The organism is Geodermatophilus sp. SYSU D00703, from assembly GCF_054050155.1.
The window spans coordinates 1-111,600 of record NZ_JBJGYU010000012.1; the positions used below are offsets into that span (position 1 = coordinate 1).

The following is a 111,600-nucleotide window of genomic DNA, read 5'->3' on the forward strand; positions in this document are numbered from 1 at the left end:
CTCGCAGAGCTCGCTGCGATGCTCCCTCGGCTGTCGTCAGACGGTGTCCACCGGTCCGACTCCGCGCCTCGGTCCGCTCCTCGCTCGCAGAGCTCGCTGCGATGCTCCCTCGGCTGTCGTCAGACGGCGTCCAGGTAGCGCCAGGCGCCGCCGTCCCGCACGAACCGGCTGACCTCGTGCCGGCTGCCGGTCTCGCCGGCGGACCGGTACCAGGCCCGGAACTCGACGGTGCCCTCGTCGGCGAACAGCCCGCCGCCGGTGCTGCCGAGGACGTCCAGCCCCGTCCAGCGGAGCGCCGGGTCGAGCTCCAGCGAGCGCGGCCGGGTCGTCGGGTGCCAGGTCGCCAGCAGGTAGGCGGGGTCCCCGACGGCGAAGGCGCTGTACCGGGAGCGCATCAGCTGCTCGGCGGTGGCCGCGGTCGCGGTGCCCGCGTGCAGCCGGCCGCAGCACTCGTCGTAGGGGAGCCCCGTCCCGCAGGGGCAGCGTCGGGGTGCCATGGGCGCAGTCTCTAGGGTCGCCCCGGCGCAGGAGGAGGTGGGCGGTGTCGTTCGAGCGCCTGACCGCGCCGCTGCGGATCGGCCCGGTGACCCTGGCCAACCGGGTCGTCTTCCCCGCCCACCTGACCGACTTCGCCGTCGACGGGCTGCCCACCGCCCGGCATGAGGCCTACTACGCGGCCCGCGCCGCCGGCGGAGCCGGGCTGGTGGTCACCGAGGAGTCGACCGTCGACCCGGCCGACCGGCCCTACGAGAAGCTGGTCCGCGGGTACGACGACGCCGTGCTGTCCGGGTGGCGGCTGGTCACCGACGCCGTCCACGCGCACGGCGCCCCGGTGTTCGCCCAGCTCAACCACAACGGTGGCCAGTCGGACGCCACGCACACCCGGGCGCCGGTCCTCGCCCCCTCGCCGGTGCCCGACCCGCTGTTCCGGGAGGTGCCACGGGAGGCGTCGGCCGCCGACCTCGCCCGGCTGGTGGCCGGCTACGCCGACGTCGCGGCCCGCTGCGCCGCCGCCGGCTTCGACGGCGTGGAGGTGCAGGCCTCGCAGTCCTCGCTGGTCCGCCAGTTCCTGTCCTCGGCGACCAACCGGCGTACCGACCGCTACGGCGGCCCGCTGGAGAACCGCGCCCGCTTCCTCGTCGAGGTGCTCGCCGCCGCCCGGGAGGCGGTGGGGCCCGGCCGGGCCGTCGGCGTCCGGCTCGCCGGCGAGGAGGGCGTGGCCGGCGGGACGGCGCTCGCCGACGCCGTGGCCACCGCGCGCCTGCTCGCCGCCGCGGGGCTGGTCGACTACGTGAGCACCACCGTCGGCGTCGCGACCGCGACCCTCGAGCAGGTCGTCCCGCCGATGACCACCGCGCCCGGGTACGCGCGGTACGTCTCGGCGGCGATCCGGGCGGGCGTCCGGGCGGTGGCCGACGTCCCGGTGATCGGGGTCGGCCGGTTCCTCACCCCCGCGCAGGCCGATCGCGCCCTCGCCGACGGGGACTGCGACCTGGTGGGCGTCGCCCGCGGTCAGATCGCCGACCCCGAGTGGGCCGCCAAGGCGGGCACCGGGCGGGCCGCGGAGATCCGCCGCTGCCTGGGCTGCAACCAGGAGTGCGTCGGCCGGGTCGGGCTGAACCGGCCGCTGGGCTGTGTCACCAACCCGCGGGCCGGCCGAGAGGCGCCGCTGCCGGTCCCGGTGCGCCGGCGCCGGGTGCTGGTCGTGGGCGGCGGCCCGGCCGGGCTGCGGGCCGCCGCGACCGCCGCGCAGCGCGGGCACGCGGTCACCCTGCTGGAGCAGGCGCCGACGACCGGCGGTGCGGTCCGCGTCGCGGCGTCCGCCCCCGGGCGGGACGGGCTGCGGCCGCTCGTCGACGACCTGGCCGCCGAGTGCGTGCGGGCCGGGGTGGACGTCCGGACCCGGGTGCGGGCCACCGCGGACGACGTCCGCGCCCAGGCTCCCGACGTCGTCGTCCTCGCCACCGGCGCACGACCGACGCGGCCGGCGTGGGCAGGGGACGCCGACCGGGTGGTCGACATCGGGGAGGTGCTGACCGGCGCGGTGTGCCCGGCCGGGGACGTCCTCGTCGTCGACGACCTCGGGGCTGCCGCGGCGCCGTCGGTCGCCGAACTGCTGGCGGGCCGCGGCTGCGGGGTCGAGGTCGTGACCGCCGCGATGGTCGTCGGGCAGGACCTCGGGCTCACCCTCGACCGGCCGCGGTGGCGCCGCCGGGCGGCGGAGCTGGGCATCCGGGAGAGCACCGACCTGCTGGTGCAGGCCGTGGAGGGGCGGGTCGTCCGGCTGCTGCACCACCCGACCGGCGCCGTGCAGGAGCGCACCGCCGACTGGGTGGTGGTCGCGACGCACGCCCGGGCGGACGACGAGCTGTGGCGGGCCCTGCGCGACAGCGGCCTGGAGGTGCACCGGATCGGCGACTGCCTCGCCCCGCGGCGCGCGTCGGCGGCGACCCTGGACGGCGACCGGGTCGGCGCCACGATCTAGCGGAGTGGGAGGGACGCGGGGACCGCGCCGGGGTGCTCCGCTCAGGTCGCGTAGCGGGCGCGCAGCCCGTCGAGCAGGAGGTCCAGGCCGAACTCGAACGCGGCCGAGTGAGGGCGTTCGAGCAGCTCCGAGATGGCGGCGAGCAGGACGGGCTGGGCGGCCAGGAGGTCCGCACGCAGGTCGCCCAGGTCCTCGTCGTCCCCGGCCGGCAGGGGCTGGCTGCGCGTCCGCTCCGCCTCCGCCTGCCACTCGATCGCGCTGCCGATGACGTAGGCGCCGATGGCGAACAGCGTCTGCTGGGCCTCCCCCGGCGTGAACCCGGCGTCCACGAGCACGCCGAGCACCCGCTCGATCCCCGGGAGGCCCTCCGGGCTGGGCCGGTTGCCGGCGAGCACCCGCGGCGCGTCCCGGGTCGTGGTGAGCGCCTCGAACACGCGGCGGGCGTCCTCGCGCAGCCACTCCCACCACGGCTGCCCCTCGGCCGGCCCCGCGTGGGCGCGGCCGCTGCGCCGGACCAACTCCTCGGCCATGAGGTCCATGAGCTGACGCTTGTTGTCGACGTGCCAGTAGAGCGTCGGGCCGGACACGCCCAGCCGGGCGGCGATCCGCCGGAAGGACACCGCCTCCAGCCCGCCGTCGGCGAGCAGCGCCAGCGCCGCGTCGACCACCGCCTCGCGGGTCACGGGCGCCCGCCCGGTTCCCCCCTCGGCACCCACGGCGGCCCGCTCGGTCACCGCGTCGGGTTTCACGCTTGACACCCTAAAGGTGCCAGAGGACGGTGTCCGCCGTGTCTAACGCCGTTAGAGAGCCCGCCATCGAGGTGGTCGGGTTGACGAGGACCTACCGCTCCGGCGACACCGTCGTCGAGGCGGTCAAGGGCATCGACCTGCGCGTCGAGGCCGGGCAGACGTACGGCTTCCTCGGACCCAACGGGGCGGGGAAGTCCACGACGATCGAGATGCTCTGCACCATCCGCAACCCCACCTCCGGCTCCGCGCGGGTGGCCGGGTTCGACGTCGTCCGCGAGCGCGACCAGGTGCGCCGCCGGATCGGGCTGGTCTTCCAGCAGCAGACCCTGGACCTGCAGCTCACCGCCGAGCAGAACCTGCGCTTCCACGCCGAGCTGTACGGGCTGCCCCGCGCCGAGGCCGACCGGCGGATCGGCGAGGTGCTGGAGATGGTCGCGCTGGCCGACCGCCGCTCCGACACCGTGCAGCGCTTCTCCGGCGGCATGAAGCGCCGGCTGGAGATAGCCCGCGGTCTGGTGCACGCCCCGCAGGTGCTCTTCCTCGACGAGCCGACCATCGGGCTGGACCCGCAGACCCGCGCCGCGATCTGGGACCACCTCCGGTGGCTCCGGGAGAACAGCAGCATCACCGTGTTCGTCACGACCCACTACATGGACGAGGCCGAGCACTGCGACCGGATCGCGATCATGGACCACGGCGAGATCGTCGTGGAGGACACGCCGGAGGCGCTGAAGTCCAGCGTCGGCACCGACCGGATCGCGCTGCGCACCGACGACGACGAGCTGGCGATCGCCCGGGTCCGGGAGCGGCTGGGCATCGAGGCCGGCGTCCACGAGGGGCAGGTCACCCTCGCCGTGGCCGAGGGGGCGCAGGTGGTGCCGCGGCTGTTCACCGAGCTCGGCGTCGGCATCCGCTCGGTCACCGTCACCCGGCCCAGCCTCGACGACGTGTTCCTGACCTACACCGGCCGCACCATCCGCGACTCCGAGGGGCACGGCTCCCCGGCCTTCCCCTTCGCCGGGAGGCGATGACCGATGACGACCCGCGACACCGCCGTCCCCGAGCTGTCCCCCGCCCCCATGACGGAGGTCCGCAGCGACCTCGCCCACCAGGCGCGGGCCACCTGGGTGGTCATGCGCCGCGAGCTGCTGCGGCTCAAGCAGGACAAGGCCCGCATCCTCACGATGCTGCTGCAGCCGCTGCTGTTCATCTTCGTGATGGGGACGGGGCTCTCCAGCATCGTCGACACCGGCGGCTCCACCAGCTTCCAGGCGTTCCTCTTCCCTGGCGTCCTGGCGACGTCGGTGCTGTTCACCGCCGCGTTCGCCGGGATCTCCCTGGTGTGGGACCGGGAGTTCGGCTTCCTGCGGGAGATGATGGTCGCGCCGATCTCCCGCGGCGCGATCATCTGGGGCAAGTGCCTGGGCGGCGCCGCCGTCGCCACGGCGCAGAGCCTGGTGCTGCTGGCCCTCGTCGGCACCGTCGGCATCCCCTACTCGCCGTCGCTGCTGCTCGCCCTGGTCGGCTGCCTGTTCCTCGGCGCGCTGCTGCTGACCGCGCTGGGCGTCCTCCTCTCCACCCGGATCAAGACCATCCAGACGGCGATGCCGGTCAGCCAGCTGCTGATCATGCCGATGATGTTCCTGTCCGGGGCGCTGTTCCCGGTCTCCGGGCTGCCGGACTGGCTCGCCGTCCTCACCCGGCTCAACCCGCTGACCTACGTCGTCCAGCCGATGCGGCACCTCACCCTCGACTCGCTGTCGCTGTCGGCCGCCGAGCAGGAGCGGCTGCTCCCGGTGATCACCTGGTTCGGCTGGGAGGTGCCGGTCGGGGTGCAGCTGCTCACCGTCACGGTCATCACCCTCGGCCTGATCGGCCTCGCGGCGCGGGTCTTCAAGACCACCGAGTGATCTCTAGGCTGCCCCGGTGACGTCCCTCGCCGGGGCAGCCTGGCTCGACCTGCCCGAGCGCCCCCTCCTCCTCGTCCCGCTGGGCGCGGTCGAGCAGCACGGCCACCACCTGCCGCTGGCCACCGACACCACGGTGGCGTGCGCGGTCGCCGAGGCCGCCGTCGACGTCCTGGACGGCGTGCTGCTCGCCCCGGCGCTGGCCTACGGCGCCAGCGGCGAGCACGAGGACTTCCCGGGCACCATCTCGATCGGCACCGAGGCGCTGACCGGGCTGCTCGTCGAGTACGGCCGCTCGGCCTGCCGGTGGGTGGGCCGGCTGGTGGTCGTCAACGGCCACGGCGGCAACCTCGACGCGCTGCGGACGGCGGTCGCGCGGCTGCGGTCGGAGGGGCGGGACGTCGCCTGGTTCCCGTGCGGGACGCCCGGCGCCGACGCCCATGCCGGCCGCACCGAGACGTCGCTGGTGTTGCACGTGGAACCAGCGCTGGTGCGCGCCGAGCGGGCCGTGGCAGGGGAGACCACGCCGATCGCGCGGCTGCTGCCGCGGCTGCGCGCCGAGGGCGTGCGCGCGGTCAGCGCCACCGGCGTCCTGGGCGACCCGGCCGGCGCCTCCGCGGAGGAGGGCGCAGAACTGCTCGCCGGGATGGCCGGGCGGCTGGCCGACGCCGTCCGGGCCTGGGACGTCGACCCCACCGGACGGTTGCGGAGCTGACCCGACCTAGGGTGCCGGTCATGGCAGCGCCGCACGGGTGGTTGGTCGTCGTCGACTACCAGGAGGTCTTCCGCGACCCCACCTCACCGTGGACGACGCCCCGCTTCGACGAGATCCGCCCGCGGATCCGGTCGCTGGCCGAGGCGTTCGGGAACCGCGCGGTGTTCACCCGCTTCGTCGTGCCCGAGCAGCCGGTCGGGGCCTGGGCCGACTACTACGCGAAGTACGACTACTTCCGCGCGGGGCACGCGATCCCGCTGCTCCAGCTGTCCGAGGACCCCGGCGACCGCCGCGTGATCGAGGCGCCGACCTTCGGCAAGTGGGTGCCCGAGCTCGCCGAGCTCGTCGGTGAGGGGCCGCTGACCGTCGCGGGCGTCGCCACGGACTGCTGCGTCCTCTCCACCGTGTTGCCCGCGGCCGACGCCGGCGTGCGGGTGCGGGTGGTCGCCGACGCCTGCGCCGGCGCGAGCGACGAGGCGCACGAGGACACCCTCGAGCTGCTCGGCTGCTACGCCCCGCTGGTGGAGGTGACGACGACCGCAGAGGTCCTGGGCGAGGGATGACCGCTGGCCTCGCGGTCGCCGCACCTGCGGCGGAGCGGCTGCCCGACGGGTTCGCCGTCCGGCTGGACCCCCGCACCCGGCGGCGCGACGGGGGGACGGCGCTGCTCGGCGGCTCCCCGCTGCGGCTGCTGCGGCTGCGGCCGCGGGCGCGCGACCTGCTGCGCGGCGACCGGCTCGTCGTCCGGGACGCTGCCACCGCCGCGCTGGCCGCCCGCCTGCTCGACAGCGGCCTCGCCCACCCCGATCTCACCGGGGCGGTGCCCGTGGCCCTCACCGTCGTCGTCCCGGTCAAGGACCGCCCCGCCGAGCTGGACCGGCTGCTGGCCGCGCTGCGCACCGACCCGGACACCGCCGCCGTTCCGGTGCTCGTCGTGGACGACGGCTCCACGGACCCCGCGGCCGTGTCGGCGACCGCCGGCCGGCACGGCGCCCGGGTGCACCGGCACGCCACCTCGCGCGGCCCGGCCGCCGCGCGCAACGCCGGCCTGCGGACGGCGACCACCGACCTCGTCGCCTTCCTCGACTCCGACTGCGTGCCGCTGCCCGGCTGGGCGCGGGGCCTGGTCCGTCACACGGCCGACCCCCGGCTGGCGCTGGTCGCGCCGCGGATCACCGCCCTCCCCGCGCGGAGTGCCGGCTGGGTGGACCGCTACGAGACCGCGGTCAGCGCCCTCGACATGGGGCCGCACCCGGCGCCGGTCACGGCCGGGACGGCGGTGTCGTACGTGCCCAGCGCCGCGCTGCTGGCCCGCAGGCGCGCGCTCGGCGCCGGCTTCGACGAGTCGATGCGGGTGGCCGAGGACGTCGACCTGGTCTGGCGGCTGACCGCGGCCGGCTGGCGGGTGCGGTACGAGCCGGCGGCCACGGTCGCCCACGAGCACCCCGCCGAGACCGCCGCGTGGCTGCGCCGCCGCGCCTTCTACGGCACCGGCGCCGCGCTGCTCGCCGCCCGGCACGGCGCCGCGGTCGCCCCGGTCGTCGTCTCGCCGTGGTCGGCGCTGGCCTGGGGGCTGCTGCTGACCGGACGCCGGGGCGCCGCGCTCGCCGCCGCGGGGGTCCTGGCGGCCGGGACCGGGCGGCTGGCGCGGCGGCTGGCCCGCCCCGGGGAGCGCCCGCCGGTGGGGCTGGCCGCGGTCCTGGTGCTGCGGGGCAGCGCCGCGGCCGGCCGCACCCTGGCCCGCAGCGCCACCCGGCACCACTGGCCCCTGGCGGTGCTCGCCGCGGCGGTCTCCCGGCGGGCCCGCCGCCGGTTGGCCGCCGCTGCCCTCGCCGACGGCGTCCTCGCCTGGTGGCCGCACCGCCGGGAGGTCGGCCTGCTGCGGTTCACGGCCGCCCGCCGGCTGGAGGACCTCGCCTACGGCACCGGGCTGTGGTGGGGCGCGCTGCGCGCCCGCGACCCGAGGGCACTGCTCCCGGCCGCTCCGCCCGACATCGGCCCGCGCGCCGGGCGGGGGCCGCACCCGAACCCGGCTGCCTGGTGGAAACGCGGGCCACGGGCCACGATGGGCGCGAGATGAGCCCGAGCCCGCGGACGACGTCGTGACCACGGTCAACCCGTGGTTCGCGCTGCCCGAGGGACGCCCCGACCCCGCGCTGGCCCGCCGGCTGCGGGCCGCCCACGAGGCGCTGGTCACCCGCGGCGGGGCCCCGGCCCGCGACGAAGTGCGGGCCGTCGTCTGGGACTCCTGGCGGCGCTGCCTGGGCAGCGGCGTCGACCCCGACGGCAGCGCGCCGCCGGTCGACCTGCTCGACGACGACCTGCTGGCCTACCGCGCCGCCCACCCGCTGGCCCCGGTCCTCCCGGTGATCCGCCGGCTGCTGGTCGAGGACGCCGAGGCCGACCAGATGATCGTCGCGGTCACCGACGCCGCGGGCCGGATGCTGTGGGTCGAGGGCGACCGCCGGCTCCGCTCCCGCGCCGAGGGGATGAACTTCGTCGAGGGCGCCCGCTGGTCGGAGGAGGTCGCGGGCACCAACGCCCCCGGCACCGCGCTCGCCGTCGACCACGCCGTCCAGATCTACGGCAGCGAGCACTACCGGCGGCCGGTGCAGAACTGGAGTTGCTCGGCCGCCCCCGTGCACCACCCGGTCACCGGCGTCCTGCTCGGCGCGATCGACGTCACCGGCGGCGACCACGTGGCCAGCCCACAGGTGCTCACGCTGGTCCGGGCGACGGTGGCCGCGGTCGAGGCCGAGCTCCGCTGGCTGCACCGGGACCAGGACGCCGGCCGGCCCGCCGCACCGGCGCCACGGCCGGTCCCGCGGTTGGCGGTGCTCGGCCGCGAGCGGGCGCGGCTGCGGCTGCCCGCCGGACCGGTCGAGCTGTCGCTGCGCCACTCCGAGCTGCTGCTGCTCCTCGCCGAGGCCGCCGCCTCCGGGGGCGGCCGCACCGCCGAGCAGCTGGCCGCCGAGTGCCACGCCGGGGACGCCGCGGCGGTGACCGTCCGCGCCGAGCTGTCCCGGCTGCGCCGGCTGGTCGGCACCGACCTGGTCGGCTCCCGCCCCTACCGGCTGCTGGCCCCGCTGGAGACCGACGTCGGCCAGGTCCGCCGCCTGCTGGACCAGGGCGCGGTCGGTCCCGCCCTGGAGCGCTATCCCGGTGCGGTGCTGCCGCGCTCGGCGGCGCCCGGCGTCGTCGCCGCCCGGCAGCGGCTGGCCGCGCAGCTGCGCCACGCGGTGCTGGCCAGCCGCCGTCCGGAGCTGGTGCTGCGGTACAGCCGGCTGCCCGACGCGCAGGACGACGTCGCCGTCTGGCAGGCCTGCCTGGAGTGGCTGCCGCCCGGGTCGCCGAGCCGGCCCGTGGTCGCCGCCCACCTGCACTGGCTGCGCCGCGCGCCGAGGGGACCGCTGCGCGTCCACTGAACGGGACGGTCCTCCGGGCCGGTGCGGACGGCACGCGCACCGGCCCGAGGGAGGACCTCCCTGCCCGGCCCCGTCCCGAGCGTGCGAGGAGTGGGGCGGACCGGGTCCTCCGTCAGCCGGCGAGCGCGTCGGCGAACAGCGGGACGGCGTTGTCCAGCGCGTAGCCGATCCCCAGGGCCGAGCCGCTGGAGAACGCGCTGACCAGCGTCTGGTCCTCGAGGACGACGGCGTGGCCCTGCTGCACCGACGGCAGGGTCTGCCACAGCGGGTTGCCGGTGATCTCCGCTGCGTCGACGAAGATCGGGAAGACGACGGTCAGCGGGGCGTCCAGCAGCTGGAGCTCCTCGTCGCTGACCGGGACGAAGAAGTTCTCCCCGGCGAGGTCCTGGATCGCGGGCTTGTTGGTGAAGCCCAGGGCCTCCATGAAGTCGACGCGGGCGTCGCCGCGGACGTAGGCGCCGAAGCCCTCCGAGGTGTACGCGCCGACCGCGACCTCGGTGCCCTCGAACCCCGGGTTCGCCTCGCGGGCGTCGGCGAACTGCTGGTCGACCTCGTCGGTCAGCGCCGCGGCCTCCTCGCTGCGGCCCAGGGCCTCCCCGACCAGTTCCAGCTGCGACTGCCAGGTCGTCTGGTACGGGCCGACGCCCTCGGGCTGGCCGACGGTCGTCGCGATGGCGCTGAGCGCGTCGTAGCGCTCCTGCGTGCCGTCGGAGCGGGTGTCGAGGATGAGGTCGGGCTCCAGCGCGGCGATCGCCTCCAGGCTGGGCTCGAGCGTGTCGATGATCTCCGGGGCCTCGTCGTAGCGGCCCTCGGCCCAGGGCCCGACGCCCTCGCCGCCGAAGCCCAGCCAGTCGCTGGCCCCCACCGGCTGCACGCCCAGCGCCAGCGCCGTCTCGGCGTCCGACCAGCCGAGGGCGACCACCCGCGTGGGCTCCTCCTCGACGGTGACGTCGCCGAAGGCGGTCGACACGGTCACCGGGAACGCCCCGGACGACTCGCCCGACGGCGGAGCCGCGGCGTCGGGCTCCTCGTCCGGGGAGCCGGAGCTGCAACTGGTGACGAGGACGGCGGCGGCCAGCAGGGCGGCGCCGCGCAGGGCGGTGCGGGCGGTCATGGGCGAACTCCTTCGGGTGCAGGTGAGCCTCACCTAACTACCCCGGCGTCACGCCGGGATCACGGGGGTGCGCGGGCTCCTGCTGCAACGCCGGTGCAACGTTGCGCGCCCGCGCTGTTCCGGTCCGTGCCAGCAACGCGAGCTCCGCAGGTGCGGGTGGACAGCCCCTTGCGACCCCGCCGTTGCGGATCCGGTGTGGGGCACCGTGCAGATAAGCGTGGCCTAAGTCACTCCCCGGTTGCCAGACTCCGGCCGACGTGGCGATGCCACCGGCCCCTGCAAGGAAACAGACCCCTGCAACGAAGCGGAGGATCCGTGACCCAGATCAACGTGCGGGTCGACGGGGTGACCTACACCGACGACGTCGAACCCCGGACCCTGCTCGTCCACTACCTGCGCGAACAGCTGGGCAAGGTGGGCACCGTCGTCGGCTGCGACACGAGCAACTGCGGCGCCTGCACCGTCCACCTCGACGGCGCGGCCGTGAAGTCCTGCACCGTCTTCGCCGTCCAGGCCGACGGCAGCGAGGTCACCACCATCGAGGGGCTGGCCGAGGGCGGCGAGCTCCACCCGGTGCAGAAGGCGTTCCACGAGATGCACGGCCTGCAGTGCGGGTTCTGCACGCCGGGGATGATCATGGCGGCGGTCGACCTGCTGAAGGAGAACCCGAACCCCAGCGAGACCGAGGTCCGTGAGGGCATCGAGGGCAACCTCTGCCGCTGTACGGGCTACCAGAACATCATCCGGGCCGTGCAGCACGCCGCCGCCGAGATGGGCGGTGCCGTGGCCGAGGTGCCGCCCGCCCGCCCGGCCGCCGTCGACACGGCAGCCACCGACCACGTGGTGGTGCAGGCATGACGGTCACCGAGGACGCCGCGGCCCAGGCCTCGGCCAAGGAGGTCGGCAAGGCCCGCCGGCGCAAGGAGGACGCCCGGCTGATCACCGGCCGGACGACGTGGACCGACAACACGGTGCTGCCCGGGATGCTGTACCTCTCGGTGGTCCGCAGCCCCGTCGCCCACGCCAAGATCAGCAACGTCGACGTCACCGCGGCGCAGCAGGCGCCCGGCGTCGTCGCCGTCTTCACCGGCCGTGACTTCGCCGAGGAGCAGGGCTCCATCCCGTGCGCCTGGCCGGTGACGCCGGACATGGTCAACCCCGGGCACCCCTCGGTCGCGGTCGAGGAGGTCAACCACGTCGGCGAGGCCGTCGCGGTCATCGTGGCCCGGAGCAAGGCCGCCGCCCAGGACGCCGTCGAGCTGGTCGACGTCGACTACGACCCCCTGCCGGTGGTGCTCGACATGGAGGAGGCGGTCAAGGGCGACGCCGACCTCTGCCACGACCACATCGAGTCCAACACCGCCTACCACTTCGTCTTCGATGCCGGGGAGGCCGGCACCGGGGCCGACACCGACCAGGCCTTCGCCGACGCGGACGTCGTGGTCAGCCGCCGGTTCGTCAACCAGCGGCTGATCCCGGCCTTCATGGAGCCGCGCTCGGTCGTCGTCCAGCCGCAGGGCGACAACTACACGATGTGGTCGGCCACCCAGATCCCGCACGTCCTCCGGGTGATGCTGGCGATGGTCACCGGCGTGCCCGAGCACAAGATCCGGGTGATCGCCCCCGACGTCGGCGGCGGCTTCGGCGGCAAGCTGCAGGTCAACCCCGAGGAGGTCATCGCCCTCCTGGTGGCCCGGCGGCTGGGCAAGCCGGTCAAGTGGACCGAGACCCGCAGCGAGTCGCTCATGACCGCCCACCACGGCCGCGACCAGATCCAGTACATCGACGTCGCCGCCGACCGCGAGGGCAACGTCAAGGGCCTCAAGGTGCGGCTGCTCGCCGACATGGGCGCCTACCTGCGGCTGATCACCCCGGGCGTGCCGGCGCTGGGCGCCTTCATGTTCCCGGCGATCTACAAGTTCCCCGCCTACCGCTTCGAGTGCGACGGCGTCTTCACCAACAAGGTCCCCACCGACGCCTACCGCGGCGCCGGACGCCCCGAGGCGACCTTCGCCATCGAGCGGATCATGGACGAGCTCGCCGTCGAGCTGGGCATGGACCCCCTCGAGCTGCGCCGCAAGAACTGGATCCAGGCGCAGGAGTTCCCCTTCACCACGGTGGCCGGCCTCGAGTACGACAGCGGCGACTACGAGGCGGCGACCCAGCAGGCGCTCGAGCTCATCGGCTACGACGAGCTGCGCGAGGAGCAGCGGCGGCGCCGGGAGTCGAACGACCCGGTGCAGCTGGGCATCGGGTTCTCGACGTTCACCGAGATGTGCGGCCTCGCGCCGTCCCGGGTGCTGGGGTCCCTGTCGTACGGCGCGGGCGGCTGGGAGGCGGCGTCCATCCGGATGCTGCCCACCGGCAAGGTCGAGGTCGTCACCGGGTCCACGCCCCACGGGCAGGGCCACGAGACGGCGTGGAGCCAGCTGGTCGCCGACCAGCTGGGCGTGCCGTTCGAGGACGTCGAGGTGCTGCACGGCGACACCGCGGTCGCACCCAAGGGCATGGACACCTACGGCTCCCGCTCCCTGGTCGTCGGCGGGACGGCTGTGGTGAAGGCCGCGGAGAAGGTGATCGCCAAGGCCCGCAAGGTCGCCGCGCACCTGCTCGAGGCCAGCGAGGACGACCTCGAGTTCGCCGACGGGAAGTTCTCCGTCCGCGGCACGCCCGGTACGAGCATGGGCATCCAGGAGATCGCGCTGGCGGTCTTCGCCGCGCACAACTACCCGGAGGACATCGAGCCGTCGATCGACGCCGAGGCCACCTTCGACCCGGTCAACTTCTCCTTCCCCCACGGCACGCACATCTGCGCCATGGAGGTCGACACCGAGACCGGGATGGTCACGATCCGCAAGTACGCCTGCGTGGACGACGTCGGCACGATCGTGAACCCGCTGATCGTCGAGGGGCAGGTCCACGGCGGGCTGGCGCAGGGCATCGCCCAGGCGCTCTACGAGGAGGCCGTCTACGACGCCGACGGCAACCTCACCACCGGCACGTTCGTCGACTACCTGGTCCCGTCGGCGGCCGACCTGCCGCACTTCGACACGGGCAACACGGTGCACGTCGCCCCGGGCAACCCGATCGGGGCCAAGGGCGTCGGCGAGGCAGGCTGCATCGCCAGCACGCCCGCGGTCGTCAATGCCGCCCTCGACGCCGTCCGGCACCTGGGGGTCAGCGACATCCGCATGCCCCTGACGCCGGAACGGGTGTGGCGGGCGATCCACCAGGGCGGGGACGGCGGCGGCCGGGCCACCGCCGGCACCACCGCCTACGGCGGGGCGCAGACCGAGACCACCGCCGGTGTCTCGACCCCCCAGTCGTCCCTCGGAGGTGACCGGTGATCCCCGCTCCGTTCGCATACGCCCGGCCGACGACCGTCGACGAGGCCGTGCAGGCCGTCGCCGCGGGCGGCGAGGACGTGAAGATCCTCGCCGGCGGCCAGTCGCTGATCCCGGTCATGCGGCTGCGCCTGGCCGCCCCGGAGACCGTCGTGGACCTGGCCCGGGTCGGCGAGCTGCGCGGCGTCCGGGACGACGGCGACGCGATCGTCATCGGCGCCATGACGACCCACCACGACGTCATGACCGACCCACTGGTGCAGCAGCACGCGCCGCTCATCGCCGAGGCGACCGAGACGGTGGCCGACCGGCAGGTGCGGGCCCGCGGCACGTTCGGCGGCGCGCTGGCCCACGCCGACCCCGCCGGTGACCTGCCGGCCGTGGCCCTGGCCCTGGACGCGGAGTTCGTGGTCGCCGGCCCGAACGGGCGGCGCACGGTGCCCGCGGCGGACTTCTTCGTCGACTACCTCACCACCGCGCTGGAGGAGGGGGAACTGCTCGTCGAGATCCGCGTCCCCAAGCTCTCCGGCCAGTGGGGCATGCGCTACGAGAAGTTCAACCGGGTGGCGCAGGCCTGGTCGATCGTCGCCGTCGCCGCGGCGGTCCGCCGGGAGGACGGGCGCATCGCGGAGGCCCGCATCGGGCTGACGAACATGGGTCCGACGCCGCTGCGTGCCCGGGCGGCCGAGGCCGCCCTGGCCGGGGTGGAGGCCAGCCCGGACGCCGTCGCCGCCGCTGTCCAGGCCGTCGCCGAGGGCACCAGCCCGAGCAGCGACCTCAACGCGCAGGCCGACTACCGCCGGCACCTGGCGCAGGTGCTGACCCGACGAGCGGTCAGCGCCGCCGCGGGGTTGTAGCGTCCATCCCCAACCCCCGGAACCCGCCAGTCACCTCGGCCGGCCCGCCCCCACGGGGGTGGACCGGCCGAGTTCCGCAGCCCAGGAGGTCGCACCGTGCAGTTGGAGAACTCGTTCACCGTCCCCGTGCCCATCGACGAGGCCTGGCGGGTGCTGCTGGACATCGAGCGGATCGCGCCGTGCATGCCCGGCGCCGCGCTCGACTCGGTCGAGGGCGACGACTTCACCGGCCGGGTGAAGGTCAAGCTCGGCCCGATCAACCTCACCTACCAGGGCAAGGCCTCGTTCGTCGAGAAGGACGAGGCGGCGCACAAGGCGGTCATCGACGGTCGCGGCAAGGACCAGCGCGGCAACGGCACCGCGGCCGCGCTCATCACCGCCCAGCTGAAGGCCGAGGGGGACACCACGCGGGTCGACGTCCTCACCGACCTCAACATCACCGGCCGGCCGGCCCAGTTCGGCCGCGGCGTGATGACCGACGTCGGCAACAAGCTGCTCGGCCAGTTCGCCGACAAGCTGGCCGCGCAGCTCGCGGCCGGCGGTGAGGCCGCGGCCCCGGCGCCCACCGAGGCCGCGACCCCGGCGACGCCGCCGGCCCCGGGCGCGGCGGCCACGGTCGCCGGGGCGGTGGAGGAGGTGGCCGCGTCGGCCGAGGCGTCGACCACCGCGGAACCGGCCAAGAAGGCCGCGGCCGCGGCCCGCGAGACCGCCGCTGCGGCTGCGGACCGGGCCGCCGGGACGACGGCCCCGGTCTCCGACACGGTGCCGGTGACCACCCCGGCCGGCCCGGCCGCGACCCCGGCCTCCACGCCGGCCGAGCCGGCCACCGCGGCGCCGGGTGCAGCTGCCCCGGTCACCGCTCCCACGAGCACCCCGGCCGGTCCGGCGCCGACCCCGGCGAGCACCCCGGCCCGGCCGACCGCGGCGGCCGAGCCCGAGCCGATCGACCTGCTCGAGGTCGCCGGCGGCGCGGCGCTGACCCGCTACGCCAAGCCGGTGGGGGCGGTCGCGCTGCTGCTGCTGCTGATCAGCCTGGTCGTGCGGCGCCTGCGTCACTGACCGGCCCCGTCGGGCCCGTGCCCCGCGGGGCACGGGCCCGTCGGTCACGACACCGGGGCGGCCACCGCCTCGAGCCCGTCCATCGCGGCAGCGGCGACGACGTCGGGGTTCGCCGCGAGCGAGTGGTCGCCGGGGACGCCGTAGAGCGAGGCCCCGGCCTGACCGGTCAGGACGGCGGCGAACTCCTCGGGGCGGCCCATGGCGTCGGTCTCGCCCTGCACCACGACCAGCGGCACCGGGACCGCGGTGAGCTCGGCCGCGCGGCTGCGCTCCGGCCGGCCCGGCGGGTGCAGCGGGAACGCGAGGCAGAGCACCGCGGCCGCCGCCTGCTCCGCGGCGGTGCGGCAGGCCACCCGCGCGCCCGCGCTGCGCCCGCCCAGCACCAGCGGCCCGGCCAGCCGGCCGGCGTCGCGCAGGCCGTCGAGCACCGCCGTCCACCCGACGTCCAGGCGGGTCGGGGCGGGGGCGATCCGCTTGCCGGCGACCCGCCACGGCTGCTCCACGCGCAGCACCCGCCACCCGGCCGCCGCCGCGGTGGCGGTGACCGCCACCAGGTCGGCCGAGCCGATCCCCCCGCCGGCGCCGTGCCCGAGGACCAGCGTGCCGCGGATGCCGCCGTCCGGCTTCGTCGCGGTGACCCGGGCGGGGCCGAGCGGGGTCGCGAACTCCGTCACGCGCGGGGCAGGGCGAGCAGCGCGTCGACGGCGCCGGCCAGGTCGCCGGCCACGAGCGCGGCCGGGTCGTACACGTCGGGGTAGCTGCGCTCGGTGCGCGGGAACCAGGCGGCGGTCAGGCCGGCCCGCAGGGCGCCGTGCACGTCCCAGGCGTGGGCGGCCACCAGCGCCAGGCGCTCCGGCGCGACGTCGCACACGCCCGCCGCCCACAGGTAGACCTCCCGGGCCGGCTTCCAGGCCCGGATCGCCTCGCTGGACAGGCACCGCTCCACCAGCGGGGCGACGCCGCCGCGCTCCAGCCCGGCCTCGGCGACCCCCGGCGCCCCGTGGGTCAGCGTCACCACCCGCACCCCGGCCTCCGCGAGCCGGCGCAGCGCGGGCTCGACGTCGGGGTGCGGCGCCAGCTCGAGGAAGGCGTCGGCGACCCGGGACCGCTCGGCGGCCGACAGCGGGGTGGCCTGGGCGAGGGCGGCGTCGAAGGCCTGCCGGAAGCGGATCCAGGTGCCGGCCGCGGCGGTCGCGAAGCCGGTGAGCAGGGTCCGGGCGAACACCGTGGACAGCAGGTCGGCGGGCTGGTCGAGCTCGACCAGCGCGGCCCGCACCGGGGCCAGGTCGAGCACCGTCTCGTTGACGTCGAAGGCGACGACCTCGGGGCGGACGGGGGCGCTCACGCGGCGGGCCGGCCGTAGTCGGCGTCGCCGGCCTCCGACCGGCCGAGCGCGCGCTCCCGGCGGTGGCGGCGGACGTCCCGGTAGCGCTTGACGACGAGGTAGCCGATGCCCAGGACGACGGCGGCGACGACGGCGTAGTCCAGGTACTTGAGGTTGGCCTGCACGAAGTCACCGGCCGCCACGCCCAGCCCGATCAGCACGCTGTTCCAGATCAGGCTGCCGGCGGCGGAGAAGAGCAGGAACTGGCCCAGCGGCATCCGCACCACGCCGGCGGGCACGGAGATGAAGCTGCGCACGATCGGCACCATCCGGCCGAAGAACACCGCCGGCCGGCCGTGCCGCTCGAACCAGGCGAAGGTCTTGTCGACGTCCTCGGTCTCCACCAGCGGCAGCCGGTCGAGGAAGGCGTGCGAGCGGCGCGGGCCCAGCGCGCGGCCGACGTAGTAGAAGAAGATCGCGCCGAGGACCGACCCCAGCGTGGCGAGCAGCACGACCGGGACGACGTTCAGCCGGCCGTCGTTGATGAGCACGCCGGCCAGGCCGAGCACCGCCTCGCTGGGGATCGGCGGGACGACCGTCTCCAGCAGGATGGCGAAGCCGACGCCCACGGCGCCGAGCTCGTCGACCATGTCGAGCAGGAAGCCGGTGATGCCGCCCTGGTCGGAGGATGCAGCGGCGGCGAGGAACGACATGGCCTCCACGGTAACGGCGCGCTCTGGACGGGAGCTGACAGCGACGGGGGTAGGTTCGCCGTCCATGCGGCAGCGCTTCACCGCCAGGGCCGTCGTCGTGGGGGACCGCGCCGGCACCGTCGTCCTCGACGCCGTGGTCGACGTCGAGGACGGCGAGATCGGCTGGGTGGGCCCGGCCGCCGACGCCCCGCCGGCCGGGGACGCCGAGGTCGTCGCCCTCCCCGGGGTGCTGCTGCCGGGGCTGGTGAACACCCACTCGCACGCGCCGATGGTGCTCTTCCGCGGGCAGGCCGAGGGGCTGCCCCTGGCGCGCTGGCTGCGCGAGGTGATCTGGCCGCGGGAGGCGCGGCTGACCCCCGAGGACGTCGAGGTCGCGATGGAGGCGGCGTCGGCGGAGATGCTGCGCGGCGGGGTCACCACCAGCGTGGAGATGTACTTCGAGCCCGAGCGGATCGCCGCCGCCGTCGGCCGCACCGGCGCGCGGGCGGTCGTCGCCACCCCGCTGATCCCGCTGCCGGGGATGCCGCCGCTGGCCGAGCAGCTGGAGGACGCCGTCGCCCTGGCCGCCCGCGCGCCCGCCGAGGGCACGGTGGAGTTCGGTCTCGGCCCGCACGCGGCGTACACGATCCCGCTCCCGGTGCTGCGGGACACCGCGGCCGCCGCCCGCGAGCACGGCCTCCTGCTGCACCTGCACGTGGCCGAGACCGTCGCCGAGGACGCCGACCTGCTGGCTACCCACGGGTTGTCGGTGCCGGCGCTGCTGGCCGCCCACGACGTCCTCGGCGGCCGCGTGCTCGCCGCGCACTGCGTCCACCTCGACGACGGCGACCTGGAGCTGTGGCGCGAGTACGACGTCGCGGTCGCCCACTGCCCGGCCAGCAACGCAAAGCTGGCCAGCGGCCTCGCGCCGGTGCGGGCGATGCTCGACCGCGGCGTCCGGGTGGGGCTGGGCACCGACGGGGCGGCGTCCAACGACGGGCTGGACCTGCTCGCCGACGTCCGGCTGGCCGCGCAGCTGGCCCGGCTGCGGGAGCACTCCGCGACGGCGCTGACCGCCGCCGAGGCGTTCTGGCTGGCCACCGGCGCCGCCGCCGACGCCATCGGCCGGCCCGACCTCGGGCAGCTCGCGCCCGGCCGCCGCGCGGACCTGGTGCACGTCGACACCGGGGACCTGCTGTTCGAGCCGGTGCTCAGCCCGCCCGACGTGCTCACCCACCTGGTGTGGTCCGGCGCCTCCCGGCTGGTGCGCGACACGTGGGTGGGCGGTCGGCAGGTGGTGCGCGACGGCGTCTGCACGACCGTGGACGCCAAGGAGCTGCGCGCGGACGTCGCCGCCCGCGCCGCCCGCCTCGCCGCCCGGTAGCGGGTGGGCCGGTCGCGGGGGCCCGAAGGGTCTCCCGACCGGGACACGGGCAGCGGCTCAGCTCGGGGCGGGGACGGCACCTGGCCGCGGTGCGATCCGGAGGATCGCGGTGTCACGGTGTCACGGCCGGAGGCTGATCGTCTCGCCGCGCACCACGGGCCGCAGCTCGCCCGGCGCCCGCCGCGCGGCGACCTCGCGGACGAAGTCCCCCAGCGGCGAGCCGAACCGGTCGTAGTCGTCGTAGTGGATCGGCACGGTGACCGGCGGCTTCAGCAGCTCGACCAGGTCGGCGCCCTGGCGGCCGTCCATGGTGACGGTGACGCCGAGCGCCCTGGTGCCGCCGAGGTGGGGGATGAGCACGTCGAGCGGGCCGCAGCGCTGCAGCACCTCGCCGAGCCACGGGCGGTAGACCGTGTCGCCGCTGATGTACCCGCGCCACGACACCTCACCGTCCCGCACCAGCTCGAGCACGCTGCCCATCACCGGCGGGAGCAGCTTGCCGACCGGACCCGGGCCGTGGACCCCGGGGACGGAGGTGATCCGCAGCGTCTCGCCGTCCCGGGGGTACTCGTGCCGCTGCCAGGGCCGTAGGTCGAGGGTCTCCCGGAAGCCGCGGCGCTCGAGGGCCTTGGCCGCCGCCTGGGTGGTGACCACCGGCGTGCCCCGGTCGAGGGTGCGGGTGGCGATGCGGTCCCAGTGGTCGGCGTGGAGGTGCGACAGCAGGATCGCGTCCAGCCGGGGCAGCTGGGTGGGCTGCAGCGCCGGCTCGGTCAGCCGCTTGGTCCACAGCCCCTTGCCGAGGTAGGCCCGCTGCCCGCGGTGGAGGAAGTTCGGGTCGGTGAGCAGGGTGAACCCGCCGATCCGCAGCAGCGTGGTGGCGTTCCCGCCGAAGGTCAGGGTGACGTCATCGGCTCGGGGCGGCGGGGGAGGGGACATGGGCCTCGACTACCCCTGGCCCGCTCGGTCGACGCCGCTGCCCCACCGGCGAGTTCCCGTGATCTCGTACGCGGGGAGCCAGATCACCGTGCGAAATCGCGCGATCTCGACAGGCGGGGAGGCGCCGGAGGTCGGCTGGTAGACAGGGCGGGTGGCTGCCTCCCGTGACGTGGACGCGTCCTTCCTCGCCCTCCCGCTCTCCGCGCTGACCGACGCGGCGCTCACCCGCGCCGTCGACCTCGGCTGCGAGCACGCCGACCTGCGTGTGGAGCGCATCCGCACCCAGTCGATCAGCCTGCGCGACGCCCGGCTGGAGTCGCTGGCCGACGGCGAGGACCTCGGCCTGGCCGTGCGCGTGGTCCACGAGGGCACCTGGGGCTTCGCCGCGGGCGTCGTCCTGACCGCCGCGGAGGCCGTCCGGCTGGCGGAGGAGGCCGTCGACGTGGCGAGGGTGTCCGCCGCGGTGGCCAGCGACCGCGTGGAGCTCGCCCCGGAGTCGGTGTACCCCGACGCCGTCTACGTCTCCGACTACGCCGTCGACCCGTTCGAGGTGCCGGACGCCGAGAAGACCGGACTGCTCACCGAGTTCTCCGAGCGGCTGCTGGCGGCCGACGGCGTCGAGCACGTGCAGACCGGCTGCACGGCGGTGAAAGAGCAGAAGTACTACGCCGACACCGCGGGCACCCGCACCCGGCAGCAGCGGGTCCGCGTCCACGCGGACCTCACCGCGCTCACGGTCGATCGGACCACCGGTGCGTTCGAGAGCATGCGCACGCTCGCGCCGCCGGTCGGGCGGGGCTGGGAGTACCTCACCGGCACCGGCTGGGACTGGCGCGGCGAGCTCGCCGAGATCCCCGAGCTGCTGCGGGAGAAGACCAAGGCGCCGTCGGTGCAGGCCGGCCGCTACGACCTGGTCGTCGACCCGTCGAACCTGTGGCTGACCATCCACGAGTCGATCGGCCACGCCACCGAGCTCGACCGCGCCCTGGGCTACGAGGCCGCCTACGCCGGGACGTCGTTCGCCACCGTCGACCAGCTGGGCTCGCTGCAGTACGGCTCGCCGGTCATGAACGTCACCGGCGACCGCACCGCCCGCCACGGGCTGTCCACGATCGGCTGGGACGACGAGGGCGTCGCCGGCCAGCAGTGGGACATCGTCCGGGACGGCGTGCTGGTCGGCTACCAGGTCGACCGCAACACGGCCCGCCTGGGGAGCATGCCCAGGTCCAACGGCTGCGCCTTCGCCGACTCGCCCCAGCACGTGCCGATCCAGCGGATGGCCAACGTCTCGCTGCAGCCGGCGCCCGACGGTCCCTCGACCGAGGAGGTCATCGCCGGGGTGGAGCGGGGCATCTACGTCGTCGGCGACAAGAGCTGGTCGATCGACATGCAGCGGTACAACTTCCAGTTCACCGGCCAGCGCTTCTACCGGATCGAGAACGGGAAGCTCGCCGGTCAGCTCCGGGACGTGGCCTACCAGGCGACGACGACGGACTTCTGGGGCGCGATGGCCGTCGTCGGCGGCCCGCAGACCCACGTGCTCGGCGGCGCGCTCAACTGCGGCAAGGGCCAGCCCGGCCAGGTCGCGCCGGTCAGCCACGGCTGCCCGGTGGCCCTGTTCGAGAACGTGAACATCCTGAACACCGTGCAGGAGGCCGGGCGATGACCAGCTGGGTGCGTCCGCAGGACGTGGTCGAGAAGGCGCTGGCCGCCTCCACCGCCGACGGGCAGGTGGCCTTCGTGGTGGAGAGCTCGCAGGCCAACCTCCGCTGGGCGGGCAACAGCCTGACCACCAACGGGTCGATGCGGTCGCGCCAGGTCGTCGTCGTCTCGTTCGTCGACGGTGGCACCGGGATGGCGGCCGGCACCGTGGCACGCACCGGCAACCCGGACGTCGAGGAGCTCGTCGCCGCCAGCGAGCAGGCGGCCCGCGACGCCGGCCCGGCCGAGGACGCGGTGCCGCTGGTCACCGAGACGCCGCCCGGCGCCGGGAACTGGGACGCCGACCCCGCCGAGACCTCGATCGGGGTCTTCGCCGACTTCGCCCCCGCGCTCGGCCAGGCCTTCGGCGAGGCCCGAGGCCGGGAGGAGCTGCTGTTCGGCTACGCCGAGCACGCCATGGCCACCACCTACCTGGGCACCTCGACCGGGCTGCGGCTGCGGCACGACCAGCCCAGCGGCCGCGTCGAGCTCAACGGCAAGAGCGCGGACATGAGCCGCTCGGTCTGGGCCGGCGCCGGCACCCGCGACTTCGCCGACGTCTCGGTGGAGGCGCTGGCGGCGGAGGTGGAGCGCAAGCTGGGCTGGTCGCGGCGCCGGGTGGAGCTGCCCGCCGGGCGGTACGAGACGCTGCTCCCGCCGTCCGCGGTCAGCGACCTGATGATCTACGCCTACTGGACGATGGAGTCACGGGACGCCGACGAGGGCCGCAACGTCTACGCCAGGGCCGGCGGCGGCAACCGGATCGGGGAGCGCCTCGCGGCGCTGCCGCTGACGCTGCGCAGCGACCCGTTCGAGCCGGGCCTGGAGACGTGCCCGTTCCAGGTGGTCAGCGGCTCCTCCGGCGCCGCCTCGGTCTTCGACAACGGCATGGCCACACCCGCGGTGGACTGGATCCGGGACGGTGTCCTGACCAACCTGATCCGCCCGCGGGCGTGGGCGCTGAAGACGACGGCCCCGGCCACCGCCGCGGTGGACAACCTGGTCCTGGAGGTCCCCGAGGCGACCGCGAGCCAGGAGGAGATGGTGGCCGGCACCGAGCGCGGGCTGCTGCTCACCACGCTCTGGTACATCCGCGAGGTCGACCCGCAGACGCTGCTGCTGACGGGCCTGACCCGCGACGGCGTCTTCCTCGTCGAGGGCGGGGAGGTGACCGGCGCGGTGAACAACTTCCGGTTCAACGAGTCCCCGGTCGACCTGCTCGCGCGGATCACCCAGGCCGGCCGCACGGAACGCACGCTGCCACGGGAGTGGAACGACTGGTTCACCCGCGCGGCCATGCCGACGGTGCGGGTGCCGGACTTCAACATGAGCAGCGTCTCGCCCGCCAGCTGACACCGCCGGCTGACGCCGCCGGGAGCATCGGAGCGAGCGCCCGCGAGCGAGGAGCGGACCGGGGGCGGAGGCGGCGTAGTGGACACCGCCGGCTGACACCGGAGGGCCCGCGCTCGCCCCTCACGAGCGCGACGCGCCGAGGGGACGCGACCGTCGGTGGCGGTGTGCCAACCGATTCGTCACATCGTTGTCATTTGCCTCCCGTGACGCTCCGCTTGTGCCCCCATACCGTGGGTGCAGCGACGGAGAGCGTCCATCACTACCCCGTCGCGGATCCAACGAAACGTGGCCCGAGCGGAGCGCTCGCCCGGCCGCACGCGGAACCCGCGCACGCGCGGGGCAGGTGAGGGGGAGTCCGATGACCAGGGGTCAGAAGCCGTCGGTGTTCCAGGTCGGCCAGGTCTGGGACGACGGGAGCACGGTCGTCGTCTCCGGCTGGGGCCTGGGCCTGTGCGCCGCCGCGTGCACCTGTCACCGCCACCCCAGCGCCGGGCACCTCGCCATCGACGAGGACCACGCCGAGGGCCTGCTCGGACTGGTGAGCTACCGCGAGGGTGGCTGCGACTGCTGCGAGCCCTGGACCGCGGACGAGCTCGGCGCGATCCTCCGCGACCTCGAGATGGTCTCCGGCCTCGACGCCCAGAAACCCCTGGCTGGCTGAGACCGGTCCGCCGCCGCGGGACCCTGCCGGGTGCCGCGTGGTTGCCCGGGGCCGGACCCCGGGTAGGGCTCGGCCCATGCTGGGACGAGCTGCCCTCCGCGGCGCCCTCGCCGGACTGGCCGGCACCGCGGCCATGACCCTCGGCACGAAGGTCGAGCAGTCGGTCACCCACCGGCCGGACTCCTACGTGCCCGCGCGCACGCTCACCGCGCTCACCACCCGCCACCGGCTCCCCGGGTCCGCCCGCCCGCCGGTGCGCAACCACCTCATGCACTGGGGGACCGGCGCCCTCGTCGGGGCGCTGCGCGGCGTGTGGTCGGCCAGCGGCCTGCGCGGCTGGCGCGCCTCGGCCTGGCACACCTCCGTCCGGCTGGCCACCGACCAGACCCTCGAGAACGCCACCGGCGTCGGCTCGCCGCCGTGGACCTGGTCCCGCCGCGACCGGGTCGTCGACGTCGGCGCCAAGGCCCTCTACGCGTTCGTCACCGGCGCGGTCGCCGACCGGCTCGTCCCCCTGGCGCCGGACCGGACGCCGTCCGGGTCGGCCCCGCCGGGCCGGCGGTAGCCCCGGGGTACGACGCGACCGGGGCTCCCGCGATACAGCAGAGCCCGCTGTGACCGCTGTGACCGCTGAGGCGTCCCGGCGCCCCCGACGCCCGCGCGCCGCCCCCTACGAGCCGCGAACGCCTCCTTACCGTGCGTACCGGCGCGCACGAACACCGCCCACTTCCCGGGGCGGGGCGCGCGGCGAGAGGGGGCCGGATGCGGCGCGACCGGACGACGAGGCGACGCTGGCTCGGCGCCACCCTCGCGCTGCCTGCCGTGGGACTCGTCCTGCTGGTCCCGGCTCCCGCGGGCGCCGCGCCGTCTACCACCGCCGAGGCCGCGCGGCTGGTGGCCGAGGCCGGCCAGCAGCTCAGCGAGATCGACGAGCAGGTGCACCAGGCCGAGGTGACCGTGGCCGAGCAGCAGCAGGCCGCGCAGGACGCCGCTGCCCGTGCCGCGAAGGCCCAGGCCGCCCTGTCCGCCTACGAGCCGCAGCTGCGCGCCATCGCGCAGAGCGCCGGCACCAGCCAGTCCCGGATGGCGGCCTTCCTCACCGGCGACTCGGCCGACGACGTCGTCCAGCAGATGACCACGCTGGACCTCCTCGCGAGCCACACCGAGGGACTCATCTCCGAGGTCGCCGCCGCCCAGGACGCCGCCGAGGAGGCCGAGGCGGACGCGGACGCCGCGGCCGCCCAGGCCACGGCCGCGCTCGAGGAGCTCGAGCGCCAGCAGGCCGAGGTGCAGACCCAGGTCGACGCCTACGAGGCCGACTTCAACCGGCTCACCGCCGCCGAGCAGGCCGCCGTCACCACGGCGCTGGCCGGCCCGTCGCTGGACGCGCCGTCGACCGCGGCGGTGGTGGCCGCGGCGCCGAGCGACCAGGTCGCCGCGGTGCTCGAGGCGGCCCTCGCGCAGGTCGGCGACGCCTACGTCTGGGGCGGGACCGGCCCCGACGGGTTCGACTGCTCCGGCCTGACCAGCTACGCCTACCGGGCCGCCGGGGTCTCCCTGCCGCACTCCAGCCGCGCCCAGTCCGGCATGGGGACGGCCGTCTCGCGCAGCCAGCTGCAGCCCGGTGACCTGGTCTTCTTCGGCTCGCCGGTCTACCACGTGGGCATCTACGTCGGCGGCGGCAAGATGGTCCACGCGCGCACCTTCGGCCAGCCGGTCGCGGTCACCGGCGTCGACATGGGCGGTTACGCCGGCGCCCGCCGCGTCCTCGGCCAGTAGGGCCGGCGGCCTCCTGCAGGGAGAAGGACCCCGTCCTCCCCACCCTCGCAAGCTCGGGGCGGTGCCCTGGACGGGGCCGTGGTGGGGGCAGGAGGGTCCTCCCTCAGTGGGGCCGGCGGCCCTCGGCGAGCATCCGGACCAGGTTCGTGATCCGCCGGGCCCGGGTCTCCGGCGTCGCGGCCGTGGCGACCCGGTGCAGGACGGCGTACCGGTTGGTGCCGTCCAGCGCGGCGAACGCCGCCCGGGCGGGGGGCTCGGCGTCCAGCGCGGCGGCCAGGTCGTCGGGCACCGTGGCGGTGGCCGGGCCCGCGTAGGCCCGCTCCCAGCGCCCGTCGGCCTTCGCCGCCGCCACCGCCGCCAGGCCCGCGGGCCGCATGCGGCCGGCCGCGGTGAGCGCCTCGACGGCCGCGACGTTCTTCTGCGACCAGATGCTGCGCGGCCGCCGCGGCGTGATCCGCTGCAGGTAGGACGTCTCGTCGAGCCGCTGCGCCTTCCCGTCGATCCAGCCGAAGCACAGGCAGCTCTCCACGAGCTCCGCGTAGGTCACCGACGGCACCCCGGCGCCCTTCTTCGCCAGCTGCACGTAGAGCCCCGGGGCGGTGGCGTGCTCGGCCTCCAGCCACTCCTCCAGCGCCGCCTGGTCGGGGAAGGGCAGCACCGGCAGGTCGGTCGGCAGGGGCACGACGGCGATCCTGGCGACCCCCCGCCCCGCCGTCCAGCGCTCGACGCGCTCCTGCGTACCGTGCGCTGGGCACGACCGGAGGGAGACGGGATGAGCGGCGAGGTCCCTGCGACGGTGCAGGGCATCTACGGCGAGGTGCTGCGGCGCAACCGCGGTGAGACGGAGTTCCTGCAGGCGGTGCGCGAGGTCCTGGACTCTCTGGCCGTCGTGCTGGACCGGCACGGCGAGTACACCGAGATGAAGACGGTCCAGCGCATCTGCGAGCCCGAGCGGCAGGTCATCTTCCGCGTGCCGTGGCAGGACGACCGCGGCGAGGTGCACATCAACCGAGGCTTCCGGGTCGAGTTCAACTCCGCGCTGGGCCCCTACAAGGGCGGGCTGCGCTTCCACCCGTCGGTGAACCTGGGCATCGTCAAGTTCCTCGGCTTCGAGCAGGTGTTCAAGAACGCGCTGACCGGTATGCCGATCGGTGGCGGCAAGGGTGGCTCGGACTTCGACCCCAAGGGCCGGTCGGACGCCGAGGTCATGCGGTTCTGCCAGTCGTTCATGACCGAGCTCTACCGGCACCTGGGCGAGTACACCGACGTGCCGGCCGGCGACATCGGCGTCGGCGCCCGCGAGATCGGCTACCTGTTCGGCCAGTACAAGCGGATCACCAACCGCTACGAGTCCGGTGTCATCACCGGCAAGGGGCTCGGGTGGGGCGGCGCGCTGGTGCGGACCGAGGCCACCGGCTACGGCGCAGCGTTCTTCGCCGCGGCGATGATGGAGGCAGCCGGGGAGTCCTTCGACGGCAAGCAGGTCAGCATCAGCGGCTCGGGCAACGTCGCCGTCTACGGCGTCGAGAAGGTGCACCAGCTCGGCGGCACCGTCGTCGCGTGCTCGGACTCCAGCGGCCACGTCGTCGACGAGAAGGGCATCGACCTCGACGTCCTCAAGCAGGTCAAGGAGGTCGAGCGGGGCCGGATCGCCGACTATGCCGACCGGGTCTCGTCGGCGTCCTTCGTGCCTGACGGCAGCATCTGGGACGTCCCCTGCGACGTCGCGATCCCGAGCGCGACGCAGAACGAGCTGGACGGCGACGCAGCCGGGGTCCTGGCCCGCAACGGCTGCCGGTACGTCGTCGAGGGCGCCAACATGCCCGCGACCCCGGAGGCCGTGCGGGTGTTCCGGGACGCCGGTGTCGCCTTCGCCCCCGGCAAGGCCGCCAACGCCGGTGGGGTGGCGACCTCGGCGCTGGAGATGCAGCAGAACGCCTCCCGCGACCGCTGGACCTTCGAGCACACCGAGGCGCGGCTGGAGGAGATCATGCGGGACATCCACGCCCGCTGTTCCGCCACCGCCGAGGAGTACGGGTCCCCCGGCGACCTGGTGCTCGGCGCCAACGTGGCGGGCTTCCTGGAGGTGGCCGAGGCCGTCCACGCCCACGGCCTGGTCTGAGAGGACCCCCTCGCCCCCGCCGTCCGGGCCGCCGGAGTCCGCCGGTCCGGACGGCGCGGGCTCAGACCTCCGCGCGCAGCGCCTCGGCGGCCAGGGCGAGGGAGCGCATCTTGCCCGCGGCCGAGGCGCGCGGCAGGTACTTGAGGCCGCAGTCGCTGGTGAGCACCAGCCGTGAGACGTCGACGTCGTCCAGGGCGCGGCGGACCCGGTCGGCGACGACCTCGGGGGTCTCCACCTCCGGCGTGGACAGGTCCAGGACGCCGAGGGCGATGCCCTTGCCGCGCAGCGGGCGCAGCTGGGCCGGGTCGAGGTGCGACTGGGCGGTCTCCACCGAGACGGTGTCGACCGGGGTGTCGGCCAGCTCCGGCAGGAACGAGTAGCCCTCGGGCCGCTCGGAGACCATGGCGGCGTAGCCGAAGCACAGGTGCAGGTGCACCGGTCCGGGCGCGCCCTCGACGGCCCTCGTGACCGCCTCCGCTCCGTACTGCCGGGCGACCTCGGGCCGCGCCTGCAGCCACGGCTCGTCGATCTGCACGATGTCGGCGCCGGCGGCGAACAGGTCGGCGATCTCGGCTCGGACGACGTCGGCGTAGGCCAGCGCGAGGGCGCGGTCGTCGGCGTAGTGGTCGTTCTGCGCCTGCTGGGCCATCGTGAACGGCCCCGGCACGGTGATCTTGACCGTCCGGTCGGTGTGCGCGCGCAGGAAGCGGACGTCGGCGGTCTGCACGGGCTCGCGGCGGGCGACGTCCCCGACCACCCGCGGCACCGGGATCTGCTTGCCGGAGCGGTTGCTCACGCTGCCCGGGGTGTCGAGGTCGAGTCCCTCCAGCGCGGTGGCGAAGTGGTTCGAGTAGGACTCCCGGCGGATCTCCCCGTCGGTGAGGACGTCCAGCCCGGCCTCCTCCTGCGCGCGGATCGCCAGCAGCGTGGCGTCGTCCTGCGCTTCCGCGAGGAACTCCGGGGCCACCCGCCACAGCTCCTTCGCGCGCACCCGTGGCGGGAACTGGTGGGCCAGCCGGTCGCGGTCGATGAGCCAGTCGGGCTGGGGGAGGCTCCCCACGATCGAGGTGGGCAGCAGCGGCAGGCACGCGGGCATGCCGCCGAGTCTGCCGTGCGCCGCACCGGTGCGCCCGGGCCCCTCCTGTGCTGTGCTGGCGCCGTGGCCGAGAACTACATCGCGCAACTGGAGTTCGGCTCCCCCAAGATCGACGACGACGCGTTCGTCGCCCCGACGGCGGTGGTGGTCGGGGCGGTCAGCATGGGGCCGCGGTCGAGCATCTGGTACGGCTCGGTCGCCCGGGCCGACCACGAGGTCATCGAGATCGGCGAGGGGTCCAACGTGCAGGACGGCAGCATCCTGCACTCCGATCCCGGCTTCCCCCTGGTCATCGGGCGCGGGGTGACCGTCGGCCACCGGGTGGTGCTGCACGGCGCGCGGGTGGAGGACGACGTCCTGGTCGGCATGGGCAGCGTCGTGATGAACGGCGCGCACATCGGCGCGGGGTCGATCGTCGCCGCGGGCGCGGTCGTCACCCAGGGCACAGAGGTGCCGCCGGGCTCGCTCGTCGCGGGCATCCCGGCAAAGGTCATCCGGCAGACCGACGACGACGACCTCGCCCACATCCGCGGCAACGCGGCCAGCTACACCGAGCGGCTGCCCGCCGCGCGCCGGGTGCGGCCGGTGGTCCGCCGTCCGCTGCCGCCCGCTGGGGCTGTGCCTGGCGACGACTTCGCCGACTGAACGAGGCCCCCTGCCCCCACCACTCGCGGGCTCGTGGCGAGGACCTCGCAGGGGGTCGTCCCGTTCCGTCGGAGCCGCGTCAGGCGGTGGGGTGCTCCACGGCTGTGGCCGGGTCGCCGTCGGCGGCCTGGGCCAGGGCCGGCACGACCTGGTCCAGCAGGTAGGGGAGCGAGAGCGGGCTGCCGAAGCCGAGCGCGGCGGACACGTCGCCGGAGTAGCTGCCGAGCAGGACCGTGCGGCCCTGGGTCACCACGTCGAGGGCGGAGAACAGCGCGTCCGCGTCGGCGTCCGCCTGGTCGTATCCGTTCACCGCGAGCACGTCCGCCTCCAGCAGGTCCAGCCGCTCCCGGCTGACGTCGGTGCTGGTGTCGGGGACGGTGAAGCCGAGGTCGGAGAAGAACTGGGTGCGCAGGTCGTCCGTGCCGAGCAGGTAGTGGCCCGAGCCGACGCCCGTGAGGTCCACGGCGAGCGAGCTGCCTGCGAACGCGAAGTTCTCGTCGATCGCCTGCTCGAACCGGCCCTCGACGTCGTCGACGAGCTGCTGTGCCTCGTCCTCGCGGCCGAGCGCCCGGCCGGTGAGGAGGGTCTGCTCCTGCCACGGGGTGGCACCGTCGGCGTACTCGTCGGTCTGCGCGAGCGTCGGCGCGATGCCGGACAGCTGGTCGTACACCGCCTGGTCCATGAAGGAGTACACGCCCACGATGAGGTCGGGCTCGAGGGCCGCGACGGCCTCGAGGTCGATCTCCTCACCCCCGACGGTCGGGATGTCCTCCGCCGGCAGCAGGTCCTCCGCCCAGGGGCGGGTCGTGGCGTCGTAGTCCCCCAGGAGTTCGCGCTCACCGACGGGGGTCACGCCCAGGGCCAGCACGAAGTCCTGGTCGTTGAAGCCGACGGTGACCACCCGCTGCGGCTCCTCCGGGATCTCCGTGGTGCCGAACCTGTTCTCGATCGTGACCGGGAAGGCGCTGCCCGCCTCGGGGGCCGCCCCCTGGCCGGTGTCCGGGGCGGAGCCACAGGCGACCAGGGCCAGGGCGGGGACGAGGGCGAGCGGCAGGAGCCGGCGTGTCAGCATCGGGGCAGGTTAGCCTTGCCTAATCCGGTCCGACAGAGGGGGTCGCCCGCTCGTGCGGGAGGCTGCCCCGGTGCGCGCACTGGTGTTCGACGAGTTCGGCGGCCCGCTGACCGTGCGGGAGGTGGCCCCGCCCGACCCCGCACCCGACGGCGTGGTCGTACGGGTCGGCGCCAGCGGCATCTGCCGCAGTGACTGGCACGCGTGGCAGGGGCACGACCCGGACGTCGCCCTGCCGCACGTGCCGGGGCACGAGCTGGCCGGCATGGTGGCCGCGGTCGGCGTGGGCGTGCGCCGGTGGCGGGTGGGGGACCGGGTGACCGTGCCGTTCGTCAACGCCTGCGGCCGCTGCCCGCAGTGCGCGGCCGGGGACCACCAGGTCTGTCCGCACCAGACCCAGCCCGGCTTCACCCACCGGGGGTCGCTCGCGGAGTACGTCGCCCTGGACGCCGCCGACGTCAACCTGGTCGGCCATCCCCGCGGAGCTGGACGACGCGACCGCGGCGAGCCTGGGGTGCCGGTACGCCACCGCCTTCCGCGCGGTGGTGCAGGTCGCCGCGGTCCGAACCGGGGAGTGGGTGGCGGTGCACGGCTGCGGCGGCGTGGGCCTCTCCGCCGTCCAGGTCGCCGCCGGCGCAGGAGCCCGCGTGGTCGCCGTCGACGTCTCCCCGGCGGCGCTGGAGCTGGCCCGCCGGCTGGGCGCCGAGCACACGGTGGACGGCGCCGGGGACGTCGCGGACGCCGTCGCGGACCTGACCGGCGGCGGGGCGCACGTCTCCCTCGACGCGCTCGGCGCCGCGGTCACCTGCGAGAACTCCGTGCGGTGCCTGCGCCCGCGCGGCCGCCACGTGCAGGTCGGGCTGCTGCCACCGGCGCAGGGACGCCCGGCGGTGCCGATGGACCGGGTGATCGCCCTGGAGCTGCAGGTTCTCGGCAGCCACGGCATGGCCGCGCACGCCTATCCCGAGCTGCTGGGCCTCATCGCGGCAGGCCGGCTGGACCCGCGGGGGCTGGTGACCCGTGAGCTGGGCCTCGACGACGCGGGAGTAGCGCTGGCCGACGTCGGCCGCAGCCCCGGCATCGCCGTCGTCACGCGCTTCTAGAAGGACCCCCTGCCCCCACCACTCGCAGGCTCGCGGCGGACCCTGCAGGGAGCCGCCTGCCCCCACCACTCGCAGGCTCGCGGCGGGACCCCGCAGGGAGCCGCCTGCCCCGGGTCAGAGGACCTTGGACAGGAACGCCCGGCAGCGCGGGTGCTGCGGGTCGGTGAGCACCCGCCGGGGGTCGCCCGCCTCGAGCACCACGCCCTCGTCCATGAAGACCAGCGTGTCGCCCACCTCGCGGGCGAAGCCCATCTCGTGGGTGACGACGACCATCGTCATCCCCGACTCGGCCAGGCCCCGCATGACGTCGAGGACCTCGCCGACCAGCTCCGGGTCCAGCGCCGACGTCGGCTCGTCGAAGAGCATCAGCTTGGGCTCCATCGCCAGGGCCCGGGCGATGGCGACCCGCTGCTGCTGCCCGCCGGAGAGCTGGTTCGGGTAGTTGTGCACCCGCCCGCCGAGCCCCACCCGCTCCAGCAGCTCGACGCCCCGGCGGCGGGCCTCCTCCTTGCGCTGGCCCTTCACCTGGGTCGGCGCCTCGACGACGTTCTCCAGCGCCGTCATGTGGGGGAAGAGGTTGAACCGCTGGAACACCATGCCGATGTCGCGGCGCTGCGCGGCGACCTCCCGGTCGCGCAGCTCGTGCAGCTTGCCGCCCTTCTCGCGGTAGCCCACCAGGTGGCCGTCCACCCACAGCCGGCCGGAGTCGATCTTCTCCAGGTGGTTGATGCAGCGCAGGAACGTCGACTTGCCCGAGCCGGACGGGCCGATGACGCAGACCACCTCGCCCGGGGCCACCTCGAGGTCGATGCCCCGGAGCACCTGGACGGAGCCGAAGGACTTGTGCACGCCCTCGGCCTTGACCATGACCTGCCCGTTCCCGGTCACTTCGAGCTCCCCACGTCGGCGGCCCGACGGGCGGCCCGCTGCGCCCGGGTCTCCCGCGCCCCGAAGCCCCGGCTGAACCGCTTCTCCAGGAAGTACTGGCCGACCATGAGGAGGCTGGTCAGCGCCAGGTACCAGAGGATGGAGGCCACGGCCATCGGGATGATCTGGAACGTCCGGCTGCCGATCGCCCGCAGCTGGAAGTTCAGCTCGCTGGTCACCGGGACGGCGATCAGCAGCGAGGTGTCCTTGAGCATCGCGATCGTCTCGTTGCCGGTCGGCGGGATGATCACGCGCATCGCCTGGGGGAGGACGATCCGGCGCATCGTCTTGCCGCGGCTGAGGCCCAGGGCGCTGGCCGCCTCCGCCTGCCCCGGGTCCACCGACTGGATGCCGGCGCGCACGATCTCGGCCATGTAGGCGCCCTCGGACAGCGCCAGACCCAGCAGGCCGGCGGTGAACCCGGCGAAGATCTGGTTGCCGTTGAGGCCGAACAGCCGCAGGTCGGCGTCGAACCCGAACAGGTCCATCAGCTGCCGGTCGAAGGGGAAGCCGATCTCGTAGGTGGCGTACAGCGCGCCGAGGTTGGCGATGAAGAACAGCAGCACGATCCGGGGGACCGCCCGGAACAGCCAGATGTAGGCCCACGCCGCCCCCGACACGACCGGGTTGGGCGAGAGCCGCATGACCGCCAGGACGATGCCCAGCAGGACCCCCAGCACCATCGCCAGCACGGTCATGATCAACGTCGTCCGTGCCCCGCGGAGGACCGGGGGCGCGAACATGTTGTCGAGCATGAAGTCCCACTGGAACACCGGGTTGGTGGCCAGCATGTGGACGAACATCGCCGCCAGCACGGCGATGACGGCGGTGGCGATCCAGCGACCCGGGTGCCGGACGGGCACCGCCCGGATGTTCTCGGGCGGTGCCGGCCGGGCCGTCGTGTCAGGGGCCTCGGCGGCCATGACGGAGGACTCCGGTCAGCCGACGGTGGGGTTCACCGTCGGGTCGTCGATGGCGCCGTCCTCCACGCCCCACCGCGAGAGCACCTCGGTGTAGGTGCCGTCGTCGATGAGCGCCTGGACGGCGTCGGCCACCGCCTGGGCGAACTCGGCCTGGTCCTGCGCGACGACGTAGCCGTAGGGGGCGGCGTCGTAGATGTCGCCGAGCAGCTCGAGCTGGCCGCCGGTCTGCTGCACCGCGTAGGCCATGATCGGGGAGTCGGCCAGGCCGGCGACCGCGGCGCCGGAGACGATCGCCGCGGTGGCGTCGCTCTGCAGGTCGTACTGGTTGATCGTGATCGGCTCCTCGCCGGCGGCCTCGCAGGCCTCCGAGCGGGCGGTCACGTCGTCGACCTGGACGGTGGCCTTCTGGACGGCGATGGTCAGCCCGCAGGCGTTGTCGGGGTCGACGCCGTCGGGGTTGCCGGCCTTGGTGGCCCACTGGGTGCCGGCCTCGTAGTAGCTGACCATGTTGGCCTGCTGCAGCCGCTCGGGGTTGATCGTGAACGAGGAGACACCCGCCTCGTAGCGCCCCGAGCCCACGCCGGCGATGATCGAGTCGAAGGCGGCGGTCTCGAACTGCGCCTCCAGACCCAGCTTCTGCGCCACGAGGGTGAACAGGTCGACGTCGAAGCCGACGATCGTCTCGCCGTCCTCGGCGATGAACTCGTTCGGCGCGTAGCTGGTGTCGCTGCCGACGGTGATCACACCGTCCTCGGCGATCGCCGCGGGCACGCGGCCGGCGAGGTCCTGGTCGGCCTCGACGCTGGGCAGCGGCTCGCTGGTCGCCGCCGCGCCGCCCCCACCGCCGCCACCGCTCCCGGCGTCCCCGCCGGAGTCGTCCCCGCACCCGGCGAGGACGAGGGTGAGGCCGGCGGCGGCAGCGACTGCCGCCCGTCCGCGCCGGGTCAGGGGTCGGATGGCCACGGGTGTCTCCCTCCTCGGGCACCTGCGGGTTCGAGGTGCGGAGTGTTGATCCTGCCCTGCGCGGCGCGGGTGTGGCGTGCCGCGTCTCCTTGCAGGTGACCGCGCGTGGCGGCCGTCACGGCTCGGTGGCGTCGGACGGCGTCGCGGGACCCGTGGTGAGCGGCGACTGCGTCGGCTCCGGCTCCTCCTCGACGGCCGGCGGCTCCTCCTCGGTCGTCGGCGTGGGCTCCTCCTCGGGCGCCTCCTCCGGCGTCCTCGCCGGCGCCGAGGGGGTCCGCGACGGGGTCGGAGTCGTGGTCTCCGGCGCGGTGGTGGGCTCGCCGGTCTCCGTCGGCTCCGTGGTCTCCGTCGGCGCGCTGGTCTCGGCCGGCTCCGCCGGTTCCGTCGGCTGGCCGGTCTCCGGCGCGGGCACGCTGGTGCCGCCGGCCGGGTCGACCGAGGTGGACGCGGTCGACTCGGGCCGGACGTACAGGTAGAGCGTGCCGATCGCCAGGAACAGGACGGCGAGGACGACGGTCGACGTCCGCGCGCGGCCGAGGTGGTGGGGCACCGCCGACCACCAGCGCCGCCGCAGGTCGATGGGCGGCGCGGTGCTGACCGCGGGCGCCTCGCCGGTGCTCAGCGGGGGCATCTGGTGCGTGGCGTCGGGGCCGCCGTCGCTGTGCCGCGGGGTCACCGGGCACCGTCCCCGCCGGCGCCGGAGAGCTCGGTCGACGTGGCCGCGGTCGGAGCCGGCAGGTTCATGCCCTGGCGGTGGAAGGACAGCACGATGCGGGCGCGCAGGTCGCGGCCCACCTCGAACTGCTTGCCCGGCAGCGTGCGGGCGACCATGCGGACGTTGACCTGTTCGAGGTCGAGCGTCTCGACGCCCATGACGCTGGGCGGGTCGAGCAGCAGCGGGCGCATCCGGGCGTCGCGGAACGCGTCGGCGCCGACCTCGCGGAGGATCTCGTTGACCCGGTTGACGTCCATCGACGTCGGCACCGGGACGTCGATGACGGCCCGGGCCCAGTCGCGGGAGAGGTTGGTGACCTTGACGATCTGCCCGTTCGGGAGGGTGACCACCTCGCCGTTGGGCGAGCGCAGCCGGGTGACCCGGAGCGTGACGTCCTCGATGGTGCCGGTGGCCTCGTCGCCGCCGCCGACCACCTGGATGGAGACGACGTCGCCGAAGCCGTACTGCCGCTCGGTGATGATGAAGAACCCGGCCAGGACGTCACCGACGACCCGCTGCGCACCGAAACCGAGCCCGACGCCGAGCACGGTCGCCGGGGCCACCAGGCCGCCGATGGGGATGCCGGCCCGGTCGAGGACGAAGAAGACGCCGATCGCGTAGATCAGCACGATCAGCGTCCAGGTGATGACCTGGGTCAGTGAGTGCCGGTGCTTGGCGGCCTCTGAGCGGACGAGCGCGTCGCCGCCCGTGGCCCGGGCGTCGATGCGGGAGGTGATCCGCTCCCCGCCCCAGGCGACGAAGCGGGCCAGCAGCACCGAGCCCAGCAGGATGAGGACGATCTCCAGCCCGCGGCCGGCGAGCCAGGTGAGGAGTGTGTCGAGAGGGGCCATCACGTCCCAGCCTCACCGAGTCCGCGCGCTCGCGCCAATGTGGGTCGCCTCACCGGGACTCGACGAACAGCGACTGCGCGGACCGACCGATCCGCCCGGTGGTGTCGTAGAGGTCGGCGAAGCACTGCGCGGCGCCGGCCGGACCGATCGTCGTGGCCGCGTCCAGGCCCAGCCAGTCGCCCGCGGGCGGGCGCACCAGCGCGACGGTGAGGTCGACGTTGGCGAACGTCGCGCGGGTCCAGTCCAGGACGGCGGAGATGCCGCTGGCCGCGTCGGTCATGACCAGCAGGTGCTGCAGCGGCGTCATCGGCTCGCCGTCCACCAGGGTGCACAGCGGGCGGGTCCAGGCCGCCGCGGGGCCGGGGGCGTTGAACGAGCCCGCGGCGAACCGCCACTCGAGGGCGCGGTGGTAGGCGACGTCCGTGGTGAAGAAGTCGGCCGTCTCCGGGCGGCTCCGGTCCGGGCCGGGGATGGCCGGGCCGGGCTGAGGGGTGGGGGCGGGCCGGGGTGTGACGTCCGACTCGTCGGCGCGCATCCGCCACGCGGTCAGCCGCATGAGCGCCCGGTCGGCGCCGCCGGCCGTGAGCACCGCCTCCACCAGCTCGATCCGCCGGCCGGGCCGCAGCACCCGCGCGCTCACCGCGACCGGGCCGACCGGGACGGGGCCGAGGATGTCGAAGGCCAGCCGGACGGTCTGCCCGCCGGCGATCCCGCTCGCCCGCTCCGCCTCGCGGGCCAGCAGCGCCGCGGGCGGGCCGGCGTGCTGCAGACCCGGGTCCCAGGGGCCGATGGTCAGTGCGGTGGCGCGGTAGCCGCCGTCTACCGGTTCGTACAGCGCTGCGGGCAGGTCCATGCGGGCAGTCTCGCCGTCCGGTCACCCGCCGGAACGCCGGGTCTCCCAGACGGCGAAGGCGGCCCAGGCCGCGGCCGCGACGGCGGCCGTGATCCACAGCCAGCGCAGCTCACCGGCGGGGTCGGACAGGGCCAGGAGGACGGCGACGACGAACACCGCGCCGGCCAGGGGCGGCAGCCGCAGCAGGTGCCCGAGCGTGTCCGGGCCGGGGACGGTGAGGAAGACCACGACGGCCGCGACGAGGAGGAAGCCGCACAGGCCGCCCAGGAACAGCGCGGTGACCCCGAACTCGCCGGGCAGCACCAGCGAGGCCAGGACGCCGAGGGCGGCGCCCACCCCCAACCCGACCAGCAGTCTCCGGCGTCGGGACGACCACGGGGGCCGGGCCTCGGTCACGGTGCTGTCCTCCCCGGGTAGGTCCGCGGCACGTCCCGGGTGTGCCCGGGTGACCGTGTGGGCACACAGGGCCCGACCGCCCTGCAGCGGTCTCGCTCAGATCACGGCGAGTTTGCACCCCGCCGTCCGCGTGCGGACGGTGGAGGGGTTGCCGTCGGCCTCCTCGGGGCGCCGTCGGCGGGTCCGTCGTCGATCGAGAGGGAGGAGCGCCGGCACCGGCGCCACGCACCACAGTGACGAGTACACCAGCGACACCGAGTCCGTCCGCCGACACCGAGCCCCACCCGGCCGTGGCCCCGCCGCCACCGCTGCCCGCGGACCGCGGCGCCTCCCTCGACCGCGCGGTCTTCGGTGTCGCCGCCGTCGTCGCGCTGGCGTTCGTCGCCTGGGGCTTCCTGACCCCGGAGGGCCTCGGCGCGGCCAGCGGCACCGCGCTGGAGTGGGTGGAGACCAACCTCGGCTGGCTGTTCGTGCTGCTGGCGTCGGCCTTCGTGGTCTACGTGCTGTGGCTGGCCGCCGGGCGGTACGGCCGCATCCCGCTCGGCCGGGACGACGAGGCGCCGGAGTTCCGCACGGTCTCGTGGGTCGCGATGATGTTCAGCGCCGGCATGGGCATCGGCCTGATGTTCTTCGGCGTCAGCGAGCCGCTGTCCCACTACGTCTCCCCGCCGCCGCGGACGGTGGCGGCCGAGACGCCCGAGGCGGTGCAGACGGCGATGGCGACGACGATGTTCCACTGGTCGCTGCACCCGTGGGCGATCTACGCCGTGGTCGGGCTGGCGATCGCCTACGGCACGTTCCGGCGGGGCCGGCGGCAGCTGATCAGCGCCGCCTTCGCCCCGCTCTTCGGCACCCGGCGCACCGAGGGCTGGGCGGGGAAGACGATCGACGTCCTCGCCATCTTCGCGACGCTGTTCGGATCGGCGGCCTCGCTGGGCCTGGGCGCGCTGCAGATCGGCAGCGGGGCGGAGGTCCTCGGCTGGGCCGGGGACCTCGGCAACGGCCTGCTCGTGGTGGTCATCGCCGTCCTGACCGCGGCGTTCGTCGCGTCGGCGGTCTCCGGCGTCGCCAAGGGCATCCAGTGGCTGGCCAACACGAACATGGTCCTGGCCCTCGTCCTGGCCGTGTTCGTGTTCGTGGCCGGCCCGACCGTGTTCACCCTCAACCTGCTGCCGACCACGATCGGCACCTACTTCAGCGACCTGGGCCGGATCGCCGCGCGCACCGAGGCCACGGGCGGCGATGCCATGGCCACCTGGCTGCGGGGCTGGACGGTCTTCTACTGGGCCTGGTGGATCAGCTGGACGCCGTTCGTCGGGCTGTTCATCGCGCGGATCAGCCGCGGCCGCACCATCCGGCAGTTCGTCACCGGCGTGCTGCTGGTGCCCAGCGTGGTCAGCCTCGTCTGGTTCGCCGTCTTCGGCGGGGCGGGCATCGCCGCGCAGCGCGGCGGCGTGGACGTCGCCGGCCAGGCGACCGCGGAGGGCCAGCTGTTCGGCGTCCTGGAGACCTTCCCGCTCTCCACGGTGATGACCGTGCTGGTCATGGCCCTGGTGGCGATCTTCTTCGTGTCGGGCGCCGACGCCGCGTCGATCGTGATGGGCTCGCTGTCCGAGCGCGGGACGCTCTCCCCGAGCCGTGGGACGGTGGTCTTCTGGGGCGTGGTCATGGGTGCGGTGGCCGCGATCATGCTGCTGGTCGGCGGCGACGAGGCGCTCACCGGCCTGCAGAACCTCACGATCATCGCGGCGCTGCCGTTCGCCCTGGTGATGGTGGGTCTGGCGGTGTCGCTGGCCAAGGACGTGCGCTCGGACCCGATGGTGCTGCGCCGCACGGTCGCGGCCGAGGCGGTGGAGCAGGCCGTCGTCGAGGGGATCACCAAGCACGGCGAGGACTTCGTCCTGGTGGTGGAGCCGGCGCCGGACGCCGACGGCGACGGCGTGCCGGACACCGCCACGGGGACCACCGCGGTCCAGGTAGAGGAGCGCCGGTCGTCCGACGGCGACCGGCGGGTGCGGGACGTCGGCTCCCCGGTGCCCGGCAGCGACCGCCGATGAGTTCCGCCGGCCGGCCCCGTCCTACTCGCGACGGGGCCGGCCGGGCCCCCGGACGACGGGAGTGACCACCGTGCGGATGATCTTCGTGAACCTGCCCGTGAGCGACCTGGCCGCGGCGAAGACCTTCTACGGCGGCCTCGGGTTCTCCTTCAACGAGCAGTTCTCCGACGAGCGGACCGCCTCGGTGGTGATCGACGAGAACATCGTGGTGATGCTGCTGACCCGGGACCGCTTCGCCGACTTCGTCACCGGCGAGGTGGGCGACCCCGCCGCGGCGACCACGCAGCTCACCGCGCTCTCGGCCGGCAGCCGCGAGGAGGTCGACCAGCTGGTGGAGCGCGCCCTGGCGAACGGCGGCAAGCCCTGGAAGCCGTCCCAGGACCACGGGTTCATGTACGGCGCCAGCTTCACCGACCCGGACGGCCACGTCTGGGAGGCCGTCTGGGTGGACCCCGCGCACGTGCAGTGACCGGGGTCCTCGCCGAGGTCTTCCCCGCGGCGGCACCCCGGCCGGAGCTGGCCGGCCGGCTCGGGCTGTTCGCGCCGCTCATCGGCAGCTGGGACCTCCGGGTCGTCGACGTCGCGGCCGACGGCAGCGAGAGCGTCCGGGACGGCGAGTGGCACTTCGGCTGGGCGCTCGACGGACGGGCGGTGGCTGACGTCTGGATCAGCCCGTCCCGGGTCGCCCGCGCGGCCGGCGCGCCCGACGGCGAGTGGGGGCTGAGCCTGCGGTTCTGGGACGAGGCGCTGGGCGCGTACCGGTCGACGTGGCACGGGCCGCAGCGCGGCTGGGTGATCCCGTTCACCGCCCGTCCCACCGCCGACGGGCTGGCCCTGGAGGGCGAGCGGGACGGCACGCGGCTGCGCTGGGTGTTCTCCGCGGTCGGCGCGGACTCCTTCCGCTGGCGCGCCGAGGAGGACGCCGACGGCGCGGGCTACCGGGTCCGGCAGCGCTTCGAGGCCACGCGGGTCCCGAGCCGGTAGGGGGCTCGGGTCGTTTCGGGGACTACATTGGGCTCCCGTGCCCCGTCCCGCCCTCGGATACGCCACCACCGTCGCCGCCGCGGGGTTCTTCGCGGTCAACGGCACGGTCTCCACGCTCGCGCTGCAGGCCGGCCTGCCCTCGACCCGGCTGACCGCGCTGCGCTGCGCCGGGGCGGCCGTGGGGCTGCTCGCCGTCCTCGCCGTCACCGCGCCCCAGCGGCTGCGGCTGACCCGGCGGGAGGTGCCGTTCCTCGCCGTCTTCGGCGTGGTCGGCATCGCGCTGACCCAGTTCCTCTACTACGTGGCGATCGGCCGGCTGCCGGTCGGCGTGGCGCTGGTGTTCGAGCTGACCGCGCCGGTGTTGATCGCGCTCTACGTGTGGCTGGTCCGCGGGGAACGGGTGCACGGCCGGGTGTGGGGCGCGCTGCTGCTGACGCTGGCGGGGCTGGTCCTCGTGGCCGAGGTCTGGCAGGGCGGCGGCTCTCTCGACCCGCTCGGCGTGGCCGCGGCCCTGGCCGCCGCGGTGTGCCTGGCGACGTACTACCTGATGGGGGAGCGGGGCACGACCACCCGTGACCCGGTGGCGCTGACCTGCTGGAGCTTCGTGGCCGCCGCGCTGTTCTGGTCGGTGGCGGCGCCGTGGTCGACGTTCGACACCGCGGTGCTGGCGGAGACGGTGCCGGTGTCCGTCGGCTCGCTGGAGCTCCCGCTGTGGGTGCTCGTCGCCTGGATCGTCGTCCTGGGGGCGATGGTGCCGTTCTGGCTGTCGATCACGGCGCTGGGGCACCTCTCGCCGACGACGGCGGGGCTGGTCGCCACGGTCGAGCCGGTGCTCGCCTCCGGGGTGGCCTGGCTGTGGGTGGAGCAGGTGCTCTCGGGCTGGCAGGTGCTCGGCGGTCTCGTCGTCCTCGTGGGGATCGGGCTGGCGCAGACCGCGCGGGCGCAGCGGAGCGGGAGGGACGCGTCTCCCGCGCCCTCCCCCTCCGCTGCGGTCGCTCAGGTGAGCTTGCGCGCCGCGGAGAGGTAGCCGGCGAGCTCCTGCATGTACCCGGCCTGGGCGGCGTAGTCCATCCCGAGGTACTTCCACGGGTACAGCTGTCCGTTCTGCACCGCGGGCAGCAGCGCGGCGGTCGGCTGGGCCGCGTACTCCTCCGGCGACATGCTCAGGCGCAGCGAGTAGAGGATCACGTCGCTCGGGTGGTCCGGGACCTCCTCCCAGCCGACGTCGTGCCAGAAGAAGCCGTCGCCGCCCGGGTCGACGAACTGCACGCCGAGGTCCTGGTAGAGGTGCAGCGAGGGGTCGTCGGGGGCCTTGGCCATCCACCAGCCGTCGCTCGGGGACGCGTACACCGGCAGCACCGTCACGCCGCTCGCCGCGGCCTCGGTCAGCGCGGCGGACGCCGCCTCGTAGTCCCCCCGCGCGGCGCTGACCAGCTCGTCGTCGGTGCCGATGGACTCGGCCAGCTCGAGGGTGCGCTCGATGACGTCGGCGGCCGAGCCGCGCCAGGCGATCGCGACGATCGGCGCGATCGCGGCGACCTGTTCCTGCTGCTCGAGCGACTCGAAGCCGTACATCGGCTGGGCCTCGTCGATGGTGCCGGCGGAGTCGATCGGGTAGACCGCGGTCACGATGAGGTCGGGGTCGGCGGCGGCCAGCGCCTCGAGGTCGATCTGGCCGTAGCTGGTGCCGACGATCGCCAGCTCGCTGAGGTCCTTGCCCGCGAAGGCGACGTCCTCCTCGGCGGAGGTCTGCCCCCAGGAGCCGACCGGCTCGACGCCGTAGTTCCACAGCGAGGAGATCACGTCGTTCAGCCCGGCGACGCGGGTCGGGGCCTCGTCGAGCTCGATGGTGTTGCCCAGGTCGTCGGTGAACTCCCAGCCGCCCTCCTCCGAGGCGCCGGCGCCGGCTGGCTCGGCGGGGTCGTCGCCGGCGCAGCCGGAGGCCGCGAGCAGTGCGGCCAGGGTGAGGGAGGCGCCGATCAGGCGGCGCGGCGTGCGGTGCAACGGTTCTCCTCGCAGGTCGGGACCGGGGTGTTCCCCCGGAGCGCGGCACAGGTTAGCCTTGCCTTAGTCGGGTGGCGCAACGGGCTGGCCCGCCGGAGATCGGAGCGCTGGCCGTGACGTCGACCGTGCAGCCGGAGGTCGTGACCGCCCCGGGGTGGGCCTTCTTCGAGGCGACCGTCGCCGCGGTGCGGCGGCTCGGGCCGAGCTTCCTGCGCCTGACGCTGGCCGGCCCGGAGCTCACCGGGTTCGGGGTCGCCGGCGACGACCAGCGGTTCAAGCTGGTCCTGGCGCGCGACCCGGTCGGCCTGCGCCGGCTGAGGGACTGCGGCTCGGCCTGGTACCCGGAGTACTGCGCGATGCCGGAGCAGCAGCGGCCGCACATCCGCACCTACACGGTGCGCGCCGCCCGGCCCGAGCTCGGCGAGGTCGACGTCGACGTCGTCCTGCACGGCATCGAGGACGGCCACGCCGGCCTGGCCGCGCGCTGGGCGGCCTCCGCCGCGTCGGGCGACCGCGTCGTCCTGCTGGGCCCCGACCGGCCGGGGCGCGGCCGCATGTGGGGCGTGGAGTGGGCGCCCCCCGCGGCGGCGCGCTCGCTGCTGCTGGCCGGCGACGAGACCGCGGTCCCCGCGGTGTGCGCGATCCTCGAGGGGCTGGCCGCTGGGCCGGCCACGCGGACGGTGACCGCGCTGCTGGAGGTGCCGACCGCGGGCGACGCGCTGAACGTCGCCCTGCCCGCGGGGGTCACCGTGCGCTGGCTGCCGCGGGAGGGCGCGGCCCGCGGCACGCTGCTGGTGCCCGCGGTGCACGCCGCCCTCTGCGAGCTGGGCGTCGCCTCCGGGCGGCCGGCAGACCTGGAGGACGTCGACGTGGACGCCGAGCTGCTGTGGGAGGTGCCCGAGGGGGACGCCGCCGCCGGCTGCTACGCCTGGCTGGCCGGTGAGGCCGGTGTCGTGAAGCAGTTGCGCCGCCGCCTGGTCGGCGACCTCGGCGTCCCGCGGAGCGCGGTGGCGTTCATGGGCTATTGGCGGCAGGGCGTTGCCGGCTAGCCCGGCCCGCCCGACAGCGGTATCGGAAGCGATACCCGCGTGTGAGGCTGCTGGACGCCGGTATCGCTTCCGATACCGGCGGTCGGCTCAGCGGAGGCGGCGGACCGGCACCACCATCGGCGTCCCGGCCACCGGGTCGGGCACGATCCGCGCCTCGAGGTCGAACACGTCGGCCAGCAGCCGCTCGGTGAGCACCTCCGCCGGCGTGCCCGAGGCGACGAGGACGCCGTCCTTCATCGCCACCAGCCGCTGGGCGTACCGCGCCGCCAGGTTCAGGTCGTGCAGCACCACCGCGACCGTGCGCCCGCGCTCGGTGTGCAGCCGGCTGACCAGCTCCAGGACGTCGATCTGGTGGGAGAGGTCCAGGTAGGTGGTCGGCTCGTCGAGCAGCAGCAGGTCGGTGCCCTGCGCGAGTGCCATCGAGATCCACGCGCGCTGGCGCTGACCGCCGGAGAGGGCGTCGACCGGGCGCTCGGCGAGCTCGGACATGTCGGTCCACGCCAGGGCCTCGGCGACGGCGGCCTCGTCACCGCGCGACCACTGCTTGAGCCACGACTGGTGCGGGTGCCGGCCGCGGGCGACCAGGTCGGCCACGGTGAGCCCCTCGGGCGCGATCGGCGTCTGCGGCAGCAGGCCGAGCACCTTGGCGACCTCGCGGGTCGGCGTCTTCGCGATGGCGTGCCCGTCGAGCAGCACCTGCCCCTCGGTCGGCCGCAGCAGCCGGCCCAGCGCCCGCAGCAGGGTGGACTTGCCGCAGCCGTTGGGGCCGACGATCGCGGTGAACGAGCCGTCGGTGAGCTGCAGGTCCAGACCCCGTACGACGACCCGGTCGTCGTAGGCCAGGCTGACCGACTCGGCGGCGAGACGGACCGGTCCGGCCTCGATGGGGGGCGCGTGGGACAGGGTGCTGGTCACAGCGTGGATCGCCGCCTTCCACGGACGAGGAGCCAGAGCAGGTAGGGCGCGCCGACCACGGCGGTGAGGATGCCGACCGGCAGGGCCTCGGGCAGGACGGTGCGGGTCAGCAGGTCCGCACCGAGGACCAGAGCCGCGCCGAGCAGCCCGGAGGCGAGCAGCGGCGGCCGCGAGCCCCCGGCCAGCCGGACGGCGATCTGCGGCACGACCAGGGCGACGTAGGAGATCGGCCCCGCGGCGGAGACGGCGGCCGCGGTGAGCGCCACCGCGACGAGGACCACCCCGGCCTGGGTGGCGGCCAACCGCAGCCCCAGGCCGCGGGCGGTGTCGTCACCGAACTGCAGCACGGCCAGGGCCCGGCTGGTGGCCAGCGCCGCCGGGAGCAGGACGGCGAGGGCGAGTGCGAGCGGCACCGCCTGGCCCCAGGTGCGCGCGTTGAGCGAGCCGGTGATCCAGACGTAGGCGGCCGCCGCGTCGAAGATCTCCGCGCGGGTGAGCAGCCAGTCGGTGAGCGCCGAGGCGACCGCCCACAGGGCGATGCCGACGAGGACCAGGCGGTAGCCGTCGACGCCGCGGCGCCAGGCCAGCCCGAACAGCAGGACGCCGGTGACCAGGGCCCCGACCAGGGCCGCCAGCGGGACGCCGAGCCCGCCGAGCAGCCCCGTCGCACCGGCGCCGCCGCCCAGGACGATCGCCGCCACCGCGCCGACCGACGCCCCCTGGGTGATGCCGAGGATGTCCGGGGAGGCCAGCGGGTTGCGGGCGAAGGTCTGGAACAGCGCGCCGGCCACACCGAACGCGATGCCGACGAGGGCCCCGACGACGACCCGCGGCGCCCGCAGCTGCAGGACGATGAACTCCTGCCGCTGCTCCCCGAGGCCGACCAGGGTGCGCAGCACGTCGGCCACCCCGATCGGGAAGTCGCCGCGGCCCAGGCTGACCGCGCCGAGCAGGACGGCGGCCACGGCGGCCACCGCGGGGACGCTCAGCTGCCGCCAGCGGATGCGGCCGGACAGCGGGCCCAGGCGGACGACGGTCTGCCCGGGGTGCTCGACGGCCTCCCCGCGCCGCTCCACGGTCGCCGTCACGCCGTCGCCTCGCCGGCGCTCGTCGCCCCCGTGCCGGGCCGTGCGCTGCCCGTGCGGCACCCCGCGAGCTCGGTCACGGGCCGGCCAGCCGGCGGCGGCGGATGAGCGCGATGAAGAACGGCGCGCCGAGCAGCGCGAGGACGATGCCGACCTGCACCTCGCCGGGCCGGGCGACGACCCGGCCGACCACGTCGGCGAGGAGCAGGAACGCGGCCCCCAGCAGGCCCGAGCAGGGGATGAGCCAGCGGTGCACCGGACCGGTGAACGCCCGGACCACGTGCGGGACGACCAGCCCGACGAACGCGATCGGCCCGCAGGCGGCGGTGGCCGCGCCGCAGAGCAGCGTCACCGCGGCCAGGCCGACCAGGCGGGCCAGCCAGACCCGCTGGCCCAGCCCGCGGGCGACGTCCTCGCCGAGGCCGAGCAGGTCGAGCGCTTGCGCGTTGACCAGCGCCAGGACCACCCCGACCGCGAGGAACGGCGCGACCTGCCAGGCGATGTCGGCGCCGCGGCCGGCCAGCGCCCCCACCACCCAGAAGCGGAAGCTGTCGAGGCTGTCGGCGTCGGTGACGAGGATCGCCCGGACCAGCGCGTACAGCAGCGCCGAGAGCGCGGCGCCGGCCAGGGCGAGGGTCACCGGGGTGGCGCCGCCGCGGCCGACGGAGCCGAGCGCGAAGACCAGGACCGTGCCGACCAGCGCACCGGCGAAGCCGAACCAGACGTAGCCGGCGGGCGTGGTGATGCCGAGCAGCCAGATGGCCAGGACCACGCCGAGCGAGGCCCCGGCGGTGACGCCCAGCAGGCCGGGGTCGCCGAGCGGGTTGCGCGTGTGGCCCTGGGTGAGGGCGCCGGCGACACCGAGTGCCAGGCCGACCATCAGCCCGAGCACGGTGCGCGGCAGCCGCAGCTCGTGGACGATCACCGCTTCCTCGGTGCCCAGGTCGGGGTGGGTCAGGGCCTCCCAGACGGTGCCCAGGCCGATCGAGCGGGTGCCGACCGCGATGCTCAGCGCGGCGGCCAGCGCGACCAGGGCGAGCAGCACGAGGACGGCGAGCAGCCGGCTGCTGCGGCCGCGCAGCAGGCCGGACCGTCGTCGCGGGGCGAGCGCCTCGGGTGCCGGGGGAGCGGCGTCGGTCGTCGAGGACACGAGCGGCTCCTGAGGCGGACGACAGGGGATAGGCGAGCCTCACCTTACCCACTGGACAGCCGGTCCGGTCACCGGTGCTGCCGGCGGCTCCCTCCGTGCCAGTCCTCCTGGCGGCCGACCTCTCCGGGGCGGACGCCGAACGACGGCAGCTGGGGCTGCTCGCGGAGGCTGCGCTTGAGCTCGGCGAACCCCGGGAACCGGGCGAGGGCGACGACGTGGTCCCACAGCTCGAGGGCCTCCGCGTCGCCCGGCAGGCGGCTGATCACCGGGCCGAAGAAGGCGGGGCCGTCGGGCGGGCCGAACTGGAGGATCGGCGTCCCGACGTCCTTGCCGGTCAGGCGGAGCGCCTCGTCGGTCTCGGCCTGGATCTCGGCGTCCCACGACTCGTCGTCCAGGGCGTCGGCGAGGTCGGCCGGGAGTCCGGCGGAGGCCAGGACGGGCAGCACCAGCTCGCGCCGGCCGCGGGACTCGCGGCCGGGGACCTGCTCGGACTCGAAGATGCGCTCGCCCATCGCGGCGTAGAGCGGGTCGAGGGCCTCGGGGCCGTGCTCGGCGCGGGTCCGGGCGGCGACCCGGAGCAGGCGCAGGCCGGCGGTGTGGCCGGCCTCGTAGTCGGGCGGGAACTGCGCGTCGTAGTCGACGTGCCGGTTGAGCAGCCGCAGCGAGATCAGCCGCCACTCGACGGCGACGTCGCGCTGCGCCGACACCCGGCGGACCCACGTGCTGGTCAGCCAGGCGAACGGGCACACCGGGTCGAACCAGAAGTGCAGGTCGGCCCGGGTGCTCACCGGCTCAGGGCCTGTTCGATCGCGTGCCGGACCTCGGGGGCGTCGGGCTGCGTCCGCGGGCGGAACCGGGCCACCACCTCGCCGTCGGCCGACAGCACCCACTTCTCGAAGTTCCACTGGACCTCGCCGGCCTCCCCGCCCGGGTCGGGGGCTTCGGTCAGGCGCTGGAAGAGCGGGTGCGCGCCGGGACCGTTGACCTCGAGCTTGTCGGTCATCGGGAAGGTCACCCCGTAGGTGGCCGAGCAGAAGCCGGCGATCTCCTCCGCCGTGCCCGGCTCCTGACCCATGAACTGGTTGCAGGGGGCGCCGAGGACGGTGAAGCCGCGGGGCCCGTACTCGCGCTGCAGCGCCTCGAGCTGGGTGTACTGGGGCGTGAGACCGCACCGGCTGGCCACGTTCACCACCAGCGCCGCGCGGCCGCCGGTCAGGGCGCCGACGGTGGTCTCCTCGCCCTCCAGGGTTGCCACGGGCAGGTCCAACAGGTCGCTCATGGTTCTCCTCGTCGTGTGAGGCGGTTGGCGGCTCCCTTGCCGGGCCCCGCCGCGAACGTGCGAGTGGTGGGGGGGCAAGGGGGTCCTCTCTCAGTCCAGGCCGCTGAGGTCGTCAGGGACGTCGACCGCATGCTGCCGCAGCGCCTCCATCGGGACGACGTCGAGCGCGCGGGCGTTGGTGGCCGCGAGGACGACGCCGGCGGCCACCCCCGCCTGGTAGGCCTGCAGCCACCGCGCGGCGACCACGCACCAGCGGTCGCCGGGGCGCAGGCCGGGGAAGCCGTACTCCGGGCGGGGGGTGGTGAGGTCGTTCCCCAGTTCGCGCTGCAGGGCGAGGAACTCCGCCGACACCACGGTGCAGACGGTGTGGCTGCCGACGTCGTCCGGCCCGCTGCTGCAGACACCGGTCCGGTAGAAGCCGGTCATCGGGTCGGTGCTGCACGGCCGCAGCGGACCGCCGAGGACGTTCCGGTCGACGTCGCCGGGCTCGCTCATGCGGTTCCCCTCCCGGGGAGCTGTGCGGAGCGGGTCACCCTGCCCATCTTGCTGGCCTCGCCCGATCGGCGCTGCCTCGTGGCCGCCCCGGAGTGGCAAGGTGCCCGGTGTGAGTGCTGACACGTCTGCCGAGCCCGCGGTCCTGTGGCGCCCCACCCCGGAGTCCGTGCGGACCACCCAGCTCGCGCGGTTCGCCGGCTGGGTGGCCGAGCGGCGCGGTCTCGACTTCGGCGACCCGCCCGACTACGACGCGATCTGGCGCTGGTCGGTCGAGCACCTCGACCAGTTCTGGGGCGACTTCGCCACCTGGAGCGGCGTGCTGCCCGGCGTCCCCGACGACCGGGTCCTCCCCCGGCGGGAGATGCCCGGCGCCGAGTGGTTCCCCGGCACCACGCTCAACTTCGCCGAGCAGGCGCTCCGGCCGGGCGCCGAGGGCACCGTGCCCGCCGACTCGCCCGCCCTGATCGCCGTCGCCGAGGACCGCGAGCCGGTCGAGGTCAGCTGGGCGCAGCTGCGTGCCCGGGTCGGTGCCTTCGCCGCCACCCTCCGCCGGCTCGGTGTCCGGCGCGGCGACCGCGTCGCCGGGTACCTGCCCAACGTCCCCGAGGCGGTCGTCGCCTTCCTCGGCACGGCCGCCGTCGGCGCGGTCTGGTCCTCCTGCGCCCCCGACTTCGGCACCCGCGCGGTCCTCGACCGGTTCGCCCAGATCGAGCCCGCCGTGCTGGTCGCCGTCGACGGCTACCGCTTCAACGGGAAGGAGTACGACCGCCGCGACGTCGTCCGCGAGCTGCGCGCCGCGCTGCCCAGCGTGCGGACGACGATCGCCGTCCCGCGGCTGCACCCCGACGAGCTGCCGGACGACGCCGTCGCGTGGGCCGAGGCCGTCGCCGACGAGCAGGAGCCGCGGTTCGAGCAGGTGCCCTTCGACGCCCCGCTGTGGATCGTCTACTCCTCGGGCACGACCGGCCTGCCCAAGGGCATCGTCCACGGCCACGGTGCGATCACCCTGGAGGAGCGCAAGCAGCTCGCCCTGCACGGGGACGTCCGCCCCGGCGACCGGTTCTACTGGTACGCCTCCACCGCCTGGATCATGTGGAACATCGCCGCCTCGGCGCTGCTCTGCGGCGCCACCGTCGTCGTCCACGACGGGGCTCCGGCGTACCCGTCGATCGACGCCCAGTTCGCTCTCGCGGCGCGGACCCGGCTGACCTACCTCGGCACCAGCGCCGGCTACCTCACCGCGTGCGAGAAGGCCGGCATCCGCCCCGGGGAGACCCACGACCTGTCGGCGCTGCGGTACATCGGTTCCACCGGCTCCCCGCTGCCGGCGTCGGCCTTCTCCTGGGTGTACGACGCGGTGGGATCCGACGTCTTCCTCGGCTCGCTCTCCGGTGGGACCGACGTCGCGACCGGCTTCGTCGGCAGCTCGCCGCTGCTGCCCGTCACCGCCGGCGAGCTGCAGCGTCCGATGCTCGCGGTGGCGGCCGCCTCCTGGGACGAGCAGGGCGAGCCGGTCGTCGGGGAGCTCGGCGAGCTGGTGGTCACCGAGCCGATGCCGTCGATGCCGCTGTACTTCTGGAACGACCCCGACGGCAGCCGCTACCGCGAGGCCTACTTCGAACCCTGGCCCGGCGTCTGGCGGCACGGCGACTGGATGGAGGTCACCGAGCGCGGCACCTGCGTCATCACCGGCCGCTCGGACTCCACGCTCAACCGCGGCGGCGTCCGCATGGGGACCGCCGACATCTACGCCGCCGTCGAGGCGATCCCCGAGGTCGCCGACTGCGTCGTCCTGGGCGTCGAGCAGCGCGACGGCGGCTACTGGATGCCGCTGTTCGTGAAGCTGGCCGAGGGCCGGGAGCTGACCCCCGAGCTCGAGTCCGCGATCAAGGACGCCATCCGCCGCCAGGCCAGCCCCCGGCACGTGCCCGACGAGGTCATCGCCGTCCCCGGCGTGCCGCACACGCGCACCGGCAAGCGCCTGGAGGTCCCGCTCAAACGGTTGTTCCAGGGCGTCGACCCGGCCAGGGCGCTCAACGTCGGAGCGGTCGACGACCCGGCCGCGGTCGAGCACTACGTCGCGCTGGCGCGGGAGCGCGGCGCCCGCTGACGGCCCGGCGCCCGCTGACGGCCCCCTCCCGGGCACCGCCCCGAGCGTGCGAGGGGTGGGGAGGAGGGGGTCCTTCTCCTACCCCCCACCACTCGCAGGCTCGCGGCGGGACCCTGGAGAGGGGCCGTTCCAGTCGGTCACCAGGTCGAGCAGGACGGCGGCGACGGCGTCCGGGTCGGAGACGTAGGCGAGGTGCCCGCAGTCGAGGGTGCGGTGCCGCCACCCCGGCGACTCGGCCGCCCGCTGCGCCCACCGGTCGAACCCGGCGTGCGGGAAACGGGTGCACCGCACGTAGCTGCGCGGCAGGCCCGAGACGGCGTCGCCCAGGTGGAGCGGGCGGGTGAAGTGGCCCACCGGGGTGGCCCGCAGCCGCGGTTCGGCCCACGCGACGTCGTCCGGGTCGGTGACCCCCCACAGCCGGGGCAGGATCTCCGGCCACGGCGGCGGCGCGAACCGGGGCAGCAGCCACCCGTTGCCCTCGGTGGCCACCAGATCCTCCAACGCCGACCGCCGCTCCGGAGCGACCAGGTCGAACACGCACTGGCCGTCCTCGGGCACGAAGGCGTCCAGGTAGACCACCTCGGCCACCCGCTCCGACACCCGGTCGGCGACCCCGGTGACCACCGCGCCCCCGGAGCTGCTGGCGACCAGCACGACCCGGTCGAGGTCCTCGTAGGTGAGGACGCTGACGACGTCCTCGACGTGGGTGAGCAGGTCGATGCCGTGGTCGAGCAGGTGCGCCCGCTCGCCGAGCCCGGTGAGCGTCGGTGTGACCACGTCGTGCCCGGCTCCGCGGAGCCGCGGCGTGAGCTTCCGCCAGCCCCAGCCCCCGAGCCAGGCGGGGTGCACCAGCACGAACGTCGCCATCGCCCAGGCCTCCGTCGCGGCGGGGTGCCGGCCGGCGCCGGGGCCGGCCGGTCGGCGCGTTCGGGTCGACGGTAGGCCTGGACCGGGGGATCGGGACAGTCAGGCAGCGGCCAGTCGCTCCGGCAGGGCGCGCACGACCTCGAAGCCGGGGAAGGGCGGCAGGTCGGCGTCGACGACGAGGGGAACGGCCACAGGCTGCCCCACGGTGCCGCGTGCCGCGGTGCGCGCGCGGTCGTCCGGCGGCATCGCGGCGAGGAGCCGCTCGTGGACCTCGGGGCGGACGCGGATCTCCCGCGGGGGCGCGGCTTCGGCTCGCCAGGCGATCGCAAGGATGTCGCCGAGCGGGTCGGGCGGCCCCCAGTGGAGCGGGCGCGCCGCCGACGGGTGCGGCACCGCGGGCGGCGGCGTCGGGACGGGCGCGGCCGCCGGGGCGGCGGCCGGCAGTGGGATCGGGGTGGGGTCGTGCGGCACGACGGTCGGGGCCGGCGTCTCGCGACGGCGGGCGGCGTCCCGTCGGAGGTCGTCCACGGCCGGCGCCCTGAGGAACGTGGGCCTGCGCATGACGTCTCTCCTGCTGGGGTGGTGCACTCCGTACAACGTCCGGAACGCCCCCACCATGCCGCGGGGGTGTGACGGTTTCCGCGGCTGTTCCACGTGCAACACCCGACGCCGTCGCCGCAGGGCCGAGCGGCGAGAGGGTGCCGCAGGTGCCGGTCGGAGAGCGGCGGGCAGGATGGTCCGCGCCGCCCTCGCGCCAGGGGTGGCGGACGAACGGGGGAGCTGCTCGATGGCCGGCCTGCCGCGCGCGCTCACGCCGCTGCGCTACCGGCGCTACCGCCTGCTGGCCGCCTCGCTCGGGTTCTCCCTGCTGACCAACAGCACCTTGGCGGTCGCCGTGGTGGGGCAGGTCGTCGCCCTCGGTGGCGGGCCGGCGGAGCTGTCGCTGGTCAGCGGGCTGCAGGCCGGCGGGATGCTCGCCAGCACCCTGCTCGGCGGCGCGCTCGCCGACCGGGTGCCCCAGCGGCACATCCTGCTGGCCGTCGCACTGGCCCAGACGCTGGGCACGGCCCTCGTCGCGGCGCTGTCGCTGGCCGGGGTGCTGACCCTGTGGCAGCTGGCCGCCGTCGGCCTGGCCGGTGGCCTGGCGAACGGCCTCTACTACCCGGCCTACTCCGCCCTGGTGCCGGCGCTGCTGCCCGAGGACTCCCTCCTGGCGGCGAACGGCCTGGAGGGCACGATGCGCCCGGTCCCCTTCCAGGCGGCCGGCCCGGCGGTGGCCGCCGGCGTGGTCGCCGCGACCTCGCCCGGGGTGGCCCTCGCGGTCACGCCGCCGCGGCGCTCGCGGCCGCGGTCTGCGTGGCGGTCCTGCCGGCGACGCCGGTCCGCCGGGAACCGGTCGCGGCGCCCGCGCACCCGGTGCGCGGCCTGTTCGTGGACGTGGCCGAGGGCTCCCGGTACATGGTCCGCACGCCCTGGCTGCTCGCCACTCTGGTCTTCGCCTCGCTGATGCTGCTGGTGATGCTCGGCCCGTTCGAGGTGCTCGCCCCGTTCGCCATCAAGGACCGCGCCGGCGGCGGCGGGCCGGCGACGACGACGCCCGGATCCGCGCGACCGGCGGCTTCCTCGTCACCGACGTCTTCGCCTCGGCCGTCCTCGCCGCGGCGAGCGACGCGCTGGCGCGGATTGCCCGGTCCCTGGGGGCCGGCGAGGTGGCCGAGTTCGAGGAGCACGCCGAGCGCCTCCGGGCCGGCGTCGCGGGCAGCGTCGACGCCGAGGTGGGCCTGGCACTGGACACCGATCTGCGGACCGGCGAGCCGCTGCGCGCCCAGACGGTGGCCGGGTTCGCCCCGCTGCTCTGCGGCGGGCTGGGGACGGCGGCCGAGCGCGAGATGGTGGCGCTGCTGCGGTCCGAGCGATGGACGGGGCACCCCGGCCTGCGGCACGCCGTCCTGCGGCACGCCGTCCTGCCGAGCACCAGCCCTGCGTCGCCGGACTTCCGGCCCCGCGCGTACTGGCGCGGCCCCAGCTGGCCGGTGGTCGACTGGTTCGTCGTCTGGATGCTGGAGCGGCGCGGCCGGGCCGACGTCGCCGGGCCGCTGCGTCGGGCGGTGCTGGACGAGCTGGCCGAGGGCTGCTTCGCCGAGTACCACGAGCCCCTGACCGGCGAGCCGCTCGGCAGCGCCGCTCAGTCCTGGACGGCGGCGGCCGCCCTGGACCTGCTGCTCGGCCGGCGAACGACCCGGACCCGGGCGGTCAGAGCCGCAGGACGCGGGCCTCCCACGGGCGCAGGACGGCGGGGTCGCCGCCGGGCAGGTTGCCCAGCACCAGGTCTGCGTCCACCGCATCCGGGAGCAGCTCGGCCAGCCGGTACTCGTGCCCGCTGAGGTTGCAGACGACGAGCAGCCGGTCGCCGTCGAGGCCGCGGGTGAACGCGTACACCGAGTCGTGGTCGGGCAGCAGCATGGTGAAGTCGCCGGTGGCGACCACGGGCAGCTCGTGCCGCAGTGCGATCAGCCGCTTGTGGTGGGCGAACACCGAGTGCGGGTCGGCGCGCTGGGCCTGGGCGTTCCACTCGACGTGGTCGGGGTTGACCGCGATCCACGGCGTCCCCGCGGTGAAGCCCGCGTTCGATGAGGCGTCCCACTGCACCGGCGTCCGGGCGTTGTCCCGTCCCATCCGGCGCATCGCGGCCAGCACGGTGCCGGGGTCCTCGCCGTGTGCGACCGCCTGCGCGTAGTGGTTGAGCGACTCGACGTCCCGGAAGTCGTCGAGCGAGGCGAACGGGGCGTTGGCCATCCCGATCTCCTCGCCCTGGTAGACGTACGGCGTCCCCCGGTGCAGGTGCAGCAGCGTGGCCAGGCACGTGGCCGAGTCGCGGCGGTGCTCCGGCGAGTCGTCGCCGAACCGGGAGACCGCCCGCGGCTGGTCGTGGTTGTCCCAGTAGAGGGAGTTCCAGCCGACCTCGGCCAGCCCCGCCTGCCACCGGCCGAACGAGGCCTTGAGGTCGGCCATCCGCAGCGGGCGCGGAGCGAACTTGGAGCCGTCGAAGTCCAGCCCGACGTGCTCGAACTGGAACACCATGTCCACCTCGGCGCGGGCCGGGTCGGTGAACAGCCGCGCCTGCTCGACCGTCACGCCCGGCATCTCACCGACGAGCAGCAGCCGCTCCCGGTGCCCGTCGTAGACCTCGCGGTGCATCTCCTGCAGGAACTCGTGGATCCGCGGCCCGCACAGGTACGACGCCGAGCCGTCGCCGAAGGGCACCCCCGGCAGCGGCGGGCCGTCGTGCAGGGCGCCGTCGGGGCCGACGTCCTTGCTGATCATGTTGATGACGTCCATGCGGAAGCCGTCGACCCCGCGGTCGAGCCACCACCGCATCATCGTGTACACGGCGTGCCGGACCTCCGGGTTCTCCCAGTTCAGGTCCGGCTGCTTGCGGTCGAACAGGTGCAGGTGGTACTCGCCGCTGGCCTCGTCGAGCTCCCAGGTGGAGCCGGAGAAGAAGGAGTGCCAGTTGGTCGGCTCGGCTCCCGGCTCGCCGGCGGTCATGCCCGCCCGCGGCGGCCGCCACCAGTACCAGTCGCGCTTGGGGGACGTCCGCGACGCTCTGCTCTCCACGAACCACGGGTGCTCGTCGCTGGTGTGGTTGGCCACCAGGTCCATGACCAGCTTCATCCCGCGCTCGTGCAGCGCGGCGACCAGCTCGTCGAGCTGCGCGAGCGAGCCGAACAGCGGGTCGACGCCCTGGTAGTCGCTGATGTCGTAGCCGTTGTCGGCCTGCGGTGAGGGGTAGACCGGCGAGAGCCAGACGACGTCGACGCCGAGGTCGGCGAGGTGGTCCAGCCGCTGGAGGACCCCGCCGAGGTCGCCGATCCCGTCGCCGTCGGAGTCCATGAAGGACCGGGGGTAGACCTGGTAGACGACGGCACGGGTCCACCAGGCGGGCGCGTCGGGCACCGGCCCAGCCCAGCACGACGGGCCGGACCCCGCACGGTCAGTCCTGCGGCGGAGGCTGTGACATCGGCCTGTCTCCGCGCCCGGTCCGCTCCTCACTCGTTCCTCGCTGCGATGCTCCCGGGCTGTCGTCAGGCGGCGGCGGGGTGTGGTGCACCGCCTCGACGTTGTTGCCGTCCGGGTCGCGGAAGAACGCGCCGTAGTAGCCGGGGTGGTACTCGGGCCACACGCGCGGCTCGTGCAGCAGCTCCACCCCCTCGTCGCGGGCGAGGGCGAACACCTCGTCGACCGCCGCCCGGGAGGGCGCGCGGACCGCCAGGTGCACCGGGCGGTCGCTGCCCTCGGCCACCGGGCCGAGCCACAGCCGGAGGTGCCCGTCGGGGCCGCACAGGCCGACGACCGGCCCGCCGGGGGTGTCGTAGCGCATGACCTCGCGCACCCCGGCCGGCGCGAACACCCGGGTGTAGAAGGCGGCGGCCGCGGAGACGTCCGCGACCTGGAGCGCCAGGTGGTCGATCACGTCGCGGGACCGTAGCGGCGGGGGCGGACGCGGGTCATCGCTCCCGTGCGCGCGACCGGCAAAACCGGGTGCGTTCTGTCGTACCCCTCGCCGACCATGAGCGGACCCCCGATCGGACGAGGAGGTCCGCCATGGCCGCCCTGCCGCGCGCACTGGCGCCGCTGCGGCACCGGCACTACCGGCTGCTGGCGGCGTCGATGGCGCTGTCACTGCTCGGCGCCGGGCTGTGGGCGGTCGCGGTGGTCTGGCAGGTCGTGGCGCTCGGCGGCGGCCCGGCCGCCCTCTCGCTGGTCACCGGCCTCTCCGCCGGCGGGATGCTGGCCAGCACCCTGGTCGGCGGGGTCCTCGCCGACCGGGTGCCGCAGTGGTACCTGCTCCTCGCGGTGGCGCTCGTCCAGGCCGGGGCCGTCGCCGTGGTCGCCGTCCTGTCGCTGATGGACCTGCTGACGCTGTGGCAACTGGCCGCCGCCGCCCTCGCGGTCGGGCTGGCGACGGGGCTGTACTACCCCGCCTACTCGGCCCAGCTGCCGGCCCTCGTGCCGGAGGGGGACCTGCTGGCGGCCAACGGGCTGGAGGGCGCGGTCCGGCCGCTGCTGCAGAACGCGGCCGGTCCGGCCGCCGCCGGGTTCCTGGTCGCCGCGCTTTCGCCCGGCGCGGCGCTGGCCGCGACCGCGGCGGTCTCGCTGCTCGCCGTGGCGCACGTCCTCGCCCTGCCGGTCACCCCGGTCCGGCGGGGGGACGACGCGGCCCCACCCGCCGGCGTGCTGACCGACCTGCGCGAGGGCTTCGCCTACATGGCGCGCACGCCCTGGCTGCTGGCCACGCTGCTGTTCGCCGCGGTGATGGTTCTGGTGCTCCTCGGCCCGCTCGAGGTCCTGGTCCCGTTCGCCATCCGCGACGCGGGCGGTGGGCCGGCACAGCACGCCTACGTCCTGGCCGCCTTCGGGATCGGCGGGGCGGTCGGCTCCCTCGTCGTGGCGTCGCTGCGGCTGCCCCGGCGGTACCTCACCGTGATGGTCCTGCTCTGGGGGCTGGGCTGCGTGCCGATGGCCGTCTTCGGCCTCGGCGGGAGCCTGGTGCTGATGATCGTGGCCGGTGCCCTCATCGGGGCGGCCTTCGAGGCCGGGACGGTCATCTGGGGCACCCTCCTGCAGCGCCGGGTGCCGCCGGCCCTGCTCGGCCGGGTCTCCAGCCTGGACTTCTTCGTCTCCCTCAGCCTCATGCCGCTGTCCATGGCGCTGGCCGGCCCGGTCAGCGAGCTGATCGGGTCGTCGGCGACGTTCCTGGTGGCCGGGCTCGCGCCTCCGCTCCTGGCGGTCGTGGCGATCCTCGCCGCGCGGATGCCGGCCGACGAGGTCGCCCACCCGCTCGACGTCGCGGACACCGCGCCGGCCGGGGAGCACGGCGGGGTCCTCGACCCGGTCTGACCGGGCGCCGGGGTGCGACTGCGCCGTCCGCTCGCCGCTGCTTGGATGGGACGACGGCGCCGGGACAGCCCCGGTGCGAGGAGGGAGCACCGTGGCCGAGCTGACCCGTCCGGACGTGGAGCCGCCCACCGGCCCGGCCCCCGACGACCTCGTCATCGAGGACCTCGTCGTCGGGGAGGGCGCCGAGGCCAAGGCCGGCGACCTGGTGAGCGCCCACTACGTCGGCGTCACCCACGAGGGCGGCGAGCAGTTCGACGCCTCGTGGGACCGCGGCGACCCGCTGGAGTTCCGGCTCGGCGTCGGCATGGTCATCCAGGGCTGGGACGAGGGGATCGCCGGCATGCGCGTCGGTGGCCGCCGCCGGCTCACCATCCCGGCGCACAAGGCCTACGGCGACCGTGGCGCCGGGGGCGTCATCAAGCCCGGCGCCACGCTCGTCTTCGTCGTCGACCTCGTCGGCGTGAGGTGACGCGATGACACCGCGGTCCTCCGGACCGCACCGCGGCCACGTGCCGTCTCCCAGCTGAGCCGAGCCCGTCCGGCCGCTCGTCGGGGACCCTGCGGGCCCCGCTCCTCCCGGCCACCGCGACGAACCCCACCGCGACGCGACACGGCGGGCAGCGCATGAGGCCCCCCGGCGCGGGGCACCGGTGGGTGCATGACGCAACCGGCGCCCACGCGCGAGCACGCCCTGGCGAAGGACGCCGCGGAGGGCGACGCCGGCGGTGAGTCGGCCGCCACCGTCGTCGTCGCCGGGCTGGCCAACCTGGGCATCGCGGTCGCCAAGCTCGTCGGCGGGCTGATCAGCCACTCGTCGGCGATGCTGTCGGAGGCCGCCCACTCGCTGGCCGACACCGTCACCGAGGTCCTGCTGTACGTCGCGCTCAAGCGCGGCAACCGGGCGCCGGACGCGCGCCACCCGGTCGGCTACGGCCGGGAGACCTACTTCTGGGCGCTGCTGGCCTGCCTGGCCACGTTCACCCTCGGGGCGGGCTTCTCGCTCTGGCAGGGCGTCACCACGATCGTCGAGGGCGAGGAGCAGGGCGACCCGCTCATCGCCTACGTCGTCCTCGCCGTCTCCTTCGTCCTCGAGGGCGCGTCGTGGCTCAAGGCGGTCCGCCAGGTGCGCAGCTCCGCCCGGCGGTGGGGGACGACGCCCCGCCGCTACCTCGCGGAGACCAGCGACACCACGGTCAAGGCGGTCACCTTCGAGGACAGCGCCGCACTGGTGGGGCTCGTGCTGGCCGCGCTGGGCCTGTTCCTCGAACAGGTCACCGGCAGCGCGACGTGGGACGGCGTCGCCGCGATCGCCATCGGCGTCCTGCTCCTGCTGGTCGCCGGGTCGCTGGCCCGGGCCAACGTCTCGCTGCTCATCGGCCAGTCCGTGCCACCGGCCCTGCAGGAGCAGCTGCGCCAGGAGATCGCCGGTCTGGACCAGGTCGTCGACGTCCCCTTCCTGCTCACCTCGGTCATCGGCCCGGGGCAGCTGATCGTCGCCGCCAAGGTCGACTTCGCCGACGACGCGAGCGTCGCCGACGTCGAGCGGGCCTCCGACGAGGCCGAGCGGCGGCTGGTCGCCCGGCACGAGGGGGTGCGGTACGTCTTCCTCGACCCGACGCCGGGGGACGGGCGGGCGCGGGCGGAGGTCCACCGGCCGGGATGAGGGACGCCGTCCCGGGTGTTGGGGCCGGTCGTGCGCATCGAGGTGTGGTCCGACTTCGTCTGTCCCTGGTGTTACATCGGCAAGCGCCGGCTGGAGACCGCCCTGTCGCGGTTCCCCCACGGCGACCAGGTGGAGGTGGTCTGGCGGTCGTTCCAGCTGGACCCGACGGTCCCCGAGGGGCAGACGCACCCGGCGCTGCCCGCGCTGGCCGCCAAGTACGGCCGCAGCGTCGAGGAGATGCAACAGATGCAGCGGGGGGTCGAGGAGATCGCCGCCGCCGAGGGCCTCGAGTACCACCTCGCCGAGGGCCTGAGCGGGAACACCCTGCTCGCCCACGAGCTGATCCACCTGGCCGCCGAGCACGGCCTGCAGGGCGTGGTGAAGGAGCGGCTGCTGCACGCGCACTTCGAGGAGGGGCGGTCGGTGTTCGACGTCGACTCCCTCGCCGCGCTCGCCGTCGAGGTCGGCCTGGCCGAGGCCGAGGTGCGCGCCGCGCTCGCCGACCACCGGTACCGGCCCGCGGTGCACCAGGACGTCCGGACGGCCCAGGCGCTCGGAGCGACCGGCGTCCCGTTCTTCGTCGTCGACCGGCGGTACGGCGCTGCCGGCGCCCAGCCGGCCGAGCTGCTGCTGCAGGTGATGGAGAAGGCGTGGGCGGACGCGAACCCGCTGGAGACCGTGCCGCCTGCCGACGGCTGCACCGACGACACCTGCGCGGTCTGAGGAAGGACCCCGTCGACCTCACCGTGGAAGGACCCCGTCCTCCCCGCCTTCGCCAGCTCAGGGCGGTGTCCCGGGACGGGGCCGGCGGCGAGCCCCTGGACGGGGCCGGGAACGACGACGGCCGCCTCCGCGGAGCGAGAGGCGGCCGTCGTCCCGGTGTCACTGCGTCGCGGGCCCGCCCTGCTCGGTGCCGGAGATGCTCCGCAGGAACTCGTGGCAGCGCTTGGCGCGGGCGGAGTCCTGCTCCATCACCTCGCGGAAGAAGCCGGCGATGTCCTGCAGCCCGGCGTTCTCCGCGTCGCGGACGTACTGGCCGTAGTCGTGACCGGCCTTGAGCGAGTGGTACTGCACCGAGATCAGGTCGTAGGTGACGTCCTCGAAGCCGGTCTCACCGGTGGCCATGCCAGACCTCCTCGTCTCGCGGGTCAGTGGGGACCCAGCAGTTCCCGCCCGGGGACGGGTGGAAACGGACCGCTCCGTCTCAGTCCTGCTGCGCCTCCGAGAACGCGCCGCCGGGCACGTCCCCGCCGGCGTCTTCGGCGAGCGGCCGGCCGGTGGCCGGGCCATCCCCGGCCGTCTCCTCCTCGCCGCTGACCGCGGGGTCGTCGGCGGCGGAGGCGAGGTCGTCGCCCTGGCCCTGCGCGCCGGGGTCGGCCTGGAGGGTGCGGGGGTCGTTGAGCGGGTCCGGGACGTCGGGGTCGGTGACGGTCATGCCCCGCCGGTGCCCGCCCCGGCCACGGGCCAACCCCTGGCGGGAAGCGTAACAGGTGTGTTACGCATTGACCGTGGAGGCGCTCGCCGCCCTCGCCGACCCGACCCGCCGGGAGCTGGTCGCCCTGCTCGCGCGGGGCGAGCTGGCCGCCGGCGAGCTGGCCGGCCGCTTCCCGGTGAGCCGCCCGGCGATCAGCCGGCACCTGCGGGTGCTGCGCGAGGCCGGGCTGGTCACCTGCCGGGAGGAGGGGCGGCGCCGCCTCTACGCGCTCGACCCGCGCCCGCTGCGCGAGCTCGACGCCTGGCTGGAGCCCTACCGCGACCTGTGGGCCTCCCGGCTGGACGCGCTGGACACCGAGATCGCCCGCGGCCGGCGGGCCCGAGAGAGGCGGGGGCCCTCGACACCCCCGCGGAGCGGAGACCCGACATGACCGAGCAGGACACCGCCCGCCGGGGCGTCGTCACCACCGAGCCCGACGGACGCCGGCGGCTGGTCTTCCGCCGGTCGTGGCCCGACCCGGTCGAGGACGTGTGGGCCGCGCTCACCGAGCCGGAGCGGCTGGCCCGCTGGATCGGCCGCTACGACGGCGACCGCGGCCCTGGCGCCACCGGCACGTTCACGATGACCCACGAGCAGGAGCCGGCCAGGGAGGCCGTCCGGATCCTCGAGTGCGACCCGCCTCGCCGGCTGGTCCTGGAGTGGACGATCGGCGACGAGCCCTGGCGGGTGGAGCTCGACCTGGCCACCGACGGGACGACGACCTCACTGGTCTTCACCCAGGTCTTCCGGCCCGGCTTCCCCGTCGGGGACGTCGCGGGCGGGTGGCACTGGTACCTCGACAAGCTCGACGCCGAGGTCACCGGCGGGGAGGGGCCCGGCGAGTGGGAGCCCTTCTGGGCCGAGGTGGGGCCGCTCTACGCCGACGGGGCGGCGGCCGGCTGACCCGGCCGGGCCCGCAAGGGTCCCCGGGGCGCCAGGTTGCCACCAGGGACCTTCGGCCCAACGGGTAGACGTCTTATACGTAACATCTCTCACGGTTACAGTGGACGTCCCCGCTTGTACGCTGACCGGACCCCGGCCCCCCAGCCGGCGCCCGTGGCGCCCGGCGGGCCGGATGTCAGCTGAGCAGGACCAGCAGCAACGACGCCGGCGGTTCTCCGTCCGGCGTACCCAGGAGGATGGAGACGCCGTGACTTCCGTGGCCACCCCCGGTCTCGACAACGCACCCACCACGCACCCCCAGCTGCTCGCCTGGGTGCGGGAGATGGCCGAGCTGACCACCCCCGAGCGGGTCGTGTGGGTGGACGGGAGTGACGAGGAGTACGAGCGCCTCACCCAGCAGCTCGTGGACGCCGGCACCTTCACCCGGCTGGAGAAGAAGCCCAACTCGTTCTGGGCCGCCTCCGACCCCAGCGACGTCGCGCGCGTCGAGGACCGCACCTTCATCTGCTCGGTCGACGAGGCCGACGCGGGGCCGACCAACAACTGGATGGCCCCCGACGAGATGAAGTCGATCATGACCGGGCTGTACCGCGGCTCGATGCGCGGCCGGACGATGTACGTCATCCCGTTCTGCATGGGCCCGGTCGAGGCCGAGAACCCGATGTTCGGCGTCGAGCTCACCGACTCCGAGTACGTCGTCGTCTCCATGCGGGTGATGGCCCGCATCGGCAGCCGCATCCTCGAGGCGATGGGGGACGACGCCCAGTTCGTCCCGGCCATGCACTCCCTCGGCGCCCCGCTCGAGCCGGGCCAGCAGGACGTGCCGTGGCCCTGCAGCGACACCAAGTACATCTCGCACTTCCCCGAGGAGCGGGCCATCTGGTCCTACGGCTCCGGGTACGGCGGCAACGCCCTGCTGGGCAAGAAGTGCTACTCCCTGCGGATCGCCTCGGTCATGGCCCGCGACGAGGGCTGGCTCGCCGAGCACATGCTGATCCTCAAGCTGACCAGCCCGCAGCAGAAGACCTACTACATCGCCGCCGCGTTCCCGAGCGCCTGCGGCAAGACCAACCTCGCGATGCTCGAGCCGACCATCCCGGGCTGGAAGGTCGAGACCCTGGGCGACGACATCGCCTGGATGCGGTTCGGCGAGGACGGCCGGCTCTACGCCCTCAACCCCGAGTACGGCCTGTTCGGCGTCGCGCCCGGCACCGGCTGGGACACCAACCCCAACGCCATGCGCACGATCGACAAGGGCAACTCGGTCTTCACCAACGTCGCCCTCACCGACGACGGCGACATCTGGTGGGAGGGCATGACCGACGAGCCACCGGCGCACCTCACCGACTGGAAGGGCCGGGACTGGACGCCGGAGAGCCCCGAGCCCTCCAGCCACGCCAACAGCCGGTTCTGCACCCCGATCACCCAGTGCCCGATCCTGGCGCCCGAGTACGACGACCCGAAGGGCGTGCCGATCTCGGCGATCCTGTTCGGCGGCCGCCGCAAGACCACGATCCCGCTGGTCACCGAGGCGCGGGACTGGAACCACGGCGTCTTCCTGGGCGCGACGCTCTCCTCGGAGACGACCGCCGCGGCCACCGGCGCCGTCGGCGTCGTCCGCCGCGACCCGTTCGCCATGCTGCCGTTCATCGGCTACCACGCCGGTGACTACGTCCGGCACTGGGTCGAGACCGGCAAGGCCCACGACGCCGCCAAGCTGCCGCGGATCTTCTACGTGAACTGGTTCCGCCGCGACGAGGACGGCGGCTTCCTGTGGCCGGGCTTCGGCGAGAACAGCCGGGTGCTCAAGTGGGTCGTCGAGCGGCTCGAGGGCACCGCGGCCGCCGAGGAGACCCCCATCGGCCACGTCCCGACCGCCGACTCCCTCGACGTCTCCGGGCTCGACATGACCCCGGAGCGGGTGGAGAAGGCCCTCGCCGTCGACAAGGACGAGTGGCGCGCCGAGGTCCCGCAGATCACCGAGTGGTTCCAGAAGTTCGGCGAGAAGCTCCCCAGCACGATGTGGGACGAGCTGGCCATCCTGGAGCACCGGCTCGCCTGAGGACCCCTTCCCTCGGGTCCCCGCGGAACCCGGGGCTCGCCAGGGAGGGCCCAGGGCCCCGCCAAGGTCACCGTCGACCGGGGCGGGGCCCTGTCGCGTCCGCACCCGGCGTGTCGCCCGGGGAGGACGTGCGCCACGAGGCCGGGTCGAGCCAGGTCGGATAGCGTCATCTGACGTCCCCACTCCCCGGCTCAGCGCCGAGCCGCTCGACGACAGGCATCCCTGCCCGTGCCCAATCCCTATCTGCACGTGCTCCGCACGCCGCACGCACTCCCGATGGTGCTGGCCGCGTTCATCGGACGGCTGCCGCTGTCCATGGTCGGCCTCGGGTCGGTGCTGCTGATCGCGTCGGAGAGCGGGTCCTACGGCTACGGCGGCGCGGTCGCCGCCACGGGCGCGGTCACCACCGCGATCTCCGGGCCCCTCATCGGGCGGTGGGCCGACACCCACGGCCAGCGCCGCACGCTGCTGCCGGTCCTGGCGGTCTTCGTCGCCGCCGGCTGCGTCTTCCTGCCCGCGGTCAAGGACGACTGGCCGCGCTGGATCGTGTTCGCGTCGGCCGGCATCGCCGGCGCCTGCATCCCGCCGGTCGCCTCGATGATCCGGGTGCGCTGGACGCACCTGCTGCGCGGCACCCACCGGTTGCCGACGGCGCTGGCCATGGAGTCGGTGGTCGACGAGTTCGTCTTCATCGTCGGCCCGGTGCTGGTCACCTTCCTCTCCACCACCGGGCACGCCACCTCCGGCGTCGTCACCGCCTTCGCCCTCGCGGTCATCGGCAGCCTGCTGTTCGCCGCGCAGGGCCGCACCGAGCCCCCGCCGCACGGGCACGAGGCGCGCACCGGCCCGCGGGCCATCCGGAGCCCCGGCATCCGGGTGCTGTTCGTCGTGGGCGCGGCGGTGGGCGCCATCCTCGGCACGCTGGAGATCGCGCTGGTCGCCTTCGCCGACGAGGTGGGGGCCATGTCGCTGTCCGGCGTGCTCATCGCGGCGCTGGCGGTGGGGTCCATGGCCAGCGGCATCGGCTGGGGGACGGTGCACTGGCGCTCGCCACTGCGCCTGCGCCTGGCGGTCGTGCTGGCCGTCCTCACCGTGCTCAGCGTCCCGCTGCTGCTGATCGGCAGCATCTGGCTCATGATCCCGTTCGTCGTCGTCGCCGGGATCGCCGTCTCGCCGTCGCTGATCAGCTCCTTCACCCTCGCCGAGCTGCTCGTGCCCCGGTCGGCGACCACCGAGGCGTTCACCTGGATCGGCACCGCGCTGGGGCTCGGGGTGGCGATCGGCGCCTCGGTCGCGGGCAAGGTGGTCGACGTCGCAGGGGCCAACGCCGCGTTCGCCGTCGCGACGATCGCCGCGCTCGTGGCCGCCGTCGTCGTCGCCGCCGGCCAGCGCGTCCTGCACGTGCCCGCCGAGCACGCCGCCCAGCCGGCGATGGCCCGGTGACCACCGACCGGCCGGCCGGGGCCCGCACCATCGACGAGCTGCTCGACGAGGCCCGCGGGCGCATCACCCGCGTGGCGCCGGCCGAGGCCGCCCAGCGCGTGGCGGCGGGCGCGCTGCTGGTCGACACCCGCCCGGCGTTCCAGCGGGACGCCGACGGCGAGGTGCCCGGCGCGCTGGTCGTGGAGCGCAACCACCTGGAGTGGCGCTTCGACCCGGCCAGCGACGCGAAGCTGCCCGAGGCGACCGGGTACGCCGTCGAGGTCATCGTGATGTGCAACGAGGGCTATTCCTCCAGCCTCGCCGCCGACTCACTGCGCGCTCTCGGCCTGCACCGGGCCGCCGACGTCGTGGGCGGCTACCAGGCCTGGCGGGCCGCCGGCCTGCCGACGACGCGCGACTGACCGCCGGTCACTCCGGGCGCGGCGCGCCGTCGAGCGCGGCGCGGGCCTCGGCGGCGAGCCGGCGGACGAGCTCCCCGGCCGGCACCGCCGCCGCCAGGGCGGCCGACTGTCCCGCCCACAGGTGCAGCTCCTCGGCGTCCCCCGCCGCCCGCGCCGCGGCCCGGACCGGGGCGGTGAGCAGGTGCACCTCGGGATAGGCGGCCGGCGCGTGCTCGTCCAGGTCGCGGACGGCGGCGTTGACCAGCGCCCGCGCCCGGCGGCCGGTGAAGGCGCGGGTGACGGTGGTGGGCCGGCCCTCGGCGAGCGTCGCGGCGTGCACCGGCGTGGTACCGGCCTCCGGCGTCGGCAGGAACGCGGTGCCGAGCTGGGCCAGCGCCGCCCCGGCCGCGAGCACCGCGGCCACGCCCGCGCCGTCGGCCACGCCTCCGGCGGCGACCAGCGGCAGGGGGGACACCCGCCGGACCAGCGCCAGCAGCGGCAGCAGGCCCAGCTGGGCGGGCTCCTCGTCGGACAGGCCGCCGCGGTGCCCGCCGGCCTCCCACCCCTGGACGACCAGCGCGTCGGCGCCGGCCGCGGTCGCGACGGCGGCGTCCTCCGGTGAGGTGACCGTGACCCACACCGGCAGCCCGGCGTCGTGCAGCGCGTCGAGCGCGTCCGCGGGCGGCAGCCCGAACGCGAGCGAGACGACGGCCGGCCGCAGCTCCCGCAGCAGGTCCACCTTGGCGGCGAACCCGTCGTCGGAGTGGGCGGGCGTGCCGGGGGAGGCGCCCAGGCGGGCGGCGCGGGCGGCGATGCGCTCGGCGTACCCGTCCACCCGCGCGGACTCCTCCGGGCGCTCGGGCACCGGCGCGAACACGTTGACGCCGAACGGCGCCCCGGTGCGGCCGCGGACGTCGGCGACCTCCGCGGCGACCTGCTCGGGCGTGCGGTAGCCGGCGGCGAGGAAGCCCAGTCCGCCGGCGTCGCCGACGGCCGCGACCAGCGCCGGGGTCGACGGGCCGCCGGCCATGGGGGCGGCCACGATGCGGGCGGGGACCGGGGGGAGCGGCAGCGGCACGACGGCGAGCCTGCCCCGCGACGGCGGGTCCGTCGAGCGGGGGGCGTGTCGGTCCGGCGTCCTACGATCCGCGCCGTGGGTCCCTCGCGCGCCGCCGTGCCGCTGTCCTGCCCGCCCCGGTGACCCGCCCCCGCCCGGCCGCCGGCGGCGGACGCCTGCTGCGCGTGCCGCCGGAGCGGCTGGGCCGCTGGCTCGACGGCGTGGCCGCCCGGCACGGGGCCTTCGACGAGGTCGGGCTCGACGACGAGGCCGTGCGGATCACCTGCGCGGACTCCACGACGGTCACCCTGCGCGCCCCGTTCCCCTGGCGACCCGGTCCGGCGCTGCTCACCGCGTTCGCCGCCGCTGTCCGGCAGCCGCACCGGGCCGCGGTGCTGCTGGTCCGGCGCGGGCGGTGGGCGGTCGGCGTGTTCGACGGCGCCGACCTGCTCGTCTCCAAGGTCGACGCCCGCCTGGTCCAGGGCCGCACCGCCGCCGGCGGGTGGAGTCAGCAGCGCTTCGCGCGGCGACGGGCCAACCAGACCGACGCCGTCGTCGCGGCCGCTGCCGACACCGCCGTCCGGGTCCTGCTGCCGCAGGCCGGCGAGGTCGCCGCGCTGTTCACCGGTGGGGACCGCGGACTGGTGGACGCCGTCCTGGCCGACCCCCGGCTGCGGGCCCTGACCGCCCTCCGCCGCCAGCCGGCGCTGCAGGTCGGGGAGCCGACGAAGGCGGTGCTGCTGGCCGCCCCGGAGCAGTTCCGGGCGGTCGCCGTGCACCTCGTGGAGCCCCAGGACCGCCCGGAACCCGGGTGACGGGACCGGGACGGCGGCGTAGCGTCCTCCGACCGTGTCCTCCGCACCGAGCGCGACGACCACCGCCCCCGATCCCGTCCTCCTCGCCGAGCGCGTCCACCTGGCGCACGCGGCCGACTGCCTGACCCGCATGCGCGCCACGACCGCCGCCGTCGGGGACGCCGGGGTCGACGCCTGGGCCTCCGAGCGGCTGGGCGCGGCCCGCGCCGAGCGGCTGCGCTCGCTGGCCGCCGACCCCGGCGTCCCGGCCTTCTTCGGCCGCACCGACGCGCGGGTGGGAGCAGGCACCGAGACCTTCCACATCGGCCGCCGGCACGTCCGCGACGCGGACGGGACGCCGGTGGTCATCGACTGGCGGGCGCCGATGAGCCGGCCGTTCTACCAGGCCAGCGCGGCCGAGCCGCAGGGCCTGCTGCGCCGGCGCCGGTTCGGCTTCTCCGGCGGCGAGCTCACCAGCTACGAGGACGAGCTGCTCGGTACCGGGGACTCGGCCCCCCTGCAGGGGCCCGCCGCGAGCTCGCGAGCGGTGGGGAGCAAGGGGGTCCTCTCCGTGCTGCAGGAGGAGATCGAGCGCCCGCGCGGCGGCCCGATGCGGGACATCGTGGCCACCATCCAGCCCGAGCAGGACGTCATCGTGCGGGCGCCGCTGGCCGAGTCGATCTGCGTGCAGGGCGCGCCGGGCACGGGCAAGACGGCGGTGGGGCTGCACCGCGCCGCGTACCTGCTCTACACCCACGGCGGGCAGTTGACCCGCACCGGCGTCCTCGTCGTCGGGCCGAACCGGGCGTTCCTCCGCTACATCGAGGAGGTGCTGCCCACCCTCGGCGAGGTCGACGTCGAGCAGACCACGGTGACCGACCTGACCGCGCGGGTGCCGGTGCGCGCGGTCGACGAGCCCGCGGCCGCCGTCCTCAAGGGCGACGCCCGCATGGCCGAGGTGCTCGACCGGGCGCTGTGGGGGTCGATCGCCAAGCCCGCCGAGGACGTGCTGGTCCCACTGCGCGGGCGCCGGTACCGGGTCCCGGTCGAGCGGCTCAAGCGGTACGTCGACGACCTGCGGCGCCGCGGCCGCGCCGGCGACGACCAGCAGCGGCTGCACCACGCCGCCGGCCGTGAGCGGCTGGCGATGAGCGTCGCCGAGGACGCCCGCCGGCAGGCCGAGGCCGCCGGGGGCAGCCCGACCGACGCCGAGACCCGCCGGGCGGCGCGCGGGCCCGAGGTCCGGGCGTTCTGCGACGCGACGTGGCCGGCCCAGGACCCCGCGGACCTGGTGCACGGCCTGCTCACCGACCCCGCACGGCTGCAGCGGGCCGCCCGCGGCCTGCTCACCGACGACGAGCAGGCGCTGCTGCTCCGCCCGGCCGGCCCGCTGCGCTCGGCGCCCTGGACCGCGGCCGACGCCGTGCTGGTCGACGAGGTCGCCGGCTCGCTGGAACGCACCGCCGGCTACGGGCACGTCGTCGTCGACGAGGCCCAGGACCTCTCCCCGATGCAGTGCCGCGCGGTGGCCCGGCGGCTGGCCGCGGGCTCGCTCACCGTGCTGGGCGACCTGGCGCAGGCGACCAGCCCCTGGTCGGCGGCCGACTGGGGTCGGACGCTGACCGCGCTGGGCCGGCCCGACACCGTCGTCCGGCCGCTGACCCGCGGGTACCGGGTGCCGGGGGAGGTGCTCGCCTACGCCAACCGGCTGCTGCCGGCCATCGCGCCGGGCCTGGAGCCGGCGACCGCCGTCCGCCGGGAGGCGGGGGCGCTGCGGATCCAGCCCGACGGCGTCCTGACCGACGTCGTCTGCGACCTCGCCGCGCAGCCGGGCTCGGTGGGCGTGGTCTGCGCCGACGCGGCGGCCGCCGACGTGGCCGGCGCCCTGACGGCGGCCGGCGTCCCGGCCCCCGTGCTGACCGACGGCGACGCGGCGGGGCGGCTGACCGTCGTCCCCGCCTCGCTGGCCAAGGGGCTGGAGTTCGACGCGGTCGTGGTCGTGGACCCCGCGGGGATCGCCGCGGCCGAGCCGCGCGGGCTGCACCGGCTCTACGTGGTCCTCACCCGGGCGGTGAGCACCCTGGTCGTGCTGCACCGCGGGGACCTGCCGGACCTGCTCGGGGGGTGAACGTCCGGTGACGCTCGGGCGTCGTGGCCGGGCGCGGGCGGCGTGGGAGGTTGTGGACGGCCACGTCGTCTGTTCCAGTGACCTTCGTCACTGGAGAGGGGGCCCATGGACCTGCGCGCGCACGTACGGGCCAGGACGCTGCTCGAGCTGGCCGCCACGGTCGTCGCAGCCGGGGCCCTCCTCGCGGCGGTCCTCTTCCCGTGGGTGGGCGGTCCGGCCCTGGTCGCCCAGCGGTCGACCAGCCTCCTCGGGGACCTCCCCACCGAGCTGACCGTAGACCCCCCGGCCGGCAACACGGTGCTGCTGGCGGCCAACGGCGAGCCGATCACCTACTTCTACGACGAGAACCGCGCGCCGGTCGCCGGCGACCAGATCGCCGAGGTCATGAAGCAGGCGATGGTCGCCATCGAGGACGCCCGCTTCCAGGAGCACCACGGCCTCGACGTCCAGGGCACGATGCGGGCGCTGCTGACCAACATCGCCGCCGGCGGCGTGCAGGAGGGCGGTTCGACGCTCACCCAGCAGCTGGTCAAGCAGACCCTGCTGCAGACCGCGCGGACGCCGGAGGAGCGCAGCGCCGCCACCGAGCAGACGGTGGGCCGCAAGCTGCGCGAGGCCCGGCTGGCCCTGGCCCTGGAGGACACCTACTCCAAGGACGAGATCCTCACCCGCTACCTGAACATCGTGTACTTCGGCCAGAACGCCTACGGCGTGCAGCCGGCCGCACGCGCGTTCTTCGGCGTGGACGCCGCCGCGCTGACCCTGCCCCAGGCGGCACTGCTCGCCGGGCTGGCGCAGAGCCCGACCGCCGACGACCCGTTCACCAACCCCGAGAAGGCCACCGAGCGGCGCGACGAGGTCCTCTCGCGGATGGCCGAGCAGGGCCGGGTCAGCCAGGCCGAGGCGCAGCAGGCCCAGGCCGCACCACTCGGGCTGGCCCCGGCCCCGGCGCCGCCCCGCGGCTGCGTGCAGGCCGCCGTCGGCGCGTTCGTCTGCGACTTCGTCCAGCGGTACCTCACCCAGGAGCTCGGGCTCACCCAGGAGCAGCTGGACAACGAGGGCTACGTCGTCCAGACCACGCTCGACGTCGACCTGCAGCGGTCCGGCGACGCCGCCGTCCTCGAGACCCTGCCCATGGGCGACTCGCTGGCCGCCATGTTCACCGCCGTCGAGCCAGGCACCGGGCACCTGCTCGCGATGAGCGTCAACCGGGTCTTCGGCTACGACAAGGAGGACCCGGCGCAGGAGTCGTACAACCTCAACGCCGCGCCCAGCAAGGGCTCCGGGTCGACGTACAAGGTGTTCACCGCCGCGGCGGCGCTGGCCCGCGGCTACTCCAGCTACTACACGATCACGACGTCCGACCCCTACGTCTCCCGGGTCTACCGCGACGGCACCGGCCGCTACGACGTGGCGAACGCCGGCGACTACCGGTCGACGCTGGACCTCACCACCGCGCTCTACCAGTCCTCCAACACCTACTTCCTGGCGCTGGAGGACGCCCTGGGCAGCGTCGAGGAGCCGGTGCGCATGGCGGAGCGGATGGGGTTGTTCCAGTTCAGCGATCCCGAGCTGCCGCAGCAGATCATCGACGAGAACCGCGGCTCGTTCACCTTCGGCGCCGAGGCGACCAGCCCGCTGGCGCTGGCCAGCTCCTTCTCGACCCTGGCGGCCGGCGGCACGCAGTGCGACGTCGTCCCGGTGACCGCCGTCCTCGACCGGCACGGCGAGCCGGCCGTCGGCGCCGACGGCGAGCCGATCGCCGTCGGCGACCGGTGCACCCCCGAGGCGATCCCACCGGGGGTGGCCACCACGCTCAACCAGATGCTGGTCAAGGACGTCGCGCCCGGGAACCCGGGACAGACCGGCGCCCGCGCCCACGTCCCCGGCCACCAGATCGCGGGCAAGACCGGGACGTCGCAGGACAACGACTCCATCGCCTTCGTGGGCTACACGCCCGAGGTCACCGCCAGCGTCATGGTGCTCAACCCGAAGGAGAAGGAGAACGTCGGCGGCTTCGGCGGGGGCAAGGCCGCGACGGTGTGGCACGACGCCATGGCGCCGATCCTCCAGGCGCGGGGCAGCGGGGAGTTCCCGCCGGCCGACGAGCGCGTGCAGAACGGCAACACCCGGCCGGTGCCGGGCTGCACGTCGGTGCGGCGCTGCCAGGCGGCGCTGGCCGACGCCGGGTTCCAGCACACGACGGTGCGCGTGGACAGCTCTCGCGAGGCCGGCACCCTGCTGGGCACCAGCCCGCCCCGCGGGGGCCGGGCGGTGCCGGGGCAGCTGGTGTCGATCCTGGTGAGCAACGGCGCCGACTACGTCGAGCCGGCCCCCGCGCCGCGGCCGGAGCCGGAGGAGCCGCCCGCGACCGAGCCGGAGGCCCCGCCGCCGGCCGAGGACGACGCCGAGCCGCCGACGGAGGAGGCGGAGCCGGCGCCCGACGAGGGGGACTCGGACTCCGGGGACGAGGACGAGGGCGACTCGGACGAGGGCGACTCCGATGAAGGCGACTCCGACGGTGGGGACGTGTCCGAGGAGGAGTCCGACGAGGAGGGGTGACCGGCCCGGACGCGGTCGTCGAGGGCCTGGGTGAGCAGCCAGCCCCCGATGACCACCAGGTGCAGCAGGAACAGCCACAGGCTGATCGCCACCACCGCACCCACCACGGTCAGCCCGCCGAACGGCGCCCCCAGGGCCAGTGGCAGGGCCAGGAACAACACGAATCCCTGCAGGAAGCCCGACAGGCAGGCGGCGGTGAACAGCGCGCCCGAGACCAGCGCCGGCCAGCGCAGCCGCCCGGCCGCGACCACCCCGAAGCCCCACAGCAGCGGCACGGTCAGCGCGAAGAGCACCGAGTAGTAGCCGACCGCCAGGCTGCCCAGGCGGTTGCCCCGCTCGGTCAGCTCGGCCATCGCGGAGGCGGCCAGCAGCAGGGGGTACAGCAGCAGCGGGGTGGCGACCACCAGTGGCAGCGCCAGCAGCCGGCCGCGCCAGCCGGTCAGGGTGTCCCGGCGCGGCGTGAAGCGCAGCAGCGCCCGCCGCAGCCCCTCGCCGTAGAGCGACAGCGGCAGCAGGGCCAGGACGACGTCGAGCAGCCCCATCCCCACGCCGGCCCGCGCCAGCGCGCGCAGCGCCTCGGGGGCGCCCAGCTGCGACGGGAGCAGCCCGGCCAGCCGTGCGGCGAGGTCGGTGACGGTGTCCGCGGAGGTGACCAGCGCGGTCAGGCGGACGGCGACCAATAGCAACGGCACCACCGCGATGCCGGCGTAGAACGTCAGCCCGGCGGCGATCAGCGCGAGGTCCCGGCCGTGCAGCCGCCGTCCGGCCCCGCGGATCAGGGCACGGGTCTCCCGGCGCAGGTCCACCGGCCCATGCCACCAGGTGTGGGCCGATCCCGCCCGATCGGGGGCCTCCTTCAGCGGCGGTCGAGCAGCGCGCGGGCCGCCGCGTAGCCGCCCAGGCCGCTCACGGCCCCGCCGCGCACCGTCCCGCCGGAGGAGGCCGCGACCACCCGCGGGTGGGCCGTCGCCACACCCCAGGTGCCCACCTCCGCGTCCGTCTCGGCGACCGGCCAGCACAGGTCGCCGTGGAAGATGTGCCCGCCCGGCATCGCCAGCGACTCCTCCACGTCCAGCGGCGAGGCGGCCTGCAGGCAGGGTTCTCCCGTGGCGTCCGGGGCCAGGCAGTCCAGCAGCGGCTCCTCCAGGTGCGCGTCGAGCTGGGCGACCACCCGCCGCACGGCCTCCCGGCGAGTGCCGACGGGGTCCTCCCGGAAGAGCGCGGCCGGCGTGTGCAGGCCGAACAGGGTGAGCGTCTGGTAGCCGGCCGCCCGTTCCGCCGGCCCGAGGATCGACGGGTCCGACAGCGAGTGGCAGTAGACCTCGAACGGGATGACGTCGGGCAGCCGGCCGGCGGCGGCCTGCGCGTGGGCCGCGTCGAGCTGCGAGGCGGCCTCGTCGACGTGGAACGTGCCGGCGAAGGCCACGGCCGGGTCCACGCCCGACCGCAGCCGCGGCAGCCGGGCCAGCACCATGTTGACCTTGAGCTGGGCGCCGTCCGGGGTGGTCCGCGGCGCGACGCCGAACAGCCGGTCGAGGACGGCCGGTGCCGCCCCCGAGACGACCCAGCTCGCGTCGACGGCGTGCTCGCCGCCCTCGTCGTCGGTCCAGTGCACGGTCGCGCCGTCGGGCCGGGGCTCGAGCGCGGTGACCGTCGCCCGGGTGAGCAGCTCCGCGCCGGCGCTGCGCGCGGCGGCGGCCATGGCCCCGGTGACCGCGCCCATCCCGCCGACGGGCACCCGCCACCGGCCGGTGCCGTTGCCGACCAGGTGGTACAGGAAGCAGCGACCGGCCAGGCCGTCGGCGGCGTGCATGTCGGCGAAGGTGCCGATCAGCCCGTCGGTCAGCGCGACCCCGCGGACGACGTCGTGGGCCAGCTCGTCGGCCACCACGTCGGCCAGCGGCCGCTCGAGGAGGTCCTGCCACAGCTGCGGGTCGCGCAGCCGCCCCGCCAGCTGGGCGGGGGAGACCAGCGGCTCGGTCAGCGTCGGGGCGAGGTCCTCGGCGAGGTCGGCCAGCCGGCCGTAGAAGCGCCGCCAGCCGGCCAGCTCGTCGTCGGACCCGGTGAGGTCCCGGAACGACGCGGCGGTGGCCGGGCCCTCGTCCCGCTCGACCAGCAGCCCGGTGTGCCCGGGGACGGCGGTGTAGGACGCCACCGCGCGGTCGGCCAGGGTCACCTCCAGGCCGAGGTCGGCGACGATGCGGTCGGGCAGCAGGCTGACCAGGTACGAGTACGCCGACAGCCGGACGTCGACCCCCGCGAAGACCTGCCGGCTCACCGCGGCGCCGCCGACCTGCTCGAGCCGCTCGAGGACCAGCACCGACCAGCCGGCGCGGGCGAGGTAGGCGGCGGCCACCAGGCCGTTGTGCCCGGCCCCCACGACGACGGCGTCGTACCTGCTGCGTGCGCTCACCCGGCGGACCGTAGCGCGTGGGCCGGCGGGTCAGCCGCCCTGCGTCGGGGCGTTCTCGCTGTCCGAGCAGTCGGCCCGGTCGCTGCCGGCCTCGGCGGCACCGCAGTCGGTCGTGCCGCGGTCGACGTCGGTGTTGGAGTTGTTGCTGCTGCTGCACCCGGCGAGCGCCCCGACGAGGGCGAGCACCACCAGGGGTCGCTTGAGGTCCATGAGACGCACATACCCCGTCGCCCCGTCGGCGCACCACCGGCCCCGCGCGTCCCAGGGGTAACGGCGACCAGCGGGGTCGAGGTGAGAGTCCACGAAATCACAACTCGGTAATTGTCACCGGAGCGTCACGGCCCTTACGGTGTGTGTGTCCGTCGGGGCGTTCCGTTACCGAAATGGGTGACACCCCGCGGGCGCCGCCGAGCCGGGTCGCCAGACCCGGGCCGGGGACCCACCGCAGCACTGGGGTGAAGCACGCACGGCTCCGGCCGGGCGCGCCGGGCGCCTTCCCGTCCGAACCCGTCAGCTAACTCGGTAGGCGGCTCGTGGAAGAACGGAGAGCCGCCAGACCATGGCGTCCGCCCGCGCCGCTCGGCGCGCTGCCCTCGTCCTCGCCGCCGCCGTCGGCGTCGCCTTCGTCCCCAACGCCGCCGGGGCGGAGGAGCCGGCCACCGCCTCGGAGGCCGCGGCCCTGGTCGCCGCCCGCGGGCACGACCTCGAGGTCGTCACCGAGCAGTTCAACGAGGCGCGGGAGGCCCTCGCCGCGCAGCAGGCGGCCGCCGAGGCCGCGGCAGCGCAGGTCACCGAGGCGCAGGCCGTGGCCACCGCCGCGCAGCAGCAGGTGAGCGGCATCGCCCGGAGCGCCTTCACCGGCGAGAGCATGGGGTCGCTGCAGGCCCTGATGACCAGCGGCTCGGCCGAGGAGTTCGTCAACCGGGTGACGCTGCTGCAGACCGTCGCCGGTCACCAGGGCGAGGTGCTCGACCAGGCCGTCACCGCCGGGGAGACCGCCGCCCAGGCCCAGGCCGAGGCCGACCGGGTGGCCGCCGAGGCGCAGGAGGCGTACGACGCCGTTGCTGAGCAGCAGGCCGGCCTCCAGGCGCAGATCGCCGAGTACCAGGCCGACTACGCGCGGCTGAGTGCCGACGAGCGGCGGGCCGCCCTGGAGGCCGCGGCCTCCGCGCACGGCGACGAGGAGCGGGCCAGCCGCGGCGAGCGCGAGGCGGCGCCCACGGGCGGGGCGCCCGTCGTCGCCGGCAGCGGCTCGCTCCAGGCGGTGATCGACACGGCCATGGCCCAGCGCGGCAAACCCTACGTCTGGGCGGCCTCGGGCCCCGGCTCCTACGACTGCTCCGGCCTGGTGCAGTACGCCTTCCGCGCGGCGGGGATCAGCCTGCCGCACTCCAGCCGGATGCAGTCGCAGATGGGGCAGCAGGTCTCCCGCGCCGAGGCCCGCCCCGGTGACCTGGTCGCCTTCTACAGCCCGGTGAGCCACATCGGCATCTACCTCGGCAACGGCCAGATGGTGCACGCGCCGACGTCCGGCGACGTCGTCAAGGTCGCCAGCGTCGACGTCATGGGCGCCACCCCGAAGTTCAACCGCATCGTCGGCTGACAGAAGGACCCGAGAAGGACCCCGAGAAGGACCCCGAGAAGGACCCCGAGAAGGACTCCGTCCTCCCCACCGCTCGCAGGCTCGCGGCGGGGCCCTGGACGGGGCCGCCCGACCCCTCGCAGGCTCGCGGCGGGGCCCTGGACGGGGCCGCCCGACCCCTCGCAGGCTCGCGGCACGCCTCAGGACGGGGCCGACCGGAGCCCCCGGACGCCTCGCGCGTCCGGGGGCTCCGTCGCGTCTTGACCCACCGTCCCATAGCGTGAACACTGCTCTCAGGAGAGAGCATCGATCACAAGAGGGAGGCCGGCGATGGCGCTGGCGTGGCAGTGGACCTGGGCGGGCGTCGCGTTCGCCACCGAGCTCGGCGCGCTCGTCGCCCTCGGCCTGTGGGGGTGGAGCACCGGCGGGACGACGGCGACGCGGTGGCTCCTGGCCCTCGGGGTCCCCCTCGCGGCGGCGGTCCTGTGGGGCCTGTTCGCCGCCCCGCAGGCCGTGGTGCAGGTAGCGGCCCTCGCCGTCCTGACGAAGGTCGTGGTCTTCGGGGTCGCCGGCGCCGCCCTTGTGACGGCGGGGCTGCCGCGCGTGGCCGCCGTCCTCGTCGTCGCCGCGGTGCTGGGCAGCGTGCTGTCCGGGCCGCTCACCGCGCAGCGGGCGCCCGAGGCCGCGGTCAGCGCGGCGCCGGCCCGCTGACCTCCTGCAGCAGCCCCCAGACGAACCGCGCCCGGACCCCACCGGGCAGGTGCACCTCCCAGCGGGTGACCACCCCGGGGTCCACGCTGTGCGCGCCGGGCAGTGCCACGACGTCGTCCAGGACGTGCTCCCAGACCCGGAGCCGGCCGGCGGCGGCGCGGGGCACCGGGGAGCCCGGCGCGCGCACCAGGTGCTCCTGCAGCACCGAGCCGCCGGGGCCGGAGAGCACCTCCCAGAACAGGTGCGGCCACAGCGGCAGGGGCCAGCGGCGGACCTGGAGGTCCAGGTCGCCGAAGCGGCGGTCCTCCAGCTCCTCCGGCGGACCCAGGACGGCGGTGCGCAGGGCCAGCCCGCGCGGCGCCCGCGGCGAGTGCTGCAGCGCCTGCCACCGGGTGTGCGCCGCGTGCGCCTCCGCCCGGGTGGCGCGGACGCGGGGCAGCGCCTCGGCGACCAGGTCGGGGCGCACGTCGGCCATGCGGCGCAGCAGCACGAGGCAGAACTCCCGCCGCGCCAGTCCCCGCACGCCCCGAGACCCTGCCAGCATCCCCTCCGTGCTCATCCCCCCGGCCACCGCCACCGGGATCATGGCCGGGACGGTCACGCTGGCGTTCCGCCGCTGGGACCGGCCGCGGGTGCGTCCCGGGGGCACCCAGCGCACGACGGCGGGCGTGGTGCAGTTCGTCGACGTCGCCGAGGTCGACCCCGCCGGCATCACGGAGGACGACGCGGCGGCCGCCGGCGTCCCCTCGCGGGCGGCGCTGCTCCGGCTGCTCGACCGCCGGCCCGGTGCGCACGTCTACCGGGTGCGCGTCCGCGGTGCCGGCCCCGATCCCCGCGTCGACCTGCGCGAGCGGGCCGACCTCTCCGGGGAGGAGCGGCGGGCCCTCGACGCCCGGCTGGACCGGTGGGACGCCGCCCGGGCGGACGGACCGTGGACGCGGGCGGTGCTGCGCCTGATCGCCGGCCGGCCGAAGGTGCGCGCGCCGGACCTGGCCGCGGCCCTGGGCCGGGAGACCCTGCCGTTCAAGCGGGACGTCCGGAAGCTGAAGGAGCTCGGCCTCACCCGCAGCCTGCCGGTCGGGTACGAGCTGTCCCCGCGAGGCCGCGCCTACCTCGGGTCCGGGATCGGGGAGGATGGGGGGCGATGAACCCCCGAGCCGTCGCCCTGCTGTTCCGTGTCGTCGCCCTCGCCGAGGCCTGTTCCTGGGTGGGCCTGTTGTCCGGCATGTTCGTGAAGTGGGTGCTCGACACCTCGGAGCGCGGCGTGCAGATCTTCGGCCCCGTCCACGGCGGCGTCTTCGTCGCCTACGTGCTGGTCGCCCTGGTCGCGAGCCGCGTGCTCCGGTGGAACCTGCTCACCACGGGGCTGGCCCTGGCCGCCTCGGTGCCGCCGTTGGTCACCCTGTGGTTCGACCGCTGGGCCACCCGCACCGGCCGGCTGCCGCTGCCGGAGCCCGCGCCGTCCTCCTGATCCTCGGGGCCGCGCGGCTCGCTACGGTCCTCGGTCATGCCCGAGCCGGTCCTGCCCGCCACCGCCCGCACCCTGCTCGCCCGCACCGCCCGGGTGCAGCGCGAGGGCCGGGCGCCCAGCCTGGTCGCGGGCGTGGTCCGCGAGGGCGGGCTGGTCTGGTCGGCCGGGCGCGGGGACGTCCCCGAGCCGCACACCGACGTCCAGTACCGGCTGGGCTCGATCAGCAAGACGGTCACCGCGGTCGCCGTGCTGCGGCTGCGGGACGAGGGCCGGCTGGACCTCGACGACCCGCTCGACCGCCACGTGCCGGGCACGCCGATGGGGGACCGCACCGTCGGCCAGTTGCTGGCCCACCTCGGCGGCGCGGCGGCGGAGAGCCCCGGCGGCTGGTGGGAGCGGACGCCGGGCGTCGCGCTGGACGACCTCGGCCTGGACGAGGAGCACGTCGTCCTCGGGGCCGCCCGCCGGTTCCACTACTCGAACCTCGGGTTCGGCCTGCTCGGGGAGCTGGTGGCGCGGCAGCGCGGCCGGGCGTGGGAGGACGTCGTCCGCGACGAGGTCCTCGGCCCGCTCGGCATGAGGCGGACGACGCCGCGCCCGGTCGCCCCGGCCGCGGAGGGGCACGCGGTGCACCCGTGGGCCGACGTCGTCCTGCCCGAGCCGGAGCACGACGCCGGGGTGATGGCCGCCGCGGGCCAGCTCTGGGCGACGCTGGCCGACCTCGCCCGGTTCGCCGTCTTCCTGCTCGGTGACACCGGCGACGTGCTGGACCCTGCCACGCTGGAGGAGATGACCGTGCCGGCGGGTCTCGACGACTCGGAGCCGGTGTGGTCCGCCTACGGGCTGGGGCTGCGCGTGATGCGGGCCGACGGGCACACCCTGGTCGGGCACGGCGGGTCGATGCCCGGGTTCCTCGCCGGGGTCTTCGTCGACCGGGACGAGCGGACCGGGGCGGTGTCCCTGGCCAACGCCACGAGCGGGCCTGAGCCGGTGGTGTTCGGGCTGCTCGCCGACCTGCGGGCGGCCGAGCCCCGGATCGTCGAGCCCTGGACCCCCGCGCCGTCGCCGGTGCCGCTGGAGGACCTCGGGATCTGGTACTGGGGGCCGGCGCCCCACGTGCTCCGCGCCCTGCACGGCGGGCGGCTGCACCTGGGGCCGTTGCCGGGCCGGCTCGGCCGGGCCAGCCGCTTCGCCCGCCAGGCCGACGGCACCTGGGTCGGGCTGGACGGCTACTACGCCGGCGAGCTGCTGCGGTTCGCCCCGGACCACCTCGACCTGGGCACGTTCGTCTTCACCCGCACGCCCTACGACCCGGGGGCCCCGGTTCCCGGCGGGGTGGACGAGGGCGGCTGGCGGCACTGAGCCGCCGGGCGGGCTACGGCCTGTCGAAGGCGTCCATCGTCGTCTTGAGGACCGCGCCGTAGACCAGGTGCGGGACCAGGTCGCTGACCCAGTCGGTGGTGGACCAGCTGCGCGGGTCGGTGATGCCGAGGGCGGTCATCGGGCCGTTGGCCGCGACCAGGATCCCGGCCGTGGTGAGCAGCGTGCCCACCAGCGGCTGGGACCGGAAGCCGGCGGCCCGGACGAGCCCGACGACGACGCCGACGCCGACGCCCGCGACCAGCCCGGTCAGCGGCGCGAGGCCCTGCACCCGGTTGTCGCGGGTCTCGCCCTCGCCGGGGATCGGCACGTGCGCCTTCTCGGCCAGCGTCTCCACCGTCTGCTCAGGGGTGGAGCTGCTGCCGCGGCCGCGCACGGCCATGTCGACGTAGGTGACGGCGTTGAGCGCGGTGCTGGCGGCCGCGCCCGCCGCGGCGCCGCGCAGCGCCCAGCCGGCCACGCTGATGCCACGCCGTCCCTTGCCGAACGTCCCCACCGGGGTGCGCTTCGCCATGCCCGCGCCCTACCCGCGTCCCCCGCCCGCACACGCCGTCAGGCCGGGGCCGGGCGGCAGAGGAACTCCGCGAGCAGCCGCGCGCAGCGGCCGACCGTCTCCCGGTGCTGGACCTCGTAGCCGTGCGTGCTCAACGTCGGCAGCGACAGGAGCGCCGCCCGGGCCGCCTGCCCCGAGCTCTTCGACTGGGATGCGTCGGAGTCGAAGGACTCCCAGACGGCGGCACGCGGCTCGAGCCCCAGTTCACGGCCGAGCGCCAGCAGGTGGTCGGCGAGGTCCTTGTCGTAGACGACGGCGTCGTCGGCGTAGGCGACCACCGGGCCGGAGTCGGCCGGGATCCCGTACTCGGCCTCGGCGGGGCCGACGTCGAGGGCGAGCGTGACCTCGCCGGGCAGGGTCCGGCTGGCGTACGCCGCCCCGACGCCGCCCATCTCCTCCCCGGTCGTGCAGACCAGGTGGACGTCGGCGGGCGGCCGGGCGCCGCGCTGGCGCAGGAGCCTGGCCGCCGCGACCAGCGCGGTCAGGGCGGCCCGGTCGTCGAGGAAGTAGGAGCCGACGAAGTCCCCGAACTCGACGAGCGTGCGCCGGTTGCGGTGGACACAGACGCGGGTGCCCGGGTGCACGCCCGCGGCGGCCAGTTCCTCGGGCGTGCGGCCGGTGAACGCGGCGACGTGCGTCCACTGCATCGCCTGGTCCCCGCCGTCCGGCTTGGTCTGCCAGACGCGCGCGGTCTCCGGGGTGGTGTGCTCGGAGCCGAGCAGGAGCACCGCGGTGAGCGTCTCCTTGTCGCCGAGCACGGTCAGCGGGCCGAGGCCGAAGTTGCCGGGGTACATCGTGCCGAGCTGGCTCAACCGCAGGGAGCCGTCCGGTTCGACCCGCTTGACGATCATCGACAGCTCGTCCATGTGCGCCATCACCCGAACGACCGGAGCGTCCGCGGCGCCCGTCCCCCGCAGGAGGGCGACCAGGTTGCCGGCGGCGTCGACGTCGAGCTCGTCGACCAGGGGGGCCAGCTCCCGCCGGCATACCTCGCGGACCTCGTCCTCCTGACCGCCGGGGCCGTAGGCGTACAGCAGCTCCTGGAGCAGCTCGCGGTCGTCGGGGGACACGGTTCTCCTCGGGGACGGTGGCCGGACGCCGCGCCTCTACCCCTGCGCGTCCCCGGGATAGTCCTCGAACCTCGCCGAGCCGTCCGGGTCCACCGTGATCCGGCCCGGACCGCCGTCCAGGCCCGCCACCGCGACCACGACCGGCCGCAGCCGCGGCCGCGCGACCTCTCGGAACAGGAAGGCCACCACCTCGCGCAGGACGTCCTGCGCGAGGTGGTGGCCACGGAACGGGTGCTCGCCGCCCTCGACCGTGAGCACCGCGGCGGTGTCCGCCTCGAAGCGCAGCCGAGCCTCCGCCGGTGGTCCCCACTCGGCGCGGAGCACCGCCAGCTCCGCGGCGTGCCGTGCCCGGTGCCGGCGGGTGAGGAGGCGGAACTGCTGGTCGAGGACGATGGCCGCCGCCGCCGCGTCCAGGCCGAACTCACGCTGGAGGCCGTCCAGCGCGGCCTCGTCGTCCGCCGCCTCCTGCAGGACCCGCACGAGGCGCACCGGGTCGGCCAGGGCGGTGTCGATCGCGGCGAGGGCGGCCAGCCGCTGTCCGCGGGCGTCGGTCACCGGGGCGCCCGCAGGCGCCGCACGGCGAGGCTGCCGGCTGCGATCGCCAGGGCCGCTGTCACCGCTCCGGCTGCCAGCAGCCCGGTGTGCGGGCCGCCCGGCGACGCGGTCCCCGCCGTGCCCGGTCGCGGGTCGCCGGGGGTGGCGCTGCCGGTGAGGTCCGCGACCTGCGCCTCCGACTCCGGCGTCGTCCTCGTCGTGCCGCCGCAGAGGTCCGCGACGAGGGGACCTTCCCCGCCGGACCGGGTCGCGAGGACCAGGAACGGTCCGTCCCCGGAGAGTTCGAGGCCGCAGCTGGCGCCCGAGGCGGCCGAGACGACGCCCTGCGCCTCCGCGACGTCGCCCTTCCACACCGACTCGACGGCGAAGACGTGCAGCGCCGGGTCCCCGCTGCTCGACCGGCCGGACACCTCCCGGGACACCAGGCGGCCGGTGAAGACGGCGTCGGCCCGCTGCAGCTGCGCGGCGAGCGGTTCCCCCACGCAGCTGCACGCCGACGCAGGCGCGGCCAGGGCCCACCCGGTCACCAGCAGCACCAGGGCCACGAGCAGGGAGGACGTCGTCCGGCGCACGAGCCGGAGCATCCACCCGGCCGCTGCCCGCGGCCAGTGGCGGGCGTGCGCGACCGCGGGCACGCTGACCGCGTGGACGACGTCGACGGGCGGCTCGAGGCGGCGATCGTGACGTTGCTCGACGTCCGGCGGGCCGGCGCGACGATCTGTCCCTCGGAGGCCGCCCGCGCGGTCGACCCGGCGGGCTGGCGCGAGCTCATGCCTGCGGCGCGCGCGGCAGCTGGGCGGCTCGCGGCGGCGGGACGCGTGGTGGTGACCCAGGGCGGTGCAGCGGTCGACGTGGTCACCGCGCGCGGACCCGTGCGCATCCGCAGGTCCCACTGAGGAGAGCGACAGCCCGCCGCCGATGGTCGTGCCCGCGCTGGTGCGTCCGTCCGCAGGTCGGGGCGGCGGGGTCAGGCTGCTGCGGGTAGGGGTGGGCCGGTCGGGACCTCGGTGCCGTCGGGGCGCCGGGTGCGCCGGCGTCCGTCGGGTCGTCGGTCGACGCGGAAGCCGTGGTGGACCTTGGTGCGGTGCCGCTCGCAGAGGAGAGCGCTGTTCTCCAGTGACGTCTCGCCGCCGTGGATCCACTCCAGCAGGTGGTGGACGTCGCACCACCCCGTGGGGGCGCCGCAGCCGGCGAACACGCAGCCGCCGTCGCGCACCTCCACCGCCCGGCGGAGATGCGGAGGGACGAGGCGGAGGGTGCGGCCGTGGTCCAGCGGCGCCCCGTCGGGGCCCAGCACGATCCGGGTGACCTGGGCGTCGCAGGCCAGCCACCGGGCCCGCGCCGCGGAGAGCACCGCCCCGAAGCCGGTCTCGGCCGTCCCGTGAGGTTCGGATCCCCAGATCACGGGATTGTCCACAGATCTCTACCGAGGGTTGACGCGGACTTCTGTTGAGGGCCCACAGCCGCCGGAACGTCGGGACTCGAGGCGGTGATGACCATGCGGGTGGGCGGGTGTGCGGCACAGTGGGCGCCGATGGTGCAGGCCGAACGGGGAGTGGAGATGGGCACGCTCGACCGTGGCCCCGGGGGGACGGCTCGCCGCGACGCGACCCGGGGGCGGACTTCCTCGGTCAGCACTCCAGCGTGGGGAACGACGCGGGCCTCGAACGGGCGACCGTGAGGCGGTGGCTCAGGCCTGCACCAGCAGTACCTGCCGATCGTGACCGGCGCGGACCGACCGGGGGTGCCGTGCGCGCCTCGCGGCCGCCGGGTGCTTGCTGCAGCGCGGGTTCGGCGGCCACGGCGCGCGTCCGGCGGTCACGGGCGCGCGATCGTGAGGCGGCGGCTCACTCCGTGCCGGCGGCGCGGTCGAGCAGCGGGGCCATCCGGTGGTCGACCAGCCGGCGCAGGGCCAGGGCGGTGTCGGTCCGCTGGACCCCGGGGATCGTCAGCACGTGCTCGGTGATCCGCCAGAGGTCGTCGGCGTCGGTGGCCACCACGCGGACCAGCAGGTCGGCGACGCCGGACAGCGCGGTGACCTCGAGGACCTCGGGGATCTGCGCCAACGCCTGGCCGACGTCGGCCAGGCTGCGCTGGACGACCTGCACGGTCACGTACGCCCCCAGCCGGTAGCCGAGCGCCTCCGGGTGCACCCGCGCGTCGAACGGGGCCAGCGCCCCGCTGCCCTCCAGCCGGGCCAGCCGTGCCTGCACGGTGTTGCGCGCCAGTCCGAGTCGCTGCGACAGCGCCATGACCGTGGCGCGCGGGTCCTCGGTCAGGGCCTGCAGCAGGCGGGCGTCGGTGGCGTCGAGGGCCGGCACGTTGCTCAGTCTGTCATGCGTGGACGTGCGAGTACCGAGCAATCTGCGCACCAGGTGGGATCACTCTTGCGCACAACGGTGGAGCGGTGATCTTCTCGCCAGGGCCCGGGTCGTGCCACGATGTGTGAGTGGCGCCACACCCCGGCGCCGCGAGACGTCCAGCACCGCCAGCGCCGGCGACCCCGGCTGCTGCGGCCGACGGCGAGGAGATGCCCGTGAGCCTGTCGAGCGCGGCCACCGAGGTGGTCGACCCGGTACCCGGGGCCGGGGCGCCCCACCTGCCCCAGCAGCCGGACCTCGTGCAGCTGCTGACCCCCGAGGGTGAGCGGGTCGAGCACCCCGAGTACTCGATCGACGTCAGCGACGAGGAGCTCCGCGGCCTGTACCGCGACCTGGTGCTGGTCCGCCGGTGGGACGTCGAGGCGACCGCCCTGCAGCGCCAGGGCGAGCTGGGCATCTGGGCCTCCCTGCTCGGCCAGGAGGCCGCCCAGATCGGCGCCGGCCGCGCGCTGCACCCCGACGACATGGCGTTCCCGACCTACCGGGAGCACGGGGTGGCGTGGACCCGCGGGATCGACCCGCTGCACGTCATCAGCCTGTTCCGCGGCGTCGACAACGGCGGCTGGGACCCCGTCGCCACCCACTTCAACCTCTACACCGTCGTCATCGGGGCGCAGTGCCTGCACGCGACCGGCTACGCGATGGGCCTGCAACGCGACGGCGCGGAGGCCGCCGCGCTGGCCTTCCTCGGCGACGGCGCGACCAGCCAGGGCGAGGTCAACGAGGCGATGATCTGGGCGGCCAGCTTCTCCGCCCCGGTCGTCTTCTTCTGCCAGAACAACCAGTACGCGATCAGCGTCCCGCTGGAGCGCCAGTCGCGGGTGCCGCTCTACCAGCGGGCCGCCGGCTTCGGTTTCCCCGGCGTCCGGGTCGACGGCAACGACGTCCTCGCCGTCCTGGCTGTGACCCGGGCGGCGCTGGCCGCCGCCCGGGACGGGCAGGGGCCGACGTTCATCGAGGCGTTCACCTACCGGATGGGCGCGCACACCACCTCCGACGACCCGACGCGCTACCGCCTCGCCAGCGAGTTGGAGGAGTGGAAGCTGCGTGACCCCATCGCCCGGCTCAAGGCGTACCTGTCCCGCAGCGGCGTCGCCGACCACGACTTCTTCGACGCCGTCGAGGCCGAGGCCGACGACCTGGCCAAGCGGATCCGCAGCGGCACGGTGGAGATGCCCGACCCGCCGGGGACGGCGATGTTCGACCAGGTCTACGCCGAGCAGACCCCGCCGCTGGCCGCCCAGCGAGCCGAGTTCGAGGCCTACCAGGCGAGCTTCGAGGGAGCGGCGGAGTGAGCGCCCAGACCCTGACCATCGGCAAGGCGCTCAACCTCGGCCTGCGCCGGGCCATGGAGGACGACGCCAAGGTCGTGCTCATGGGGGAGGACATCGGCCGGCTCGGCGGGGTCTTCCGGATCACCGACGGCCTGCAGAAGGACTTCGGCGAGGACCGCGTCGTCGACACCCCGCTGGCCGAGGCCGGCATCCTCGGCACCGCCGTCGGCCTGGCCATGCGCGGCTACCGGCCGGTCTGCGAGATCCAGTTCGACGGGTTCGTCTTCCCCGCCTACAACCAGATCGTCACCCAGGTCGCCAAGATCCACGCCCGCTCCCGCGGCAAGCTGGCGATGCCGATCGTCATCCGCATCCCCTTCGGCGGTGGCATCGGCGCGGTCGAGCACCACAGCGAGAGCCCCGAGGCCTACTTCGGGCACACCCCGGGCCTGAAGGTCGTGGCCGTGAGCAACCCGGTGGACGCCTACTGGGGCATCCAGCAGGCCATCGCCCACCCCGACCCGATCGTCTTCCTCGAGCCCAAGCGCCGGTACTGGGAGAAGGCCGAGGTGGACACCGACGCGACGCCGGGTCCGCTGTTCGCCTCCCGGGTCGTCCGCGGCGGGGACGACGTCACCGTCTGCGCGTACGGCCCGATGGTGAAGACGGCGCTGCAGGCGGCCGAGGCGGCCGAGGAGGAGGGCCGCTCGCTCGAGGTGGTCGACCTGCGCACGCTCAGCCCGCTCGACCTCGACCCGGTCTTCGACTCGGTGCGGCGCACCGGCCGCTGCGTCGTCGTCCACGAGGCGCCGGTGACCCTCGGCCTCGGCGCGGAGATCGCCGCACGCGTCACCGAGACCTGCTTCCACTCGCTGGAGGCGCCGGTGCTGCGGGTCGGGGGCTACGACACCCCGTACCCGCCGTCGAAGCTCGAGGAGGAGTACCTCCCCGACCTCGACCGGGTGCTCGACGCCGTCGACCGCGCGATGGGGTTCTGAGCCATGGCGCTGCGTCAGTTCAAGCTGCCGGACGTCGGTGAGGGGCTCACCGAGGGCGAGATCCTGCAGTGGCTGGTCGCCGTCGGTGACACGGTCACGATCAACCAGCCCCTGTGCGAGGTGGAGACGGCCAAGGCCGCCGTCGAGCTGCCCTCGCCGTACGCGGGCACGGTCACCGAGCTGCTGCACGAGGCCGGGACGACGGTCGACGTCGGCACGCCGATCATCACCATCGACACCGGCGGGGACGCCGGACCGGCCCCGGCGCCGGCCGCGGACCAGCCGGCCGCAGACGAGACCGCCGCGAACGAGACCGCCGCGGACCAGCCCGCCGCCGGGCTCATCGGCGGCGCGGCCCCCGGCGGGCGCACCGCGGTGCTGGTCGGCTACGGGCCGCGCACCACCGAGGCCCGCCGGCGGCCGCGGCGCGCCGTCCACCACCACGCGGCGCCGACGCCGCTGGCCGGGTCCGCCGACGACGGCTCCCGGACGACGCCGCTGCTGACCACCGCGCCCGACGCCCGCACCAAGCCGGTCCGGCACGGCGGGCTGGAGGTCGGCCGGGCCGCCGAGGCGCACGCCGCGGTGGAGGAGGCGGCGACCGCGCGGGGAGCCGCGCCCGGGCACGGCCGGCCGCGGCCCCTGGCCAAGCCGCCGGTGCGCAAGCTGGCCAAGGACCTCGGGGTCGACCTGACCACGCTGAGCGGCAGCGGCGACGGCGGGGTCATCACCCGCGCCGACGTCCAGGCCGCCGCGGCGGGCGTGACGCCCGCGCAGGAGGCGGCCGCCGCCCTCCAGGGGGCGTTCGACACCGGCACGGCGGGCCCGGCGCAGCGGATCCCGATCAAGGGCGTGCGCAAGCACACCGCCGCCGCGATGGTGGCCAGCGCCTTCACCGCACCGCACGTCACGGAGTTCCTCACCGTCGACGTCACCCGGATGATGAAGCTGCGCACCCGGCTGGCGGCGCGGCCGGAGTTCGCCGGGGTCAAGGTCAGCCCGCTGCTGTTCGTCGCCAAGGCGCTGCTGCTCGCCGCGCGGCGGCACCCGATGGTCAACAGCTCGTGGGACGAGGCGGCGCAGGAGATCGTCGTCCACGGGCAGGTGAACCTCGGCATCGCCGCGGCGACGCCGCGCGGCCTGGTCGTCCCGAACGTCAAGGACGCCGGCCGGCTCTCCCTGACCGAGCTGGCGGCGGCGCTGGCCGAGCTGACCGAGACCGCGCGGGCCGGTCGCACCGCGCCCGCGGACATGAGCGGCGGCACGATCACGATCACCAACGTCGGGGTGTTCGGCGTCGACACCGGGACGCCGATCCTCAACCCCGGCGAGTCGGCGATCCTGGCCTTCGGCGCCGTCCGGGAGATGCCGTGGGTGCACAAGGGCAGGGTCCGGCCCCGGCAGGTGACCCAGCTGGCGCTCTCGTTCGACCACCGCATCATCGACGGGGAGCTGGGCAGCCGGTTCCTCGCCGACGTCGGGGCGCTGCTCTCCGACCCCGGCACCGCGCTGGCGTTCTGACCGTCGCCCCTCCGCGATCATGGCGCCGTGACCACCGTTCCGACCCTGGAACTGGTCACCGCGCCATGATCGTCGCGGCAAGAGGGGAGTCATGACCGACCTCCAGCGGCTGCTCGACCACGCCGAGCGGTCGGCCGTGCCGGGCGGCTTCGGCTACCTCGGCAGCGACGGCGCGGTCCTCGCCGACCGGCCGCTGGAGACCTGGATCGTCGCGCGGATGACGCACGTCTTCGGGCTGGCCTCCCTGCTGGGCCGGCCCGGGGCGGCGGACCTGGTCGGGCACGGCGTCCGGGCGCTGACCGGCGGGCCGCTGCGCGACACCGAGCACGGGGGCTGGTTCGCCGCGACCGACGACGACGCCAAGTCGGCCTACGTGCACGCCTTCGTCGTCCTGTCCGGGGCGACGGCGACCGCAGCCGGGGACCCCGGCGGGTCGGCGCTGCTCGACGACGCCCTCGACGTCTGGCAGACCCGCTTCTGGGACGACGCCGCGGGGCTCGCGTTCGAGGAGTGGGACGCCGCCTGGACGACGCTGTCGGACTACCGCGGAGCCAACGCCAACATGCACGGCGTCGAGGCCTCGCTGGCCGCCGCCGACGCCCTCGGCGACGACCCCCGGGCGGCCCGGCTGCGGCAGCAGGCGCTGCGCAGCACCGAGCGCGTCGTCCACGGCTGGGCGCGGGAGCGGGACTGGCGGCTGCCGGAGCACTTCACCCCCGACTGGACGCCGCTGCCCGAGCACAACCGCGACGAGCCGGCGCACCCCTTCCGCCCCTACGGCGTGACGGTCGGGCACCAGTTCGAGTGGGCCCGGCTGTGCCTGCACCTGCGCGCGGCGCTTCCGGACGCCCCGGGGTGGCTCCTCGACGACGCGGTCGGGCTGTTCGACGCCGCCGCCGGCCGCGGCTGGGCCGCCGACGGGCACGACGGGTTCCCGTACACGCTGGACTGGGACGACCGGCCGGTGGTGGCGCAGCGGATGCACTGGGTGCTGTGCGAGGCGATCGCCGCCGCGGCCGTGCTGGCCGAGGTCACCGGCGAGCCGCGCTACCGGGAGCTGGCCGGCCGCTGGCGGGCGCACGGCGAGGACCGGTTCGCCGACCCGGCCACCGGTAGCTGGCGCCACGAGCTGACGCCGACCGGCGAGGTGGCCGCGGGCACGTGGGCCGGGCAGCCCGACGCCTACCACCTGGCCCAGCTGCTGTTGCTCTCCGAGGGCCGGCCGGTGCGGGGGAGCGTGGCGGCGACCCTGCGCTGAGGCGGGTTCCGGACGTGTCCGGTCTGGCTCCCGGGGGTAGGTCGTGCACCGACCACGATCCCGAGCAGAGGAGCAGACAGTGGCCAGCGTGCAGGAATCCGTCGACGTCGACGTCCCGATCCGGGTCGCCTACGACCAGTGGACCCAGTTCGAGTCCTTTCCGCAGTTCATGGGCGGGGTGGAGCGGATCACGCAGATCGATGACACGCACACCCACTGGGTCACCAACATCGACGGCGTGAAGCGGGAGTTCGACACCGAGATCACCGAGCAGCACCCCGAGGAGCGGGTCGCCTGGGCCAGCACCAGCGGCGAGGCCAAGCACGCCGGTGTGGTCACCTTCCACCGGCTCGACGACGCCAAGACGCGGGTGATGATCCAGATCGACTGGGAGCCCGAGGGCCTGGTGGAGAAGGCCGGCGCGGCCCTGGGCTTCGACGACCGGCAGGTCAAGGCCGACGCCCAGCGGTTCAAGGAGTTCATCGAGAGCCGCGGCACCGAGACCGGTGGGTGGCGCGGGGACGTCTCCCGCCCCGACCAGTCGTAGGAGGACGCCCTCGCAGGTCCCGCTGCCCCACCCGGCAGCGGGGTCGAGCGAACGAGACGGCGCCCGCCCCCTTCTGCAGGGGACGGGCGCCGTCGTCTGTGGGGAGGGGCCGCCGTTACTCGGCGTCGAGGTCCTGGGCGACCAGACCGGCGATCTGCTCGACCACGGCCGGGTCGTCACTGGTGACGACGACCTCCATGCCCTGCTTGGCCCCGAGCGTCATGATCATCAGCGGCGATCCGGCGTCCACCGGGTTGCCGCCCGCGGTGGCCAGTGTCACCGGGACGCCGGCCTTGCCGACGGCCTCGGCGATCAGGGCCGCCGGGCGGGCGTGCAGCCCGACGCGGGAACCGACGGCGACGACTTGACTGGGCATGGGGTCTCTCCCTTGCTCGGGGTTTCGGTGTCGGGGTTACAGCCTGGCGGCTCAGGCGCGAGCCGGCTGGGTGGCGGGGGCGACGGTGTGTGCGTGCTCGAGGTCGACGGCGTCCTCCGGCGCCTCCTCGGCGTCCGACCTGCCGAAGCTCTTGGCGATCGTCACGGCCACGGCCCCGACGATCGTGCCCACGGCCAGGGCGAGGAGGAACACCAGGAAGTTGCTGATCGCGAAGAACACGAAGATGCCGCCGTGCGGGGCGCGCAGCTCCACGCCGCTCGCCGCGATGATCGCACCCGTCGTGGCACCGCCCAGCATCATCGAGGGGATGACCCGCAGCGGGTCGGCCGCGGCGAACGGGATCGCGCCCTCGGAGATGAACGACAGGCCCAGCAGCCAGGCCGCCTTGCCGTTGTCGCGCTCGGCCGGGGTGTAGAGCTTCGGGCGGATCGCCGTGCTCAGCGCCATCGCCAGCGGGGGCACCATGCCGGCGGCCATGACCGTGGCCATGATGACGAGCGAGCCGCTGGTCTGCGAGGCCAGCCCCGCGGTGGCGAACAGGTAGGCCGCCTTGTTGACCGGGCCACCCAGGTCGAAGCACATCATCAGGCCGAGGATGACGCCGAGCAGGGCCGCCGAGGTGCCGGTCAGGCTGTTGAGCCAGTTGCCCAGCCCCTCGAGCGCGGCGGCCAGCGGGCGGCCGAGCACCGCGACCATGATCCCGCTGGAGATCAGCGTCGCGAGCAGCGGGATGATCACCACCGGCTGCAGGCCGCGGACGCCGGTCGGCAGCTTCCACTTGCTGATCCACAGGGCCACCAGGCCGGCGAGGATGCCGCCCACCAGGCCGCCGATGAAGCCGGCGCCGACGGTGAGGGACACCGCGCCGATGACGAAGCCGGGCGCGATGCCCGGGCGGTCGGCGATCGCGTAGGCGATGTACCCGGCCAGCGCCGGGACCAGGAAGCCGAACGCCGCCTGGCCGAGGACGGTGCAGATGGCCCCGAGGTAGCCCCAGAAGCCGTCGTTGAGGCCCTCGAGCGGCGGTGCGGAGGGCAGGTTGAAGAACGTGTTGTTGAGGACCCAGTTCAGCGCGTAGCTGTCGCCCGCGGCCGAGGCGGGGTCTGGGTTGACGATCTGGTAGCCGCCGAAGAGGAAGCCCAGTGCGATCAGCAGACCACCCGCGGCGACGAACGGGATCATGTAGCTGACGCCGGTGAGCAGCCAGCGGCGGATCTCCGCGCCGGTGCTCGGCTTGCCGGCCGCCGCGGCGCCGGCGTCCGCGCCGGCCGCGGCACCCCCGGGCACCCGGCGGGCGTTCGGGTCGTCGGCGGCGGCCAGCGCCTCGCGGATCATGACCTCGGGCTCGTTGATCGCCCGCTTGGTGCCGGACTGCACGACCGGCTTGCCGGCGAACCGGTCGCGGTCCTTCACGCCGACGTCGACGGCGAAGATGACCGCGTCGGCGCCGCGGATCACGTCCGATGCGAGCGGCGTCGAACCCGAGGAGCCCTGCGTCTCCACGTGGACGTCGACCCCGGCGGCCTGGCCCGCGGCGGTGAGCTTGTCGGCGGCCATGTAGGTGTGCGCGATGCCGGTCGGGCAGGCGCTGACCACCACGACGGAGCGCCGGCCCGCGGCGGCGGCCGCCGGGGCGCTCGCCGCCGGGGCAGCCGCGGGTGCGGCAGCGGGCGCGGCGGGAGCGGCGGCGGGCGCGGGCTCGGGGGAGACGACCTCGTCCACCAACCGGACGATCTCGGCGTCGGAGTCGGCGGCCCGCAGCGAGGCGACGAACTCCGGCCGCACCAGGGCCCGGGCCAGCGCGGTGAGCAGGGTGAGGTGGTCGGCGTCCCCGTGCGCCGGGGCGGCGATGAGGAAGACCAGGTCCGCGGGGCCGTCCGGGGCCCCGAAGTCGACCTTCGGGTCCAGCCGGGCGAACGCCAGGGACGCCTCGGTCACCGCTTCGGACCGGCAGTGCGGGATGGCGATCCCGCCGGGCAGGCCGGTGGGGGCCTGGGCCTCGCGGGCCAGGGCGTCCTCGGCGAGCCCGTCGGTGCTGGTGGCCCGGCCGGTGCCGGCGACCAGCGCGGCCAGCCGGCGGACGACCGAGCTCTTGTCGGACCCCAGGTCGGCGTCGAGAGCGACCAGGTCGGGAGTGATGAGGGCGGGCATGGCTTACCTCTCGGGAGGCCTCAGCGGACGTCGCGGCCGGCGGCCGGGACGGTGGTGCTGCTCGGTGCGGTGGTGCTGGCGGGCGGTGCGGTGGAGCCGGCGGTGCGGGTGGGGGAGACGGGCCCGGTGGTGACCTCGGCCGCGAGCCTGCTCGCCTGCTCCGGCGTCGGGACGGCGGAGCCCGGCAGGGACGCGCTGGCGGCGCCGTAGGCGACGGCACTGCGCAGCCGCTCGGCCGGCGCCGCGCCGGCGAGGTCGGCCAGGACGAGGCCGGCGAGGCTGCAGTCGCCGGCGCCCACGGTGCTGCGGACGGTGATCGGCGGCGGGGTCGCCGACCACACGCCCTCGGCGCCGGAGAGCAGCGCGCCGTCGGCGCCGAGGGTCAGCAGCACCTCGGCCACGCCGCGCTCGTGCAGCGTGGCGACGGCGGCCAGCAGCGCGTCGCGGTCGGCGGTCAGCTCCGCCTCCGGCACGCCGGCGAGCTGCGCGAGCTCCTCGGAGTTGGGCTTGAGCACGTCCGGAGCGGCATCCGGGCCGGCCGCGAGCAGCGCGAGCAGCGGCGCCTCGGACGTGTCGACGGCGATCCGCGCGCCGGTGTCCCGCAGCGAGCGGACCAGCTCGGCGTACCAGTCGACGGGGGTGCCCGGCGGCAGGGAACCGGAGAGCACCACCCAGCGGGCCCCCTCGGCGTGCCGGTGCAGCGCCGCGATCAGGGCGGCGCGGGTGTCGGCGTCGAGGGAGGCGCCGGGCTCGTTGAGCTTGGTCGTGGTGCCGTCGGGCTCGGCCAGGGTGTAGTTGGTGCGCACCGTCGCGTCGACGGGCACCGTGGCCATCGGCAGGGCGATCCGGTGCAGGGCGCCCACGATCGGGTCGTCGTCCCCGGCGGGGAGCACGGTGACGACGTCCCCACCGGCGGCGGCGATCGCGCGGGCGACGTTGACCCCCTTGCCGCCGGGCTCGGTGGAGCTCGGCGCGAGACGGGCCACGCTGCCGCGCTGCAGCGGGCCGGGGAGCGAGAGCGTGCGGTCCAGGCTCGGGTTGGCGGTGAGGGTCACCACGCGGCCGGCGGCTCCGCCCCCGGCCGGCCCCGCGAGCTCGGCGCTCATGCGATCACGACCTCGACGCCGGCGTCCTCGAGCCGGGCGACGTCGGCGGGGTCGGCGTCGGCGTCGGTGACCAGGACGTCGACGTCGGCCGGGGCGGCGAAGCGCACCAGGTGCTCGCGCCCGAGCTTGCTGCTGTCGGCGAGCACGACGACCTTCTGGCCGGCTCGCATCATGGCGCGCTTCACGGCGGCCTCCGCGTCGTCGGGGGTGGTGAACCCGTGGTCGGGGGTGACGCCGTTGGCGCCGAGGAAGGCGACCTCCACCCGGAGGTCGGCGAGCGTGGTCAGGACCGGGGACCCGACGGCGCACTGGGTGATGCCGCGGACCCGCCCGCCCAGCACGTGCAGGTCGATGCCGGGCGCGCCGGCGAGCCGGGCGGCGATCGGCACGGACGTGGTGGCGACGAACAGGCGGCGGTCGCCCGGCAGGAGGTCGGCGAGGGCGGCGGTCGAGCTGCCGCCGTCGAGCAGCAGGCTCCCGTCGGCCCCCGGGACCAGGTCCAGCGCAGCGGCGGCCATCTTCCGCTTCTGCTCGCTGCGCGTGCCGTGCCGCTCGCCGAGTGCCGTCTCCACGTACGCGAGCGCGCCGGCGGGCACGGCGCCGCCGTGCACCCGGCGGACCGTGCCGGCCCGCTCGAGGACGGCCAGGTCGCGCCGCACGGTCTCGGTGGTGACGCCGAACTGCTCGGCCAGGGCGGTCACGGACACCCGCCCCCGGTCGGTCACCAGCCCGGCGATCGCGTGCTGTCGCTCCTCGGGATACACGGGCGCACCTCCCTTCCATGCCCGATCGTGTGGGTTTCGCGTTGTGTTGGTGTTGTTCTACGTCCGATACGTTGACAAGTCAACACTTTTTCGTGACTCTGGTCACCGACGGCGTCGCACTCCTCTCACCCCAGACCCGAGGCGAGGTACCCCATGTCCACCACCGCACCCGGAACCGCCGCCCTGCCGCAGACCGGTGGGCCCGTGGTCCTGCCCGGCACCCCGGTCGTCCCCGGCGTGGTCCTCGGCCCGGTGGTCCGCCCGTCCGGCGCGGTGCTGCTGCCCGCCGACGAGGGGGCCGTCGTCCCTGAGGACCGTCGCCCGGGCGAGAAGGAGCGCTTCGTCGCGGCGGCGGGCGCCGTGGCCGACCGGCTCACCGAGCGGGCCGCCGGCGCCACCGGCGTGAGCGCGGAGGTGCTGGCCACCACCGCGGGGCTGGCCCGCGACCGCGGCCTGCTCTCGGCCGTGGAGCAGCGGATCGACGCCGGCACCCCGGCCGCCGTCGCCACCGTGCAGGCCGCCCAGCAGTTCGTCGACCTGTTCACCTCGCTGGGCGGGCTGATGGCCGAGCGGGTCACCGACGTCCGCGACATCCGCGACCGGATCGTCGCCGACCTGACCGGGCAGGGGGAGCCCGGCGTGCCCCGGCCCGAGGTGCCGTCGGTCCTGCTGGCCGAGGACCTCGCCCCCGCCGACACCGCCGGCCTCGACCCGGCCCGGGTGATCGGCCTGGCCACCCGGCTGGGCGGGACCACCAGCCACACCGCGATCATCGCCCGCCAGCTCGGGCTGCCCTGCGTCGTCGCCGTGGGCGGTCTGGACGACGTCCCGGTGGGCGCCACGGTGCTGCTCGACGGCGAGCGCGGCACCGTCACCGTCGACCCCGACCTCGACGAGGCGAACGCCCGCGTGGAGAGCTCCCGCGCGGCCGCCGCGGCACTGGCCGGCTACCGCGGGCCGGGGCGCACGAAGGACGGCGTCGAGGTGAAGGTCCTGGCCAACGTGCAGGACGGCGCGGGGGCGCGGGCCGCGGCGGCCAAGTACGCCGAGGGGGTCGGGTTGCTGCGCACCGAGCTGGCCTTCCTCAGCCGGGCCGAGGAGCCCTCGGTGGAGGAGCAGGCCGCGGGCTACGCCGAGGTGTTCGAGGCCTTCCCGGGACGGCGGGTCGTCGTCCGCACGCTGGACGCCGGCTCGGACAAGCCGCTGGCCTTCGCGACGATGCCCGACGAGGAGAACCCGGCGCTCGGCGTCCGCGGCCTGCGGGTCGCCCGCCGGGACCCCGGCCTGCTGGAGCGGCAGCTGGACGCCATCGCGGAGGCCGCCCGGCGGACCGGGGAGCAGCCGTGGGTGATGGCGCCGATGGTGGCGACCGTCCCCGAGGCCGCGGAGTTCGGCCAGCTGGTGCGCGACCGCGGCCTGGTCCCCGGGGTGATGATCGAGGTGCCCTCCGCGGCGCTGCACGCCGACAGGCTGCTCGGGCACGTCGACTTCCTGTCGATCGGCACCAACGACCTGTCGCAGTACACCCTCGCCGCCGACCGGCTCTCCGCCGACCTCGCCGACCTCACCGACCCGTGGCAGCCGGCCCTGCTCGCCCTGGTGCGGGTCACCGCCGAGGCCGGCCTCCGGGCGGGCAAGCCGGTCGGCGTCTGCGGCGAGGCTGCGGCCGACCCGCTGCTGGCCTGCGTGCTCGTGGGCCTGGGGGTGACCTCGCTGTCCTGCGCCGCGTCGTCCGTCGCCGGCGTGGGGGCGCGGCTGGCCACGGTGGACAACGACGGCTGCCGGCGGGCCGCCGAGGCCGCCCTGGCCGCGGACGACCCGCGCGGCGCCCGCGAGGCGGTGCGGACGGTCCTCGGGGTCGAGTGAGACGAGCCGGATGAGGCGGAACTCACCCCCGCGGGTGACTGATCGTCGCCGTGTCGGCCTTCCCGCCTGTCTTCCTTCGGAATAATTGGGTCTGCACCTGCATTGCTACGGGTGCCCCCTCGAAGAGACCGGAAGAAGGCAACGACGATGAACAGCGTGACCTCCAGCTGGCGGCGGCGTCGGCAGGCGGCGCGGACCCGTCGGGCGATCGACCGCGCCCTCGCGCGCGCCAGCAGCCCGGCGATGCGGGACGAGCTGCTGACGATGGCGAACGGCGGCGGCTACACCTTCCGCTGACGAGAGGACCCCGGCCTCCCTCCGCGGAGACCGGGGTCGTCTGCTGTCCGGGCCGGGTCAGCCGTGCAGGCCGTGGACGACGGCGTGGCCCCGGCCGCGGCTGATCATCCAGCGGTTCACCGGCAGGGTGACCACGAAGGCCACCGCGAGTGCGCCCGCCAGGCTCAGCCAGAAGACGGCGCTGGTGATGCCGGCCTCCATGGCGCCGGGCACCGACAGCATCACGGCGTTGTCGACGACCTCCATGATCGCGATCGACACCGTGTCGGCGGCCAGGGCCACCGTCAGCGCCCGGCGGAACGACAGGCCGGCGCGCAGGACCCCGCGCATGGTCAGCGCGTAGCCGAAGACGAAGGCCAGCGCGACGGCCAGGACGACGGTGGCCCAGTCACCCCACCCCAGCGCGGTGCCGATCACCATCCCGAGGACCTCGCCGATCGCGCAGCCGGTCAGGCAGTGCAGCGTCGCCGAGGCGGCCGTCGCCCAGGAGGCCGGACCGCTCCGGGATCCCGCGCGGTGTCCTGGGTGGTGGTGTGTCGCGGCGTCCATCGGTCCTCCCACGGTCCGTCCATCGATACCCCCTAGGGGTATATACCGTCGTACTCCTCCCGGTGCTCGAGCGCAAGGGGGCGGCCGCCGGGAGCACCGTGGCGTCCCCCCTTCGGGCGGGTTCGCTCAACCGGGTCCCCGGAGGCGCCGATCCACCAGGCGTGAGGAGATCGGGTCGGACGTGCCCCCCGCGACACCGCCGGGCGGGAGAGGACCGGCGATGACCGCCGGCGAGCCCGTGCCCGAGCCCCGCGAGACCTCCGGGGCCACCACCGGCCTCGTCCTCGGCTACGTGCGCCGCCGGGCGGGGGACGCCGCCGTCGCGGAGGTCCTGCGCCGCGCCGGGGTGGCCGCCACCGCCGAGCAGCTGAGCAGCCCCTCGCACTGGACGAGCTACGACACCCGCATCCGGTTGTTCACTGCCGCCACGGAGGTGCTCGGTGACCCGGCGACGATGTTCCGCGTCGGGCGCGAGGCGCTCGCCCACGGGCTGAACCCCGGGCTGGTCCTGCTCATCCGCGCGATGGGCTCGCCGGCCCAGGTGTACCGGCAACTGCCGCGCGCGGTCGCCAAGTTCTCCACCACCTCCACGATGGAGGTGCTGGAGGCGGGCGCCCGCCACGCGACCGTCCGGTCCAGCCTCTCCCCCGGGTACGTGCACTCCCGGCTGGACTGCGACTACGCGCGCGGCCTGATCGGCATGGTGCCGGCCGTCTTCGGGCTCCCCCCGGCCGAGCTCCTGCACACCCAGTGCGAGTCCGACGGGCACCCGGCCTGCGTCTACCACCTGACCTGGCAGCACCGCCGCCGCTGGCGCCGGTCCCGGGCAGCCGCGGCCGACGCCCGGCCGGATCTTGTGTCGCTGCGGGAGCAGCTGCGGGTCCTCCAGTCCGCGGCCACCGACCTGGTGGCCAGCGACGACGTGGAGACCGTGCTGCGGCGCACCGTCGCGCGGGCCGCCGAGGCGGTGCTCGCCCCGGCGTACGTGCTGGCCGTCGCCGACCCCGTCGGCGGTCCGCCGATGGTGCACGGGGCCGGCCTGCCCGCCGAGACGGTCGACGCGCTGGCCGCGACGCTGCTCGCCGACGGCGACCCCGGGCCGTCCGTCGTGGCGGTCGACGTCGCCTCTGCCCGTCGCGCGTACGGCCGGCTCGCGGCGGTCTACCGGCCGGGGGACGGCGCGCTGGGGCACGAGCGGGAGATGCTCGCCGCCTACGCCGGTCACGCGGCGGCCACGCTGGACCTGCTCATGGCCCTGGAGAGCGCCCGGCAGGAGGCGCGCCGGGCCGGTGCGCTCCTCGCGCTGGCGCACGAGCTGGCGCAGGCGGGGGACGCCGCGGCCGTCTGCTCGGTCGTGGCCGACGCCCTGCCGCGGGTCGTCGGCTCCGACAGCGGGACGATGCTGCTGTGGGAGCCGGCCGACGGCTCGCTGGTCACCGCCGCGGTCGCCGGGTCGACCGGGGCCGGGGGCAAGACGGCGCCGAGCACCTCCCTGCGGGCCGAGGACACCCCCGAGCTGGTCGGGATGCTGACCGACCGCGAGCCCCGCCTCCTCGACGTGGCGACCTGCAGCGAGGGTCTGGCGCGGCTGCTCAGGGAGCGGCACGTCACCCACGCGGTCGCCGTCCCGCTGCTCGCCGGCCGGACGTTCCTCGGCGTCGCGACGGCGAGCTGGGTGGCCGGCCGTGCCCCGGCGCGGCTGGACGGCGAGGTGCTGGCCCGCCTGCGGGGCCTGAGCGACCAGGCCTCGACGGCGCTGCAGAAGGCCCGGCTGCTGGAGACCGTCCGCCACCAGGCGACCCACGACGCGCTCACCGGGCTGCCCAACCGGGTGCTGTTCCTCGAGCGGCTCGGCGGCGCGCTGGCCGCGACCGGCCCGGAGCAGCACGTGGGCGTGCTGTTCTGCGACCTCGACCGGTTCACGTCGGTCAACGACTCGCTCGGGCACGCCGCCGGCGACGAGCTGCTCCGCCAGGTCGCGGCCCGGCTGCGCTCGGCGGTGCGCCCCGGCGACACGGTGGGCCGGCTCAGCGGCGACGAGTTCGCCGTCCTGCTCCCCGGCCTGGCCCGCGCCGAGGACGCCGATCGCGTCGTCGCCCGGGTGCTCGGCTGCTTCGACGAGACCTTCCGGCTCGAGGGCACCGCGGTCGCCGTCGGGACGAGCGTCGGGGTCGCCGTCCACAGCGGGGAGTGGGGCGTCGCCGACGACCTCCTGCGCGCCGCCGACTCGGCGATGTACCGGCACAAGCACGCCGGCCGGTCCGGCGCGGACGCTCCCGAGGAGGGTTAGCCCCGCAGGCGGGCGCGCAGGGCGGCCCGCTCCTCGGGCCCGAAGCCGTGCTCGGTCAGCCAGCCGACCGGTCCGCCGTGCCGCTCGTCGAGCAGGGCCAGCAGCCGGTGCATCGTCTCCGCCCGCGGCGTGTGGCTGGCCACGCCGCGGGTGGTCATGTCCTCGGCGTAGGTCGGGGAGGCGGCGAGCTTGGCCACCAGCGCGTCGATGACGTCGGCGGTCAGCGCGTAGTCGGTGACGATCTCCTCGTGCGGGACCCCCGCGACCGCGAGGGAGAACATCACCACCACCCCGGTCCGGTCCTTCCCGGCTGCGCAGTGCACCACGGCCGCGCCGTCCGTGCCGGCGGCCAGGGCGCGCAGCGCGCCGAGCACGTTGTCCGGCCGGTGGGCCAGGTAGCCCAGGTAGGAGCGGACCGCCGGCGGCTCCTCCTGGTCGCTCTCGGCCACCTGCCGGGGCAGGATCGACTCGGCCCAGCCGGCCGGGAGCTCGGGCAGGTCGTCCTCCTCGACGGCGAAGACGTCGGTGTGGTGACCGCGCTCGGGCAGCAGGCTGAAGTGCCGGTGGGTCACCGTGGGCACCGCGCGCAGCGGGCCGCGGCCCTCCAGCAGCACCTCCGCGGTCGTGCGCAGGTCGATCACCTCGCGCAGCCCGACCTCCTCGACCAGCCGCCGGACGTCGCCGTCGCTGAGCGTCTGCAGGTTGTCGCTGCGCAGGATCCGGCCGGGCAGTGTCGTCCCGCCGTCGGAGGTGGGCAGCCCCCCGAGGTCGCGGGTGTTCGTCGTCCCGTCGAGCCGCAGCCAGCGGTCGGTGCGCAGGTCGTCTGAGCGGGTGGAGGTCACCCTCCGACGGTACGACCCGCCGGGGACGGGACGGGGTCGGCCGGGGGAGTGCCGAGCAACGCCGCGGTGACGTGCAGCAACCGGCTGCGCAGCGCCGCGCCGCGCGTGGCGAACCCGCGCTGCAGGGCGGCGTACTCGGTCCGCCCGGCGGCGGTCTCGATGCGCACCGGCTCCCGCCCGAGGCCGCGCAGGTCGTAGGGCGAGGCGCGCATGTCCAGCTCGCGGACGTCCCGGGCCAGCTCGAAGCAGTCCAGCAGCAGCTCGCCGGGGACGGCGGGGCCCAGCTTGGCCGCCCACTTGTAGAGGTCCATGGTGGCGTGCAGGCACCCGGGTTGCTCCAGGTCGGGCTGGGTGGCGCGGGTCGGCTGCAGCCGGTTCAGGCCGACCGCCGCGGGCGTGAAGAACCGGAAGGCGTCGAAGTGGGTGCACCGGATCGGGTGCGCCTCGACGACCGCGTCCGTGCCGGCCCGGCCCAGCCGCAGCGGGAGCGGGTGCCGGTGCTCGTCGGCCCGGTAGACCATCGCCCACTCGTGCAGACCGGAGCAGCCGGTGAACGCCGGCCGGGCGGCGGTGGCGGACAGGAGTCGGTGCACGAAGGCGACGGTGTCCCCGCGGTCGGCGAGGTACGCGGGGGCGTCCAGGACCACGGCGTCCCGGCCTGCGCGGTACCACCGCCAGGCGGCGTGGGGCGCGGGCGGCGCCAGGGCCGTCCCGGCGCCGGGGTGCCAGCGCCGGAGCACCGACGGGCGGGTCGAGTAGTACTCGTAGAGGAAGTCCTCGACCGGGTGCCGTTCGCCGGTGGCCCGGCGGGCGCGGTGCCCGGCGGTCAGCGCGTCCGCCCGCTCCGCGTGCGCCGCCGACCGCGCCGTCCACACCTCGCGCGGGAGTCGGTCGGGCTGCACCCGTCCAGGGTAGGGGGCACCGGGGACCTCGGTCCCTGTCCGGGCGCCCACGCCGTGCCGAGCATCTGCCCATGGCGACCAGGCCGCTGCGGTGCCGGCTGGGGTTCCACGACTACGTCCGGCGGCCCGCGGGTGACGAGCGTCCCGGCGGCCCGGGGCGGCAGGTCTGCCGGGTGTGCGGTCGTGAGCGGGAGCTGACGCTCGACGGGATCCCGCCGGGCTTCGTCGGCGGCTGACCACGGCGGAGGTGGCTTCGGACGGCCGTCACCCGATCGCGGCCGCGCCGGTGAGCCGGTGCAGCCGCAGGGCGAGGTGCACCTCCAGCGCCCGCTCGGGCGCCGACCAGCCCGCGCCGAGCAGCCGGCCCACCCGGTCCAGCCGCTGGGTCACGGTGTTGACGTGCACGCCGAGGGCCTCCGCGGCCCGGGCGGGCGAGCCGCCTGCGGCGAACCACGCCGCGAGGGTGGCGCCCAGCTCCGTGCCCCGCCGCGCGTCGTAGTCCAGCACCGGGCCCAGCGTCGCCGTGACGAAGCCGCCGACGTCCCGGCCCTCGCCCACCAGCAGGCCGACGAAGCCCAGCTCCTCGGCGCTCGCCGCCTCACCGCCGCGGCCCAGCGCCGCCAGCGTCGACGCGCAGCGCTGCGCCTCCGCGTGCGCCGCGGCCACGGCCCCCGCGTCGCGCGCCGGTCCGCCGCCCCCGGCGGTCACCGGCCGCCCCACCGCGGTGGACACCTCCCGCCGCGCCAGCGCCGCGGCCTCCCCGGGCGCCAGCTCCGGCAGGCACAGGACCACCCGGCCGCCGTGCCCGCCGGCCAGACCGCCGCGGGTCGCCGCCAGGTGGTCGGCGGCGGCCAGCGCGCGCCGGCGGACCGCCTCCTCGACCTCGAGGACGACCACCGCGTGCGGGCGGTCGAGGTCCGCTCCCAGCCGGCGGGCCCGCTCGCGCAGCCCGTCCGGGTCGCGCACCGGCGTGGTCAGCAGCTCCTCCACCAGCTCACCGCGCACCCGCCCCTCGGCCTCGGCCGCGGTGCGCCGGATGAGCAGCAGCAACGCGGTCACCAGCGCGGCGCGCTCGAGGATCCGCTGGTCGGCGTCGGAGAGCTCGTCGTCCCGGTGCAGGACCAGGCCGCCGAGCAGCTCGCTGCCGACGGTGACCGCCGCCGTCCACCAGCCGTCCTCGCGCACCGTCCGGCCGGTGGCGCGGGCCAGGGTGAGAGCGGCCGCCGGGTCCGGCGGCAGCTCGACGTCGCCGCCGGACGGCGTGGGCCGGCCCTCCCCGTCGAGCACCGCGATCCGGCCGCCGAGGGCCTCGGTGACCGCAGCGGCGACGTCCTCCACGCCGCCGCCGTGCAGGACGACGTCGACGAACCGGTCGTGCGCCGCGGCCGCCCGCTCCACCGACTGGGTGTGGGCGCGCAGCTCCCGGGTGGCCGTGGACAGCTCGTCGAGGGCGGCGCGGGTCTCCTCCAGCAGGCGGGCGTTGTCCAGGGCGATCGCCGCGTGCGCGGCGAGGGAGCCCAGCAGCGCGACCTCGGAGCGGTCGAAGAGCCGCTCGCTGCGGTCGGCGGCGAACAGGACGCCGATCACCTGCGAGCCCCGGACCAGGGGGACGCCGAGGATGGCGACCAGTCCCTCCTCGTGCACGCCGCCGTTGATCTCGTCGGTGTGCTGGAACCGGCTGTCGGTGAAGTAGCTCGGGGTGGCGTACGGCGCGGCCGACTGCGCGACCAGGCCGCCGAGGCCCGCCCCCATCGGCAGCCGCAGGGCCTGGAAGCGGGCGGAGACGGAGCCGTCCGTCACCCGCATGTAGGTGTCGCCACGCACGTCGTCGTTGAGCGTCAGGTAGGAGACGTCGGTGCCCAGGAGCTGGCGGGCGCGGCGCACGATCGCGGTGAGCACCGAGTCGACGCCGCGCAGGGCGGCCAGGTCGCTGGCGGTGTCGAACAGTGCCGAGAGCTCCGACTCGCGGCGACGGCGGGCGGCGAAGGCCTCCCGCACCTGGAGGGCGAGCAACTTCACCCGCGCCAGCTCGGCGAGCTCGGTGGGGTGGGCCCCGGCGGCGCGGGCACGCACCAGCGGGCCCTCGTACTCGATGGCGGCGGCGTCCTCGAGCAGCAGGGAGAAGTACTCCGCGGCCCTCCCCGCCGCGGCCTCGCCCGCTGCCGGCGGGGCCAGGTTCAGTGGGCGCTCCACCCGCCGTCCATGACCAGCGAGCTGCCGGTGATTGAGGCCGCCGCGGGGGAGCAGAGGTAGGCCACCGCCTCGGCCACCTCCTCCGGCTCGATCAGCCGCTTGACCGCGGCCGGGGCCAGCATCACCTGCTCCACCACCTGGTCCTCCGACAGCCCGTGCGCCCGGGCCTGGTCGGCGATCTGGCCCTCGACCAGTGGCGTCCGCACGTACGCGGGGTTGACGCAGTTGGAGGTGACGCCGTGCAGCGCGCCCTCGAGCGCGATGACCTTCGACAGGCCCTCCAAGCCGTGCTTGGCCGTGACGTAGGCGCTCTTGAAGGCCGAGGCGCGCAGCCCGTGGATGGAGCTGATGTTGACCACCCGGCCCCAGCCGCGGTCGTACATGTGCGGCAACGCACCCCGGACCAGCCGGAACGGGGCCTCGAGCATCAGCCGGATGATCAGCGAGAAGCGCTCCACCGGGAACTCGTGCACGGGCGCCACGTGCTGCAGCCCGGCGTTGTTCACCAGGACGTCGACGTCGAGGTCGAGGGCGTCGAGGCCGTCGAGGTCGGTCAGGTCGACCGCCAGCGCCGTGCCGCCCACGTCCTCGGCGACCGCCTTCGCCGCCTCGCCGTCCCGGTCGAGCACCACCACGGAGGCCCCGGCCGCGGCCAGCCGCACCGCGCAGGCGCGCCCGATCCCCGAGGCCCCGCCGGTCACCAGCGCCCGCCGTCCCTCCAGCCCGCTCGCTGCGTCCATGGCCGCCACCGTAGGCCGGACGGCGGAGTCGCTGCACGTCGTGGGGCCACACACGCCGGGCCGGCGCGGTGTCGCGGTCGCACACGGTCCGCGCAGCCCCGAGGAGACCCGTCGGGCAGGTTGCCGGGCGCGGTGTGGTGTGCCCACACCTCCGCCGGGGAAGGGGTGCCCCGACGCCACATGGTGAGCCGCACCACACGCACCTAGCGTCGAACCTGTCTGGCAGCTGCCGCCCCTGCGGCACGACGAGGAGGGTCCCATGTCCGCACCAGCCCACTCCGACACGCGCTTCGGCCGCGTCGTCGGAGCGAGCATCGTCGGCACCACGGTGGAGTGGTACGACTTCTTCCTCTACGGCTCGGCCGCCGCGCTCGTCTTCGGTCCGCTGTTCTTCCCGGAGCAGGACGACTTCGTCGGCGTCCTCGCCGCCTTCGCCACCTACGCCGTCGGCTTCTTCGCCCGCCCGGTCGGCGCGCTGGTCTTCGGGCACTACGGCGACCGGCTCGGTCGCAAGAAGCTCCTGGTCATCTCGCTGCTGATGATGGGCGGCGCGACGTTCCTCATCGGCCTGCTGCCGACCTACGGCAGCGTCGGCGTCCTCGCACCGGTCCTGCTGATCGCGCTGCGGCTGATCCAGGGCTTCGCCCTCGGCGGCGAGTGGGGCGGCGCGGTGCTCATCGTCTCCGAGCACGGCAAGCCCCAGCACCGCGGCTTCTGGGCGTCCTGGCCGCAGGCCGGCGCCCCGGCGGGCAACCTGCTGGCCACCGGTGTCCTCGCGCTGCTGGCGGCCTTCCAGTCCGACGAGGCCTTCGAGGCCTGGGGCTGGCGGATCCCGTTCCTGCTCTCGGCCGTGCTGATCTTCGTCGGCCTGTGGGTGCGGCTCACGGTGTCGGAGTCCCCGGTGTTCCTCGAGGCCCAGCGGGCCGCCGAGGCCAAGGCCGCCAAGACCGGTGAGGTGGAGAAGGCGCCGATCGTCACGGTGCTCACCCGCTACAAGCGCGAGGTGCTCACCGCCATGGGGGCGCGGATCGCCGAGAACGTCTCGTTCTACCTGCTCACCGCGTTCAGCCTCACCTACCTGACCAACGTCGTGGGGCTGGACTCCTCGTTCGCGCTGAACGCGGTCCTCATCGCGTCGGCGGTGCACCTGGTGACGATCCCGATGTGGGGTGCGCTCTCCGACCGGATCGGCCGCCGGCCGGTCTACCTGCTCGGTGCCCTCGGCATCGGGGTGTGGGCGTTCGCCTTCTTCCGGCTCCTCGACACCGCCAGCTTCGGCCTGGCGGTCCTCGCGATCACCGTCGGCCTGCTGTTCCACGGGGCCATGTACGGCCCGCAGGCCGCGTTCTTCTCCGAGCTGTTCGGGACCAAGGCCCGCTACACCGGCGTCTCGGTCGGCGCCCAGCTGGCCTCGCTGGTGGCCGGCGCGCCGGCGCCGCTGATCGCCATCGCCCTGCTCGGCAGCTTCGACGACCCGAACGTGTCCGCCGTCGTCCTCTACGTCGTCGCCTGCGCCGTCATCACGCTGCTCGCCGTCGCCACCTACGGGGAGACCGCCAGGCGCGACCTGGCCCAGGACAAGGCGGTGGTCACCCGGGAGCGGTCGACCAGCCGCGTCTGAGACGGGACCCTGCCCCCGCCAGGGGGCCGGACCACGGGCCGCCCATGACACCTGTCACGGGCGGCCCGTGGCGTCCCCGCCCCAGGTCGTGAGATCCGGCACCTGTGCCGGGGACGGGGCGGCAGCAGCCTCTACAGGTGTGCCCGGGGGGAGCGCTCGCGATGGCGCGCCGGCACACGCCGGACGTCGCGGTCCTGGACCTGCAGGTGCCCGACCGCGACGGGGTCTCCGTGCCCGGCGAGCTGCTGGCCGCGGTCCCCGGCTGCGCCGTCGTCATCGTCGCCGGACACGGGCGCGCCGGGCACCTGGAGCGGGCGCTGGAGGGGGGGCGCGGCTTCCTGCCGAAGACGGTCAGCGCGCCGGTGCTCACCGACGTCGTCCGCACCATCCCCCGCGGCGGGCGCTGCGTGGACCCCGAGCCGGCCGCCGAGGCCATCAGCGCCGGGGACGGCCCGCTGACCCCGCGGGAGGCCGACGTCCTGGAGCTCGCGGCCGGGGACGCCCCGGTCGATGCGATCGCCGCCCCCGCGCACCTGTCACCCGGGACGGTGTGCAACCCCCTGTCCGCCGCGGCGACCCAGCTGGGCGCGCCGAACCGGCACGCGGCCGTGGAGGCCGCGCGCCGGCGCGGCTGGATCTGGAGCCCTGCTCGGCTTCCCCGGGCCCGCGGGGGACCCGGGAGGGTCTTCCTCAGTCTGGGGCGTTGCCGGGGCGGACGATCCCGTCGTCCTGCTGGGCCTCGTCGTCGGTGGTCAGCGTGGTGTCGAGCTCGCCGCGGTCGGCGCGGTCCTCGCCCGGGACCCCGTCGATCAGGTTCCCGCTGCTCGGGCCGTCGGAGACGTCCTCGCCCTCGTGGTAGCCGGTCGGGTCGGGTGCACTCATCGGGTCTCTCTGCCTCCGGATCGGGGGGTGGGTTGCTGGACCTCGCCGGACGGGCCGGAGGTCCGGGCGCGGGCGACGTCGCTGTCGGCGCGGGCGGGCAGGTCGTCGTCGGAGGCGGCGTCGCGCTCGATGGCCTCGTCCCGGGTCAGCGGGACGTCCTCGAACGAGGCCCCCGTGTCGCTGTTGTCGCCGGTGCCCGAGGCGGTGGGCACGCCCTGCTGGATCCGGTCACTGCCCTGCGGATCGGTCACGGGAGCCTCCTGGGGGCGTCGTCGTCCCCAGCCCCATGCCCGCTGCCCCGACCGTGAAACGGCCGACGGCCGCCGGTGGTGAGGGACTGGAACGGCCACCCTCCCGGGGCCCGCGGCGAGCCTGCGCGCGTGGGGAGGAGGGTGGTCCTTTCTAGAAGGCCGCCTCGTCGACCTCCATCAACGCGTTGTCGGTGTGCTCGACGACGGTCCGCTCGGCGGTCAGGCGCGGCAACACCTGGGTGCAGAAGAACCGGGTGGCGGCGAGCTTGCCCTCGTAGAAGTACCGGTCCCGCTCGCTGACCTCGCCGGCGAGCGCAGCCAGGGCGACCTCGGACTGGCGGACGAGCAGCCACGCGGTGACCAGGTCCCCGACGGCCAGGAGCAGCCGGGAGGTGTTCTGGCCGACCTTGTACAGCTCGGCCGGGTCCTGCTGGGCGGCGGTGAGGTGCCCGAACATCGCGGTCAGCATCGACTGGACGTCGCCCAGGGCGGTCGCGAGCAGCGCCCGCTCCTCCTTGAGCCGGCCGTTGCCGACCTCGGCCTCGATCGTGGCCTGCACCTGCGTGGCCAGCCAGGTCAGCGCGACCCCGCCGTCCTTGACGATCTTCCGGAAGAAGAGGTCCTGGCCCTGGATCGCGGTGGTGCCCTCGTAGAGGGTGTCGATCTTGGAGTCGCGGATGTACTGCTCGATCGGGTAGTCCTGCAGGTAGCCCGAGCCGCCGAGGGTCTGCAGCGACTCGCTCGTGAGCAGCTGCGTGGCCCGCTCCGAGCCGAAGCCCTTCACGATCGGCAGGAGCAGGTCGTTGACGCGGGCGGCCAGCCGCGCGGTCTCGGGATCGCCCTCGGCCTCGGCCTGGAGCGCCTGGTCGCGCAGGCTCGCCGTGTACAGGTACAGGGCCCGCATGCCCTCGACGTAGGACTTCTGCAGCATCAGCGAGCGCCGCACATCGGGGTGGTGGGTGATGGTCACCCGCGGGGCGTCCTTGCCGGGAGCGGTGAGGTCGGCGCCCTGGACGCGGCTCTTCGCGTAGTCGAGGGCCACCCGGTAGCCGGCGGACAGGGTGGCGATCGCCTTGGTGCCGACGAACATCCGCGCGTACTCGATGATGTGGAACATCTGCGCGATGCCGTCGTGCACGTCGCCGACGAGCCACCCCCGGGCCGGCACCGGGCCGTCGCCGAAGGTGACCTCGCAGGTCGTGGAGACCTTCAGGCCCATCTTCTTCTCGACGTTGGTGACGTACACGCCGTTGCGCTCGCCGAGCTCGCCGGTCGCGAGGTCGACGTGGAACTTGGGGACGACGAACAGCGACAGCCCCTTGGTGCCCGGTCCCGCGCCCTCGGGGCGGGCCAGCACCAGGTGGACGATGTTGTCGGCGAGGTCGTGCTCGGCCGAGGTGATGAAGCGCTTCACCCCGCTGATGTGCCAGGAGCCGTCGGGCTGCTGCACGGCCCTGGTGCGGCCCGCCCCGACGTCGGAGCCGGCGTCGGGCTCGGTGAGCACCATGGTGGCGCCCCAGCGCTTCTCGACCATCAGCTCGGCCAGCCGCTTCTGGTCGGGGGTACCCAGCTCGTACAGCGTGGCGCCGAACGTCGGCCCCGAGCCGTACATGAAGACGGCTGGGTTGGACCCCAGGATCATCTCGTAGGCGGCCCAGCGCAGCGCCACGGGAGCGCCGAAGCCGCCGAGCTCGTCCGGGAGGTCCAGGCGGAACCACTCGCCGTCCTGCACGGCGCGGAAGGACGCCGTGAAGCTCTCCGGCAGCGTGACCGAGTGCGTTGCCGGGTCGAACACCGGCGGGTTGCGGTCGGCGTCCGCGAAGGAGGCGGCCAGCGGGCCCTCGGCCAGCCGGCGGATCTCGGTGAGCACGCCTCGGGCGGTCTCGGCGTCCATCTGCTCGAACGGGCCGGTGCCGAAGCGGTCCCTGGTGTCCAGGAACTCGAAGAGGTTGAACTCGAGGTCCCGCAGGTCGGCGGTGTAGTGGCTCATGGCGGATGGCTCCCGTGCTCCGTGCCGGCGTCGTCGTACTCGCTGGTAACAAACGCTATTACCGGCCGGTAACCGGGGCAAGGAAGTCCTCCGCGCGGGGTGGCGGGAGGACGGCGACGGGAGGCGGTTGACCCGATTCTCCGGGCGGCGGGACACTGGCCGCCTCGTGGAGGGGGCCTGCCATGGCATGGAGCCTCAGGGGCAGTTACGCCGAGACCTGCTCGTGCGAGCTGATGTGCCCGTGCAACCTCACGTTCGACCACGGCGCCACCTACGACTTCTGCCGGGCGACGCTCGCGTTCGACATCCGCGACGGCGAGGTCGACGGCACCGACGTCCGGGGTCGTCGCGTCGTCACGATCATCGACACCCCGAAGGTGATGACCGACGGCAACTGGCGGATCGGCCTGTACGTCGACGACCAGGCCGACGACGAGCAGTTCGACAAGCTGGTCAAGGTCTTCGGGGGCCAACTCGGCGGTCCCATGTCGGCGCTCGCTCCGCTCGTCGGCGAGGTCGTCGGCGTGGAACGGGCGGCGATCGAGTTGCGCCACGACGGGCTGCTGCACAGTGTGCGCGTCGGGGACACCATCGACTTCGAGATCGAGGACATCGTGCCGTTCGGCAAGGAGGACGGCCGGCCCGTCCGGTTCGACGGCGCGTTCCACCCGGTCGCGTCGAACCTGACGATGGCCGAGGCGCGGCGCTCGCGGATCGACGCCTTCGGCATCCGGTACGAGGGCAGGACGGGCGTCTCCACCGCCGAGTTCTCCTGGTCCGCCTGACCCGATGAGCGTCCGGACGCCGGAACGCGTTCCGGGCGAAGGCCTCACGCCGGCCTTCGCCGCCGTCCGCGTCCGACTCGGACTGGTCGCTGCGCTGTTCGCGGTCGCCGGCGTCGGCTGGTGGTGGACGGCCCGGCAGATGCGGGGCATGGACGAGGGGCCCTGGACCGACCTGGGGACGCTGGGGTGGTTCGTCGGCGTCTGGGTCGTGATGATGGCCGCGATGATGTTCCCGTCGGTCGCACCGACGGTGGCGCTGTACTCGCGCATGACCCGGCAGCGGTCGCCGCTCTCGCCCCTGCTGTTCGTGGCGGGCTACCTGGTCACGTGGACCGCCGCCGGTCTGGTGGCGTTCGCCCTGGCGGGGGTCGTGGGACGGGTGGCGGGCGACGTCCTCGCGTGGGACCGCGCGGGGCGGTGGGTCGCGGGCACCACCCTCGTCGTCGCCGCGGTCTACGAGCTGACCCCGCTCAAGGACGTCTGCCTCGGGAAGTGCCGCAGTCCGCTCGGCTTCCTGCTGGGCTCCTGGCGGGAGGGCCGCTGGGGCGCGCTGCGCATGGGGGCCCAGCACGGCGCCTGGTGCGTCGGCTGCTGCTGGGCGCTGATGGCGTCGCTGTTCGCACTCGGGGTGATGAGCGTCGTCTGGATGGCGGTGGTCGCCGGCCTGATCGCGGTCGAGAAGACCCTGCCGTGGCGCCGGGTGGCGACCTACGGGACGACGGCCCTGCTCCTCGGCCTCGGCGTGCTCGTGCTGGCCGCTCCGGACGCGGTACCGGCTCTCACCGTGCCCGGCGGCGACATGGCCGGTGAGATGTCGCCGATGGGTTCCTGACGCCGGTCGTCAGCGGTTGCGGCGCCGGGCGCGCACCACCAGTCCGGCCAGCCAGACCAGGAGCCCGCCGAGGGCGGCGGCGACGAGCAGGGCGAGGACGAGTGGGGCGTCGACGTTCCCGAAGACCAGGCTGACGTCGACGGTCTGGGTGTTGAAGACGACGAAGAGCACCAGGACCACGGTCACGAAGACCAGCAGCGCCAGGGCGAGGGTGCGGCTGATCGCCCGGCCCGCCGATCGGCCCGGTGACGTCGTCCGGCCGGTGGGAGCCGGAGCCGGTGTGGGACCCGTCGGAGCCGGGCCGGTCGCCGGTCCGGAGGAGCTCCCCGGAGTCGACGGGCCGGTGGCGGCCGGGCTGCTCAGCGGGTCGGGTCCAGGCGAGGTCACGGTCAGAGTCTGCTCGTCAGGGACGGCGATCGCACGGTCATCGGTGCGCGTCGGGCTCGGTGTCCGCGGGCGGGTAGCTCGGGCCGGCGACGCCGTCGGCGGATCCCTCGTCGCCGCCCTGTGACTCCGGGTCGGCCGGCGGGGCCACCTCGCTGCCGAGGGGGCGGGCGTCGCGCTCGTCGTCGGGCTTCGGCATGGTCACGCCCCGAGTCTGCGACGGCGCTGCACCGGCCGCGACCGGGCTCCCGCCAGCCGGACGCCCGGTTGCCCGCAGGTCGACGGCGTCCCCGGACTGCTGCGCACCGCCGGCCCGCGACCCCGGGAGCTGCCCGTGACACCGATCCCCGCACCTTCTCCGCCGAGGCGCCTCGTCAGTCGTCGAGCGCGGGGCCGGCCTCGTGGTGCGGGTGACCCTGGGTGCGCTCCCGCTGCTTCATCCGGGCCTCGTAGACGTGTCGGTCGCCGCCGGCCAGCTCGGTGCGCGCCCGCTCGTCGAAGGCGCGGAAGACCGACCAGTAGGTGGCGTCGTAGTCCTCGACGATCTGGAAGGTCCACCGGTCGGCGATGACGTTGCGGCCGACGAGGTCGCGGTCGAGGTCGTCGGCCAGCTCGGTGTGCCCCGCCTTGCGGAACAGCTCGACGGCGTCCTGCAGGAGCAGGTCCCCCTTCCCCGAGTGCTGGTGGAAGCCGTAGAGCTGGCCGCGGGCCTGCTCGATGGTCTCCAGGGCCTCGGAGAGCTTGCCGAGGCCCTCCACGGTCGTGTCGTCGAGGTCGGGCCGGCTGCGGTCGGTGCTCACCGGTCCATCCTGCGGTGGGGACGCCGGTCGCGCCGCACGACCACCGGCGCGCACCCCCGCCCCCTCCCGTTGATCACGGGGTCGTCGCAGGCGACACGGCGGGACACGCCGGGCGGACCCGCACCGACCCCGTGATCACCGCGGGGTCGACCGCGATGTGCTCAGCGGCCGGCGACGGCGGCGTCGATGAGCCGCTCGGCGAGACGGCGGCCGTGGGCGGCCGGCCCGTCGGGTCCGAGCAGCCCGCCGGAGAGGTACATGCCGTCGATGATCAGGTGCACCTGGGCGGCGAGGTCGTCGCCGGCGCCGGGCACGAGCTGGTCGGCCAGGCGCTCCAGACGCGAGTGCAGCTCGAACTTGTAGTCGGCGGCGGCACTGCGGGCCGGGTGCTGCGGGTCGTCGTACTCGCTGCTGACGTTGGTGAAGGGGCACCCGCGGAAGCCGGTGCGGGTGACGTCCCGCTCGACGGCGTCCACGACGGAGAGCAGCGCGGCGCGGGGGTCGCCGTCGAGCCGGACGAGCTCGGCGTCGATGAAGGCGAGGACGGTGGCGGCCTTGCGGGCCAGGTAGGCGCCGACGAGGTCGTCCTTGCTCTTGAAGAGCCGGTAGACCGTCATCTTGCCCAGGCCCGTCTCGCGGACCAGCTCGTCCATCCCGACGCTGCGGGAGCTGCGGCCGGCGAACAGCCGCTCGGCGGTGTCCAGGACGATGGCCTGCCGCTCGGCCCGGCTCCG

Annotated in this window: 113 protein-coding genes, 4 pseudogenes and 1 riboswitch (1 of these 118 only partly in view); of the genes and pseudogenes, 60 read left to right on the forward strand and 57 right to left on the reverse strand. The window is 75.2% G+C overall.

Going from position 1 to position 111,600, the window contains the following annotated elements:
• Positions 1-119 precede the first annotated feature (119 nt).
• Entirely contained in the window at positions 120-497 is a 378-nt protein-coding gene (locus ACI782_RS13320) for a YchJ family protein (protein WP_456909895.1), read from the reverse strand.
• A gap of 44 nt (positions 498-541) precedes the next feature.
• On the opposite strand from ACI782_RS13320, the gene ACI782_RS13325 reads away from it, so the two are divergent.
• On the forward strand, positions 542-2,485 hold the full coding sequence (locus tag ACI782_RS13325) for a mycofactocin system FadH/OYE family oxidoreductase 2 (RefSeq protein ID WP_456909897.1): 1,944 nt from the start codon (positions 542-544) through the stop codon (positions 2,483-2,485).
• A 41-nt stretch (positions 2,486-2,526) separates the two neighbouring features.
• Here the strand turns inward: ACI782_RS13325 and ACI782_RS13330 are convergent, their stop codons facing one another.
• A complete protein-coding gene (locus ACI782_RS13330; RefSeq protein WP_456909898.1) occupies positions 2,527-3,234 on the reverse strand; it encodes a TetR/AcrR family transcriptional regulator C-terminal domain-containing protein in 708 nt (235 codons plus the stop codon).
• A gap of 29 nt (positions 3,235-3,263) precedes the next feature.
• Between ACI782_RS13330 and ACI782_RS13335 the strand changes: the two genes are divergently transcribed.
• Genes ACI782_RS13335 through ACI782_RS13360 form a run of 6 tightly spaced genes read left to right on the forward strand, consistent with a single transcriptional unit; the run spans position 3,264 to position 9,281 of the window.
• Complete coding sequence (locus ACI782_RS13335) at positions 3,264-4,265, forward strand: ATP-binding cassette domain-containing protein (protein ID WP_456909900.1); 1,002 nt, start codon at positions 3,264-3,266, stop codon at positions 4,263-4,265.
• A gap of 3 nt (positions 4,266-4,268) precedes the next feature.
• Entirely contained in the window at positions 4,269-5,144 is an 876-nt protein-coding gene (locus ACI782_RS13340) for an ABC transporter permease (RefSeq protein ID WP_456909902.1), read from the forward strand.
• A 16-nt stretch (positions 5,145-5,160) separates the two neighbouring features.
• Positions 5,161-5,856 carry a mycofactocin biosynthesis peptidyl-dipeptidase MftE gene (mftE, locus tag ACI782_RS13345; protein WP_456909904.1) on the forward strand — a complete coding sequence of 232 codons (696 nt, stop codon included), beginning with the start codon at positions 5,161-5,163 and terminating at the stop codon, positions 5,854-5,856.
• Between the two features lie 20 nt (positions 5,857-5,876).
• Positions 5,877-6,419, forward strand: coding sequence for a cysteine hydrolase family protein (locus tag ACI782_RS13350; protein ID WP_456909906.1), 543 nt, complete (start codon positions 5,877-5,879; stop codon positions 6,417-6,419).
• Positions 6,416-7,936, forward strand: coding sequence for a mycofactocin biosynthesis glycosyltransferase MftF (gene mftF, locus ACI782_RS13355; protein ID WP_456909908.1), 1,521 nt, complete (start codon positions 6,416-6,418; stop codon positions 7,934-7,936). The genes ACI782_RS13350 and mftF overlap by 4 nt, the downstream gene beginning before the upstream one ends.
• Positions 7,937-7,958: 22 nt before the next feature.
• Complete coding sequence (locus tag ACI782_RS13360) at positions 7,959-9,281, forward strand: GAF domain-containing protein (RefSeq protein ID WP_456909910.1); 1,323 nt, start codon at positions 7,959-7,961, stop codon at positions 9,279-9,281.
• A gap of 112 nt (positions 9,282-9,393) precedes the next feature.
• Here the strand turns inward: ACI782_RS13360 and ACI782_RS13365 are convergent, their stop codons facing one another.
• Positions 9,394-10,395 carry an iron-siderophore ABC transporter substrate-binding protein gene (locus ACI782_RS13365; protein WP_456909912.1) on the reverse strand — a complete coding sequence of 334 codons (1,002 nt, stop codon included), beginning with the start codon at positions 10,393-10,395 and terminating at the stop codon, positions 9,394-9,396.
• A gap of 315 nt (positions 10,396-10,710) precedes the next feature.
• Between ACI782_RS13365 and ACI782_RS13370 the strand changes: the two genes are divergently transcribed.
• The 4 genes from ACI782_RS13370 to ACI782_RS13385 all read left to right on the forward strand — a co-directional run bounded on the left by ACI782_RS13370 (position 10,711) and on the right by ACI782_RS13385 (position 15,655).
• On the forward strand, positions 10,711-11,253 hold the full coding sequence (locus ACI782_RS13370; RefSeq protein ID WP_456909914.1) for a (2Fe-2S)-binding protein: 543 nt from the start codon (positions 10,711-10,713) through the stop codon (positions 11,251-11,253).
• A complete protein-coding gene (locus ACI782_RS13375) occupies positions 11,250-13,742 on the forward strand; it encodes a xanthine dehydrogenase family protein molybdopterin-binding subunit (RefSeq protein WP_456909916.1) in 2,493 nt (830 codons plus the stop codon). The genes ACI782_RS13370 and ACI782_RS13375 overlap by 4 nt, the downstream gene beginning before the upstream one ends.
• Positions 13,739-14,596: an FAD binding domain-containing protein gene (locus ACI782_RS13380; RefSeq protein ID WP_456909918.1), complete on the forward strand. Its 858-nt coding sequence runs from the start codon at positions 13,739-13,741 to the stop codon at positions 14,594-14,596. The genes ACI782_RS13375 and ACI782_RS13380 overlap by 4 nt, the downstream gene beginning before the upstream one ends.
• 96 nt (positions 14,597-14,692) lie before the next feature.
• Positions 14,693-15,655, forward strand: a complete 963-nt coding sequence (locus tag ACI782_RS13385) for an SRPBCC family protein (protein WP_456909920.1) — start codon at positions 14,693-14,695, stop codon at positions 15,653-15,655.
• A 44-nt stretch (positions 15,656-15,699) separates the two neighbouring features.
• On the opposite strand, the gene ACI782_RS13390 is transcribed toward ACI782_RS13385, so the two are convergent.
• From ACI782_RS13390 to ACI782_RS13400, 3 genes are read right to left on the reverse strand one after another with little or no spacing between them, the layout of a single operon-like run.
• Complete coding sequence (locus ACI782_RS13390) at positions 15,700-16,329, reverse strand: alpha/beta hydrolase family protein (RefSeq protein ID WP_456909922.1); 630 nt, start codon at positions 16,327-16,329, stop codon at positions 15,700-15,702.
• Positions 16,326-17,000, reverse strand: coding sequence for an HAD-IA family hydrolase (locus ACI782_RS13395; protein WP_456909924.1), 675 nt, complete (start codon positions 16,998-17,000; stop codon positions 16,326-16,328). Before ACI782_RS13395 ends, ACI782_RS13390 begins: the two co-directional genes overlap by 4 nt.
• On the reverse strand, positions 16,997-17,692 hold the full coding sequence (locus tag ACI782_RS13400) for a DedA family protein (RefSeq protein ID WP_456909926.1): 696 nt from the start codon (positions 17,690-17,692) through the stop codon (positions 16,997-16,999). The genes ACI782_RS13395 and ACI782_RS13400 overlap by 4 nt, the downstream gene beginning before the upstream one ends.
• 64 nt (positions 17,693-17,756) lie before the next feature.
• On the opposite strand from ACI782_RS13400, the gene ACI782_RS13405 reads away from it, so the two are divergent.
• Entirely contained in the window at positions 17,757-19,055 is a 1,299-nt protein-coding gene (locus ACI782_RS13405; protein WP_456909927.1) for an amidohydrolase family protein, read from the forward strand.
• 120 nt (positions 19,056-19,175) lie between these two features.
• On the opposite strand, the gene ACI782_RS13410 is transcribed toward ACI782_RS13405, so the two are convergent.
• On the reverse strand, positions 19,176-19,991 hold the full coding sequence (locus ACI782_RS13410; protein WP_456909929.1) for an MBL fold metallo-hydrolase: 816 nt from the start codon (positions 19,989-19,991) through the stop codon (positions 19,176-19,178).
• A 151-nt stretch (positions 19,992-20,142) separates the two neighbouring features.
• Between ACI782_RS13410 and ACI782_RS13415 the strand changes: the two genes are divergently transcribed.
• From ACI782_RS13415 to ACI782_RS13435, 5 genes are all read left to right on the forward strand, one after another.
• On the forward strand, positions 20,143-21,657 hold the full coding sequence (locus ACI782_RS13415) for a TldD/PmbA family protein (RefSeq protein ID WP_456909931.1): 1,515 nt from the start codon (positions 20,143-20,145) through the stop codon (positions 21,655-21,657).
• Complete coding sequence (locus ACI782_RS13420) at positions 21,654-23,045, forward strand: metallopeptidase TldD-related protein (RefSeq protein WP_456909933.1); 1,392 nt, start codon at positions 21,654-21,656, stop codon at positions 23,043-23,045. The genes ACI782_RS13415 and ACI782_RS13420 overlap by 4 nt, the downstream gene beginning before the upstream one ends.
• A 358-nt stretch (positions 23,046-23,403) precedes the next feature.
• On the forward strand, positions 23,404-23,706 hold the full coding sequence (locus tag ACI782_RS13425; RefSeq protein ID WP_456909935.1) for a hypothetical protein: 303 nt from the start codon (positions 23,404-23,406) through the stop codon (positions 23,704-23,706).
• 76 nt (positions 23,707-23,782) lie between these two features.
• Positions 23,783-24,271, forward strand: a complete 489-nt coding sequence (locus tag ACI782_RS13430) for a hypothetical protein (RefSeq protein ID WP_456909936.1) — start codon at positions 23,783-23,785, stop codon at positions 24,269-24,271.
• A 257-nt stretch (positions 24,272-24,528) separates the two neighbouring features.
• Positions 24,529-25,485: a C40 family peptidase gene (locus ACI782_RS13435; RefSeq protein ID WP_456909938.1), complete on the forward strand. Its 957-nt coding sequence runs from the start codon at positions 24,529-24,531 to the stop codon at positions 25,483-25,485.
• Positions 25,486-25,588: 103 nt separating this feature from the next.
• On the opposite strand, the gene ACI782_RS13440 is transcribed toward ACI782_RS13435, so the two are convergent.
• Positions 25,589-26,167 carry a YdeI/OmpD-associated family protein gene (locus ACI782_RS13440; RefSeq protein WP_456909940.1) on the reverse strand — a complete coding sequence of 193 codons (579 nt, stop codon included), beginning with the start codon at positions 26,165-26,167 and terminating at the stop codon, positions 25,589-25,591.
• Between the two features lie 90 nt (positions 26,168-26,257).
• Here ACI782_RS13440 and gdhA point away from each other — a divergent pair, with 90 nt between their 5' ends.
• Positions 26,258-27,607 carry an NADP-specific glutamate dehydrogenase gene (gene gdhA / locus ACI782_RS13445; RefSeq protein ID WP_456909942.1) on the forward strand — a complete coding sequence of 450 codons (1,350 nt, stop codon included), beginning with the start codon at positions 26,258-26,260 and terminating at the stop codon, positions 27,605-27,607.
• Between the two features lie 61 nt (positions 27,608-27,668).
• On the opposite strand, the gene ACI782_RS13450 is transcribed toward gdhA, so the two are convergent.
• Positions 27,669-28,703, reverse strand: a complete 1,035-nt coding sequence (locus tag ACI782_RS13450; protein WP_456909944.1) for a uroporphyrinogen decarboxylase family protein — start codon at positions 28,701-28,703, stop codon at positions 27,669-27,671.
• A gap of 63 nt (positions 28,704-28,766) precedes the next feature.
• Here ACI782_RS13450 and ACI782_RS13455 point away from each other — a divergent pair, with 63 nt between their 5' ends.
• Entirely contained in the window at positions 28,767-29,348 is a 582-nt protein-coding gene (locus ACI782_RS13455; RefSeq protein WP_456909946.1) for a gamma carbonic anhydrase family protein, read from the forward strand.
• 79 nt (positions 29,349-29,427) lie between these two features.
• On the opposite strand, the gene ACI782_RS13460 is transcribed toward ACI782_RS13455, so the two are convergent.
• A complete protein-coding gene (locus ACI782_RS13460; protein WP_456909948.1) occupies positions 29,428-30,420 on the reverse strand; it encodes an ABC transporter substrate-binding protein in 993 nt (330 codons plus the stop codon).
• A gap of 151 nt (positions 30,421-30,571) precedes the next feature.
• Between ACI782_RS13460 and ACI782_RS13465 the strand changes: the two are divergent.
• Positions 30,572-30,817: pseudogene (locus ACI782_RS13465) on the forward strand (alcohol dehydrogenase catalytic domain-containing protein); the annotation flags it as partial.
• A gap of 142 nt (positions 30,818-30,959) precedes the next feature.
• Positions 30,960-31,520: a zinc-binding dehydrogenase gene (locus ACI782_RS13470; RefSeq protein WP_456909950.1), complete on the forward strand. Its 561-nt coding sequence runs from the start codon at positions 30,960-30,962 to the stop codon at positions 31,518-31,520.
• Between the two features lie 114 nt (positions 31,521-31,634).
• Here ACI782_RS13470 and ACI782_RS13475 read toward each other — a convergent pair whose 3' ends face one another.
• The 7 genes from ACI782_RS13475 to ACI782_RS13505 form a co-directional block, all read right to left on the reverse strand.
• Positions 31,635-32,408, reverse strand: coding sequence for an amino acid ABC transporter ATP-binding protein (locus tag ACI782_RS13475; protein WP_456909952.1), 774 nt, complete (start codon positions 32,406-32,408; stop codon positions 31,635-31,637).
• A complete protein-coding gene (locus tag ACI782_RS13480) occupies positions 32,405-33,370 on the reverse strand; it encodes an amino acid ABC transporter permease (protein ID WP_456909954.1) in 966 nt (321 codons plus the stop codon). The genes ACI782_RS13475 and ACI782_RS13480 overlap by 4 nt, the downstream gene beginning before the upstream one ends.
• 15 nt (positions 33,371-33,385) lie before the next feature.
• The gene (locus ACI782_RS13485; RefSeq protein WP_456909956.1) at positions 33,386-34,333 is read right to left on the reverse strand and encodes an ABC transporter substrate-binding protein; all 948 of its coding nucleotides are present in this window, start codon (positions 34,331-34,333) and stop codon (positions 33,386-33,388) included.
• A gap of 115 nt (positions 34,334-34,448) precedes the next feature.
• Positions 34,449-35,009, reverse strand: coding sequence for a hypothetical protein (locus ACI782_RS13490; protein WP_456909958.1), 561 nt, complete (start codon positions 35,007-35,009; stop codon positions 34,449-34,451).
• On the reverse strand, positions 35,006-35,899 hold the full coding sequence (locus ACI782_RS13495; RefSeq protein ID WP_456909960.1) for a mechanosensitive ion channel family protein: 894 nt from the start codon (positions 35,897-35,899) through the stop codon (positions 35,006-35,008). The genes ACI782_RS13490 and ACI782_RS13495 overlap by 4 nt, the downstream gene beginning before the upstream one ends.
• A gap of 49 nt (positions 35,900-35,948) precedes the next feature.
• Positions 35,949-36,752, reverse strand: coding sequence for a thioesterase family protein (locus ACI782_RS13500; protein ID WP_456909962.1), 804 nt, complete (start codon positions 36,750-36,752; stop codon positions 35,949-35,951).
• Positions 36,753-36,773: 21 nt separating this feature from the next.
• Entirely contained in the window at positions 36,774-37,148 is a 375-nt protein-coding gene (locus ACI782_RS13505) for a hypothetical protein (protein WP_456909964.1), read from the reverse strand.
• A 290-nt stretch (positions 37,149-37,438) separates the two neighbouring features.
• Here ACI782_RS13505 and ACI782_RS13510 point away from each other — a divergent pair, with 290 nt between their 5' ends.
• The 4 genes from ACI782_RS13510 (at position 37,439) to ACI782_RS13525 (ending at position 41,216) form a co-directional block, all read left to right on the forward strand.
• Positions 37,439-39,205 carry a BCCT family transporter gene (locus tag ACI782_RS13510; protein WP_456909965.1) on the forward strand — a complete coding sequence of 589 codons (1,767 nt, stop codon included), beginning with the start codon at positions 37,439-37,441 and terminating at the stop codon, positions 39,203-39,205.
• 61 nt (positions 39,206-39,266) lie between these two features.
• Positions 39,267-39,674 (forward strand): VOC family protein, encoded by a 408-nt coding sequence (locus ACI782_RS13515; RefSeq protein ID WP_456909967.1) that lies wholly within the window; start codon positions 39,267-39,269, stop codon positions 39,672-39,674.
• On the forward strand, positions 39,671-40,189 hold the full coding sequence (locus ACI782_RS13520) for a hypothetical protein (RefSeq protein WP_456909969.1): 519 nt from the start codon (positions 39,671-39,673) through the stop codon (positions 40,187-40,189). The genes ACI782_RS13515 and ACI782_RS13520 overlap by 4 nt, the downstream gene beginning before the upstream one ends.
• Positions 40,190-40,226: 37 nt before the next feature.
• A complete protein-coding gene (locus ACI782_RS13525) occupies positions 40,227-41,216 on the forward strand; it encodes an EamA family transporter (RefSeq protein WP_456909971.1) in 990 nt (329 codons plus the stop codon).
• Here ACI782_RS13525 and ACI782_RS13530 read toward each other — a convergent pair.
• Positions 41,186-42,193, reverse strand: a complete 1,008-nt coding sequence (locus tag ACI782_RS13530) for an ABC transporter substrate-binding protein (protein WP_456909973.1) — start codon at positions 42,191-42,193, stop codon at positions 41,186-41,188. The genes ACI782_RS13525 and ACI782_RS13530 overlap by 31 nt on opposite strands.
• A gap of 113 nt (positions 42,194-42,306) precedes the next feature.
• Between ACI782_RS13530 and ACI782_RS13535 the strand changes: the two genes are divergently transcribed.
• Positions 42,307-43,242, forward strand: a complete 936-nt coding sequence (locus ACI782_RS13535; RefSeq protein WP_456909975.1) for a siderophore-interacting protein — start codon at positions 42,307-42,309, stop codon at positions 43,240-43,242.
• An 87-nt stretch (positions 43,243-43,329) separates the two neighbouring features.
• On the opposite strand, the gene ACI782_RS13540 is transcribed toward ACI782_RS13535, so the two are convergent.
• The 6 genes from ACI782_RS13540 to ACI782_RS13565 form a co-directional block, all read right to left on the reverse strand.
• On the reverse strand, positions 43,330-44,157 hold the full coding sequence (locus ACI782_RS13540) for an ABC transporter ATP-binding protein (protein WP_456909977.1): 828 nt from the start codon (positions 44,155-44,157) through the stop codon (positions 43,330-43,332).
• On the reverse strand, positions 44,154-45,245 hold the full coding sequence (locus ACI782_RS13545; RefSeq protein ID WP_456909979.1) for a FecCD family ABC transporter permease: 1,092 nt from the start codon (positions 45,243-45,245) through the stop codon (positions 44,154-44,156). Before ACI782_RS13545 ends, ACI782_RS13540 begins: the two co-directional genes overlap by 4 nt.
• Positions 45,246-45,318: 73 nt before the next feature.
• Positions 45,319-46,392, reverse strand: a complete 1,074-nt coding sequence (locus ACI782_RS13550) for a FecCD family ABC transporter permease (protein ID WP_456909981.1) — start codon at positions 46,390-46,392, stop codon at positions 45,319-45,321.
• A gap of 68 nt (positions 46,393-46,460) precedes the next feature.
• Positions 46,461-47,180 (reverse strand): mycothiol-dependent nitroreductase Rv2466c family protein, encoded by a 720-nt coding sequence (locus ACI782_RS13555; protein ID WP_456909983.1) that lies wholly within the window; start codon positions 47,178-47,180, stop codon positions 46,461-46,463.
• Positions 47,177-47,671, reverse strand: coding sequence for a glutathione peroxidase (locus ACI782_RS13560; protein ID WP_456909985.1), 495 nt, complete (start codon positions 47,669-47,671; stop codon positions 47,177-47,179). Before ACI782_RS13560 ends, ACI782_RS13555 begins: the two co-directional genes overlap by 4 nt.
• A gap of 90 nt (positions 47,672-47,761) precedes the next feature.
• Positions 47,762-48,166 (reverse strand): DUF2237 family protein, encoded by a 405-nt coding sequence (locus ACI782_RS13565; RefSeq protein WP_456909986.1) that lies wholly within the window; start codon positions 48,164-48,166, stop codon positions 47,762-47,764.
• Positions 48,167-48,275: 109 nt separating this feature from the next.
• Here ACI782_RS13565 and ACI782_RS13570 point away from each other — a divergent pair, with 109 nt between their 5' ends.
• Positions 48,276-50,276, forward strand: coding sequence for an acetoacetate--CoA ligase (locus ACI782_RS13570; protein WP_456909988.1), 2,001 nt, complete (start codon positions 48,276-48,278; stop codon positions 50,274-50,276).
• Between the two features lie 78 nt (positions 50,277-50,354).
• On the opposite strand, the gene ACI782_RS13575 is transcribed toward ACI782_RS13570, so the two are convergent.
• Both ACI782_RS13575 and ACI782_RS13580 read right to left on the reverse strand, forming a co-directional pair.
• The gene (locus ACI782_RS13575; RefSeq protein WP_456909990.1) at positions 50,355-51,143 is read right to left on the reverse strand and encodes an alpha/beta fold hydrolase; all 789 of its coding nucleotides are present in this window, start codon (positions 51,141-51,143) and stop codon (positions 50,355-50,357) included.
• A gap of 99 nt (positions 51,144-51,242) precedes the next feature.
• The gene (locus tag ACI782_RS13580; protein WP_456909992.1) at positions 51,243-51,704 is read right to left on the reverse strand and encodes a hypothetical protein; all 462 of its coding nucleotides are present in this window, start codon (positions 51,702-51,704) and stop codon (positions 51,243-51,245) included.
• Between the two features lie 226 nt (positions 51,705-51,930).
• On the opposite strand from ACI782_RS13580, the gene ACI782_RS13585 reads away from it, so the two are divergent.
• Together ACI782_RS13585 and ACI782_RS13590 are read left to right on the forward strand one after the other, a co-directional pair.
• On the forward strand, positions 51,931-52,650 hold the full coding sequence (locus ACI782_RS13585) for an MFS transporter (RefSeq protein ID WP_456909994.1): 720 nt from the start codon (positions 51,931-51,933) through the stop codon (positions 52,648-52,650).
• A pseudogene (locus tag ACI782_RS13590) lies at positions 52,616-53,281 on the forward strand (MGH1-like glycoside hydrolase domain-containing protein); the annotation flags it as partial. The gene ACI782_RS13585 and the pseudogene ACI782_RS13590, both read left to right, overlap by 35 nt.
• Before the next feature lie 115 nt (positions 53,282-53,396).
• On the opposite strand, the gene ACI782_RS13595 reads toward ACI782_RS13590, so the two are convergent.
• Together ACI782_RS13595 and ACI782_RS13600 are read right to left on the reverse strand one after the other, a co-directional pair.
• Positions 53,397-55,100: a glycoside hydrolase family 13 protein gene (locus ACI782_RS13595; RefSeq protein ID WP_456909996.1), complete on the reverse strand. Its 1,704-nt coding sequence runs from the start codon at positions 55,098-55,100 to the stop codon at positions 53,397-53,399.
• 37 nt (positions 55,101-55,137) lie between these two features.
• A complete protein-coding gene (locus tag ACI782_RS13600) occupies positions 55,138-55,617 on the reverse strand; it encodes a VOC family protein (protein ID WP_456909998.1) in 480 nt (159 codons plus the stop codon).
• A 131-nt stretch (positions 55,618-55,748) separates the two neighbouring features.
• Here ACI782_RS13600 and ACI782_RS13605 point away from each other — a divergent pair, with 131 nt between their 5' ends.
• From ACI782_RS13605 to ACI782_RS13620, 4 genes are all read left to right on the forward strand, one after another.
• Entirely contained in the window at positions 55,749-57,044 is a 1,296-nt protein-coding gene (locus tag ACI782_RS13605) for an MFS transporter (protein WP_456910000.1), read from the forward strand.
• A gap of 91 nt (positions 57,045-57,135) precedes the next feature.
• Complete coding sequence (locus ACI782_RS13610; protein WP_456910002.1) at positions 57,136-57,513, forward strand: FKBP-type peptidyl-prolyl cis-trans isomerase; 378 nt, start codon at positions 57,136-57,138, stop codon at positions 57,511-57,513.
• 189 nt (positions 57,514-57,702) lie between these two features.
• Complete coding sequence (locus ACI782_RS13615) at positions 57,703-58,707, forward strand: cation diffusion facilitator family transporter (RefSeq protein WP_456910004.1); 1,005 nt, start codon at positions 57,703-57,705, stop codon at positions 58,705-58,707.
• Between the two features lie 15 nt (positions 58,708-58,722).
• Positions 58,723-59,430, forward strand: coding sequence for a DsbA family oxidoreductase (locus tag ACI782_RS13620; protein ID WP_456910006.1), 708 nt, complete (start codon positions 58,723-58,725; stop codon positions 59,428-59,430).
• 159 nt (positions 59,431-59,589) lie between these two features.
• On the opposite strand, the gene ACI782_RS13625 is transcribed toward ACI782_RS13620, so the two are convergent.
• Together ACI782_RS13625 and ACI782_RS13630 are read right to left on the reverse strand one after the other, a co-directional pair.
• Entirely contained in the window at positions 59,590-59,832 is a 243-nt protein-coding gene (locus tag ACI782_RS13625; RefSeq protein WP_456910008.1) for an acyl carrier protein, read from the reverse strand.
• A gap of 79 nt (positions 59,833-59,911) precedes the next feature.
• Positions 59,912-60,142: a hypothetical protein gene (locus tag ACI782_RS13630; RefSeq protein WP_456910010.1), complete on the reverse strand. Its 231-nt coding sequence runs from the start codon at positions 60,140-60,142 to the stop codon at positions 59,912-59,914.
• A 73-nt stretch (positions 60,143-60,215) separates the two neighbouring features.
• On the opposite strand from ACI782_RS13630, the gene ACI782_RS13635 reads away from it, so the two are divergent.
• The 5 genes from ACI782_RS13635 (at position 60,216) to ACI782_RS13655 (ending at position 64,990) form a co-directional block, all read left to right on the forward strand.
• Positions 60,216-60,572, forward strand: a complete 357-nt coding sequence (locus ACI782_RS13635) for an ArsR/SmtB family transcription factor (protein WP_456910012.1) — start codon at positions 60,216-60,218, stop codon at positions 60,570-60,572.
• Positions 60,569-61,084: an SRPBCC family protein gene (locus tag ACI782_RS13640; RefSeq protein WP_456910014.1), complete on the forward strand. Its 516-nt coding sequence runs from the start codon at positions 60,569-60,571 to the stop codon at positions 61,082-61,084. Before ACI782_RS13635 ends, ACI782_RS13640 begins: the two co-directional genes overlap by 4 nt.
• A 247-nt stretch (positions 61,085-61,331) precedes the next feature.
• Positions 61,332-63,146, forward strand: a complete 1,815-nt coding sequence (locus ACI782_RS13645) for a phosphoenolpyruvate carboxykinase (GTP) (protein WP_456910016.1) — start codon at positions 61,332-61,334, stop codon at positions 63,144-63,146.
• Positions 63,147-63,374: 228 nt separating this feature from the next.
• Positions 63,375-64,589 carry an MFS transporter gene (locus ACI782_RS13650; protein ID WP_456910018.1) on the forward strand — a complete coding sequence of 405 codons (1,215 nt, stop codon included), beginning with the start codon at positions 63,375-63,377 and terminating at the stop codon, positions 64,587-64,589.
• Positions 64,586-64,990, forward strand: a complete 405-nt coding sequence (locus tag ACI782_RS13655; protein WP_456910020.1) for a rhodanese-like domain-containing protein — start codon at positions 64,586-64,588, stop codon at positions 64,988-64,990. Before ACI782_RS13650 ends, ACI782_RS13655 begins: the two co-directional genes overlap by 4 nt.
• A gap of 7 nt (positions 64,991-64,997) precedes the next feature.
• On the opposite strand, the gene ACI782_RS13660 is transcribed toward ACI782_RS13655, so the two are convergent.
• The gene (locus tag ACI782_RS13660; RefSeq protein WP_456910022.1) at positions 64,998-66,047 is read right to left on the reverse strand and encodes a nitronate monooxygenase; all 1,050 of its coding nucleotides are present in this window, start codon (positions 66,045-66,047) and stop codon (positions 64,998-65,000) included.
• A gap of 119 nt (positions 66,048-66,166) precedes the next feature.
• Here ACI782_RS13660 and ACI782_RS13665 point away from each other — a divergent pair, with 119 nt between their 5' ends.
• The 3 genes from ACI782_RS13665 (at position 66,167) to ACI782_RS13675 (ending at position 71,510) form a co-directional block, all read left to right on the forward strand.
• Positions 66,167-66,841 carry an acVLRF1 family peptidyl-tRNA hydrolase gene (locus tag ACI782_RS13665; protein ID WP_456910024.1) on the forward strand — a complete coding sequence of 225 codons (675 nt, stop codon included), beginning with the start codon at positions 66,167-66,169 and terminating at the stop codon, positions 66,839-66,841.
• A 34-nt stretch (positions 66,842-66,875) separates the two neighbouring features.
• Positions 66,876-68,948 carry a HelD family protein gene (locus ACI782_RS13670; protein ID WP_456910025.1) on the forward strand — a complete coding sequence of 691 codons (2,073 nt, stop codon included), beginning with the start codon at positions 66,876-66,878 and terminating at the stop codon, positions 68,946-68,948.
• Between the two features lie 105 nt (positions 68,949-69,053).
• On the forward strand, positions 69,054-71,510 hold the full coding sequence (locus tag ACI782_RS13675; RefSeq protein ID WP_456910027.1) for a transglycosylase domain-containing protein: 2,457 nt from the start codon (positions 69,054-69,056) through the stop codon (positions 71,508-71,510).
• 26 nt (positions 71,511-71,536) lie between these two features.
• On the opposite strand, the pseudogene ACI782_RS13680 reads toward ACI782_RS13675, so the two are convergent.
• The 3 genes and pseudogenes from ACI782_RS13680 to ACI782_RS13690 form a co-directional block, all read right to left on the reverse strand.
• A pseudogene (locus tag ACI782_RS13680) lies at positions 71,537-72,316 on the reverse strand (YhjD/YihY/BrkB family envelope integrity protein); the annotation flags it as partial.
• A gap of 50 nt (positions 72,317-72,366) precedes the next feature.
• Complete coding sequence (locus ACI782_RS13685; RefSeq protein ID WP_456910029.1) at positions 72,367-73,923, reverse strand: phytoene desaturase family protein; 1,557 nt, start codon at positions 73,921-73,923, stop codon at positions 72,367-72,369.
• A 30-nt stretch (positions 73,924-73,953) separates the two neighbouring features.
• Positions 73,954-74,133, reverse strand: coding sequence for a hypothetical protein (locus tag ACI782_RS13690; RefSeq protein ID WP_456910031.1), 180 nt, complete (start codon positions 74,131-74,133; stop codon positions 73,954-73,956).
• A 198-nt stretch (positions 74,134-74,331) separates the two neighbouring features.
• Positions 74,332-74,467: riboswitch (cyclic di-AMP (ydaO/yuaA leader) on the forward strand.
• 15 nt (positions 74,468-74,482) lie between these two features.
• Here ACI782_RS13690 and ACI782_RS13695 point away from each other — a divergent pair.
• On the forward strand, positions 74,483-75,526 hold the full coding sequence (locus tag ACI782_RS13695) for a C40 family peptidase (RefSeq protein WP_456910033.1): 1,044 nt from the start codon (positions 74,483-74,485) through the stop codon (positions 75,524-75,526).
• Between the two features lie 309 nt (positions 75,527-75,835).
• Complete coding sequence (locus ACI782_RS13700) at positions 75,836-76,216, forward strand: YrdB family protein (protein WP_456910035.1); 381 nt, start codon at positions 75,836-75,838, stop codon at positions 76,214-76,216.
• Here ACI782_RS13700 and ACI782_RS13705 read toward each other — a convergent pair.
• Positions 76,194-76,739, reverse strand: a complete 546-nt coding sequence (locus ACI782_RS13705) for a hypothetical protein (protein WP_456910037.1) — start codon at positions 76,737-76,739, stop codon at positions 76,194-76,196. The genes ACI782_RS13700 and ACI782_RS13705 overlap by 23 nt on opposite strands.
• A gap of 28 nt (positions 76,740-76,767) precedes the next feature.
• Here ACI782_RS13705 and ACI782_RS13710 point away from each other — a divergent pair, with 28 nt between their 5' ends.
• The 3 genes from ACI782_RS13710 to ACI782_RS13720 are packed head-to-tail and all read left to right on the forward strand — an operon-like array spanning position 76,768 to position 79,049.
• Positions 76,768-77,364: a hypothetical protein gene (locus ACI782_RS13710; RefSeq protein ID WP_456910039.1), complete on the forward strand. Its 597-nt coding sequence runs from the start codon at positions 76,768-76,770 to the stop codon at positions 77,362-77,364.
• Complete coding sequence (locus ACI782_RS13715) at positions 77,361-77,687, forward strand: DUF3817 domain-containing protein (protein ID WP_456910041.1); 327 nt, start codon at positions 77,361-77,363, stop codon at positions 77,685-77,687. The genes ACI782_RS13710 and ACI782_RS13715 overlap by 4 nt, the downstream gene beginning before the upstream one ends.
• Positions 77,688-77,723: 36 nt before the next feature.
• A complete protein-coding gene (locus tag ACI782_RS13720) occupies positions 77,724-79,049 on the forward strand; it encodes a serine hydrolase domain-containing protein (protein ID WP_456910043.1) in 1,326 nt (441 codons plus the stop codon).
• Positions 79,050-79,062: 13 nt separating this feature from the next.
• Here ACI782_RS13720 and ACI782_RS13725 read toward each other — a convergent pair whose 3' ends face one another.
• Genes ACI782_RS13725 through ACI782_RS13740 form a run of 4 tightly spaced genes read right to left on the reverse strand, consistent with a single transcriptional unit; the run spans position 79,063 to position 81,880 of the window.
• Positions 79,063-79,581, reverse strand: a complete 519-nt coding sequence (locus tag ACI782_RS13725; protein ID WP_456910045.1) for a hypothetical protein — start codon at positions 79,579-79,581, stop codon at positions 79,063-79,065.
• A gap of 38 nt (positions 79,582-79,619) precedes the next feature.
• Positions 79,620-80,690, reverse strand: coding sequence for a M42 family metallopeptidase (locus ACI782_RS13730; RefSeq protein WP_456910047.1), 1,071 nt, complete (start codon positions 80,688-80,690; stop codon positions 79,620-79,622).
• 36 nt (positions 80,691-80,726) lie between these two features.
• Entirely contained in the window at positions 80,727-81,245 is a 519-nt protein-coding gene (locus ACI782_RS13735) for a hypothetical protein (protein ID WP_456910049.1), read from the reverse strand.
• Entirely contained in the window at positions 81,242-81,880 is a 639-nt protein-coding gene (locus ACI782_RS13740; protein ID WP_456910051.1) for a hypothetical protein, read from the reverse strand. Before ACI782_RS13740 ends, ACI782_RS13735 begins: the two co-directional genes overlap by 4 nt.
• A gap of 9 nt (positions 81,881-81,889) precedes the next feature.
• Between ACI782_RS13740 and ACI782_RS13745 the strand changes: the two genes are divergently transcribed.
• The gene (locus ACI782_RS13745; protein ID WP_456910053.1) at positions 81,890-82,141 is read left to right on the forward strand and encodes a DUF3253 domain-containing protein; all 252 of its coding nucleotides are present in this window, start codon (positions 81,890-81,892) and stop codon (positions 82,139-82,141) included.
• Positions 82,142-82,212: 71 nt separating this feature from the next.
• On the opposite strand, the gene ACI782_RS13750 is transcribed toward ACI782_RS13745, so the two are convergent.
• Both ACI782_RS13750 and ACI782_RS13755 read right to left on the reverse strand, forming a co-directional pair.
• Positions 82,213-82,650, reverse strand: a complete 438-nt coding sequence (locus tag ACI782_RS13750; RefSeq protein ID WP_456910055.1) for a DUF222 domain-containing protein — start codon at positions 82,648-82,650, stop codon at positions 82,213-82,215.
• A gap of 442 nt (positions 82,651-83,092) precedes the next feature.
• Positions 83,093-83,566, reverse strand: coding sequence for an Lrp/AsnC family transcriptional regulator (locus ACI782_RS13755; RefSeq protein WP_456910057.1), 474 nt, complete (start codon positions 83,564-83,566; stop codon positions 83,093-83,095).
• 215 nt (positions 83,567-83,781) lie between these two features.
• Here ACI782_RS13755 and pdhA point away from each other — a divergent pair, with 215 nt between their 5' ends.
• The 5 genes from pdhA (at position 83,782) to ACI782_RS13780 (ending at position 89,224) form a co-directional block, all read left to right on the forward strand.
• Entirely contained in the window at positions 83,782-84,921 is a 1,140-nt protein-coding gene (pdhA, locus tag ACI782_RS13760) for a pyruvate dehydrogenase (acetyl-transferring) E1 component subunit alpha (protein WP_456910059.1), read from the forward strand.
• A complete protein-coding gene (locus ACI782_RS13765) occupies positions 84,918-85,898 on the forward strand; it encodes an alpha-ketoacid dehydrogenase subunit beta (RefSeq protein WP_456910061.1) in 981 nt (326 codons plus the stop codon). The genes pdhA and ACI782_RS13765 overlap by 4 nt, the downstream gene beginning before the upstream one ends.
• Positions 85,899-85,901: 3 nt before the next feature.
• Positions 85,902-87,419, forward strand: a complete 1,518-nt coding sequence (locus ACI782_RS13770) for a dihydrolipoamide acetyltransferase family protein (protein ID WP_456910063.1) — start codon at positions 85,902-85,904, stop codon at positions 87,417-87,419.
• Between the two features lie 91 nt (positions 87,420-87,510).
• Positions 87,511-88,677 carry an AGE family epimerase/isomerase gene (locus ACI782_RS13775; protein WP_456910065.1) on the forward strand — a complete coding sequence of 389 codons (1,167 nt, stop codon included), beginning with the start codon at positions 87,511-87,513 and terminating at the stop codon, positions 88,675-88,677.
• A 79-nt stretch (positions 88,678-88,756) separates the two neighbouring features.
• Positions 88,757-89,224, forward strand: a complete 468-nt coding sequence (locus ACI782_RS13780; protein WP_456910067.1) for an SRPBCC family protein — start codon at positions 88,757-88,759, stop codon at positions 89,222-89,224.
• A gap of 115 nt (positions 89,225-89,339) precedes the next feature.
• Here ACI782_RS13780 and ACI782_RS13785 read toward each other — a convergent pair whose 3' ends face one another.
• Genes ACI782_RS13785 through ACI782_RS13800 form a run of 4 tightly spaced genes read right to left on the reverse strand, consistent with a single transcriptional unit; the run spans position 89,340 to position 93,642 of the window.
• Positions 89,340-89,600 (reverse strand): HPr family phosphocarrier protein, encoded by a 261-nt coding sequence (locus ACI782_RS13785; protein ID WP_456910069.1) that lies wholly within the window; start codon positions 89,598-89,600, stop codon positions 89,340-89,342.
• Positions 89,601-89,651: 51 nt separating this feature from the next.
• Positions 89,652-91,772, reverse strand: a complete 2,121-nt coding sequence (locus ACI782_RS13790; RefSeq protein WP_456910071.1) for a PTS fructose transporter subunit IIABC — start codon at positions 91,770-91,772, stop codon at positions 89,652-89,654.
• A 20-nt stretch (positions 91,773-91,792) separates the two neighbouring features.
• Positions 91,793-92,878 (reverse strand): 1-phosphofructokinase family hexose kinase, encoded by a 1,086-nt coding sequence (locus ACI782_RS13795; protein ID WP_456910073.1) that lies wholly within the window; start codon positions 92,876-92,878, stop codon positions 91,793-91,795.
• Positions 92,875-93,642: a DeoR/GlpR family DNA-binding transcription regulator gene (locus tag ACI782_RS13800; protein ID WP_456910075.1), complete on the reverse strand. Its 768-nt coding sequence runs from the start codon at positions 93,640-93,642 to the stop codon at positions 92,875-92,877. The genes ACI782_RS13795 and ACI782_RS13800 overlap by 4 nt, the downstream gene beginning before the upstream one ends.
• Positions 93,643-93,795: 153 nt before the next feature.
• On the opposite strand from ACI782_RS13800, the gene ACI782_RS13805 reads away from it, so the two are divergent.
• Both ACI782_RS13805 and ACI782_RS13810 read left to right on the forward strand, forming a co-directional pair.
• Positions 93,796-95,508 carry a phosphoenolpyruvate--protein phosphotransferase gene (locus ACI782_RS13805; protein WP_456910077.1) on the forward strand — a complete coding sequence of 571 codons (1,713 nt, stop codon included), beginning with the start codon at positions 93,796-93,798 and terminating at the stop codon, positions 95,506-95,508.
• A gap of 156 nt (positions 95,509-95,664) precedes the next feature.
• Positions 95,665-95,805: a hypothetical protein gene (locus ACI782_RS13810; protein WP_456910079.1), complete on the forward strand. Its 141-nt coding sequence runs from the start codon at positions 95,665-95,667 to the stop codon at positions 95,803-95,805.
• A gap of 57 nt (positions 95,806-95,862) precedes the next feature.
• On the opposite strand, the gene ACI782_RS13815 is transcribed toward ACI782_RS13810, so the two are convergent.
• Complete coding sequence (locus ACI782_RS13815; protein ID WP_456910080.1) at positions 95,863-96,354, reverse strand: DUF4396 domain-containing protein; 492 nt, start codon at positions 96,352-96,354, stop codon at positions 95,863-95,865.
• Positions 96,355-96,574: 220 nt separating this feature from the next.
• Here ACI782_RS13815 and ACI782_RS13820 point away from each other — a divergent pair, with 220 nt between their 5' ends.
• On the forward strand, positions 96,575-98,644 hold the full coding sequence (locus ACI782_RS13820; protein ID WP_456910082.1) for a diguanylate cyclase domain-containing protein: 2,070 nt from the start codon (positions 96,575-96,577) through the stop codon (positions 98,642-98,644).
• Here the strand turns inward: ACI782_RS13820 and ACI782_RS13825 are convergent.
• On the reverse strand, positions 98,641-99,486 hold the full coding sequence (locus tag ACI782_RS13825) for a tyrosine-protein phosphatase (protein WP_456910084.1): 846 nt from the start codon (positions 99,484-99,486) through the stop codon (positions 98,641-98,643). The two genes, ACI782_RS13820 and ACI782_RS13825, sit on opposite strands and share 4 nt — an antisense overlap.
• Complete coding sequence (locus ACI782_RS13830) at positions 99,483-100,388, reverse strand: 3-methyladenine DNA glycosylase (RefSeq protein WP_456910086.1); 906 nt, start codon at positions 100,386-100,388, stop codon at positions 99,483-99,485. Before ACI782_RS13830 ends, ACI782_RS13825 begins: the two co-directional genes overlap by 4 nt.
• A gap of 71 nt (positions 100,389-100,459) precedes the next feature.
• On the opposite strand from ACI782_RS13830, the gene ACI782_RS13835 reads away from it, so the two are divergent.
• Complete coding sequence (locus ACI782_RS13835) at positions 100,460-100,624, forward strand: hypothetical protein (RefSeq protein WP_456910088.1); 165 nt, start codon at positions 100,460-100,462, stop codon at positions 100,622-100,624.
• Between the two features lie 28 nt (positions 100,625-100,652).
• Here the strand turns inward: ACI782_RS13835 and ACI782_RS13840 are convergent, their stop codons facing one another.
• Together ACI782_RS13840 and ACI782_RS13845 are read right to left on the reverse strand one after the other, a co-directional pair.
• Complete coding sequence (locus ACI782_RS13840) at positions 100,653-102,581, reverse strand: helix-turn-helix domain-containing protein (RefSeq protein WP_456910090.1); 1,929 nt, start codon at positions 102,579-102,581, stop codon at positions 100,653-100,655.
• On the reverse strand, positions 102,566-103,321 hold the full coding sequence (locus tag ACI782_RS13845) for a 3-hydroxybutyrate dehydrogenase (RefSeq protein WP_456910092.1): 756 nt from the start codon (positions 103,319-103,321) through the stop codon (positions 102,566-102,568). Before ACI782_RS13845 ends, ACI782_RS13840 begins: the two co-directional genes overlap by 16 nt.
• A gap of 259 nt (positions 103,322-103,580) precedes the next feature.
• Here ACI782_RS13845 and ACI782_RS13850 point away from each other — a divergent pair, with 259 nt between their 5' ends.
• Together ACI782_RS13850 and ACI782_RS13855 are read left to right on the forward strand one after the other, a co-directional pair.
• Positions 103,581-104,942: an MFS transporter gene (locus tag ACI782_RS13850; protein WP_456910094.1), complete on the forward strand. Its 1,362-nt coding sequence runs from the start codon at positions 103,581-103,583 to the stop codon at positions 104,940-104,942.
• 161 nt (positions 104,943-105,103) lie between these two features.
• Positions 105,104-105,544, forward strand: a pseudogene (locus ACI782_RS13855) (response regulator); the annotation flags it as partial.
• 88 nt (positions 105,545-105,632) lie between these two features.
• Here ACI782_RS13855 and ACI782_RS13860 read toward each other — a convergent pair.
• The 3 genes from ACI782_RS13860 to ACI782_RS13870 form a co-directional block, all read right to left on the reverse strand.
• The gene (locus ACI782_RS13860) at positions 105,633-105,824 is read right to left on the reverse strand and encodes a hypothetical protein (protein ID WP_456910096.1); all 192 of its coding nucleotides are present in this window, start codon (positions 105,822-105,824) and stop codon (positions 105,633-105,635) included.
• The gene (locus ACI782_RS13865) at positions 105,821-106,075 is read right to left on the reverse strand and encodes a hypothetical protein (protein WP_456910098.1); all 255 of its coding nucleotides are present in this window, start codon (positions 106,073-106,075) and stop codon (positions 105,821-105,823) included. Before ACI782_RS13865 ends, ACI782_RS13860 begins: the two co-directional genes overlap by 4 nt.
• 151 nt (positions 106,076-106,226) lie before the next feature.
• Positions 106,227-108,065 (reverse strand): acyl-CoA dehydrogenase, encoded by a 1,839-nt coding sequence (locus ACI782_RS13870; RefSeq protein WP_456910100.1) that lies wholly within the window; start codon positions 108,063-108,065, stop codon positions 106,227-106,229.
• 182 nt (positions 108,066-108,247) lie between these two features.
• On the opposite strand from ACI782_RS13870, the gene ACI782_RS13875 reads away from it, so the two are divergent.
• Both ACI782_RS13875 and ACI782_RS13880 read left to right on the forward strand, forming a co-directional pair.
• Complete coding sequence (locus ACI782_RS13875) at positions 108,248-108,850, forward strand: DUF1326 domain-containing protein (protein WP_456910102.1); 603 nt, start codon at positions 108,248-108,250, stop codon at positions 108,848-108,850.
• 4 nt (positions 108,851-108,854) lie between these two features.
• Positions 108,855-109,682 carry a DUF2182 domain-containing protein gene (locus ACI782_RS13880; RefSeq protein ID WP_456910104.1) on the forward strand — a complete coding sequence of 276 codons (828 nt, stop codon included), beginning with the start codon at positions 108,855-108,857 and terminating at the stop codon, positions 109,680-109,682.
• A gap of 9 nt (positions 109,683-109,691) precedes the next feature.
• Here ACI782_RS13880 and ACI782_RS13885 read toward each other — a convergent pair whose 3' ends face one another.
• From ACI782_RS13885 to ACI782_RS13900, 4 genes are all read right to left on the reverse strand, one after another.
• Positions 109,692-110,069: a lipopolysaccharide assembly protein LapA domain-containing protein gene (locus ACI782_RS13885; protein WP_456910106.1), complete on the reverse strand. Its 378-nt coding sequence runs from the start codon at positions 110,067-110,069 to the stop codon at positions 109,692-109,694.
• Between the two features lie 37 nt (positions 110,070-110,106).
• Positions 110,107-110,271, reverse strand: a complete 165-nt coding sequence (locus tag ACI782_RS13890) for a hypothetical protein (protein WP_456910146.1) — start codon at positions 110,269-110,271, stop codon at positions 110,107-110,109.
• Between the two features lie 169 nt (positions 110,272-110,440).
• Entirely contained in the window at positions 110,441-110,866 is a 426-nt protein-coding gene (locus ACI782_RS13895; protein ID WP_456910108.1) for a hypothetical protein, read from the reverse strand.
• Between the two features lie 161 nt (positions 110,867-111,027).
• Positions 111,028-111,600 carry the 3' portion of a TetR/AcrR family transcriptional regulator gene (locus ACI782_RS13900; RefSeq protein ID WP_456910110.1) on the reverse strand. Its footprint extends 54 nt past the window's final position, so the window shows 573 of its 627 coding nt (coding positions 55-627); its start codon lies off the right edge, out of view; its stop codon occupies positions 111,028-111,030.

Coding starts and splice junctions, on each gene's coding strand:
- ACI782_RS13320 (WP_456909895.1), bottom strand. CDS start 497: ATGGCACCCCGACGCTGCCCCTGCGGGACGGGGCTCCCCTACGACGAG.
- ACI782_RS13340 (WP_456909902.1), top strand. CDS start 4,269: ATGACGACCCGCGACACCGCCGTCCCCGAGCTGTCCCCCGCCCCCATG.
- ACI782_RS13350 (WP_456909906.1), top strand. CDS start 5,877: ATGGCAGCGCCGCACGGGTGGTTGGTCGTCGTCGACTACCAGGAGGTC.
- mftF (WP_456909908.1), top strand. CDS start 6,416: ATGACCGCTGGCCTCGCGGTCGCCGCACCTGCGGCGGAGCGGCTGCCC.
- ACI782_RS13365 (WP_456909912.1), bottom strand. CDS start 10,395: ATGACCGCCCGCACCGCCCTGCGCGGCGCCGCCCTGCTGGCCGCCGCC.
- ACI782_RS13375 (WP_456909916.1), top strand. CDS start 11,250: ATGACGGTCACCGAGGACGCCGCGGCCCAGGCCTCGGCCAAGGAGGTC.
- ACI782_RS13400 (WP_456909926.1), bottom strand. CDS start 17,692: ATGTCGTTCCTCGCCGCCGCTGCATCCTCCGACCAGGGCGGCATCACC.
- ACI782_RS13405 (WP_456909927.1), top strand. CDS start 17,757: ATGCGGCAGCGCTTCACCGCCAGGGCCGTCGTCGTGGGGGACCGCGCC.
- ACI782_RS13410 (WP_456909929.1), bottom strand. CDS start 19,991: ATGTCCCCTCCCCCGCCGCCCCGAGCCGATGACGTCACCCTGACCTTC.
- ACI782_RS13420 (WP_456909933.1), top strand. CDS start 21,654: ATGACCAGCTGGGTGCGTCCGCAGGACGTGGTCGAGAAGGCGCTGGCC.
- ACI782_RS13425 (WP_456909935.1), top strand. CDS start 23,404: ATGACCAGGGGTCAGAAGCCGTCGGTGTTCCAGGTCGGCCAGGTCTGG.
- ACI782_RS13430 (WP_456909936.1), top strand. CDS start 23,783: ATGCTGGGACGAGCTGCCCTCCGCGGCGCCCTCGCCGGACTGGCCGGC.
- gdhA (WP_456909942.1), top strand. CDS start 26,258: ATGAGCGGCGAGGTCCCTGCGACGGTGCAGGGCATCTACGGCGAGGTG.
- ACI782_RS13450 (WP_456909944.1), bottom strand. CDS start 28,703: ATGCCCGCGTGCCTGCCGCTGCTGCCCACCTCGATCGTGGGGAGCCTC.
- ACI782_RS13460 (WP_456909948.1), bottom strand. CDS start 30,420: ATGCTGACACGCCGGCTCCTGCCGCTCGCCCTCGTCCCCGCCCTGGCC.
- ACI782_RS13480 (WP_456909954.1), bottom strand. CDS start 33,370: ATGGCCGCCGAGGCCCCTGACACGACGGCCCGGCCGGCACCGCCCGAG.
- ACI782_RS13495 (WP_456909960.1), bottom strand. CDS start 35,899: ATGGCCCCTCTCGACACACTCCTCACCTGGCTCGCCGGCCGCGGGCTG.
- ACI782_RS13500 (WP_456909962.1), bottom strand. CDS start 36,752: ATGGACCTGCCCGCAGCGCTGTACGAACCGGTAGACGGCGGCTACCGC.
- ACI782_RS13560 (WP_456909985.1), bottom strand. CDS start 47,671: ATGAGCGACCTGTTGGACCTGCCCGTGGCAACCCTGGAGGGCGAGGAG.
- ACI782_RS13565 (WP_456909986.1), bottom strand. CDS start 48,166: ATGAGCGAGCCCGGCGACGTCGACCGGAACGTCCTCGGCGGTCCGCTG.
- ACI782_RS13575 (WP_456909990.1), bottom strand. CDS start 51,143: ATGGCGACGTTCGTGCTGGTGCACCCCGCCTGGCTCGGGGGCTGGGGC.
- ACI782_RS13580 (WP_456909992.1), bottom strand. CDS start 51,704: ATGCGCAGGCCCACGTTCCTCAGGGCGCCGGCCGTGGACGACCTCCGA.
- ACI782_RS13585 (WP_456909994.1), top strand. CDS start 51,931: ATGGCCGGCCTGCCGCGCGCGCTCACGCCGCTGCGCTACCGGCGCTAC.
- ACI782_RS13605 (WP_456910000.1), top strand. CDS start 55,749: ATGGCCGCCCTGCCGCGCGCACTGGCGCCGCTGCGGCACCGGCACTAC.
- ACI782_RS13615 (WP_456910004.1), top strand. CDS start 57,703: ATGACGCAACCGGCGCCCACGCGCGAGCACGCCCTGGCGAAGGACGCC.
- ACI782_RS13625 (WP_456910008.1), bottom strand. CDS start 59,832: ATGGCCACCGGTGAGACCGGCTTCGAGGACGTCACCTACGACCTGATC.
- ACI782_RS13630 (WP_456910010.1), bottom strand. CDS start 60,142: ATGACCGTCACCGACCCCGACGTCCCGGACCCGCTCAACGACCCCCGC.
- ACI782_RS13640 (WP_456910014.1), top strand. CDS start 60,569: ATGACCGAGCAGGACACCGCCCGCCGGGGCGTCGTCACCACCGAGCCC.
- ACI782_RS13675 (WP_456910027.1), top strand. CDS start 69,054: ATGGACCTGCGCGCGCACGTACGGGCCAGGACGCTGCTCGAGCTGGCC.
- ACI782_RS13690 (WP_456910031.1), bottom strand. CDS start 74,133: ATGGACCTCAAGCGACCCCTGGTGGTGCTCGCCCTCGTCGGGGCGCTC.
- ACI782_RS13695 (WP_456910033.1), top strand. CDS start 74,483: ATGGCGTCCGCCCGCGCCGCTCGGCGCGCTGCCCTCGTCCTCGCCGCC.
- ACI782_RS13700 (WP_456910035.1), top strand. CDS start 75,836: ATGGCGCTGGCGTGGCAGTGGACCTGGGCGGGCGTCGCGTTCGCCACC.
- ACI782_RS13715 (WP_456910041.1), top strand. CDS start 77,361: ATGAACCCCCGAGCCGTCGCCCTGCTGTTCCGTGTCGTCGCCCTCGCC.
- ACI782_RS13720 (WP_456910043.1), top strand. CDS start 77,724: ATGCCCGAGCCGGTCCTGCCCGCCACCGCCCGCACCCTGCTCGCCCGC.
- ACI782_RS13725 (WP_456910045.1), bottom strand. CDS start 79,581: ATGGCGAAGCGCACCCCGGTGGGGACGTTCGGCAAGGGACGGCGTGGC.
- ACI782_RS13770 (WP_456910063.1), top strand. CDS start 85,902: ATGGCGCTGCGTCAGTTCAAGCTGCCGGACGTCGGTGAGGGGCTCACC.
- ACI782_RS13775 (WP_456910065.1), top strand. CDS start 87,511: ATGACCGACCTCCAGCGGCTGCTCGACCACGCCGAGCGGTCGGCCGTG.
- ACI782_RS13785 (WP_456910069.1), bottom strand. CDS start 89,600: ATGCCCAGTCAAGTCGTCGCCGTCGGTTCCCGCGTCGGGCTGCACGCC.
- ACI782_RS13790 (WP_456910071.1), bottom strand. CDS start 91,772: ATGCCCGCCCTCATCACTCCCGACCTGGTCGCTCTCGACGCCGACCTG.
- ACI782_RS13795 (WP_456910073.1), bottom strand. CDS start 92,878: ATGAGCGCCGAGCTCGCGGGGCCGGCCGGGGGCGGAGCCGCCGGCCGC.
- ACI782_RS13805 (WP_456910077.1), top strand. CDS start 93,796: ATGTCCACCACCGCACCCGGAACCGCCGCCCTGCCGCAGACCGGTGGG.
- ACI782_RS13815 (WP_456910080.1), bottom strand. CDS start 96,354: ATGGACGCCGCGACACACCACCACCCAGGACACCGCGCGGGATCCCGG.
- ACI782_RS13820 (WP_456910082.1), top strand. CDS start 96,575: ATGACCGCCGGCGAGCCCGTGCCCGAGCCCCGCGAGACCTCCGGGGCC.
- ACI782_RS13835 (WP_456910088.1), top strand. CDS start 100,460: ATGGCGACCAGGCCGCTGCGGTGCCGGCTGGGGTTCCACGACTACGTC.
- ACI782_RS13845 (WP_456910092.1), bottom strand. CDS start 103,321: ATGGACGCAGCGAGCGGGCTGGAGGGACGGCGGGCGCTGGTGACCGGC.
- ACI782_RS13850 (WP_456910094.1), top strand. CDS start 103,581: ATGTCCGCACCAGCCCACTCCGACACGCGCTTCGGCCGCGTCGTCGGA.
- ACI782_RS13860 (WP_456910096.1), bottom strand. CDS start 105,824: ATGAGTGCACCCGACCCGACCGGCTACCACGAGGGCGAGGACGTCTCC.
- ACI782_RS13870 (WP_456910100.1), bottom strand. CDS start 108,065: ATGAGCCACTACACCGCCGACCTGCGGGACCTCGAGTTCAACCTCTTC.
- ACI782_RS13875 (WP_456910102.1), top strand. CDS start 108,248: ATGGCATGGAGCCTCAGGGGCAGTTACGCCGAGACCTGCTCGTGCGAG.
- ACI782_RS13880 (WP_456910104.1), top strand. CDS start 108,855: ATGAGCGTCCGGACGCCGGAACGCGTTCCGGGCGAAGGCCTCACGCCG.